This window comes from Ruegeria sp. AL3 (assembly GCF_056536065.1).
In genome coordinates this window covers 448,750-561,299 of the sequence record NZ_JBQFJG010000001.1, presented here as the reverse complement: position 1 = coordinate 561,299, position 112,550 = coordinate 448,750, and the positions used below count along the sequence as shown (strand labels likewise).

General features: G+C 57.3%; 108 protein-coding genes, 2 tRNA genes and 2 pseudogenes (2 of these 112 only partly in view). 67 read left to right on the top strand and 45 right to left on the bottom strand.

Annotated elements, in window-relative coordinates; translation table 11 throughout:
• Positions 1–177, bottom strand: the beginning of a protein-coding gene (locus tag ACR3E6_RS02810; RefSeq protein ID WP_039523195.1) for a rod shape-determining protein. 870 nt of this gene lie to the left of the window's left edge; 177 of the gene's 1,047 nt are visible here — the first part of the coding sequence; its start codon is at positions 175–177; its stop codon lies off the left edge, out of view.
• Between the two features lie 155 nt (positions 178–332).
• On the opposite strand from ACR3E6_RS02810, the gene ACR3E6_RS02805 reads away from it, so the two are divergent.
• On the top strand, positions 333–1,118 hold the full coding sequence (locus tag ACR3E6_RS02805; RefSeq protein ID WP_209834617.1) for a 23S rRNA (adenine(2030)-N(6))-methyltransferase RlmJ: 786 nt from the start codon (positions 333–335) through the stop codon (positions 1,116–1,118).
• A 168-nt stretch (positions 1,119–1,286) separates the two neighbouring features.
• On the opposite strand, the gene ACR3E6_RS02800 is transcribed toward ACR3E6_RS02805, so the two are convergent.
• A complete protein-coding gene (locus ACR3E6_RS02800; protein ID WP_480485720.1) occupies positions 1,287–2,855 on the bottom strand; it encodes a 2-isopropylmalate synthase in 1,569 nt (522 codons plus the stop codon).
• 288 nt (positions 2,856–3,143) lie between these two features.
• On the opposite strand from ACR3E6_RS02800, the gene ACR3E6_RS02795 reads away from it, so the two are divergent.
• Positions 3,144–3,809, top strand: a complete 666-nt coding sequence (locus tag ACR3E6_RS02795; RefSeq protein WP_171634821.1) for an SDR family NAD(P)-dependent oxidoreductase — start codon at positions 3,144–3,146, stop codon at positions 3,807–3,809.
• A gap of 4 nt (positions 3,810–3,813) precedes the next feature.
• Here ACR3E6_RS02795 and ACR3E6_RS02790 read toward each other — a convergent pair whose 3' ends face one another.
• Positions 3,814–5,295 (bottom strand): MORN repeat-containing protein, encoded by a 1,482-nt coding sequence (locus ACR3E6_RS02790; protein ID WP_480485718.1) that lies wholly within the window; start codon positions 5,293–5,295, stop codon positions 3,814–3,816.
• A 153-nt stretch (positions 5,296–5,448) separates the two neighbouring features.
• On the opposite strand from ACR3E6_RS02790, the gene ACR3E6_RS02785 reads away from it, so the two are divergent.
• The 3 genes from ACR3E6_RS02785 (at position 5,449) to ACR3E6_RS02775 (ending at position 9,112) form a co-directional block, all read left to right on the top strand.
• A complete protein-coding gene (locus tag ACR3E6_RS02785; RefSeq protein ID WP_480485717.1) occupies positions 5,449–7,107 on the top strand; it encodes an NAD+ synthase in 1,659 nt (552 codons plus the stop codon).
• A gap of 311 nt (positions 7,108–7,418) precedes the next feature.
• Complete coding sequence (locus ACR3E6_RS02780) at positions 7,419–7,643, top strand: hypothetical protein (protein WP_480485715.1); 225 nt, start codon at positions 7,419–7,421, stop codon at positions 7,641–7,643.
• 137 nt (positions 7,644–7,780) lie between these two features.
• The gene (locus ACR3E6_RS02775; protein WP_480485713.1) at positions 7,781–9,112 is read left to right on the top strand and encodes an NAD(P)/FAD-dependent oxidoreductase; all 1,332 of its coding nucleotides are present in this window, start codon (positions 7,781–7,783) and stop codon (positions 9,110–9,112) included.
• A gap of 4 nt (positions 9,113–9,116) precedes the next feature.
• On the opposite strand, the gene ACR3E6_RS02770 is transcribed toward ACR3E6_RS02775, so the two are convergent.
• Positions 9,117–10,049, bottom strand: a complete 933-nt coding sequence (locus ACR3E6_RS02770; RefSeq protein ID WP_171724236.1) for an MBL fold metallo-hydrolase — start codon at positions 10,047–10,049, stop codon at positions 9,117–9,119.
• A 116-nt stretch (positions 10,050–10,165) separates the two neighbouring features.
• Here ACR3E6_RS02770 and ACR3E6_RS02765 point away from each other — a divergent pair, with 116 nt between their 5' ends.
• Together ACR3E6_RS02765 and gltX are read left to right on the top strand one after the other, a co-directional pair.
• On the top strand, positions 10,166–10,600 hold the full coding sequence (locus tag ACR3E6_RS02765; RefSeq protein WP_210093303.1) for a DUF1801 domain-containing protein: 435 nt from the start codon (positions 10,166–10,168) through the stop codon (positions 10,598–10,600).
• Between the two features lie 75 nt (positions 10,601–10,675).
• Positions 10,676–12,001: a glutamate--tRNA ligase gene (gene gltX / locus ACR3E6_RS02760; protein ID WP_480485711.1), complete on the top strand. Its 1,326-nt coding sequence runs from the start codon at positions 10,676–10,678 to the stop codon at positions 11,999–12,001.
• A gap of 51 nt (positions 12,002–12,052) precedes the next feature.
• On the opposite strand, the gene ACR3E6_RS02755 is transcribed toward gltX, so the two are convergent.
• Positions 12,053–12,622 (bottom strand): gamma-glutamylcyclotransferase family protein, encoded by a 570-nt coding sequence (locus tag ACR3E6_RS02755; RefSeq protein ID WP_480485709.1) that lies wholly within the window; start codon positions 12,620–12,622, stop codon positions 12,053–12,055.
• Between the two features lie 93 nt (positions 12,623–12,715).
• Here ACR3E6_RS02755 and ACR3E6_RS02750 point away from each other — a divergent pair, with 93 nt between their 5' ends.
• Positions 12,716–13,162: an RrF2 family transcriptional regulator gene (locus ACR3E6_RS02750; protein ID WP_170346430.1), complete on the top strand. Its 447-nt coding sequence runs from the start codon at positions 12,716–12,718 to the stop codon at positions 13,160–13,162.
• 2 nt (positions 13,163–13,164) lie between these two features.
• On the opposite strand, the gene ACR3E6_RS02745 is transcribed toward ACR3E6_RS02750, so the two are convergent.
• On the bottom strand, positions 13,165–15,693 hold the full coding sequence (locus tag ACR3E6_RS02745) for an ABC transporter permease (protein ID WP_480485706.1): 2,529 nt from the start codon (positions 15,691–15,693) through the stop codon (positions 13,165–13,167).
• Complete coding sequence (locus tag ACR3E6_RS02740; protein WP_170346432.1) at positions 15,690–16,385, bottom strand: ABC transporter ATP-binding protein; 696 nt, start codon at positions 16,383–16,385, stop codon at positions 15,690–15,692. The genes ACR3E6_RS02745 and ACR3E6_RS02740 overlap by 4 nt, the downstream gene beginning before the upstream one ends.
• 66 nt (positions 16,386–16,451) lie before the next feature.
• On the opposite strand from ACR3E6_RS02740, the gene ACR3E6_RS02735 reads away from it, so the two are divergent.
• Positions 16,452–17,078, top strand: a complete 627-nt coding sequence (locus tag ACR3E6_RS02735) for an arylesterase (protein WP_480488078.1) — start codon at positions 16,452–16,454, stop codon at positions 17,076–17,078.
• Between the two features lie 18 nt (positions 17,079–17,096).
• Here ACR3E6_RS02735 and ACR3E6_RS02730 read toward each other — a convergent pair whose 3' ends face one another.
• The 3 genes from ACR3E6_RS02730 to ACR3E6_RS02720 all read right to left on the bottom strand — a co-directional run bounded on the left by ACR3E6_RS02730 (position 17,097) and on the right by ACR3E6_RS02720 (position 19,671).
• Complete coding sequence (locus tag ACR3E6_RS02730) at positions 17,097–17,651, bottom strand: L,D-transpeptidase (RefSeq protein WP_480485704.1); 555 nt, start codon at positions 17,649–17,651, stop codon at positions 17,097–17,099.
• A 163-nt stretch (positions 17,652–17,814) separates the two neighbouring features.
• Complete coding sequence (locus tag ACR3E6_RS02725; protein ID WP_152456904.1) at positions 17,815–18,021, bottom strand: cold-shock protein; 207 nt, start codon at positions 18,019–18,021, stop codon at positions 17,815–17,817.
• Between the two features lie 615 nt (positions 18,022–18,636).
• The gene (locus tag ACR3E6_RS02720) at positions 18,637–19,671 is read right to left on the bottom strand and encodes a fatty acid desaturase (protein ID WP_171634793.1); all 1,035 of its coding nucleotides are present in this window, start codon (positions 19,669–19,671) and stop codon (positions 18,637–18,639) included.
• A gap of 309 nt (positions 19,672–19,980) precedes the next feature.
• Here ACR3E6_RS02720 and rplO point away from each other — a divergent pair, with 309 nt between their 5' ends.
• The 17 genes from rplO to ACR3E6_RS02635 all read left to right on the top strand — a co-directional run bounded on the left by rplO (position 19,981) and on the right by ACR3E6_RS02635 (position 35,571).
• On the top strand, positions 19,981–20,454 hold the full coding sequence (gene rplO, locus ACR3E6_RS02715) for a 50S ribosomal protein L15 (protein ID WP_171634791.1): 474 nt from the start codon (positions 19,981–19,983) through the stop codon (positions 20,452–20,454).
• A gap of 109 nt (positions 20,455–20,563) precedes the next feature.
• The gene (gene secY / locus ACR3E6_RS02710) at positions 20,564–21,928 is read left to right on the top strand and encodes a preprotein translocase subunit SecY (RefSeq protein ID WP_171634788.1); all 1,365 of its coding nucleotides are present in this window, start codon (positions 20,564–20,566) and stop codon (positions 21,926–21,928) included.
• Positions 21,925–22,569 carry an adenylate kinase gene (locus ACR3E6_RS02705; RefSeq protein WP_152456908.1) on the top strand — a complete coding sequence of 215 codons (645 nt, stop codon included), beginning with the start codon at positions 21,925–21,927 and terminating at the stop codon, positions 22,567–22,569. The genes secY and ACR3E6_RS02705 overlap by 4 nt, the downstream gene beginning before the upstream one ends.
• Positions 22,570–22,769: 200 nt before the next feature.
• Positions 22,770–23,138, top strand: coding sequence for a 30S ribosomal protein S13 (rpsM, locus tag ACR3E6_RS02700; protein WP_008757392.1), 369 nt, complete (start codon positions 22,770–22,772; stop codon positions 23,136–23,138).
• Between the two features lie 15 nt (positions 23,139–23,153).
• Positions 23,154–23,543, top strand: a complete 390-nt coding sequence (gene rpsK, locus ACR3E6_RS02695) for a 30S ribosomal protein S11 (RefSeq protein ID WP_008757289.1) — start codon at positions 23,154–23,156, stop codon at positions 23,541–23,543.
• 114 nt (positions 23,544–23,657) lie between these two features.
• On the top strand, positions 23,658–24,674 hold the full coding sequence (locus ACR3E6_RS02690; RefSeq protein WP_117870179.1) for a DNA-directed RNA polymerase subunit alpha: 1,017 nt from the start codon (positions 23,658–23,660) through the stop codon (positions 24,672–24,674).
• A gap of 130 nt (positions 24,675–24,804) precedes the next feature.
• The gene (rplQ, locus tag ACR3E6_RS02685) at positions 24,805–25,227 is read left to right on the top strand and encodes a 50S ribosomal protein L17 (RefSeq protein WP_170687292.1); all 423 of its coding nucleotides are present in this window, start codon (positions 24,805–24,807) and stop codon (positions 25,225–25,227) included.
• Positions 25,228–25,386: 159 nt separating this feature from the next.
• Positions 25,387–26,772 (top strand): trypsin-like peptidase domain-containing protein, encoded by a 1,386-nt coding sequence (locus ACR3E6_RS02680; protein WP_171634785.1) that lies wholly within the window; start codon positions 25,387–25,389, stop codon positions 26,770–26,772.
• A gap of 3 nt (positions 26,773–26,775) precedes the next feature.
• A complete protein-coding gene (locus tag ACR3E6_RS02675) occupies positions 26,776–28,086 on the top strand; it encodes a replication-associated recombination protein A (protein WP_171724229.1) in 1,311 nt (436 codons plus the stop codon).
• Positions 28,087–28,140: 54 nt separating this feature from the next.
• Entirely contained in the window at positions 28,141–28,341 is a 201-nt protein-coding gene (locus ACR3E6_RS02670) for a hypothetical protein (protein ID WP_480485700.1), read from the top strand.
• A gap of 120 nt (positions 28,342–28,461) precedes the next feature.
• Positions 28,462–29,505, top strand: a complete 1,044-nt coding sequence (locus ACR3E6_RS02665) for an RluA family pseudouridine synthase (protein WP_171634779.1) — start codon at positions 28,462–28,464, stop codon at positions 29,503–29,505.
• Positions 29,502–30,173, top strand: a complete 672-nt coding sequence (locus ACR3E6_RS02660) for an HAD-IA family hydrolase (RefSeq protein WP_480485698.1) — start codon at positions 29,502–29,504, stop codon at positions 30,171–30,173. Before ACR3E6_RS02665 ends, ACR3E6_RS02660 begins: the two co-directional genes overlap by 4 nt.
• 3 nt (positions 30,174–30,176) lie before the next feature.
• Positions 30,177–30,884 carry an ATP12 family chaperone protein gene (locus ACR3E6_RS02655; protein ID WP_480485696.1) on the top strand — a complete coding sequence of 236 codons (708 nt, stop codon included), beginning with the start codon at positions 30,177–30,179 and terminating at the stop codon, positions 30,882–30,884.
• 205 nt (positions 30,885–31,089) lie between these two features.
• Entirely contained in the window at positions 31,090–32,106 is a 1,017-nt protein-coding gene (locus tag ACR3E6_RS02650; RefSeq protein WP_171724225.1) for an amino acid ABC transporter substrate-binding protein, read from the top strand.
• Positions 32,107–32,232: 126 nt separating this feature from the next.
• Positions 32,233–33,465: an amino acid ABC transporter permease gene (locus ACR3E6_RS02645; protein ID WP_171205994.1), complete on the top strand. Its 1,233-nt coding sequence runs from the start codon at positions 32,233–32,235 to the stop codon at positions 33,463–33,465.
• Positions 33,466–33,468: 3 nt separating this feature from the next.
• Complete coding sequence (locus tag ACR3E6_RS02640) at positions 33,469–34,767, top strand: amino acid ABC transporter permease (protein ID WP_171119635.1); 1,299 nt, start codon at positions 33,469–33,471, stop codon at positions 34,765–34,767.
• Between the two features lie 12 nt (positions 34,768–34,779).
• On the top strand, positions 34,780–35,571 hold the full coding sequence (locus ACR3E6_RS02635; protein ID WP_171724223.1) for an amino acid ABC transporter ATP-binding protein: 792 nt from the start codon (positions 34,780–34,782) through the stop codon (positions 35,569–35,571).
• Between the two features lie 49 nt (positions 35,572–35,620).
• Here the strand turns inward: ACR3E6_RS02635 and ACR3E6_RS02630 are convergent, their stop codons facing one another.
• The 12 genes from ACR3E6_RS02630 to rpmH all read right to left on the bottom strand — a co-directional run bounded on the left by ACR3E6_RS02630 (position 35,621) and on the right by rpmH (position 46,138).
• A complete protein-coding gene (locus ACR3E6_RS02630; RefSeq protein ID WP_480485694.1) occupies positions 35,621–36,118 on the bottom strand; it encodes a SixA phosphatase family protein in 498 nt (165 codons plus the stop codon).
• On the bottom strand, positions 36,115–36,801 hold the full coding sequence (locus ACR3E6_RS02625; RefSeq protein ID WP_480485692.1) for a ferredoxin: 687 nt from the start codon (positions 36,799–36,801) through the stop codon (positions 36,115–36,117). The genes ACR3E6_RS02630 and ACR3E6_RS02625 overlap by 4 nt, the downstream gene beginning before the upstream one ends.
• A 24-nt stretch (positions 36,802–36,825) precedes the next feature.
• Positions 36,826–37,689, bottom strand: coding sequence for an acetylglutamate kinase (argB, locus tag ACR3E6_RS02620; protein ID WP_171119631.1), 864 nt, complete (start codon positions 37,687–37,689; stop codon positions 36,826–36,828).
• Between the two features lie 60 nt (positions 37,690–37,749).
• Entirely contained in the window at positions 37,750–38,403 is a 654-nt protein-coding gene (gene yihA / locus ACR3E6_RS02615; protein WP_480485690.1) for a ribosome biogenesis GTP-binding protein YihA/YsxC, read from the bottom strand.
• Positions 38,400–39,137, bottom strand: coding sequence for an MOSC domain-containing protein (locus ACR3E6_RS02610; RefSeq protein ID WP_480485688.1), 738 nt, complete (start codon positions 39,135–39,137; stop codon positions 38,400–38,402). The genes yihA and ACR3E6_RS02610 overlap by 4 nt, the downstream gene beginning before the upstream one ends.
• A complete protein-coding gene (yidC, locus tag ACR3E6_RS02605) occupies positions 39,134–40,969 on the bottom strand; it encodes a membrane protein insertase YidC (RefSeq protein ID WP_480485686.1) in 1,836 nt (611 codons plus the stop codon). The genes ACR3E6_RS02610 and yidC overlap by 4 nt, the downstream gene beginning before the upstream one ends.
• A 126-nt stretch (positions 40,970–41,095) precedes the next feature.
• Positions 41,096–42,628 (bottom strand): putative bifunctional diguanylate cyclase/phosphodiesterase, encoded by a 1,533-nt coding sequence (locus ACR3E6_RS02600; RefSeq protein ID WP_480485684.1) that lies wholly within the window; start codon positions 42,626–42,628, stop codon positions 41,096–41,098.
• Positions 42,629–42,689: 61 nt separating this feature from the next.
• Positions 42,690–43,583, bottom strand: coding sequence for a tRNA 2-thiocytidine(32) synthetase TtcA (gene ttcA / locus ACR3E6_RS02595; protein ID WP_480485682.1), 894 nt, complete (start codon positions 43,581–43,583; stop codon positions 42,690–42,692).
• Between the two features lie 43 nt (positions 43,584–43,626).
• Complete coding sequence (locus ACR3E6_RS02590) at positions 43,627–45,243, bottom strand: acyl-CoA dehydrogenase family protein (protein WP_480485680.1); 1,617 nt, start codon at positions 45,241–45,243, stop codon at positions 43,627–43,629.
• 67 nt (positions 45,244–45,310) lie between these two features.
• A complete protein-coding gene (gene yidD / locus ACR3E6_RS02585; RefSeq protein WP_171724214.1) occupies positions 45,311–45,556 on the bottom strand; it encodes a membrane protein insertion efficiency factor YidD in 246 nt (81 codons plus the stop codon).
• On the bottom strand, positions 45,553–45,978 hold the full coding sequence (rnpA, locus tag ACR3E6_RS02580; RefSeq protein WP_480485677.1) for a ribonuclease P protein component: 426 nt from the start codon (positions 45,976–45,978) through the stop codon (positions 45,553–45,555). Before rnpA ends, yidD begins: the two co-directional genes overlap by 4 nt.
• A 25-nt stretch (positions 45,979–46,003) precedes the next feature.
• Entirely contained in the window at positions 46,004–46,138 is a 135-nt protein-coding gene (gene rpmH / locus ACR3E6_RS02575; RefSeq protein ID WP_005980833.1) for a 50S ribosomal protein L34, read from the bottom strand.
• A 295-nt stretch (positions 46,139–46,433) separates the two neighbouring features.
• Between rpmH and ACR3E6_RS02570 the strand changes: the two genes are divergently transcribed.
• The 5 genes from ACR3E6_RS02570 (at position 46,434) to ACR3E6_RS02550 (ending at position 51,307) form a co-directional block, all read left to right on the top strand.
• Positions 46,434–47,165 carry a TVP38/TMEM64 family protein gene (locus ACR3E6_RS02570; RefSeq protein ID WP_152456930.1) on the top strand — a complete coding sequence of 244 codons (732 nt, stop codon included), beginning with the start codon at positions 46,434–46,436 and terminating at the stop codon, positions 47,163–47,165.
• A gap of 3 nt (positions 47,166–47,168) precedes the next feature.
• Positions 47,169–48,587 carry a dihydrolipoyl dehydrogenase family protein gene (locus tag ACR3E6_RS02565; RefSeq protein ID WP_480485675.1) on the top strand — a complete coding sequence of 473 codons (1,419 nt, stop codon included), beginning with the start codon at positions 47,169–47,171 and terminating at the stop codon, positions 48,585–48,587.
• Between the two features lie 18 nt (positions 48,588–48,605).
• The gene (locus ACR3E6_RS02560; protein WP_245223563.1) at positions 48,606–49,988 is read left to right on the top strand and encodes a sensor histidine kinase; all 1,383 of its coding nucleotides are present in this window, start codon (positions 48,606–48,608) and stop codon (positions 49,986–49,988) included.
• Between the two features lie 64 nt (positions 49,989–50,052).
• Positions 50,053–50,129: transfer RNA gene (locus ACR3E6_RS02555), tRNA-Arg, on the top strand.
• 179 nt (positions 50,130–50,308) lie between these two features.
• On the top strand, positions 50,309–51,307 hold the full coding sequence (locus ACR3E6_RS02550) for a Shedu immune nuclease family protein (protein ID WP_480485673.1): 999 nt from the start codon (positions 50,309–50,311) through the stop codon (positions 51,305–51,307).
• A 536-nt stretch (positions 51,308–51,843) separates the two neighbouring features.
• Here ACR3E6_RS02550 and ACR3E6_RS02545 read toward each other — a convergent pair.
• Entirely contained in the window at positions 51,844–52,566 is a 723-nt protein-coding gene (locus tag ACR3E6_RS02545; RefSeq protein WP_480485671.1) for a hypothetical protein, read from the bottom strand.
• A gap of 315 nt (positions 52,567–52,881) precedes the next feature.
• A complete protein-coding gene (locus tag ACR3E6_RS02540) occupies positions 52,882–53,535 on the bottom strand; it encodes a GntR family transcriptional regulator (RefSeq protein WP_170417164.1) in 654 nt (217 codons plus the stop codon).
• A 213-nt stretch (positions 53,536–53,748) separates the two neighbouring features.
• Between ACR3E6_RS02540 and ACR3E6_RS02535 the strand changes: the two genes are divergently transcribed.
• From ACR3E6_RS02535 to ACR3E6_RS02475, 13 genes and pseudogenes are all read left to right on the top strand, one after another.
• Complete coding sequence (locus ACR3E6_RS02535) at positions 53,749–54,834, top strand: Gfo/Idh/MocA family protein (RefSeq protein ID WP_480485669.1); 1,086 nt, start codon at positions 53,749–53,751, stop codon at positions 54,832–54,834.
• A gap of 88 nt (positions 54,835–54,922) precedes the next feature.
• The gene (gene dctP / locus ACR3E6_RS02530) at positions 54,923–55,933 is read left to right on the top strand and encodes a TRAP transporter substrate-binding protein DctP (RefSeq protein ID WP_171634656.1); all 1,011 of its coding nucleotides are present in this window, start codon (positions 54,923–54,925) and stop codon (positions 55,931–55,933) included.
• A gap of 30 nt (positions 55,934–55,963) precedes the next feature.
• Entirely contained in the window at positions 55,964–56,539 is a 576-nt protein-coding gene (locus ACR3E6_RS02525; RefSeq protein ID WP_480485667.1) for a TRAP transporter small permease, read from the top strand.
• A complete protein-coding gene (locus ACR3E6_RS02520; protein ID WP_480485665.1) occupies positions 56,536–57,831 on the top strand; it encodes a TRAP transporter large permease in 1,296 nt (431 codons plus the stop codon). The genes ACR3E6_RS02525 and ACR3E6_RS02520 overlap by 4 nt, the downstream gene beginning before the upstream one ends.
• Complete coding sequence (locus ACR3E6_RS02515; protein ID WP_480485663.1) at positions 57,831–59,723, top strand: bifunctional sugar phosphate isomerase/epimerase/4-hydroxyphenylpyruvate dioxygenase family protein; 1,893 nt, start codon at positions 57,831–57,833, stop codon at positions 59,721–59,723. Before ACR3E6_RS02520 ends, ACR3E6_RS02515 begins: the two co-directional genes overlap by 1 nt.
• Before the next feature lie 8 nt (positions 59,724–59,731).
• Positions 59,732–60,547 (top strand): citryl-CoA lyase, encoded by an 816-nt coding sequence (locus ACR3E6_RS02510; RefSeq protein ID WP_480488077.1) that lies wholly within the window; start codon positions 59,732–59,734, stop codon positions 60,545–60,547.
• Positions 60,537–61,724 carry a Gfo/Idh/MocA family protein gene (locus ACR3E6_RS02505; RefSeq protein WP_480485661.1) on the top strand — a complete coding sequence of 396 codons (1,188 nt, stop codon included), beginning with the start codon at positions 60,537–60,539 and terminating at the stop codon, positions 61,722–61,724. The genes ACR3E6_RS02510 and ACR3E6_RS02505 overlap by 11 nt, the downstream gene beginning before the upstream one ends.
• On the top strand, positions 61,714–62,388 hold the full coding sequence (locus ACR3E6_RS02500) for a hypothetical protein (RefSeq protein WP_209834499.1): 675 nt from the start codon (positions 61,714–61,716) through the stop codon (positions 62,386–62,388). Before ACR3E6_RS02505 ends, ACR3E6_RS02500 begins: the two co-directional genes overlap by 11 nt.
• Entirely contained in the window at positions 62,381–63,571 is a 1,191-nt protein-coding gene (locus tag ACR3E6_RS02495; RefSeq protein WP_480485659.1) for a Gfo/Idh/MocA family protein, read from the top strand. Before ACR3E6_RS02500 ends, ACR3E6_RS02495 begins: the two co-directional genes overlap by 8 nt.
• A gap of 154 nt (positions 63,572–63,725) precedes the next feature.
• On the top strand, positions 63,726–64,640 hold the full coding sequence (locus tag ACR3E6_RS02490; protein WP_480485657.1) for a sugar phosphate isomerase/epimerase family protein: 915 nt from the start codon (positions 63,726–63,728) through the stop codon (positions 64,638–64,640).
• Entirely contained in the window at positions 64,621–66,030 is a 1,410-nt protein-coding gene (locus tag ACR3E6_RS02485; RefSeq protein WP_480485655.1) for an aldehyde dehydrogenase family protein, read from the top strand. Before ACR3E6_RS02490 ends, ACR3E6_RS02485 begins: the two co-directional genes overlap by 20 nt.
• A complete protein-coding gene (locus ACR3E6_RS02480; protein WP_480485653.1) occupies positions 66,030–67,811 on the top strand; it encodes a thiamine pyrophosphate-binding protein in 1,782 nt (593 codons plus the stop codon). The genes ACR3E6_RS02485 and ACR3E6_RS02480 overlap by 1 nt, the downstream gene beginning before the upstream one ends.
• A gap of 576 nt (positions 67,812–68,387) precedes the next feature.
• Positions 68,388–69,528: pseudogene (locus ACR3E6_RS02475) on the top strand (IS3 family transposase).
• Between the two features lie 355 nt (positions 69,529–69,883).
• On the opposite strand, the gene ACR3E6_RS02470 reads toward ACR3E6_RS02475, so the two are convergent.
• The 4 genes from ACR3E6_RS02470 to ACR3E6_RS02455 all read right to left on the bottom strand — a co-directional run bounded on the left by ACR3E6_RS02470 (position 69,884) and on the right by ACR3E6_RS02455 (position 73,472).
• Positions 69,884–70,894 carry a DUF2955 domain-containing protein gene (locus ACR3E6_RS02470; RefSeq protein WP_480485651.1) on the bottom strand — a complete coding sequence of 337 codons (1,011 nt, stop codon included), beginning with the start codon at positions 70,892–70,894 and terminating at the stop codon, positions 69,884–69,886.
• A complete protein-coding gene (locus tag ACR3E6_RS02465) occupies positions 70,884–71,825 on the bottom strand; it encodes an HlyD family secretion protein (protein WP_480485649.1) in 942 nt (313 codons plus the stop codon). Before ACR3E6_RS02465 ends, ACR3E6_RS02470 begins: the two co-directional genes overlap by 11 nt.
• A 119-nt stretch (positions 71,826–71,944) precedes the next feature.
• Entirely contained in the window at positions 71,945–73,024 is a 1,080-nt protein-coding gene (locus ACR3E6_RS02460; RefSeq protein WP_480485647.1) for an AI-2E family transporter, read from the bottom strand.
• Positions 73,025–73,202: 178 nt separating this feature from the next.
• Positions 73,203–73,472: a potassium channel family protein gene (locus ACR3E6_RS02455; RefSeq protein ID WP_348539562.1), complete on the bottom strand. Its 270-nt coding sequence runs from the start codon at positions 73,470–73,472 to the stop codon at positions 73,203–73,205.
• A gap of 421 nt (positions 73,473–73,893) precedes the next feature.
• Between ACR3E6_RS02455 and ACR3E6_RS02450 the strand changes: the two genes are divergently transcribed.
• Positions 73,894–76,545: an AsmA family protein gene (locus tag ACR3E6_RS02450; protein ID WP_480485644.1), complete on the top strand. Its 2,652-nt coding sequence runs from the start codon at positions 73,894–73,896 to the stop codon at positions 76,543–76,545.
• Between the two features lie 474 nt (positions 76,546–77,019).
• Here the strand turns inward: ACR3E6_RS02450 and ACR3E6_RS02445 are convergent.
• The 4 genes and pseudogenes from ACR3E6_RS02445 to ACR3E6_RS02430 form a co-directional block, all read right to left on the bottom strand.
• Positions 77,020–77,921, bottom strand: a pseudogene (locus ACR3E6_RS02445) (IS5 family transposase).
• Between the two features lie 63 nt (positions 77,922–77,984).
• A complete protein-coding gene (locus tag ACR3E6_RS02440; protein ID WP_480485642.1) occupies positions 77,985–79,313 on the bottom strand; it encodes a sensor histidine kinase in 1,329 nt (442 codons plus the stop codon).
• The gene (locus ACR3E6_RS02435) at positions 79,313–79,972 is read right to left on the bottom strand and encodes a response regulator transcription factor (RefSeq protein ID WP_171634612.1); all 660 of its coding nucleotides are present in this window, start codon (positions 79,970–79,972) and stop codon (positions 79,313–79,315) included. The genes ACR3E6_RS02440 and ACR3E6_RS02435 overlap by 1 nt, the downstream gene beginning before the upstream one ends.
• Before the next feature lie 38 nt (positions 79,973–80,010).
• On the bottom strand, positions 80,011–80,670 hold the full coding sequence (locus ACR3E6_RS02430; protein ID WP_209832230.1) for a hypothetical protein: 660 nt from the start codon (positions 80,668–80,670) through the stop codon (positions 80,011–80,013).
• A gap of 210 nt (positions 80,671–80,880) precedes the next feature.
• Here ACR3E6_RS02430 and ACR3E6_RS02425 point away from each other — a divergent pair, with 210 nt between their 5' ends.
• The gene (locus ACR3E6_RS02425; protein WP_171634068.1) at positions 80,881–82,002 is read left to right on the top strand and encodes a hypothetical protein; all 1,122 of its coding nucleotides are present in this window, start codon (positions 80,881–80,883) and stop codon (positions 82,000–82,002) included.
• Between the two features lie 239 nt (positions 82,003–82,241).
• Here the strand turns inward: ACR3E6_RS02425 and ACR3E6_RS02420 are convergent, their stop codons facing one another.
• Positions 82,242–82,427, bottom strand: coding sequence for a hypothetical protein (locus tag ACR3E6_RS02420; protein ID WP_171634610.1), 186 nt, complete (start codon positions 82,425–82,427; stop codon positions 82,242–82,244).
• 597 nt (positions 82,428–83,024) lie between these two features.
• Here ACR3E6_RS02420 and ACR3E6_RS02415 point away from each other — a divergent pair.
• From ACR3E6_RS02415 to ACR3E6_RS02375, 9 genes are all read left to right on the top strand, one after another.
• Complete coding sequence (locus ACR3E6_RS02415) at positions 83,025–83,402, top strand: nuclear transport factor 2 family protein (protein WP_171638876.1); 378 nt, start codon at positions 83,025–83,027, stop codon at positions 83,400–83,402.
• Positions 83,403–83,588: 186 nt separating this feature from the next.
• On the top strand, positions 83,589–85,382 hold the full coding sequence (locus ACR3E6_RS02410) for a PHA/PHB synthase family protein (protein WP_480485640.1): 1,794 nt from the start codon (positions 83,589–83,591) through the stop codon (positions 85,380–85,382).
• 273 nt (positions 85,383–85,655) lie between these two features.
• A complete protein-coding gene (locus ACR3E6_RS02405) occupies positions 85,656–86,642 on the top strand; it encodes a zinc-dependent alcohol dehydrogenase family protein (protein WP_480485638.1) in 987 nt (328 codons plus the stop codon).
• Between the two features lie 144 nt (positions 86,643–86,786).
• Positions 86,787–87,026 carry a hypothetical protein gene (locus ACR3E6_RS02400; RefSeq protein WP_480485636.1) on the top strand — a complete coding sequence of 80 codons (240 nt, stop codon included), beginning with the start codon at positions 86,787–86,789 and terminating at the stop codon, positions 87,024–87,026.
• A 185-nt stretch (positions 87,027–87,211) separates the two neighbouring features.
• Entirely contained in the window at positions 87,212–88,558 is a 1,347-nt protein-coding gene (locus tag ACR3E6_RS02395; RefSeq protein ID WP_171634601.1) for a substrate-binding protein, read from the top strand.
• A 105-nt stretch (positions 88,559–88,663) separates the two neighbouring features.
• Positions 88,664–89,695 (top strand): branched-chain amino acid ABC transporter permease, encoded by a 1,032-nt coding sequence (locus ACR3E6_RS02390; RefSeq protein ID WP_171118891.1) that lies wholly within the window; start codon positions 88,664–88,666, stop codon positions 89,693–89,695.
• 3 nt (positions 89,696–89,698) lie between these two features.
• Positions 89,699–90,904 carry a branched-chain amino acid ABC transporter permease gene (locus ACR3E6_RS02385; protein WP_171118889.1) on the top strand — a complete coding sequence of 402 codons (1,206 nt, stop codon included), beginning with the start codon at positions 89,699–89,701 and terminating at the stop codon, positions 90,902–90,904.
• Between the two features lie 10 nt (positions 90,905–90,914).
• Positions 90,915–91,670 carry an ABC transporter ATP-binding protein gene (locus ACR3E6_RS02380; RefSeq protein WP_152459074.1) on the top strand — a complete coding sequence of 252 codons (756 nt, stop codon included), beginning with the start codon at positions 90,915–90,917 and terminating at the stop codon, positions 91,668–91,670.
• A gap of 9 nt (positions 91,671–91,679) precedes the next feature.
• Positions 91,680–92,435: an ABC transporter ATP-binding protein gene (locus ACR3E6_RS02375; RefSeq protein WP_480485634.1), complete on the top strand. Its 756-nt coding sequence runs from the start codon at positions 91,680–91,682 to the stop codon at positions 92,433–92,435.
• Positions 92,436–92,925: 490 nt separating this feature from the next.
• Here ACR3E6_RS02375 and ACR3E6_RS02370 read toward each other — a convergent pair whose 3' ends face one another.
• The 4 genes from ACR3E6_RS02370 to ACR3E6_RS02355 are packed head-to-tail and all read right to left on the bottom strand — an operon-like array spanning position 92,926 to position 96,081.
• Positions 92,926–93,723 (bottom strand): ABC transporter permease, encoded by a 798-nt coding sequence (locus ACR3E6_RS02370; RefSeq protein ID WP_480485632.1) that lies wholly within the window; start codon positions 93,721–93,723, stop codon positions 92,926–92,928.
• On the bottom strand, positions 93,720–94,472 hold the full coding sequence (locus tag ACR3E6_RS02365; RefSeq protein ID WP_152459071.1) for an ABC transporter permease: 753 nt from the start codon (positions 94,470–94,472) through the stop codon (positions 93,720–93,722). Before ACR3E6_RS02365 ends, ACR3E6_RS02370 begins: the two co-directional genes overlap by 4 nt.
• Positions 94,473–94,481: 9 nt before the next feature.
• Positions 94,482–95,246, bottom strand: a complete 765-nt coding sequence (locus ACR3E6_RS02360) for a transporter substrate-binding domain-containing protein (RefSeq protein WP_171634594.1) — start codon at positions 95,244–95,246, stop codon at positions 94,482–94,484.
• 37 nt (positions 95,247–95,283) lie between these two features.
• On the bottom strand, positions 95,284–96,081 hold the full coding sequence (locus tag ACR3E6_RS02355; protein WP_171634592.1) for an ABC transporter ATP-binding protein: 798 nt from the start codon (positions 96,079–96,081) through the stop codon (positions 95,284–95,286).
• Between the two features lie 77 nt (positions 96,082–96,158).
• On the opposite strand from ACR3E6_RS02355, the gene ACR3E6_RS02350 reads away from it, so the two are divergent.
• The 4 genes from ACR3E6_RS02350 to ACR3E6_RS02335 are packed head-to-tail and all read left to right on the top strand — an operon-like array spanning position 96,159 to position 100,383.
• The gene (locus tag ACR3E6_RS02350) at positions 96,159–96,815 is read left to right on the top strand and encodes a TetR/AcrR family transcriptional regulator (RefSeq protein WP_216598219.1); all 657 of its coding nucleotides are present in this window, start codon (positions 96,159–96,161) and stop codon (positions 96,813–96,815) included.
• Positions 96,812–97,996, top strand: coding sequence for a pyridoxal phosphate-dependent aminotransferase (locus ACR3E6_RS02345; protein ID WP_480485629.1), 1,185 nt, complete (start codon positions 96,812–96,814; stop codon positions 97,994–97,996). Before ACR3E6_RS02350 ends, ACR3E6_RS02345 begins: the two co-directional genes overlap by 4 nt.
• Positions 97,993–99,597 (top strand): 5-guanidino-2-oxopentanoate decarboxylase, encoded by a 1,605-nt coding sequence (locus ACR3E6_RS02340; protein WP_480485627.1) that lies wholly within the window; start codon positions 97,993–97,995, stop codon positions 99,595–99,597. The genes ACR3E6_RS02345 and ACR3E6_RS02340 overlap by 4 nt, the downstream gene beginning before the upstream one ends.
• A gap of 3 nt (positions 99,598–99,600) precedes the next feature.
• On the top strand, positions 99,601–100,383 hold the full coding sequence (locus ACR3E6_RS02335; RefSeq protein ID WP_480485625.1) for a dimethylarginine dimethylaminohydrolase family protein: 783 nt from the start codon (positions 99,601–99,603) through the stop codon (positions 100,381–100,383).
• A gap of 265 nt (positions 100,384–100,648) precedes the next feature.
• Here the strand turns inward: ACR3E6_RS02335 and ACR3E6_RS02330 are convergent, their stop codons facing one another.
• The 5 genes from ACR3E6_RS02330 to ACR3E6_RS02310 form a co-directional block, all read right to left on the bottom strand.
• Entirely contained in the window at positions 100,649–101,524 is an 876-nt protein-coding gene (locus ACR3E6_RS02330) for a copper resistance D family protein (RefSeq protein WP_171722714.1), read from the bottom strand.
• Positions 101,525–101,526: 2 nt separating this feature from the next.
• Positions 101,527–101,868, bottom strand: coding sequence for a copper resistance CopC family protein (locus tag ACR3E6_RS02325; protein ID WP_171634580.1), 342 nt, complete (start codon positions 101,866–101,868; stop codon positions 101,527–101,529).
• Positions 101,869–101,878: 10 nt separating this feature from the next.
• A complete protein-coding gene (locus tag ACR3E6_RS02320; RefSeq protein ID WP_171634577.1) occupies positions 101,879–102,310 on the bottom strand; it encodes a c-type cytochrome in 432 nt (143 codons plus the stop codon).
• A gap of 1,030 nt (positions 102,311–103,340) precedes the next feature.
• Positions 103,341–103,416, bottom strand: a tRNA-Ala gene (locus ACR3E6_RS02315).
• 143 nt (positions 103,417–103,559) lie between these two features.
• The gene (locus ACR3E6_RS02310; RefSeq protein ID WP_171634574.1) at positions 103,560–103,886 is read right to left on the bottom strand and encodes a TIGR02300 family protein; all 327 of its coding nucleotides are present in this window, start codon (positions 103,884–103,886) and stop codon (positions 103,560–103,562) included.
• A gap of 100 nt (positions 103,887–103,986) precedes the next feature.
• On the opposite strand from ACR3E6_RS02310, the gene ACR3E6_RS02305 reads away from it, so the two are divergent.
• The 3 genes from ACR3E6_RS02305 to ACR3E6_RS02295 all read left to right on the top strand — a co-directional run bounded on the left by ACR3E6_RS02305 (position 103,987) and on the right by ACR3E6_RS02295 (position 106,604).
• Positions 103,987–104,682, top strand: coding sequence for a M48 family metallopeptidase (locus ACR3E6_RS02305; protein WP_245217951.1), 696 nt, complete (start codon positions 103,987–103,989; stop codon positions 104,680–104,682).
• 30 nt (positions 104,683–104,712) lie between these two features.
• Positions 104,713–105,360 (top strand): GntR family transcriptional regulator, encoded by a 648-nt coding sequence (locus tag ACR3E6_RS02300; protein WP_170346010.1) that lies wholly within the window; start codon positions 104,713–104,715, stop codon positions 105,358–105,360.
• Positions 105,361–105,473: 113 nt separating this feature from the next.
• Positions 105,474–106,604 (top strand): lytic murein transglycosylase, encoded by a 1,131-nt coding sequence (locus ACR3E6_RS02295; RefSeq protein WP_171634569.1) that lies wholly within the window; start codon positions 105,474–105,476, stop codon positions 106,602–106,604.
• 3 nt (positions 106,605–106,607) lie between these two features.
• Here ACR3E6_RS02295 and ACR3E6_RS02290 read toward each other — a convergent pair whose 3' ends face one another.
• Positions 106,608–107,570 (bottom strand): acetyl-CoA carboxylase carboxyltransferase subunit alpha, encoded by a 963-nt coding sequence (locus tag ACR3E6_RS02290; RefSeq protein ID WP_171634566.1) that lies wholly within the window; start codon positions 107,568–107,570, stop codon positions 106,608–106,610.
• Between the two features lie 110 nt (positions 107,571–107,680).
• On the opposite strand from ACR3E6_RS02290, the gene ACR3E6_RS02285 reads away from it, so the two are divergent.
• Entirely contained in the window at positions 107,681–107,833 is a 153-nt protein-coding gene (locus ACR3E6_RS02285; RefSeq protein ID WP_171722719.1) for a hypothetical protein, read from the top strand.
• On the opposite strand, the gene ACR3E6_RS02280 is transcribed toward ACR3E6_RS02285, so the two are convergent.
• On the bottom strand, positions 107,809–108,405 hold the full coding sequence (locus ACR3E6_RS02280) for a LysE family translocator (protein WP_171118858.1): 597 nt from the start codon (positions 108,403–108,405) through the stop codon (positions 107,809–107,811). The genes ACR3E6_RS02285 and ACR3E6_RS02280 overlap by 25 nt on opposite strands.
• Positions 108,406–108,478: 73 nt before the next feature.
• On the opposite strand from ACR3E6_RS02280, the gene ACR3E6_RS02275 reads away from it, so the two are divergent.
• The gene (locus ACR3E6_RS02275) at positions 108,479–108,931 is read left to right on the top strand and encodes an Lrp/AsnC family transcriptional regulator (RefSeq protein WP_171634561.1); all 453 of its coding nucleotides are present in this window, start codon (positions 108,479–108,481) and stop codon (positions 108,929–108,931) included.
• 119 nt (positions 108,932–109,050) lie between these two features.
• Complete coding sequence (locus ACR3E6_RS02270; protein ID WP_480485620.1) at positions 109,051–109,629, top strand: PA14 domain-containing protein; 579 nt, start codon at positions 109,051–109,053, stop codon at positions 109,627–109,629.
• Positions 109,630–109,671: 42 nt separating this feature from the next.
• Here the strand turns inward: ACR3E6_RS02270 and ACR3E6_RS02265 are convergent, their stop codons facing one another.
• Positions 109,672–110,634 carry an L-malyl-CoA/beta-methylmalyl-CoA lyase gene (locus ACR3E6_RS02265; protein WP_171634556.1) on the bottom strand — a complete coding sequence of 321 codons (963 nt, stop codon included), beginning with the start codon at positions 110,632–110,634 and terminating at the stop codon, positions 109,672–109,674.
• A gap of 295 nt (positions 110,635–110,929) precedes the next feature.
• Between ACR3E6_RS02265 and dgcN the strand changes: the two genes are divergently transcribed.
• Together dgcN and dgcA are read left to right on the top strand one after the other, a co-directional pair.
• Complete coding sequence (gene dgcN / locus ACR3E6_RS02260) at positions 110,930–111,931, top strand: N-acetyltransferase DgcN (protein ID WP_210092758.1); 1,002 nt, start codon at positions 110,930–110,932, stop codon at positions 111,929–111,931.
• Between the two features lie 75 nt (positions 111,932–112,006).
• A protein-coding gene (gene dgcA, locus ACR3E6_RS02255) for an N-acetyl-D-Glu racemase DgcA (RefSeq protein WP_480485618.1) crosses the window boundary here: on the top strand, positions 112,007–112,550 show its 5' portion. It continues 422 nt past the right edge of the window; only the first 544 of its 966 coding nucleotides appear in the window; its start codon is at positions 112,007–112,009; its stop codon lies beyond the right edge, outside the window.

Below are 112,550 nucleotides of genomic sequence, written 5' to 3'. Positions count from 1 at the left end.
GGCATCTTCGCCGACGGCCAGAACTTTCTTAACGCCGTCCTTGACGTGATAGGCTACGACCGAAGGCTCAGACAGGATGACACCGCGCCCCTTGACGTAAACCAGCGTGTTCGCCGTTCCAAGGTCGATGGCCATGTCCGCTGTGAACAGGCCGCCCAGATTGCCAAAGATCCCCATGTTTCCCCTGATCCTGTATGTCGGTTTTTCTACTGCCCGCGACTCGACGGTTCCGGGACGGATGACTTATAGGGTGCCATCACGCCCGGTAAAAGGGCTGATTCCGCGACAATCAGCACCTTTCCGCCTTATTGAATGGGACTTTAGAAGGCAAAATGCTCTCTTATCAACATATTTACCACGCCGGGAATCTGGCTGATGTCCAAAAGCACGCATTGCTGGCCTGGGTGCTGAATTATTTGACGCAGAAGGACAAGCCGCTCAGCTATGTCGAAACGCATTCCGGGCGGGGGCTGTACCAGTTGGACGCGGACGAATCCATGAGGACGGGCGAGGCGGCGGCGGGAATCGAGCGCGCGAAACGAGAAGGGTGGTTCGGCCCCGGACATCCGATGGCGCGGGTTCTGGAAAACATACGGGCCCGGCACGGCGACGCGGCCTATCCGGGGTCGCCGATGATTGCAGCACATCTGTTGAGGGATCAGGACAGTCTGCATTTTGCCGAGCTGCACCCCCAGGAACATGCCGCGCTGTCTTTGGCTATGTCGCCGTTCGGGGCGAAGGTGTATCGGCAGGACGGGTTTGAACTGGTGCAATCCCTGCTGCCTCCGACGCCGCGTCGGGGGCTATTGCTGATTGACCCAAGCTATGAGGTGAAGACCGACTACGATCGACTGCCCGCAGCGATTGCCAAACTGCACCGGAAATGGAATGTCGGGGTGATCGCGCTGTGGTACCCGGTTCTGAAGGACAAACGCCACGCCCGGATGATCGCGACGCTAAAAGCGCAAAACTTCCCCAAGGCCATTTGCCATGAGGTGACGTTCCCACCGGTGCGCGAGGGGCATCGGATGGTGGGGTCAGGGATGTTCATTCTGAACGCACCATTCGGCATCGAGGAAGAGACGACACGCCTGTCGCAGCTATTTGCAGGCCTCTGAGGCCAGCCAAAGAAATGCAACCGATACTCCCGCCCTGTTTGCCTGCATCAGAGATGCCGTCAAACATGTTGGGCAGCGCCGCGCGCGCTGCCGGGCCCAAAGCTGCAAGGGTGCTCGGCGCAGCCGGGCACCCGCAGGTGCGGGAGCCCCTCACCGCGCCAATTTTGATCAGGTCAGGTCTTTGTAGCTGATTTCGCGGGCATCCGCGCCCGGGCCGGTCTTTTCCCGGCGCACGATCAGGCGGTTCAGCGCATGGATATAGGCTTTGGCCGAAGCCACGACAGTATCCGTGTTCGCCGACTGACCCGTGGCGATCATGCCATCTTCTTCCAGCCTGACCGAAACCGTGGCCTGCGCATCGGTGCCTTCGGTCACCGCATGAACCTGATACAGCTGCAAACGGGCCGTGTTGGGGTAAATCGCACGGATCGCCTTGAAGGTTGCGTCTACCGGCCCGTCACCGTGTTCAGTTGCGATGACGTCCTTGCCGTCGACTTCCAGCTCGACCGTCGATTCCGCCTGGCCGCCGGTGCCGCAGGTGACTTTCATCGACACCAATTGCAGATAGTCGTCCGCCTCGTCCAACGTCATCAGCGCAATGAGATCGTCGTCGAACACTTCTTTCTTGCGATCCGCCAGATCCTTGAACCGCACGAAGATGTCTTTGAGTTGATTGTCGCCAACTTCAAAACCCAGCGTTTCCAGTTTGTCGCGCAGAGCCGCGCGGCCCGAGTGCTTGCCCAGAGGCAGGGACGTGCCCGACAGGCCGATATCCTCGGGGCGCATGATCTCGAAATTGTCGCGGTTCTTGAGCATGCCGTCCTGATGGATGCCGCTTTCGTGGGCAAACGCGTTCTTGCCGACGATGGCCTTGTTGAACTGCACGTTGAAGCCCGACACCGTGGCGACCCGGCGAGAGATATGCATGATCTTGGTCGTGTCGATCCCGGTGTGGAAGGGTATGATGTCATTGCGCGTGCGCATTGCCATCACGACCTCTTCCAGGGCGGTGTTGCCGGCGCGTTCGCCCAGGCCGTTGATGGTGCATTCGATCTGGCGTGCGCCACCGATGACCGCCGCCAGCGAGTTCGCTGTCGCCATGCCGAGGTCGTTGTGACAATGGGTGGCAAAGATCACCTCATCTGCGCCCGGAACCGTTTCGATCAGGCGTTTGATCAGGTCAGCGGATTCCAGAGGCGCAGTATATCCCACGGTGTCGGGGATATTGATGGTGGTTGCCCCGGCCTTGATCGCGATTTCGATGACGCGGCACAGGTAATCCCATTCGGTCCGGGTTGCATCCATCGGCGACCACTGCACGTTTTCGCACAGGTTGCGCGCGTGGCTGACCGTTTCGTGGATTTTGTCAGCCATCTCGTCCTGTGTCAGGTTCGGAATGGCGCGGTGCAGTGGAGAGGTGCCGATGAAGGTGTGAATGCGGTTCTGTTCCGCGTGTTTGACCGCCTCCCAGCAGCGATCGATATCGGCGAAATTGGCGCGGGCCAGACCGCAGATGCGGCTGTTTTTGGATCGTTGCGCGATCTCGGTTACCGCTTTGAAGTCACCTTCGGATGCGATCGGAAAACCGGCTTCGATGATGTCGACGCCCATGTCATCCAACAGTTCGGCAATCTCGAGCTTTTCGTCATGGGTCATGGTCGCGCCGGGGCTCTGCTCGCCGTCGCGCAAAGTGGTATCGAAGATCAAGACGCGGTCTTGGTCGGTCACGTTGGTCATGGGAATCTCTTTCTTGTCTGTCCTAAAGCCTGTTGGCGCGCTGGCGTCCTCCTCTGAGCGGGCGCGCCGGATGGCACGCTCAGAGGCGGATTAGGATCAGTAGGCCACGCAGAACCGCGCCGCGAGGGGCGGCTTTGGCAAAAGGGATATCTGCGCAGTTGATCATGGGTCTGAGGTTATACAGACGCCGCCGGGAATGAAAAGAACCAATTTTCGACAAGTTGCGGTGCAGGGGGTTGGAAATTCCCGTCCCTTGATTGATCCGTCCATGCCGCTAGCTGGTCACAGATGGATACTGCTTTGATCATTGGTGCGTCCGGCGGGATTGGTGCGGCCGTACGCGAGCAATTGGAGGCACAGGGCGTTGCGGTGACGTGCCTCTCGCGCTCTGTCGAGGGGTTCGATCTGATGGAGCCAGATCAAGCGAGCCGGATGCTTGATCGCTTATCGGGCCCGTTCGATCTTGTTCTTGTCGCTTCCGGGGCGCTGGAAATTTCAGGCAATGCGCCCGAAAAGACCATTCGATCTGTTTCGGCAAGGGCAATGATGGACCAGTTTGCTCTGAATGCCGTAGGTCCGGCGTTGGTGCTAAGCCGGGCCCATCAGTTGTTGCCGCGACAGCGGCGTTCGGTATTTGCTGTATTGTCCGCGCGGGTCGGGTCCATTGGCGACAATCGGATGGGCGGCTGGATCAGCTACCGCGCGGCCAAGGCCGCGGTCAATCAAATCGTCCATACTTCGGCAATTGAATTGGCCCGGACCCATAAACAGGCGATATGTGTTGCGCTGCATCCCGGCACGGTCAAGACAGAGTTTACTCGGAAATATCTGGGACGGCACCCTGCCGTTGAACCCGGTGAAGCCGCGCGCAACCTGATGTCCGTGATCGGCGGGTTGCGCCCGGCGGATACCGGTGGGTTCTTTGACTGGGCCGGAAAACCTGTTCCCTGGTGAGCGATCATTCGCCAGACGGATCTGGTTGTGCCACCTCTGAATCCGGGTCTGTCTGCTGTGCCGGAGCGTCTGCGCCGCCCTGCTGGTCCGGGGTTTGATTTGGCAAAACACCGTTTTCCCAGATACCAGTTTCTTCTTGCCCGTTGGCATAGCGCATGGTTCCGCTGCCCTGCCTCTTGTTGTCGACAAAGTTGCCCTCATAGACGTCGCCGTTCGAATAGGTCGCTATGCCTTCACCGTTGATTTTGCCTTCGGACCAGTCGCCGACATACTTGAACCCGGCAGGGGTCACGATTTCTCCTTTGCCGTGACGCTTTCCGTTCACGAAGTCCCCGGTGTAGACCGTGCCGTCAGAGTAGGTCGCCTTGCCTTTTCCCTGACGGACCCCGTTGACCCAGTCTCCGTCATAGATCGAACCGTCCGCGCGGGTCATCACACCCTTGCCGTGGCTTTGCGCGTTTTTGAACTGGCCCCTGTAGATCATGCCGGTGGCATAGGTCGCCGTACCCTGACCTTCGATAACGCCAGCGATCCACTCACCCTCGTAAGTGGAGCCGTCGGGATAGGTGATGCGGCCGTTTCCTTCCGCCAGATCGGCCACGAAATCGCCCACGTAAACCGAACCGTCGGGATAGGTCAGCTCACCCAGGCCTTCTATCTGACCCTGGTTCCAGTCGCCGGTGTACACAAATCCATCGGTTCCGGTGAACGTGCCCTTGCCATGGCGGCGATCATCGACAAAGTCGCCCTCATAGACGTCCCCTGACGCGTGAGTTACTTTGCCTTTGCCCTGACGGCGCCCCTGCACAAGCTCGCCTTCATACACATCACCATTGGCATAGGTCAGGCGACCAGTTCCGGTGATCTGGTCCTGCGTCCATTCGCCTTCGTACACCATTCCGTCAGGCATCGTCTGGGTGCCTGTGCCATCGCGCAAGCCGGCGTTGACATCGCCTTCGTAAACGCTGCCATCGGCATAGGTGATCGTGGCCTTACCTTGCCGCTGACCGTCCACCCAGTCGCCATCGTAGACATATCCGTCGGGAAAGGTCAGTTTGCCCTTGCCGTGCCGTTGCGCGTTCCTGAACTCACCCTCATAGCGCGAGCCATTGGCAAATTCAGCGATGCCCGTGCCGTTAATGGATCCGTTGGACCATTCACCGTCATAGCTGCTGCCATTGGCGTAAACGATCTTGCCGCGCCCGTACGGCTGACCTTTGACGAACGCGCCTTCATAAACCGATCCATCCGGGTACTTGGTGATGCCCTGGCCCTGAATTTCGCCTTCCACCCACTGGCCGGTGTATTCGAACCCGTTGGGCAGCCGATACGTACCCGTCCCGTGGCGCAGGCCATTCTCATAAGTGCCCTCGTAGACGCCGCCCACTTCGTCATCCTTGACGATAATCGTGCCGTCCTGCGCAACAGCGGTCGCAGCTGCCAGGCTCATGGCCACAGCCCCAATTGAGTTTCGGATCACGTTCATTTTGGTCCTGCCTGCCGGATCATCGTTGGTTGCATCCCTGGGCGCAAAACTAGGACACCGTCGAGGGCAGGGCAACGGGTTTTGCCGCATTGGCCTTTTACTCGCGCGGTGATCTGCTAAATGGCAGTAGGACTGACGAGGCAAGAGGGCAGCATGGCCGACCGTTTCCGCATCACTCTGGCGCAACTGAACCCGACCGTAGGGGATATCGACGGCAATGCGGCCAAGGTCGTTGCCGCGTGGGAACAGGGCAAAGCGGCGGGCGCCGATCTGGTGGCGTTCCCCGAGATGTTCATCACCGGATACAACACGCAGGATCTGGTGCTGAAGCCGGTGTTTCATCGCGCGGCCATGGATGCGGTCGAGACTCTGGCCGGAAAATGCGCCGATGGACCCGCGATTGCCCTGGGTGGTCCGTGGGTCGATGATGGCAAGTTGTACAATGCCTATCTGATCCTGAAGGGGGGGCGGATCACCAGCAAGGTTCTGAAGCACCACTTGCCGAATGAGACTGTTTTCGACGAAGTGCGCCTGTATGATGCGGGTCCTCTGGGTGGTCCTTATTCGGTTGGCAACTTCCGGATCGGCAGCCCCATCTGCGAGGATGGCTGGCACCCGGATGTGGCGGAAACCCTTGAGGAAACCGGGGCCGAGTTTCTGCTGATCCCCAATGGGTCGCCCTATTTCCGGAACAAATACGATGTACGTCTGAACCATATGGTCGCGCGCGTGGTCGAAACGGGCCTGCCGCTGATCTACCTGAACATGGTCGGCGGGCAGGACGATCAGGTCTTTGACGGTGCCAGCTTCGGTCTCAACCCGGGCGGGGAGCTGGCCTTCCGGATGCAGGTATTCGACGAAGTGGTTGCGCAGGTGGATCTTGAGCGTGGCGACGATGGCTGGCGCATTGTGCCGACAGAAATCGTGCCCCAGCCGGATGTGTGGGAGCAGGATTATCGCGCGATGGTGCAGTCCCTGCGGGACTATATGTGCAAGACCGGTTTCAAAAAAGCAGTTCTGGGACTGTCCGGAGGGATCGATTCCGCGTTGGTGGCGACCATCGCGGTGGATGCCATCGGGGCCGACAATGTTCGCTGCGTGATGTTGCCGTCGGAATATACCAGCCAAGCGTCATTGGACGATGCCGAGGCCGTCGCCAAGGCGCTGGGTGTGCACTATGACCATGTGCCGATTTCGGAAAGCCGGGCTGCCGTCACCAACACGCTCGCTCCGCTATTTGCGGGGTTGGACGAAGGCTTGACCGAGGAGAACATTCAGTCGCGCCTGCGCGGGCTTTTGCTGATGGCAATCTCGAACAAATTCGGCGAAATGCTGTTGACCACCGGCAACAAGTCCGAGGTCGCGGTGGGCTATGCCACGATCTATGGTGATATGAATGGCGGCTACAACCCGATCAAGGATCTGTACAAGACCCGCGTGTTCGAAACCTGCCGCTGGCGCAACGCCAACCATCGAGACTGGATGATGGGGCCTGACGGAGAGGTCATTCGCCCGTCCGTCATCGACAAACCCCCCAGCGCCGAGCTGCGCGAAGATCAGAAGGACAGTGACAGTCTGCCGGACTATCCCATACTGGACGCGATACTTGACATTCTGGTCGATCAGGATGGCTCCATCGCGGATTGCGTCGCCGCCGGATTAGACGAGGCGGACGCGCGAAAGGTCGAGCACCTGATCTATATCAGCGAGTACAAACGGTTCCAGTCCGCTCCGGGCACACGCTTGAGCAAGCGGGCATTCTGGCTGGACCGGCGGTACCCGATCGTAAATCGCTGGCGTGATCGTCACTGAAATCGAAGCCAAACCCATCAGATCGGAAACAGTGGAGTTTTCGCGCTGCGCATTGTCCCCTGATCGAGGAGCAAAGCCCGTGCGCCGGGGCGAAAAAGGCCATCCCTGGCTTGCTTGGGTGACATTTTTCTGACACATTTTTGCTTGGAAGTTGCCCAATGTGGGGCGGATGCGACGCATTGTTGTTGATGGCGAGGGCCAGCCGTGGTGATCGCGGCGTATCCGGGGTTGGATGTCTGAGTGAATGGTTTGGTGTTGAAATGTACGAGAATGTTGAAAGATCGCTTCATGCGCCTTTGAAATGGCGCACAATGGAATCTTTGCCGCAAGTTTTCGATGAAGAAAAGCTGGATGCGGCAATTGCCGATCTGTTGAATGAGCAGCGGCAGTCGGAAGATCAGAAAGCGGCCATGTTGCGGCCAGAGTTTCCGCAATTGCTTCCACAGGAAGACGTATCCGCGCAAGCGGCGCTGAAGGAAAACCGGTTGTCCGCGATCTTGCGTCAGAAATGGGCGGAACTGTCCGGCGCAGCGTAACCTTTGGCCCCGCGCTATTAACCTCAGGCGTCTGGGTCACAGAAGCCGAAAATCGTATGTTGCGGTGGCAGTTTGTATTGCCCATGCTTTGTCTTTTGGTCTCCATAGCGGTCCAAGTGACAGAGTAAGGCTTATTGATGACCGCGCCCAAACCGACTCCTGTAGAACCTGATCTTGCCCTGCCCAAAACCGTGGATGTCGTGGTCATCGGCGGCGGAATCATCGGCGTTTCAACCGCATTGGAACTGGCAGAGCGGGGCGCTTCGGTTCTTTTGTGCGAAAAAGGGCAGATTGCAGCCGAACAAAGTTCTCGCAATTGGGGTTGGGTCCGTCTTGGGATGCGGGACCCAAGAGAGATACCCCTGATGCAGGAATCGTCGCGCATCTGGCAGACGCTCGATGACCGGCTGGACCGCAAGACAGGTTACACCCGATCCGGTATCCTTTTTGGCGCATCCGGCAAGCGGGATGCCGGCAACATGGAACGTTGGCTGCACCATGTCGAAGGATTGCAGACCGGCGCGCGGATGGTTTCGGGCGGTGAGTTGGCAGACCTTTTGCACGGCAACCAATCGGGCTTTGAATCCGCTTTGTACATGCCGCAGGACGGTCGTGCCGAACCTCAATGGACAGCCCCCGCCATTGCCGAAGCTGCGCGGGCTCGGGGCGCGGTGATCATGACGAATTGCGCCGTGCGCAGTTTGGACATTCAGGCTGGACGTATCGCCGGTGTTTTCACCGAGCGCGGCAAAGTTGCCAGCGGCCGCGTCGTTCTGGCCGGGGGTGCGTGGTCGCGCCTGTTTGCAGGAAATGCTGGGATCGAGCTGCCGCAGTTGAAGGTTCTGAATACGGTCCTGCGCACATCCCCTATCGCAGAGGGGCCCGAGGCGGCGTTGTGGTCGGATGACTTTGCGATCCGAAAACGGGCAGATGGCGGGTACACTATTGCGTCCGGTCATGAGAATACCGTGGACATCGTGCCGGACAGTTTTCGATTGGCGATTCAGTTCCTGCCGGCTTTTGTGCAGGAGTGGAAATCTCTGCGCTTTCGCCTGTCCAAACGCTGGACGATCGAAGCACAACAGAACCGAAGATGGCTGCCAACCGATGTGACACCATTCGAACAGTGCCGGATCCTGGACCCTGAGCCGTCTCAAAAAACGTTGCGACGCGCCTGGGCCAGTGCATGCAAGGGATACCCCGCTGTGCAAACAGGCGAGATCGTACAAAGCTGGGCAGGTATGATCGATGTGACGCCGGATGCCATTCCCGTCATCTCGGGCGTGGATGATCTGCCGGGAATGTACATTGCCACGGGGTTTTCGGGCCATGGTTTCGGAAACGGGCCCGGGGCGGGGCGGCTGATGGCCGATCTGGTTGCCGAAACAACGCCTTGCGTGGACCCGGCCGCCTTTCGCTTGTCGCGGTTCAGTGACGGTTCAAAAGTGCGGCCGGATCCGGGGTACTGAACGCTCAGCCCATCATCTGGTAGCTGACCGGGACAAAGCGAAAGCCTTCTCCACGGGTCTCAACATACCCGGCGCCGGGGAATGGCATGTGATAGCCGACCATAGGTACCTTGTCGGCAGCCAGCATGCCAAGAACATCGCGGCGTGCGGCAGTGGCTGCGGCCTTGTCCATGTCAAACCGGACTTCCCATTCGGGATGGGCGAAAGACCAGACATAGTGGTTGGCCAAATCCGCCGTCAGCACCAGACGTTGCCCGTTACTTTCCAGATGGTAGACCGTGTGGCCCGGTGTGTGGCCATAAGCGGCCACTGCGGTAATGCCCGAGGCAACCTCGCCCCCGTCTTCGACAAAGGTCATTTTCTCGGCCAGCGGTGTGACTTTTTCAGCGACCAGATCGCCCACGCGATTGCCTGCGTCCTGCGCAGCCCAGAAATCATACTCCGGAGACGCCGTCACGTAGCGCGCATTGGCGAAGGTGGGCGCGCCTTCGGTCGTCATGCCGCCGATATGGTCAGGGTGCATATGCGTTATCACGACCACATCGATCTGATCCGGGGTCACACCCGCATCTGCCAGCGCGGCCTGTATGCCACCTTGCCCCAGACCGGTATCAAACAGAACCAGCTCTGATCCTGTGTTGACCAGTGAGGGGGTAAAGAAAAACTGTGCGACGTCTGCCGGAATGAAGTTTTCAGCCGAAACCTTGGCAAATTCATCGTCCGTCGCTCCGCCCCCAAAAATCTCTTTGGCTCCGTCGCGTGGAAAGCTGCCATCCAGCAGGGTCGTGACCGTGAAGTCGCCAATATGAAATGACCTTGCGATGGTCGAGTTTGCTTTGGTTTCCGGGCTGGCGGCCAGAACCGGTGCGGCCGCAGCAGCAAACGGCAAGGCAGCGGCACTTCCCAAAGCGGCGCGGCGTGTAAGTTTTATTGTCATCTTCGTTCTCCCTGTCAGGACATCAATGTTGCAGTTAGGGCGTCGAGAGTTTCTTGCCAGTTTATACGCCATTCAGATGGGGTGCATGGATGAATAATACGTGTTAATTTTTGTTCATGGCGCGATCAGACAATAAGACAGTTCCGACAGATCAAAGCGTCGAGAATTTCCTGAAAACGGTTCAACCGGCGCGCCGTGCTGAAGACGCGCACCAGCTTGACAAGTTGTTTCGCGCCACCACCGGGTTTAAACCGGTCATGTGGGGCCCGTCGATCGTCGGGTATGGCCGCTACCATTATCGCTACAAAACGGGTCGTGAAGGGGACTTTCTGGCAACCGGTTTTTCGCCGCGCAAATCAGCTTTGGTGATTTACACCATGCCGGGTTACGCAGATTTTGCGGATCTCATGGCCAGATTGGGAAAGCACAAGCTGGGCAAGTCCTGTCTTTACGTCAACAAACTGGCGGATATCGACACGGGTGTTTTGCGCGAACTCATTCGCGCCGGACTGGACGACCTCGACAGGGTGTGGCCGGTGAAACCTTTCTGAATCACCTGATGGATCAAGCGGCGGCTGGACAAAATCGCGCCTTTGTGACAAGAGCCGCGCCAACAGGAGACACCCATGACAACCACCCGTTTCGCCCCGTCGCCCACCGGTTACATCCATGTGGGCAACCTGCGCACCGCCCTGATGAACTATCTGATCGCCCGCAAGGCAGGCGGCACTTTCATCTTGCGTATCGACGACACTGATCCTGAGCGGTCGAAAGAAGAATATGTCGACGCCATCAAGCAGGATATGGAGTGGCTGGGCCTGCATTGGGACCGGATTGAACGTCAGTCCGAGCGTCTGGACCGCTATGCCGAGGCCGCCGACAAGCTGCGCGAGATGGGCCGGTTTTATGAAGCTTTCGAGACGCCCACCGAGCTGGACCTGAAGCGCAAGAAGCAACTGAACATGGGCAAGCCTCCGGTCTATGATCGCGCCGCGCTGAACCTGTCGGATGCCGAGAAAGAGGCCCTGCGCACTGAGCGCGGCAACGGCGTCTGGCGCTTCAAGCTGGATCATGAACGGATCGAATGGACCGATGGCATCTTGGGTGACATCTCGATCGATGCGGCGTCCGTTTCGGACCCGGTGCTGATCCGTGGCGATGGTCAGGTTCTTTATACGATCGCGTCGGTGGTGGATGACACCGAGATGGGCGTCACGGATGTAGTGCGCGGCTCGGACCATGTGACCAACACGGCGACGCAAATACAGATCATCAAGGCGCTGGGGGGCACCTGCCCGCGCTTTGCCCACCATTCGCTGCTGACCGGCCCGCAGGGTGAGGCGCTGTCGAAACGTCTGGGCACGCTGGCGTTGCGCGATCTGCGCGAGCAGGGTGTGCAGCCTATGGCGCTGCTGAGCCTGATGGCACGTCTGGGCTCGTCTGACCCGGTTGAGCTGCGCTCGGAAATGGCCGAACTGATCGAAGGGTTCGATGTGAACCGGTTTGGCGCCGCGCCGACCAAGTTCGATGTGCAGGACCTGTTCCCGCTGACTGCCAGGTATTTGCAATCGCTGTCGCTGTCCGATGTGGCCAGTGCCGTTGCGGATGCCGGTGTTCCCGATGAATTGGCAGAACCTTTCTGGGCAATGGCCCGAGAAAACATCACCACCCTGGCCGATCTCAAGGGCTGGTGGGAGCTGTGTCGTGACGGGGCCGATCCCCTGATCGCCGATGAAGATCGGGAATTCATTACCCAGGCGGTGGCTTTGCTGCCCGAAGGCCCGTTCGATGGTGACACGTGGGGCACCTGGACCAAAGCCGTGAAAGAGGCAACCGGTCGCAAGGGCAAAGGCCTGTTCATGCCACTGCGCAAAGCGTTGACCGGCATGGAGCGCGGCCCGGAAATGGCTGCGCTGATGCCGTTGCTACAGGTGATCCGCGCGCGCGGCTAACGTGGTGGCACACCAATTTTCTGGGCCACGTCATCGGCGTGGCCCTTTTTGTTACGCCGGCTGTACGAACCGAACCGACAAACTTGTCAGGCGGTCATCGACAAAATCACGTTCGACAGGTTTGAGTTGCTGGTGGCGTGGGTAACGCGGTTCGGCGCGATCATTCAGGATCGGGGCGTCCCAGCCTGTTGTCGTCTCAAAGAATCGATCCGCGCCGTCCTCGCCGAATGCCCGCAAGTAACCCTGCACGACAACATCGATATAGCTGAGCAGCAACGGGTGGTGAGTGCTGGGCTGGCTGTGCCGATCCTGCGGGACGGCGTAGACAGCTATTTCGACGTCTTGCGTCAGGGGATGTGAAACCGACTGCGTTGCAGGAATCCGGTCATACGCCCATTCCCGTTCATCCAGCGCGGCCCAGTCATTATTGGGAACATGCGCAATCATGCCTTCGATCTCTGACTTCGGGTCGGGCACGGCAGTCAGAAACGCCACGGGTCGCAGATCGGTGTGCCGCCAGGCCCGCCGCCAACCCTTCAGTCGCGCGGGGCGCGGATCGGGGAAATCATGCGTCGCGAGGTTCACGAGGCTGCCATAGCCAAAGAAATAGGGGTCGGCCATCCAAGAAGTGTCCTTTGGGTCGATTGATGTATGTCAAACCGCTTTTTTCCCGGACATGCAATAAGGTTGCATCTTGAATTTAGGGAGGCCCTCATGCGGATTACCAAAAGGACGAATATCGCTGTGCGCCTGTTGATGTATTGCGCAGCTCACCCGGACAGGCTGGTCACGAAATCCGAAATCGCCGAAGTGTGCAACATTTCGGAAAACCATCTGGCGCAGGTGATCAATCAGCTGAGCCAGCTGAACTATCTGAGCACACAGCGCGGTCGTAACGGTGGCATGTCACTGGCGCGCCCCGCGGATCAGATACGCATCGGTGCGGTGTTCCGGCATGTTGAAGGGGCTTTGCCCATTGCCGAGTGTTTCGCCGACGCGGACAACACGTGCCCGCTCACGGATGCCTGCCGGCTGAGGCTTGCGCTTCAGGACGCGGCAGAGGTGTTCTATGCGTCCCTCGACGATGTTACCCTGGATGCGCTGGTATGTGACAATGATCCGCTGCTGAGGCTCTTGCAGCCCGTGGCCTGCGTGCGCTGATTTCAATCGCTCGCGCGCAATATGCGCGCCGGACGCACCGAAAGTGGACGCAGGGCAAATGCCAGCCCAGCACATAACGTGACGCCTATCCCGGCCAGAACGATGCCGAAGGCCGATGACCAGATGACCGTGAACTCTGTGTCGAAGATGTAGGTGGCAACGGCCCAGCCGCCCAGGATACCAACGAACAGCGCGACGCAACCCGCGGCGGCCCCAAGCAGAACAGATCGCAGGCCAAAGCTGCGCAGGATATGGCCGCGGTCTGCACCCAGTGTCCTGAGGATTGCTGCTTCGTACCTGCGGGCAGGTTCGCCCGCCGCCGCTGCGCCGATCAGAACCAGAAATCCGGTCAGCAGCGATACTCCTGCACCGTACGAGGTCGCTGCGGCGATGCCTGCCAGCAGGCCCGAGACGCGATCAATGGCGTCGCGCACCCGGATGGCCGTGATATTGGGGAACTGGCCTGCAAGATCCCGCAGGATGGCTGCCTCGGCCTGTTCGTCGGCATAGACCGTCGCGATAAAGCTGTGCGGCGCACCCGCCAGCGCAGAGGGGTTCATCGACATGACAAAGCCCATTCCCGCGGTAGAGAAATCCACCTCGCGCAGGGACGTCAGCTCTGCCGTGATGTCACGCCCCAGGATATTGACGGTCAGTTGGTCGCCCAGGTTCAGGCTCATCTCTTCGGCTTCTTCTGCGGCAAAGCTGACCTGCGGTGCACCTGCGTAATCTTCGGCCCACCACTCCCCTGCGGTCAGGCGTGCGTTCGGCGGCGGTTGAACCGAATAGGTCACGCCGCGATCCCCTTCCAGAACCCAGTGATCTCCGGCCACGTCCCGAGCGGGCCGGCCATTGATCTGCGTGATGATCCCGCGCAACATCGGCGCGCTTTCAATGCGGCTGACCGCGGGGTCGCTTTGCAGGCGCTCGGTGAAGCCGGGCATTTGATCTTTCTGGATGTCTACAAAGAAGTACGACGGCGCCACATCCGGCAGGTTGCCCGAAATGGCGTTGCGCAGGGTGCCGTCGATCTGCCCGACCGCTGCCAGCACCGACAGGCCCAGCCCCAGTGACAGAACCACAGACCCTGCGCCCTCGCGTGGGTCCGAGATGGCCGACAACGCCCATCTGACGGTGGGCCGCCCGCGGGCCAACGAAGCCCCAGCCCGGGCCAGTTTGCGAATGGCATAAGCGGCGAGGGCCAACAGCGCCAGTGCACCGACAAGCCCGCCACCGGTCCAGACAGTAAGCCGCGTCGAGCCGCTGAACCATGACGCCAGGGCGATCAGCAACAACAGCCCGACACCCGTTGCCACGACGTAAATCAGACGCGGAAAGGGGCGGGCCGAGCTCAACGCGTCGCGAAACAACGTCGCGGCGCGCACATCCTCGGTGCGGGCCAGAGGCCAGAGGGTGAACAGGAACGCTGTGAGCAGACCGTATATTGCTGCCTCGATCAGCGGCTGTGGATACAGGGAAAACACTGCGGGAACCGGCAATTGGCTTTCTAGCAGCGGGGCCAGAACAAGCGGCGCCAACCCACCCAGCGTCAGGCCAATCACAATCCCGAAGACGGACAGAACGCCAATTTGAATCATGTAGGTTTGAAAAATGGTGGCGCGATCGGCCCCCAAGGTGCGCAGCGTCGCAACGGTTTCCGTCTTCTGCGTCAGATAAGCACGCACGGCGGCAGACACGCCGATGCCGCCGACGGCAAGCCCCGACAGCCCGACAAGGACAAGAAAGGCACTCAGGCGATTGACAAACTCGGATATCCCGGGGGCACCGTTGCGCGCGTCCGTCCAACGCATCCCGGTGCCTTCGAATGCCGCATCAGCCTTTGCGGATACATCCGAAAGATCTGCGTTCCGGGGCAGGATCATCCTGTACTTGGTCGAAAACAGTGTTCCGGGTTCCAGCAGACCGGACGCCTGCAACGCCTCGGTTCGTACCAGAGTACGCGGCCCAAGACCAAACCCATCCGCCGCACTGTCGGGCTCGTCCAGCAAGGCAGCCGTCAGGATGAACTCTTGCGTCCCAAGTGAAAACCGATCACCGACGGACACCCCAAGCCGGTCCATCAGCACAGGTTCCATCACCGCCCCGGGCAAGCCGGAACTGCCGTTCAGGGCGTCTTCCAGCGGGATCTCGGGTTCCAGCCGTACCGAGCCGACAAGTGGGTACGCGGCGTCGACCGACTTGACCTGAGTCAGCGCTCGTTCCGGACCTGTCGCGCCGGGCACGACGGCCATCGAGCGGAAATCGACAATCTCGGAAACGCCCGCGGACGTCTGTTGCATCCACGCGCGTTCGGCCGGGTCGGCAAATCGATAGGTGAACTCAAGCTCGGCATCGCCCCCCAGCAGCGAGGCTCCTTCCTGAGCCAGTCCCGTCTGGATGGCTGTACGGACCGAACCGACGGCCGCGATGGCCGCGACCCCCAACGCCAAACAGGCCAGAAAGATCCGAAAACCACTCAGGCCTCCGCGTAGCTCGCGGCGGGCGAGCCGCCCGGCCATCCGCAGGCTCATTCAGCGGCCTCCTGCCGGGTCTCTTCGGCGATCCTGCCGTCACGCAACCGAACGACCCGATCACATCTTTCGGCCAATGAATGGCTGTGTGTCACCAAAACCAGGGTTGCGTCGTATTTCCGACGCAGACCAAACAGCAGATCAACAATTGCGGCCCCGTTGGTTTCGTCCAGGTTCCCGGTCGGTTCATCAGCCAACAGGATTTTGGGGCGCGGCGCAGATGCTCGTGCCAGGGCAACACGCTGTTGTTCTCCGCCCGACAGTTGCGCCGGGTAGTGGTCGCGACGGTGCGACAGGCCCACGGCGTCCAGCTCTTGCTCGGCCCGGTCGAACGCATCCTTGTGCCCCGCCAGTTCCAGTGGGGTTGCTACGTTTTCAAGCGCCGTCATTGTCGGGATCAGGTGAAAGTTCTGAAACACCACCCCCATACTGTCGCGCCGAAACCGGGCCAGTGCGTCCTCATCCATGTCGGTCAGGTCCTGACCCAGCGCCACGATTTGACCACGCGTGGCCTGTTCCAACCCGCCCATCAACATCAGCAGCGAAGACTTGCCCGAGCCCGAAGGCCCGATAAGCCCCAGCGTCTCGCCCTTGTTCACGGTCAACGTAATGTCATGCAGAATATCGACCCGCCCGGCATTGCCATCCAGTGACAAAGCGGCATTTTGGAGGGCGAGAACAGCAGTCGTCATGGGTCTACCCGAAAAAGGAGCGGTCTTTTGGGATATGGAGCGATCACCACGTTGCGCAAGGCTTTGATGGCAGGCCTTTTCACGTGGTGCGGTTTTGCGGCCACAGCCGAACAAGTGGTGATTGCGGCTTTGGGAGACTCGCTGACTCAGGGCTATGGGCTGGTGGAGGAGAACGGGTTTGTTCCGCAGCTTGACCGTTGGCTGCACGCGCAGGGGGCGGATGTCAGGGTAATCAACGCCGGGGTTTCGGGCGATACCACGGCGGGCGGGGCCGCGCGCGTGGATTGGACCCTGACCCCGGATGTGGACGGGATGATCGTGGCCTTGGGTGGGAACGATCTGTTGCGGGGGATCGATCCGGCCGTCTCAAAGGCCAATCTGCGCAAGATCCTGGACGTGGCGCGGGGCGCGAATGTACCGGTTCTGCTGATCGGCATGCAGGCGCCGGGCAACTACGGGGCCGATTACAAGCAAGCTTTCGACGGGATGTACCCAGACCTGGCGAAAGAGTTCGACGTCCTCTTCACCGCCAGTTTCTTTGAAGGTCTTGCGGCAGAGGGCGACCCCGGTGCGGTATCGCAGTTCATGCAGTCGGACGGAATACATCCAAACGCGGATGGGGTGGCAAAGATCGTTGAATCACTGGGGCCGTCCGTTCTGAAGCTTGTTGATCAGGCGGGTCAAGCGGAATAGGCGCCCATCCATGGGCACCTAGACGACCGTGACAACTGTTCCGATCGGGACCCGGTTGTACAAATCGATCACATGCTCGTTCAGCATCCGTATGCAACCGTTGGACACTGCCCGGCCAATGGTCTGCGGCTGCGTCGTGCCGTGGATGCGGAAATAGGTATCGACACCGTTCTGGAACAGGTACAGCGCGCGCGCGCCTAGCGGGTTATCTCCGCCGCCGGGTTGGACATAGTCATTGTCCTTGAATTTGGCGTAAGCGACGGGATCACGTTCGATCATCTCATCCGTCGGGCGCCAGGTCGGCCATTCCTTTTTCACATCGATGGTGGCCGTGCCGGTAAACTCCAACCCCGCTTTGCCGACGCCGCATCCATAGCGGATCGCCTTGCGAGGTTCCGTGACGAAGTAAAGGTAGAACGACCGGGGCGCGACCAGCAGCTGTCCTGGTACGAACTGTTTCTTGATGCGCACGAATTGCGGCGTCGGATCATACTCGTCTGCCTTTTTGGCGCGGGCGATGCCCGGCAACATGCTTGCTGCTGTTCCGGCCAGAAAAATACGGCGTGTAAACATCGAAACCCTCGTCGAATGACCAATGAAACTGAAACCAATTTCATCATCATATGATATTTGGTCAATTCTAGGGCAGTCATCACGTGGACGTGATGTGTCCTGTCTGCCACCCGAGGTTGTGGCGGGAAAGGGGCGAGGGGGATCCCCTCACCCGATATCAAGCTCAGGCCAGCTGGATGCTGTCGGCGCTTTCGCGGCCGTCACGACCGGCGCGCAGCTCGTACGTGACTTTCTGGTTGTCGGCCAGACCGGTCAGGCCCGAACGTTCGACAGCCGAGATGTGTACGAATACATCTTTGCCGCCCTCTTCCGGTGCGATGAAGCCGAAGCCTTTGGTGGTGTTGAACCATTTTACGGTGCCTGCTGGCATATCCGTGTCTCCTGTTTGAGTGCTGCCCACGGAGTTGCGGCAGCCTGGCGTCGTCGGTCTGTATCGATAGACTGACTGCCGATGAAGGAGACAGTAGGTCGAATAGAAAAACGTAAGCTCTTTGCATATGGCATCGGGGCGGGGGTGTGACAAGGGATTTCGTTCGATTTGTGCAAGGGCATGACCGATTTCTGCCGTGCCCACATGCGCGGGGGGGCGAGTATTCTTTTACGGTGCCCACGCCTTGCCCAGTGTCGACGAACGGGTTGAACGGCCGCATTTGGTCATCACAAATGCCGTGCAGAGTGGTGTTCATGTCACCAGATGGTCACGCGACCTTTTCGCAGCAATGCAGGGCGCGATGCGGTTTGCGTCAATCGTGATCGATGTCCCGTCCAGGCGTCGGCGACCAAACCAGCCGCGATCCGGATGAAGATGTCCTTATCTCGCCTGCGTTTGCTTCGGCTGAATACTGGTTTGTGACGCGCGCATTCTCTGTCAACATAACGCCCAACAAAGTCGTCGCGATGGATGGAGATTGTCCCGCGCCACACGCCTGCCGTTGACGCAAGGCATGCGCTTTGATTTCAGAAATGAAAGCGCCGGGCATGCCTGTTACCCATAAAGTGCGCGGGCCTCGGCGAAGGACAAAAGACGACGGTTCTTCTCGTCCCACAGGTGAAGCCGCGCATTGGCGAGGCTTTCCCGGATGGTCATTCGGTTGCTGTTTGCCAGTTCTTCATGATCGCGCAGCACTTCGGTCAGACGGTAGAACGGAATGCGGCTGTAGAGGTGGTGTACATGGTGGATGCCGATATTGGCACTGAACCACTGCAACACCGAGGGCAGGATATAGTGCGAACTTCCGTGCAGCGCCGCTTCATGCAGTTGCCAGTCTGCATCGGCGTCCCAATGCGTGTTCTCGAACTGGTGTTGTACATAAAACAGCCAAACGCCGGCCGTTGCGGCAATCAGAGTCGACGGCAGAAAGATCAGCAACATCGGCATCAGCCCGCCAAAATAGTAGATGGCCACAAGGGCAACCAGAATCGCAAGATTCGTCGCCATCGCGCTGACCCAGAACCTGACGCTGTCTGTCAGGCCCAGCGGAAGGCGGTTTTGAAACAGGAACAGATAGCCAGGGCCAAGCACGAACAAGGTGATCGGGTTTCGGTACACGCGGTACCAGAACCTGTTCAGTGGTGTTTTGGCCCGATATTCCGCCACGGTCAGGGTGTGGATATCGCCCATCCCGCGCTTGTCCAGGTTGCCGGAACTGTTGTGATGCGTGGAATGCGTGCGGCGCCAGACATCATATGGTGTCAGTGTCAGAACCCCGATGCCGCGCCCGATCCAGTCGCTGACGGCGCGGTTTTTGAAGAACGCGCCGTGCCCGCAATCATGCTGGATGGCAAACAAGCGCAACAGAAAGGCAGCATTGAGGACGGAAATCACAAAGGCCAGCCAATAGCTGACTGACAGTGACATCCAGGACAAAGCCCACAGCCCGAAAAAGGGGACAATGCTCACGCCCAGCTCAAAAGAGCTGCGCATTTGGTCCGGTTCGCGATATTTGGCAAGCGTTGTTACCCAGTCACGTGCGGCGGTGGTCTCCGGCTTGTCGCGGAGGGAGAGAGAGGGTTCAGTCATATGCCTGCCAGTCAAGTGTTTGCAGGCCACCGGATAGACGACCCCCCCGACATAGCAAGCGGTTTTTGTAAAGGTCGCCGCATTTCACGGTCACTTTTCGGTCAAAGGCCGGCAGAGGTGCCCTTTGCGTAACACTGGGCTCAAGACCTCATGCCGGCATCCCGCGGCGCAGGACAATCTACAGGCTTGTCAAGTGCGGTCATCGGGCCTATACGCCTGCGGTGGCTTTCCGCCACGAGAATCAAAACCAAGAAATGCCGTGTTTGGCCCATCACGCTTCGGGGTCACATCCGGCTTAGGAGAAGCGATATGAAACTGAACGAACTGCGCGACAATCCTGGCGCCGCACCGAAACGCACCCGCGTTGGCCGTGGTCCCGGTTCCGGCAAAGGTAAAATGGGTGGCCGTGGTATCAAAGGCCAGAAATCCCGTTCGGGTGTGGCCATCAATGGCTACGAAGGCGGCCAGATGCCGCTGTACCAGCGACTGCCCAAGCGCGGCTTCAACAAGCCGAACCGCAAGGAATTCGCCGTTATCAATCTGGGCCTGATCCAGAAATTCGTCGACGCCGGCAAGCTGGACGCTTCGGCTGCGATCACCGAAGACGCTTTGGTTGCGTCCGGTCTGGTGCGCCGCAAGCTGGACGGTATCCGCGTTCTGGCCAAAGGCGAAATCAGCGCCAAGGTGAACCTTGAAGTAACCGGTGCTTCGAAATCTGCCGTCGAGGCAGTTGAGAAAGCGGGCGGTTCACTGAAGGTCACAAAAGCTGCTGCGGCAGAGTAATCGCTTGTGAGCGGGCAAAGACCCGCTTACATAGACCTCAGAGTTTTCCAAGACGCCGTCCGAGCCGGAAAACGGTTCCGGGCGGCGTTTGCATAAGAGAGACCGATTTATGGTATCAGCAGCAGAACAAATGGCAGCCAACACAAGCTGGGCTGCTTTGGGCAAGGCCACCGATCTGCGCAACCGCATCCTGTTCACGCTGGGTTTGCTGATCGTCTATCGTCTGGGCACCTTTATTCCGGTGCCGGGGATTGACGGAGCAGCTTTGCGCGAATTCATGGAGCAGGCGGGGCAGGGCATCGGCGGCATGATTTCGATGTTCACCGGCGGGGCGCTGGGGCGGATGGGTATCTTTGCCCTCGGCATCATGCCTTACATCTCGGCCTCGATCATCGTTCAACTGCTGACATCCATGGTTCCCGCGCTCGAACAGCTCAAGAAAGAGGGCGAGCAGGGGCGCAAGAAGATCAACCAGTACACCCGGTTCGGCACCGTGGCTCTGGCCACCGTTCAGGCCTACGGTCTGGCCGTTTCGCTGGAATCGGGCGATCTGGCGACTGATCCGGGGCTCTATTTCCGCATGTCGACCATGATAACGCTGGTTGGCGGCACCATGTTCCTGATGTGGCTGGGTGAACAGATCACCGCGCGCGGGATCGGCAATGGTATCTCTTTGATCATCTTCGTCGGCATCATCGCCGAGGTTCCGGCTGCTCTGGCGCAGTTCTTTGCAAGCGGCCGCAGCGGAGCGATCAGCCCTGCCGTGATCGTTGGCGTGATCGTCATGGTAATCGCGGTCATCACCTTTGTGGTGTTCATGGAGCGCGCCCTGCGCAAGATCCACATTCAGTATCCGCGTCGTCAGGCCGGTATGAAAATCTACGAAGGCGGCTCAAGCCACCTGCCGGTCAAGGTCAACCCTGCGGGTGTCATTCCGGCGATCTTCGCCAGCTCGCTGCTGCTGCTGCCGGTCACGATCTCGACCTTCTCGTCCGGTGCTGCCAACGGGCCGGTCATGTCGTGGCTGCTGGCCAATTTCGGCCCCGGACAGCCGCTGTATCTGCTGTTCTTCGCGTCGATGATCGTGTTCTTCGCCTATTTCTACACGTTCAACGTGTCGTTCAAGCCGGACGATGTGGCGGACAACCTGAAAAAGCAGAACGGGTTCGTGCCCGGTATCCGCCCCGGCAAGAAAACCGCCGAGTATCTGGAATACGTGGTCAATCGCGTGCTGGTTCTGGGTTCGGCCTATCTGGCCGCCGTGTGTCTGCTGCCTGAAATCCTGCGGGGCCAATTTGCCATCCCGTTCTATTTCGGTGGCACCTCGGTTCTGATTATCGTCTCTGTGACCATGGACACGATCCAGCAGGTTCAGAGCCATCTTCTGGCGCATCAATACGAAGGGCTTATCGAAAAGTCCCAGCTGCGCGGCAAAGGCAAGAAACGCGGCAGGAAGGGACCCTCTCGTCGATGAATATCATTCTGTTGGGCCCCCCGGGGGCCGGGAAAGGAACGCAGGCGCGTCATCTGGTGGAAACACGCGGGATGGTGCAGCTCAGCACCGGAGATATGCTGCGCGAGGCCAAGACCAGCGGAACCGAAATGGGCCAGAAGGTTGCTGCGATCATGGACGCGGGCAAGCTGGTCACCGATGAGATCGTGATCGGCCTGATTGAAGAGAAACTGACCACCGAAAAAGGCGCCGGTTTCATCTTTGACGGTTTCCCTCGCACTTTGGCACAGGCCGACGCGCTGTCGGCTCTGCTGACCAAGCTGGGCCAGTCCCTGCATACCGTGATCGAGATGCGCGTGGATGACGATGCTCTGGTGGAACGGATTACCGCACGGTCAACCTGTGGCGGATGCGGTGAGGTCTATAACGACAAGACCAAGCCGATCCCGGCTGACGGCAAGTGCACCAACTGCGGCAAGGAAAATGACTTCGTTCGTCGCGCCGACGATAACGAAGACAGTCTGCGCACGCGGTTGATGGAGTACTACAAGAAGACCTCTCCGCTGATCGGCTATTACTACGCCAAGGGCGATCTGCGCCCCGTGAACGGGCTGGCGGACATCAAGGAAGTCACGGCGTCGATCGAGGCCATTCTCGGCTGATTTCAATATGGGCTTGACGGCACCGCCAAAAGCCAATATCGACCCCCATCCCTAAAGGGAATCAAGACCGCGTGCGGGATTCGTCCCAACCGCCCCGACCACCTCGAATAATGCTGAACCCTCTGGCCACACTGCCACGGTAAAGCGTTGTGAAAAAAGGTTCTGGAGTTACGGAACCGCAACGAAAAGGAAAGTGACACGTGGCACGTATTGCCGGCGTAAACATCCCGACTGCAAAGCGGGTACCTATCGCCCTCACATATATCACCGGTATCGGAAACACTTCGGCCAAAGCGATCTGCGAAGCCGTGGGCATTGAAGCGCACCGTCGCGTCAACGAACTGTCCGACGCCGAAGTTCTGGCCATCCGCGAGCACATCGATGCAAATTTCACCGTTGAAGGTGACCTGCGTCGCGAAGTTCAGATGAACGTCAAACGTCTGATGGACCTGGGCTGCTATCGCGGTCTGCGTCACCGCCGCAACCTGCCGGTTCGCGGTCAGCGTACCCACACCAACGCTCGTACCCGCAAAGGCCCCGCAAAGGCCATCGCTGGTAAGAAGAAATAAGGGAGGGTCTGACCGATGGCACGTGACAAGACTCGCGTTAAGCGCAAAGAGCGCAAGAACATCGCATCGGGCGTTGCCCATGTGAATTCGACCTTCAACAACACCAAGATCCTGATCTCGGACGTACAGGGCAACGCCATCTCGTGGTCGTCTGCCGGTACCATGGGCTTCAAGGGATCGCGGAAATCGACCCCCTACGCCGCTCAGATGGCTGCCGAAGACGCAGGCAAGAAGGCGCAGGAACATGGCGTTAAGACGCTGGAAGTCGAAGTTCAGGGCCCCGGTTCGGGCCGTGAATCGGCACTGCGCGCGCTGGCTGCAGTGGGCTTCAACATCACGTCGATCCGCGACGTGACACCGATTGCTCACAACGGCTGCCGTCCGCCGAAGCGTCGTCGCGTCTAAGCGATTTTGAATTGAGCTGGGGCTGTGTTTCTGCACGGCCCCAGCACGTCATTTTGAACCTCGGGCGTCTGCACCTTGTTGGTCATGGGGCGCGGACAGGAATGGAGGGATTACATGATCCACAAGAATTGGGCAGAATTGATCAAGCCGACCCAGCTGGAAGCCAAGCCGGGCAATGATCCTGCACGTCAGGCCACCCTGGTTGCCGAACCGCTGGAGCGTGGCTTTGGTCTGACCCTGGGCAACGCTCTGCGCCGCGTCCTGATGAGCTCGCTGCAAGGCGCGGCCATCACTAGCGTCCAGATCGACAACGTTTTGCACGAGTTCTCGAGCGTCGCAGGCGTTCGCGAAGACGTCACCGACATCATCCTGAACCTCAAGCAGGTTGCCCTGCGCATGGAAGTCGAAGGCCCCAAGCGCCTGTCGATCAATGCCAAAGGCCCCGCAGTCGTCACCGCGGGTGACATCAGCGAAAGCGCCGGTATCGAGGTTCTGAACCGCGACCACGTCATCTGCCACCTCGACGATGGCGCTGACCTGTTCATGGAACTGACCGTCAACACCGGCAAGGGCTATGTCTCGGCCGAGAAGAACAAGCCCGAAGACGCGCCTATCGGCCTGATCCCGATCGATGCGATCTATTCGCCGGTCAAAAAGGTCGCTTATGACGTTCAGCCGACCCGTGAAGGTCAGGTTCTGGACTATGACAAACTGACCCTGAAGATCGAAACCGATGGTTCGATCACGCCGGAAGACGCACTGGCCTTTGCCGCTCGTATCCTTCAGGATCAGCTGTCGATCTTCGTCAACTTCGACGAGCCGGAATCGGCAAGCCGTCAGGACGAGGACGATGGTCTGGAGTTCAACCCGCTGCTGCTGAAGAAGGTGGACGAGCTGGAACTGTCGGTCCGTTCGGCAAACTGCCTGAAGAACGACAACATCGTCTATATCGGCGATCTGATCCAGAAGACCGAAGCCGAGATGCTGCGCACTCCGAACTTCGGTCGCAAGTCGCTGAACGAGATCAAGGAAGTTCTTTCCGGCATGGGCCTGCACCTGGGCATGGATGTCGAGGACTGGCCGCCCGACAACATCGAAGATCTGGCGAAGAAATTCGAAGACGCGTTCTAAGCGCGTCTTCCCCAATGCCCGGCCCGAAGTGGGAATATCCGGGGACAATATGGGCATTTCCGCCCCAAGGAGAGCCGGTGACACGCATCGCCGGCCAGACAAAGCAAAACGCGAAAGAAGGAACTAGAAAATGCGTCACGCACGTGGTTACCGCCGCCTGAACCGTACTCATGAGCACCGCAAGGCGCTGTTTGCGAACATGGCTGGCTCGCTCATCGAGCATGAGCAAATCAAAACGACTCTGCCCAAGGCAAAAGAACTGCGCCCGATCGTTGAAAAACTGATCACTCTGGGCAAGCGCGGCGACCTGCACGCCCGCCGTCAGGCCGCAGCACAGCTGAAGGAAGACAAAGACGTCGCCAAGCTGTTCGAAGTTCTGGGGCCCCGCTACGCCGAGCGTCAGGGCGGTTATGTCCGCATCCTGAAGGCTGGCTTCCGCTATGGCGACATGGCCCCGATGGCGATCATCGAATTCGTTGATCGTGACGTCGATGCTAAGGGCGCGGCCGACAAAGCCCGCGTTGCCGCCGAAGAGGCAGCAGACGAAGAATAAGATCTGATCCAGGGTCACGGTCGAACCTCCGTTCGGGAAACCGGACGGAGGTTCTTTCGTTATGGCATGCCGGCATGTTGCGGGGCATACCCGACCGCCGACTTGCAATTCGGATTTTGTGTCAGCATATCTGGGCCAATCGCAAAAAACGGAGCCACCATGATCCGCGTAATGCTGACCCTTGTTGCCTTGACCTGCGCGACGCAAGGAATGGCCGAAACGAAAGTTCCGCAGTCACAGGCCGAGATTTCGTTGGGATTTGCCCCGGTCGTGAAACAGGCATCACCGGCGGTTGTGAACATCTATGCCAAGATCGTCCGGCAGGGCCGGGCAAGCCCGTTTTTCTCGGACCCGTTCTTTCAGGATTTCTTTGGCCGGGGATTTGGCGAACCACGTCAGCGGGTTCAAAACTCGTTGGGTTCCGGGGTTATCCTGTCGGACGATGGGTATGTTGTTTCCAACTATCATGTGGTTGGCTCTGCGACCGAGATCCGGGTTGTCACCACGGATCGGCGCGAGTTTTCGGCCGAGGTTGTGCTGGGCCATGAGGAAAGCGATATTGCGATCCTGCGCTTGAAGGAGGCCGAAGATCTGCCCTACCTGACCCTTCGAGATTCCGACCAGGTCGAAGTCGGAGAGCTGGCGCTGGCCATCGGAAACCCGTTCGGGGTGGGGCAGACGGTATCTTCCGGCATCATCTCGGGGCTGGCGCGCACGGGCACGGCAACCGGGAATGGCCGCGGATATTTCATCCAGACGGATGCGGCAATCAACCCGGGCAACTCCGGTGGGGCGCTGATCGATGTGAATGGCCAGCTTATCGGGATCAATACCTCGATTCTGACCCGATCGGGTGGGTCAAACGGAATAGGCTTTGCCATCCCCGCCAATCTGGTGGCGCAATTCCTCAAGCAGGCGCAGCAGGGAAACGAAACCTTCGTCAGCCCGTGGGCAGGAATGTCGGGTCAACATATGAGTGCGGATATCGCGGAATCCCTTGGTCTGGCCATCCCGTTGGGCGTTGTGGTCTCTGATCTGCATGAGCTCAGCCCTTTGCGCGACGCAGGGTTCAGAGTTGGAGACGTGGTAACCCATGTGGACGGGGATGAGGTCAATTCACCCGCCGAGATGAAGTTTCGGATGTCGGTCGCCGGAGTGGGCGGAACCTCGGTTCTGACCCGTCTGCGCGGCGACCAAAGTGACCAGGTTGAGGTGGCGCTTATCAAAGCCCCCGATGTTCCGGCCGCCGAAGAAACGACGTTGAACGACAGAACCGTTCTTCCGGGGTTGGTGGTGTCCCGGGTCAATCCCGCGGTGATCACTAGGATGGGATTGCCGCTGTCGCTGACCGGTGTCGTCGTGGTGGATCCCGGCCCGTATGGCGGAAGGGCGGGATTGCGAACCGGTGATATTCTTGAAAGCATCAATGCCGATGAGATCCAGCGCCCTCGGGACGTTGAGACTGCGCTGACCGATCCGGGCCGTTACGTGCAGATAGGTCTGGTGCGCGGGGGGCGGTCCGTCTCTTTGCGGTTCCGGCTGTGACCTGTGAGTGATCTGTTCGATACCGGGGCGGCAGAACCCGCCGCTTCTCCTCACCGGCCACTGGCTGACCGGTTGCGGCCTCGATCCCTGGCCGAGGTGATCGGGCAGGAGCAGGTGCTGGGCCCCGAGGCCCCTCTGGGTGTCATGCTGGCGGCAGGCAGTTTGTCCAGCCTGATCTTCTGGGGCCCACCCGGAGTTGGAAAGACCACGATTGCACGGCTGTTGGCACAGGAAACCGATCTGCATTTCGTTCAGATCAGTGCGATCTTTACCGGTGTGCCGGATCTGAAGAAAGTCTTCGAGGCCGCGAAAATACGCCGCCAGAACGGGCAGGGCACCTTGTTGTTCGTGGACGAGATTCACCGCTTCAACAAGGCTCAGCAAGATGGGTTTCTGCCCCATATGGAAGACGGGACAATCCTGTTGGTCGGCGCAACCACCGAGAACCCGTCATTCGAACTGAATGCCGCTGTGCTCAGCCGGTCGCAGGTGCTGGTGCTGGAACGGCTGAGCCTTGCCGATCTGGAGCGTCTGACCCAGCGGGCCGAGAAAGAGCTGGGCCACGCGTTGCCATTGACGCCTGCCGCCCGCGATGCGTTGCAAGAGATGGCCGATGGCGACGGTCGGGCTTTGCTGAACCTGATCGAACAGGTTTCGGCGTGGAAGGTGGATGCGCCGTTGGGCCCCGATGCGCTGTCTACGCGTTTGATGCGGCGGGCTGCAAAATACGACAAGTCTGGTGATGAGCATTACAACCTGATCTCGGCCCTGCACAAATCGGTGCGCGGATCTGATCCCGATGCGGCCTTGTATTGGTTCGCGCGCATGCTGACCGGGGGCGAAGACCCGCGGTATCTTGCGCGCAGGATCACACGCATGGCGGTCGAGGACATAGGCCTGGCCGATCCGCAGGCGCAGGCCATTTGTTTGCAATCGTGGGAAACCTACGAACGTCTGGGTTCACCCGAGGGCGAGTTGGCGCTTGCTCAGGCGCTGGTCTATCTTGCCCTGGCGCCAAAATCCAACGGCGCCTATGTCGGCTACAAGGCGGCAATGCGGCTGGCCAAGCAATCCGGCAGCGAGCCACCGCCCAAGCATATCCTGAACGCGCCGACCTCTTTGATGAAGGAACAGGGTTACGGCGCGGGCTATGCCTATGACCACGATGCCGAGGACGGGTTTTCCGGTCAGAACTACTTCCCCGAGACGATGAAACGCCCGGTTTTGTATCAGCCGGTCGAGCGCGGTTTCGAGCGTGAGCTAAAGAAACGCCTCGATTATTTTGCCAAGCTGCGGACACAGCGGAACAGCTAGTTACGCGGGGTCAATCGTAAAGGTTCCGCGGCGCCACAGGCAACTGGATTGAAATTGGGCGCTTCCCCTGGGTCAACGCTTGCAGCGGAGGACTTGATATGCCGGTCGATCATCGAAACGCGTGGAATGCCGGTTTGTGACGCGCTTAAGGTTGAATGGGCCAACGGGTTGGATGCCATTCGCCGCGCAGGAACCGCTGGTGCGACCCGTTTCCGGGACGGAGCAGGGCGGCACGGCGACTTCTCGAACATCTGAGATCCAGAGCCAGATACCTTGACTCTTGCCGCGTTGCGCGCGACAGACGCCCATGATTTCTGGGACACGGATAAACACGCAATCCGGGCGGATCACCCGCGCGGAACAAGGGGTAATGGCATGAGTGGCGTGCAGATGATTACAGTCGCTGAAGGGGATGGGGACCAACGCGTGGATCGCTGGCTGCGCCGCCTGTTTCCGCATGTCAGCCAGGGGCGCATTGAAAAGATGTGCCGCAAGGGAGAATTGCGTGTTGACGGTAGCCGCGCCAAGGCCTCGACCCGGCTGGAGGCCGGGCAGGTTGTTCGCGTGCCGCCTTTGCCGGACGCTGATCACAAGCCGGCTGAGGCCAAGCATCACATCTCGGATGCGGATGCCAAGATGATCCAATCCTGCGTGATCTACCGTGACGATCACGTTCTGGCGCTGAACAAGCCGCATGGTCTACCGGTGCAGGGCGGCAGCGGGCAGACAAGGCATGTTGACAGCCTGTCCGAAGCGCTGCGGTTCGACTATGACGAGAACCCTCGGCTGGTCCATCGGTTGGACAAGGACACGTCAGGTGTTCTGCTGCTGGCCCGCACCCGCGAAGCCGCCAAGGGTTTGACGGCCGCTTTCCGCCACCGCGATACGCGCAAGATCTACTGGGCGCTGGTTGCCGGGGTGCCGACACCGTATCTGGGTGAGATCAAGACCGGCCTTGTCAAGGCGCCCGGTCATGGCAAGCACGGTGAGGGTGAAAAGATGATCCCCGTGCATATGAACGAAATTGACAGCACTCCGGGCGCGAAACGCGCGCATACGCATTACGCAACCCTTTATCGAGTTGCCGGCCGCGCTGCTTGGGTCGCGATGGAGCCGATCACCGGACGTACGCACCAGTTGCGGGCGCATATGGCCGCAATCGGACATCCGATTATCGGCGACGGAAAATACGGCGGTTCGGGTCAGGAAAACCTTGGCGACGGATGGGGTGCGCAACTGGGTGGGATCATCAGCAAAAAGCTGCATCTGCACGCACGGCGGCTGTCCTTCCTGCATCCGGTGACGCGGAAACCAGTGACCGTGACGGCGCCCTTGCCGGAGCATATGAAGCACAGCTGGGACACGTTCGGATGGAGCGAGGATCTGGCGGCTGATGACCCGTTTGAGGCGCTGCAATGAGCGCACCCTTGCGGCTGGTCCTGTTCGACGTCGACGGTACTCTGGTCGACAGTCAGGGCAGTATCGTTCATTCCATGACCGCCAGCTTTCAGGCCGCCTCCGTGCCGGTTCCGACGCGAAAGGCGATCCTGTCCATTGTTGGCTTGTCGCTGCCGCACGCCATCGCACGGTTGGCGCCGGAACAGCCCCTCTCGGTCCAGAACGATCTGGTCGACGGGTATAAAGAGGCCTATCACGCCCATCGTCTTGAATTGGGCGCGGCAAGTTCGCCGCTGTACCCCGGTGCGTGCGAGGCGATTGAAGCGTTGCATGCCGTGCCCGAAGTGCTTATTGGCGTGGCAACCGGCAAGTCGCAGCGCGGGTTGGACGCATTGATCGAAGCCCATGGGCTGGAACCGTATTTCGTGACCCGGCAGGTCGCGGATCACCACCCGTCAAAGCCGCATCCGTCCATGGTGCAGACCGCATTGGCGGAAACCGGGGTCGATCCGGGTTGTGCAGTGATGATCGGCGACACTAGCTTTGACATGGATATGGCCGCGGCTGCCGGTGTTCGCGGCATCGGCGTCACTTGGGGCTATCATGACCGATCGGCTTTGACCGCAGCTTCTTGCATTGTCGAAACCTTTGACCAGTTGCCCAATGCTCTGGCTGAGATGTGGGATTGAAAGATGAGTGACTGGAAACCGAAACGCTTCTGGAAGGACAGCACCGTTGTCGCGGTTGATGGCGGGTTCACCGTCGAACTGGATGGCCGCAGGGTCAAAACACCCGCCAAGGCAGACCTGATCCTGCCAACCCGCCCCATGGCCGAAGCGGTGGCAGGGGAATGGGATGCGCAGGAAAAAGAGGTTGATCCTGCCGTGATGCCGTTCACCCGTTCTGCCAATGCAGCGATTGACAAAGTCCGCATCCAGCACGGGGAAGTGGCCGACATGCTGGCCGATTACGGCGATTCCGATTTATTGTGTTATCGCGCAACCCACCCGCAGGAGTTGCAGGATCGTCAGAGCGCCGAATGGGACCCCGCCCTGGATTGGGCCGAGACCGCGCTGTCTGCCCGTCTGGTTCCGGTTGCGGGCGTCCTGCATCAACCGCAGTCAGAATCCGCCCTGGCGACATTGCGTTCTCGGGTGCTCGGGCTGGATGCGTTCCAACTGGCCGCTTTTCACGATCTTGTCAGCTTGTCGGGGTCATTGATTCTTGGCTTTGCGGCCGCCATGAATTGGCGCAAACCGGACGAGATATGGCGCATTTCAAGATTGGATGAAACCTGGCAGATCGAACAATGGGGCCATGACGAAGAAGCCCATCAGGTTGCCGAGGCCAAGAAAGCGGCCTTTATGCATGCCAAACGCTTCTTTGACATATCGGTTTGATCCTAAATTCCGGTTTTTTGAGCAAATCTGTAAACAGCTTGGGGCCTGATCCATCGTTTTCGATGATCCGGCCCTTGACGTTTGTTTATGAATACGCCCAAACTCAGTGCCACTAAAGGGGAGACACCTTTGGGGTAACCTATCCGGCATCCACTTGCCGGGCAGAGCCGTCTCGGACGGGGCGGAAAATCAGGAAGAGGTAAAAATGAAAAAATCCGTAATCTTGGGCGCGGCAACGATTGCCGGTCTTGCTGCTGGCGCAGCCATGGCAGGGACCGTTGACGACGTTAAAGCACGCGGCAAGCTGAATTGTGGTGTGACCACCGGTCTGGTTGGTTTTGCTGCGCCCGACGCCAATGGCGAATGGCAGGGCTTTGACGTATCGCTGTGCCGCGCCGTTGCTGCTGCTGTTCTGGGCGACGCCAACGCCGTTGAATTCGTTCCGACCACTGGTAAGACACGTTTTACCGCTCTGGCCTCGGGCGAGATCGACATGCTGGCAAGAAACACCACCTGGACCTTCAGCCGCGACGTCGACCTGAAGTTCGAATTCACCGGTGTGAACTACTATGACGGTCAGGGCTTCATGGTTCCCAAGGCGCTGGGCGTCAGCTCGGCCAAGGAACTGGACGGCGCCCGTGTCTGCATCCAGACCGGTACCACCACCGAGCTGAACCTGGCCGATTTCTTCCGTGCCAACAACATCAGCTACGAGCCGGTTCCGATCGAAACCAACGCCGAAGCGCAGCAGCAGTACCTGGCCGGTGCATGTGACGTTTACACCACTGATGCTTCGGGCCTGGCCGCAACCCGCGCCACCTTCGAAGCGCCGGACGAGCACATCCTGCTGCCCGAGATCATCTCGAAAGAGCCGCTGGGCCCGCTGGTCCGTCATGGCGATCACGAGTGGGGCGACGTTGTCCGCTGGACGCTGAACGCACTGATTTCGGCTGAAGAGCTGGGCGTGACCTCGGCAAATATCGACGAACTGAGCGCCGGCACCGACAACCCGGAAATCAACCGCCTGCTGGGTACAGAAGGCACTCTGGGTGAAATGCTGGGTCTGGACGCTGACTGGGCGGCCAAAGCGATCAAAGCTGGCGGCAACTATGGTGAAGTGTTTGCCAAGAACATCGGTGAGGAAACTCCGATCGGTCTGGCGCGGGGCCTGAACGCACAGTGGACCGAAGGCGGCCTGCTGTACTCGCCGCCGTTCCGTTAAGGCATCAATGGAAGAGGGCGCGGGGCAACCTGCGCCCTTTTCTACAATAAATTGCTGCGGGCAGATGCAGAGCGGGGAAAACCTCGCCGAAATGAAACAGCTCGCAAGCCACGGGGATCCCAAGATATGTCGACTATGACTGACCCACCGAAAGCTGATTTTCGGTTGTCTATGCTCATAAACGATACCCGCTATCGCTCTCTTACATTTCAGGTGATTGCGGCCATCGTCATTGCGCTTTCCATCTGGTATCTGGGCAACAACCTGATCCAGAACCTCAGGGCCGCAGGGCTCAATATTTCCTATGCTTTCCTCGGCGATTCAGCCGGGTACGACATCAACCAGCGTCTTGTTGAATATGACAGTCAGTCATCGCATGCACGCGCGGCACTAGTCGGTTTGCTGAACACACTGCTTGTGGCCTTTCTGGCCTGTATCACCGCAACTGTTTTCGGTGTGATCGCGGGTGTTCTGAGACTGTCGAACAACTGGCTCGTGTCGAAGCTGATGGCCGTGTATGTCGAGATCTTCCGGAACATCCCGGTTCTGATCTGGATCATCATCATCTTCACGATCATGACGGCCGTGCTGCCGGCGCCAAGCGCGTTCCGGGGGGAAAACCCGACGTCTTCAATGCTGTTTGGGTCCTTTGCCTTTACCAATCGGGGCATCTATTTTCCGCGTCCCGAATTCGCCAATGGCCTGTTTGCATCGACAGCCCTGAACTGGTTGCTGGTCATCGCCGTCCTGATCGGATCGTGGTTCGTCAGTGGCGAAGTTGAAAAACGCGCAACCAAGAAGCAGGAAGAAACCGGCGAGCGCCCCGCAACACTGTTGCCGAAACTGGCAATCTGGCTGGTGCCTTTTGTGCTGTTGATGATCATCATGGGCCTGACCTGGGATGTCCCCGAACTGAAGCGCTTTAACTTCAGCGGTGGAATGAATGCCGGCGGCCCCCTGATTGCGCTGTGGTTTGCCCTGTCGATCTATACCGGTGCCTTTATCGCGGAAAACGTGCGTGCGGGTATTCAGGCGATCAGCAAAGGTCAGACCGAGGCTGCCGCCGCGCTGGGCCTGCGTCAGGGACGGATCATGAAACTGGTCATCCTGCCCCAGGCATTGCGGGTCATCATCCCGCCGCTGATCTCGCAGTATCTGAATATCACCAAGAACTCGTCTCTCGCGATTGCCGTTGGCTATGCGGATATCACCGCAACACTGGGTGGTATTACTCTGAACCAGACCGGCCGGGCGATTGAATGCGTTCTTCTGCTGATGTTGTTCTACCTCACGGCCTCGCTGCTGATTTCGACGGGGATGAACATCTACAACGCTTCCGTCAAGCTGAAGGAGCGCTGAGCCATGAGTGATCAAGCAACAAACCCGATCGCCTTCGTGGCCGAAGGCACCATCCCGCCCTCACCGCCGCCGGCAAATGAGACCGGCGTCATCAAATGGCTGCGCGAGAATCTGTTTTCAGGGGTCGTCAACTCGATCCTGACAGTTCTGTCGCTGATCCTGATCTACATTCTTCTCAAGAATACCTTGCCATGGATTCTGAACGGAGTGTGGAATGCCAACTCGCTCGCGGAATGCCGCGAGATTCTGGGGGACAAGACCGGAGCCTGTTTCGCGGTTCTGACGGAACGCTGGCCGCAGCTGATCTATGGGTTCAAGTACCCCGTCGATGCCTATTGGCGGCCGAACCTGGCCTTTGTGCTGATGCTGGTGGCGATTGCGCCGGTGCTGTTCTTTGACTTGCCTCGCAAGATGCTGTTGTTCACTGCGGTCTATCCCTTCCTGGCTTTCTGGCTGATCTGGGGTGGCACGATCCTCGTGCCTCTGGTTGCGCTTGTTGGCTGCATAGCCGCCGGTGGTGTCTTCCAGAAGCTGGGCAACAACAACTTTGCCGCCGGGTTCTTCGGAGCGATTGTGACGGCACTGGTCATCTGGAACGTCGGAGGGGCCCTGATCCCGGAAGGCGCATCAGAAAACGCGTGGCTGACGGCCGTTCCCAGCCGTGATTTGGGCGGTTTCATGCTGAACATGATGCTGGGCGTGACCTGTGTGTCGCTGTCGGTACCACTTGGGATCGCACTGGCCTTGGGGCGACAGTCGAACATGCCGCTGATCAAGTGGGTCTGCGTCATCTTCATCGAGTTCATCCGCGGCGTGCCTCTGATCACGCTGCTGTTCGTGGCTTCGGTGATGCTGGCCTATTTCTTCCCGCCTGACAGCACGGTCGACCTGTTCCTGCGCGTTGTGATCATGATCACCATGTTCTCGTCCGCCTATATCGCCGAGGTGATCCGCGGCGGTCTGGCAGCGCTTCCGCGCGGGCAGTACGAGGCCGCAGACAGTCTTGGGTTGGATTATCCGCAGGCGATGCGGCTTATCATCCTGCCGCAGGCGCTGAAGATCTCGATCCCCGGGATCGTGAACGTGGCCGTTGGCCTGTTCAAGGATACGACACTGGTCTCGGTAATTTCGATGTTCGATCTGGTGGGCATGATCCGGGGACCCATCCTGGCGTCGACCGAATGGAACGGCGTCTACTGGGAGCTTCTGGGCTTTGCCGCGCTTCTGTTCTTCGTCGTCTGTTACGGCATCTCTCAATATTCTCAGTGGCTCGAGCGTCGCCTTGCCACAGATCATCGTTAAGGAGTTCAACACATGTCTGAACTTGCAATCGACCGCGAAATCGACCGCTCCAAGATGCAGGTGAGCGACGAGGTCGCCATCGAAATCAACAACATGAACAAGTGGTACGGGTCCTTCCACGTGCTGCGCGACATCAATCTGACCGTCAATCAGGGCGAGCGGATCGTGATCGCGGGCCCGTCAGGGTCGGGCAAATCCACCCTGATCCGCTGCCTGAACGCACTGGAAGAACACCAGCAAGGCAAGATCGTGGTGGACGGGATCGAGCTGTCGAATGACCTGAAGAACATCGACAAGATCCGGTCCGAGGTTGGAATGGTGTTCCAGCACTTCAACCTGTTCCCGCATCTGACCATTCTGGAAAACTGTACGCTGGCCCCGATCTGGGTGCGCAAGACGCCCAAGAAAGAGGCTGAAGAGAGGGCGATGCATTTCCTGGAAAAGGTCAAAATCCCTGAACAGGCCGACAAGTATCCCGGTCAGCTTTCAGGTGGTCAGCAGCAGCGTGTCGCGATTGCCCGCTCACTGTGCATGATGCCACGGATCATGTTGTTCGATGAACCGACATCGGCGCTGGACCCCGAGATGATCAAAGAGGTGCTCGACACCATGATCGAACTGGCCGAAGAAGGTATGACCATGCTGTGCGTGACGCACGAGATGGGCTTTGCCCGTCAGGTCGCCAACCGCGTGATCTTCATGGATGCCGGTCAGATCGTGGAACAGAACGAACCCGAAGAGTTTTTCAACAACCCGCAAAGCGAGCGGACCAAACTGTTCCTGAGCCAGATTCTGGGTCACTGACCTGCACAAAGGCTGAATGAATGAAGGCGGGGTATTGCCCCGCCTTTTTCTATTCGATCAACTCACGCGGGATGGTGAACCCCAGCACTGTCCCGGTTTGCCATCGGACCTCGGCCCAGCTGTTTATTTCGAACGACATGACGGTTGTTGCACAGGTTGGATAGTCGAAAAAGCGTGTATGATTTGGCGGTTGCCGCACCAGACGGTTGGCAAAATCGGCGATCCCGGGATTGTGGCCCATCATCAAAACAGCCGGTTCCGTAGCACCTGAAAGTTCCCGCAGCATGACCTTTGAATCAGCGTGGTAGAGCGCGCTGTGAAAGCTGACTTTATCGGCCTGCAAACCCATGCGATCCCATGTCTCGCGGGTGCGGGTTGATGTAGAGCTTAGGATTTCATCCGGCAACCAGCCGTGGTGACGCAACCAAGCAGCGATGGCCGGGGCTGACTTTCGTCCACGTTTGTTCAGCGGGCGGTCATGATCGCCAAGACCCGGGCTATCCCAGCTGGATTTCGCATGACGTGTCAGGATCAGAATTCGGGTCATGACGGATGAAAGGCTTTCATGTGATGGGCCGATTGTTCCGGGTCGCGTCCTGCGCCCGCGCTCAGAGGGCAGGCAAGGCGGGCCAGACACCCGCCCGCCATACAGGTCTGACCTTCAGCAGTGCCCAGATGGTCGTGGCATGCAGCGACGTCATAGAACTCCTGCGCGTTCAGCGCACTGACCGGACAGGTCGTCGTGCAAGGCGCGGCGCAGGTTTCGCAAGGCGACACGCCGGAAGGTGTTGGGATGGCGAACTCTTTGGCAAAATGCAGTGCGCCCCGATAGGAAATCATCATCCCAACGGTATCATGCACCAATGCCCCGACCGGGCTGCTGAACGTTCGCCCAGACTTGAGTGCCCAGTCAATGAATGGCGTGTACGGAGGGCCGCCGAACGGGAAATACGCCTGTGCGCCGAGCCTTTCGGCCATCTGACCGACGACCCTTTTCGACCATCGGTCAACGGGGTCGGCCTGGTGCCATTCCGGTGAGGCTTTCAGTACGGGCCAGAATCCCGGCCCGGCCCCCAACAGGATCAGCGTGCCGGTTTCGAGGTCTTTGGCTGCAACGTGGCGAGGATGCAGTGCGCCCATGACCAACAAACCAGTATCAAGGGCGGCGTTTTCAACCTGTTCATAGGGCGTCGCGTCAGGATTAGAGGAAGCCTGTGCAAGATGTGTCATGTCTCCTCCTCCTCTCTTGCGGGGTCAGTCCGGGCGTATCAGCGACCCGGCCCCATGTTCGGTGAACAGCTCCAGCAGCACGGCATTGGGTGCGCGCCCATCAAGTATGACGACAGCCCGAACGCCGCTGTGCAGGGCGTCCAGTGCGGTTTCCGTCTTGGGTATCATACCGCCTGCAATGGTGCCTTCGCGGGTCATTTCCCTTATCTGACCGGCCTTGAGTTCGGTCACGACATCGCCCGCCGCGTTCTTGACACCGGAAACATCCGTCAGCAGCAACAGACGGTCTGCCTTGAGCGAAGAAGCGATTGCTCCGGCTGCCGTGTCGCCATTGACGTTGAATGTTTCACCGTCGCGGCCTGCACCAAGCGGGGCGATGACCGGGATTACGTCATGTGAAAACAGATCATGCAGGATCTTCGGATTCATCTCGGCAGGAGTGCCGACAAAGCCCAGCGACGCATCCGTCTGATCGCAGACCATCAGGCCTGCGTCCTTGCCAGACAGGCCCACGGCCGACCCGCCCTGATCATTGATCGCCTGTACGATGCGCTTGTTCACGAGCCCGGACAGAACCATTTCGACCACTTCAACCGTGGCCTTGTCGGTCACTCGCTTGCCGTTCACGAATTCGGATTGAATGTCCAACTTGCCCAGCATTGCATTGATCATCGGACCACCGCCGTGGACGACCACCGGGTTCACACCCACCTGGCGCATCAGAACCACGTCCCGGGCAAAGCTCTCCATCGCCTCATCGCTGCCCATGGCGTGTCCGCCAAGTTTGATGACGACGATGGCTCCGTCATAGCGCTGCAGATAGGGCAGGGCGCTGTTGAGTGTGGCTGCGGTGGCGATCCAGTCCCGGTTCATATCTCGTGTCTTCATTGCTAAAGTCCTTCTGGAAAACCGTGTTAGGACCTTTGCCCCACGCTGCCAAGGGCGAAGCTATTCCAGATGCGCAATGATGGACCGCAGGGTCGCGATGCCATCACCCTTTTCGGAAGACGTAAGCACAATCCCCGGAAAAGCTGCGGGATGTTTGGACAACGCAGCCCGGGTTTGTTCCAACACCTTCTCGCGTTCGTTGGCTTTGACCTTGTCTGCCTTGGTCAGTACGCATTGAAACGTCACGGCGCTGGTGTCCAGCAACTTCATGATTTCGTCATCGACCGGTTTTACCCCGTGGCGCGAGTCTATCAGGACAAAGGCACGGCGCAACGTCTGGCGCCCGCTGAGATATTGTTTCAGCAGCTTCTGCCACTTCTCGACCACTTTCACCGGGGCGTTTGCATAGCCATAGCCCGGCAGGTCCACGAGATAGAGTTCCGGGCCTTGGGTGAAAAAGTTGATCTCTTGCGTGCGGCCGGGTGTGTTGGATGCGCGGGCCAGACCCTTCGTGCCGGTCAAGGCATTGATCAGGCTGGACTTGCCCACGTTCGAACGCCCCGCAAAACAGACTTCCAACCGGTCCGGGGCAGGCAGACCGTTCATGGCGACAACGCCTTTGACGAACTCGGACGGGCCTGCAAATAGTTTGCGGCCTCGTTCCAGGGCGAATTCATCCGGGTCTTCGGCCAGGGGGAAGGGAAGCGTGGTCATAGCACCTGCACCTCATCGTTGACGCGGATTTCGCCGCCCTGAAGGACCTCGGCGTAAACGCCGAAATCCTGATGATCCCAGCTGTTCAGGGCGCGCAGCGTGTCTGCGTCCCTCTCACCGGTTTCGGGATTGGCAGTGGTGGCCATACACCGCGTGATCCGTTCGCGTACCCGAAGCACGGCCTCGCCTATGCGCACGTCACGGCCCAGCCAGTCAAACTCATCCCACAACGGCAGACCTTCGAACCAGATATTGCCGCGCCACCGAACAATGGACAGAGTCTGGCCCAGCTTCTGTTCGACTGCGCGATGCGATGCCATGTTGCACAGGCTGATCGACGGAAAGTCGCTGTCCGTCATACCGCGCCCGGGAACCCGAACGATCCGGGCTGATGCAGCGCGATCCGCAGGCATAAGCGGCTTTACCCAGTCCAGAAAGACTTCCTGTTCCGTATCAGGTTCAAAAGTCAATTCCGGTCGCTGCGGGTGGCGCAGTGTAACCCTTTCGCCCTGCAATTCGGCCGAAATGGCCATCAACTGAGGCGCTTTTGAACCGCGGCTGAAATTGAAACAGGGGGCCCATTCAGAACCATCGGTTTTGGCGGCCTCATGAGCGACCGCCCAAACGCGATCCCCGGGCATGGTCTGCCCGGGGATGAGTGTGACTTGGCTCAGGGCTTCACGCCCGTGGCTTTTGATCGGGTGGCGCCAAAGGCCTGAAACCGTTCCGCTCATTTGTTGTCCGTATTTGGCGTCCGCTTGAAACCGGACTTGATGTTTCCGAACACGTCCGGCTTGTAGCCCTGGCTGCGCATGATCAGATATTGCTGTGTGAACGTGATCGTGTTGTTCGCGATCCAGTATACGACCAGGCCACTGGCGAAACCACCCAGCATGAACATGAAGACCCAAGGCATCCAGGCAAAGATCATTGCCTGCGTCGGATCGGTTGGTGCCGGGTTCAGTTTCTGCTGCAACCACATCGAAATACCCAGCAGCAGCGGCAGAATGCCGATGAAGATCAACGCCATCAGGCTGTCAGGCTGCGGGCCGGCCCAAGGCAGCAAGCCAAAGAGATTCATGATCGAAGTCGGATCCGGCGCGCTCAGGTCCTGGAACGGGCCGAACCAAGGGGCCTGACGCAGTTCGATCGTCACGAAAATAACCTTGTACAGCGAGAAGAAGATTGGAATCTGCAACAGAATTGGCAAGCAGCCTGCGGCAGGGTTCACCTTTTCCTTTTTGTACAGCTCCATCATGCCCTGCTGCATCTTCTGACGGTCGTCGCCGGCGGCTTCTTTCAGGGCTTCCATCTGCGGCTGCAATTCCTTCATCTTCGCCATCGAGACGTAGGATTTGAAGGCCAGCGGGAACAGGATGGCCTTGATGATCAGCGTCAGTCCGATGATCGACCAGCCCATGTTTCCGATCAGGGCATTGATGTTGTGCAGCAGCCAGAAGATCGGCTTGGTCAGGAAGTAGAACCACCCCCAGTCGATGCTGTCGATGAACTTCTGAACACCTTCCGCCTGATACTCTCGGATGGTTTCCCATTCCTTGGCGCCGGCGAAAAGCCTGGTTGTGACCTCTTCCGTGGCGCCGGGCGCGACTGTAAGGGTCGGCAGAACCGTTTCCGTCTGGTAAATCTTGCGACGTGAATCGTATTTGGCAGCGGCCTTGAACGCTGAACCCTCGGCCGGGATCAGGGTGGTCATCCAGTAGTGATCCGTGAACCCGACCCAGCCGCCTTCTTTGACCTGATAGACCTCGGCCTGCGCGCGTTCATTGGGGTCGATATCGAAATCGCGCACATCGCCATAGTCGATCTCATCCAGAACGCCGTCAGCCATGACCATGACGCCTTCGTGCAGAATGAAGAAGTTCTTCAGGCCGGGCAGGTCACCGTCTTCGCCCATGCCGTGGCGTGCCAGAATGCCGTAGGGGGCCATGCCGACCTCGGCGTCCGTGGTGTTCTCGACCGACTGGGTGACCGAGAACATGTAGTTTTCATCCACGGCAATGGTGCGGCGGAAGGTGAGGCCGTTTCCATTGTCCCAGGCCAGCGTGATCGGAGTGTCAACACCCAGAGTTTCGCCCTGCTCAAGCGTCCAAAGAGTGTTCGGGCCGGGGACGTCCGTGACCGACAGGCCCGCGCCGGGGGCCCAGCCGTAAAGGGCATAATAGGCCGAGTCACTTCCAACCGGGGACAGAAGTTCGACGATCGGAGAATCCTCGTCCAGTGAAACCTTGTAATCCTTCAGCGACAGCTCATCAATTCGGCCACCGGCAAGCGACAGGCTACCCGTCAGGCGGGGCGTGTCGATGCTGACGCGGGGCGCCTCGGTTTCGGCTTCGGCTTCGGCTTCGGTGGCGGTTGCAGTTGCTTCGCCGACCGTACCGGTGTCGGCGGCGCTGGGCGTCTGAACCTCATTCCCTTCGATGCTGGCGATTTCAGCCTGTTCCGTGGTTGGTGTGGGTTCCGGAGGAGGGAACAGCACGAACCAGACCAGGATCACGAGAAAGCTGAGCGCGGTTGCGAGGATGAGATTCTTGTTCTGATCGTCCATCTGGGACAGCCACCTTGAGCAGTGAAAGACACCCGCAGGGTTCAACAGAGTGCAGGCCCAAAGGTCAAGCGGAATCGCTCGTCATTTCGTCATGGATTGGTCTTCTGTGGTGCAGTTTCCGGTTCTTCAGCCCGTTTGCCGCCCGATTTTGGGCATTCCGTCGATCTTGTTGCGATGAGACGTGATCCAGCCCTCGGTTTTTTCGAAAGGCATGGGCTTGCCGATGCCAAACCCCTGAACATGGTCACATCCCAATTGCGCCATCAAGGCGTGTTCCCCGGGCGTCTCGACCCCTTCAGCAAGCGTTTCCAGATTCAGCCGTTCTGCCATGGTCAGAATTGCGCTGGCCAACTGCTGCTGGCTTGGGTCCTGGTCCGCCTTTGTCACGAAAGAGCGGTCGATTTTGATCCGGGACACGTTGAACCGCTTGATTGACGCGATCGAGGCATGCCCGGTGCCGAAATCGTCCAGATCGATACAGCACCCCATTGCGGCCAAGCCCGTGACATTGCGGGTGATTACGTCATCCGGCCCTCTGGAAAACACGGTCTCCAATACTTCGACCGCCAATCTGTCCGGCGTCAGGTCGAATTGATCCAATTCCCATTTCAGGCGGTCGATCAGTCCCGGGTCGCGCAATTCGTCCGACGAGAAGTTGATGCCGATGCGTGGTACGGTCAGACCGGCGCGATCCCATTCGCGCATTGCGCAAAAGGCGTGATGCCGCATCGCCTGTCCCAGTTTGCCCATCAACTCTGCCTGTTCGGCAAAGGGCAGAAAGATATTGGGGCCCAGCACTCCCTTTGCCGGGTGTTCCCAGCGGGCCAGAGCCTCGAACCCGGACACACGCCCGGTATCCGTCGAGATCTGCGGTTGAAACCATGGTCTAATTTCACCGCTTTCCAGCGCCGCATCAAATTCCTTGCGCAGATTGGTTCTGACCTGAGCTCGGCGACGTGTTTCGGACGAAAAGGCACGAATCGTTGACGGCCCGTTTTGCTGTGCTTCTTGCAGCGCGTTGTTAGCAGCGTTGCACCAGTCTTTCGCGGTGCCGTCGGGGACATTGCTGCTGAGGCAGAAACCGATGGAGCAGGACATGTAAACTCCGGTTCCGTTCAGCATGATGGGGTCTTCGACCGCGGATTGTATTCGTCCCGACATCTGAATGCAGGTTTCCAGATCAAGCTGTTGCGTCGGGTGCAGAACAACCATCATCTTGTTTCCATCGATCCGGGTTGCGGTGTCACTGGAGCGGATCATGGACATGATGCGCAAACAGAATTGCTGCGCCACATGGTTCGCTGCTGCTTGGCCATGCAGATCGAGCATTTGCATATAGTCGTCCAGGATCACAGCGAAACAGGCCGACGTTTCACCTTTGCGGCGACTATCCCAGAGCACCTCAGCCAGAACGGTTTCGAACTGGTCATTCGGCAGCAGGCCACCCTGTTGCCGTTTCCTGTCTGCCGGGTTGGGGGCCATTGCCCCTATGCCGGCAATCATCAGGGGCAAGCCCAGGGCCACCGCGACCAAAGCGCGTTCACCGCCAAGCCAGAACGCCCCCAGGCTTGTTGCCGGAACAAAGGCCAGAAAGGCTGGGCCGTATGCCACGTTTCCAAAAGCTTCAATAATACGGTCGACGAAAGGATGATTCCGCATCGGGTCCTGACCTTGGGCATGAATGGTATGCCGAGCCTAGGAAACCAGTCTGAGTCAGTCGTTAACGCAGAAGCGGTATTTCTTCCAAATTTTCCGATTTTTCGTCAGAGTTTATGGAAAGATTAACAAAATCAAAGAGTTTCGCATCCAACAGGTGCGACGGGCGCGCGTTTGTTAACGCGCGGAACATAACCTGACGCCGACCTGGACTGTTCTTTTCCCACTGGTCGAGAATCTGTTTGACCTGCTGCCGTTGCAACCCGTCCTGACTGCCGCACAAATCGCAGGGGATGATCGGATACTGCATGGCCTTGGCAAATTTCTCGCAGTCGGCTTCGGCGACGTGGGCAAGCGGGCGAAAGACAAAAAGATCTCCCTCTTCGTTCACCAGTTTCGGTGGCATGGTGGCCAGACGGCCTCCGTGGAAGAGGTTCATGAAAAACGTTTCGAGAATATCGTCGCGGTGGTGTCCCAGCACGACGGCGGAACAGCCTTCTTCCCGGGCAATGCGATACAGGTTGCCGCGGCGCAGTCGCGAGCACAGGGCGCAATATGTTCGGCCCTGCGGGACCTTGTCCATCACAACAGAGTATGTGTCCTGATACTCGATCCTGTGTGGCACGCCCATGCGGTCCAGAAACTCTGGCAGGACCGTTGCCGGAAATCCGGGTTGTCCCTGATCCAGATTGCAAGCCAGAAGATCGACAGGCAGCAATCCGCGCCATTTGAGTTCGTAGAGGACGGCCAGCAGCGTATAACTGTCCTTGCCGCCCGACAGGCAGACAAGCCAACGCGGCGGTGTGCCGTCCTTGTCATGGGCGGACGGGTCAACCATCCCGTATCGTTCGATCGCTTCGCGGGTCTGGCGCACGATGCGTTTGCGCAGTTTCTTGAACTCGGTGGTCGAGGGCGCGCCGGCAAAGAGCGGGTGGATATCGTCTGCATCATCAAACATGCGCAGCCCCTACAGCAGATGGCGCAACCGGGCAAGTGGCGGGTCAGCCAAGCCGCGCCAGCAGGGCGCCGGTATCCAACCCGGCTACTGCTCCGGGAATGCGGCCGCTGTCATCGGAAAGACGTGTGGCAACAAAGCCGTCAGCCACAGCGCTGGGCGCATGGCGCAGCAATTGCGAGGCCGTCAGCAGCAGTGCCGTACGTTCAGCGTACCAGCGCGCTTCGGCCTCGGGCGGAAGACCGGGCCAGCGGTTGCGATGCGCGGTCAAAGCTGCGTCATACCTTCTGTCCGTGCCTCGTACCGCATCCAACTCGGCCCCCAGAACCTCGGCGGCCAGCGGCTCACGCGTCAGGGTGCGCAGGATATCGAGGCAGATCACATTGCCTGACCCCTCCCAGATGCTGTTCAGGGGCGCTTCACGATAGATCAGGGGCAAGGGCGTGTCTTCGACGTACCCCATGCCGCCCAGCACTTCCATCGCTTCGACGACGACGACCGGGCAACGCTTGTTGTTCAGGAACTTGGCCAATGCGACGCCGATCCGGGCAAAGGCCTTGTCTTCGGGTGTCTGACCGTCAAATGCTTGTGCCACACGCATTCCCAGGGTCACTGCGCCTTCCCAGTCCAGAACAAGGTCGGACAGGACCGCTCGCATCAGCGGTTGATCAATCAATCGGCGCTGAAACGCGCTGCGGTGTTCCACCCAATGATGCGCTGCGCTGAGCGCGGCACGCATCAGCCCGGCCGGTGCCATGGCTGTATCAAGCCGCGTGTGGTGCACCATTTCCAGTATGGTGCGCACGCCCGCGCCTTCTTCGCCCAACTGATAGGCCAGCGCGTCATGATACTCGATTTCCGAGGATGCGTTGGATTTGTTGCCCAGCTTGTCTTTCAGGCGCATCAGGTGGATCGCATTGCGTTCGCCTTCGAGCCAGCGGGGCACCAGAAAACAGGTCAACCCGCCGGGCGCCTGCGCCAGTGTCAGGAACCCATCCGACATTGGCGCGGAACAGAACCACTTGTGCCCTCGCAAGCGCCAATGATCCCCGTCGCGTGCCGCAATGGTCGTATTGGCGCGTATGTCCGAACCGCCCTGTTTTTCGGTCATCGCCATCCCCAGCGTCGCGCTGGTCTTTTGACCGATCGGTTCCTTCGAAGGATCATAGTGGCGGGCCATGAGTTTTGGCTGCCAGAGCGAGGTAATGTGTTCATTGGCGGCCAGTGCAGGGATTGCTGCATAGGTCATGGTCATCGGGCAGCAATGCCCGGGTTCGACCTGTCCGGCCAAATAGACCATCGCCGCATGGGTCGCATGCCCTCCGGGTTGTCCATCCCAGGCCAGTGCGGCATAGCCCGCCGATTGGCTGATCTGCATCATCTGATGATAGGCCGGGTGAAACCGCACCTCGTCCAGGCGCCTGCCGCCGGGATCGAACAGCCGCAGCTCTGGCGGATGCCGGTTGGCTTCCCGACCCAGTTCCCGCGTTTCTTCGGTTCCGAGTGTTTTGCCATATGCCGCCAGCTCCAAAGCGCGCGCGCCCGCTGTCTTTGCTGCGTCTTGCAGGACCGGATCGGACAGCCAAAGATCGGTGCCGCCGCGCGTGGGCGGTTGGTTCAGGACATCGTGGGTTGGCAGGGTGTCGCGCGCTGGGGATTTCATCGGGACCTCGGGTTGTGCAGGTCCAACTGTTCAGGCGCGGCACTTGCCGGTCAAGTCTGACGAGGGGTCAGGACGAAGGGTCGTTATGCTTGTCGTCAGGTACCGGATCATATCCGTCGCCGCCCCAAGGGTGGCAACGGCAGATCCGGTGAGCGGCCAGGTAGGATCCTTTGACCGCCCCGTGTTTCTCCAGCGACTCAAGCGCATAGGCGGAACAGGTGGGTTGGTAGCGACAGTTGAAACCGACCCATGGGCTGAAGATCAGCCGATACGCCCGAACAGGCAGGGCGACGATATGGGACAGGAAGGTCATTTTTCAGCCGCATGCACCTTGCGGAGCGCATAGCGCAGGTCGTCCAACAATGCGTCATAGGGGCGGTTGGCGGTAACTTCGGCACGGCCGATCAGAACGTAATCCCACCCGTCGCGGCCGGCTTCGGGCAACACGGCCCGCGCGGCTTCGCGCAGACGGCGCTTGGCGCGGTTGCGGGCCACGGCATTGCCCACTTTTTTCGAGCAGGTGAACCCCACGCGAATCCCGATGCCCTCGCCGAGGCCACGCTTGCGGGCCTGCACCATCATCGAAGACGTGCCTTGTCGGCGGGCACGCGCCGCTTTCAGAAAGTCGGACCGTTTCTTGAGAACGGTCAGGGGTTCAGATGCACAAACGGACGCCGCCGGGGGCTTGTTCCCGGGGTGGTTCCTACCAACCTCAGGGGCCTCCGGCGGCGTCATGTTCATAACCTGATCGGTGAGCGGTTTACGCGCTCAGCGATTTGCGGCCGCGTGCGCGGCGTGCATTCAGGATCTTGCGGCCGGCCTTAGTGGCCATGCGCGCGCGGAAACCGTGGCGGCGTTTGCGAACCAGGTTCGAAGGCTGATAGGTGCGTTTCATCGCTCCGTCTCCAATCTATGCGGTCGGGTGCGGCGCGGATTCGCCTGCCCGTGGTGTTCGAAGCCCGTCCTCTACTGCCAAGCGGGGGGTAAGTCAAACCCCAACGGCCAGGTTTTCGCAGCTTTTGCAACAATTCTGTAACCGGCAACGGCAAAAGGTTTCAAAATACCCGTTTATCGCCGAAATTCCTCACATTCGGTGCCACAAAGATCAAGGCCCCGTGATCCCCCTATTGCTGGCCCGTCAGTCAGCGCATCTTGGGCACAAGATGAAGCACAAAGAACCGGAAAATCTGATGTCCGACACAAGCCAGGCGCCGCGCAACGGTTTCGCACGCCACATTCCGCTGCTTGTAATCCTGAGCGTAGCCGTTGTCGGCTTTTTCACGCTTGGGGATTACCTGACTTTCGAGACCTTGCGGGACAATCGCGAGGCGCTTCTGGCGTGGCGGGACGGTCACTATTGGATCATGGCAGCCGCTTTTGTCGCCATATACATCGTCATAGTGGCCTTTTCACTGCCCGGTGCCGCGGTGGCTTCGATGACGGGCGGTTTTCTTTTCGGTCTTTTTGCGGGAACTGTTTTCAATGTCGTGTCCGCCACCATCGGTGCGTCGGCGATCTTTCTGGCGGCACGCTGGGGCTTGGGCGAAGCCCTGACGTCGCGACTGGAATCATCAGAAGGCACGGTCAGAAAACTGAAGGACGGTCTGCGGGAAAACGAAATCTCGGTGTTGTTTCTGCTGCGTCTGGTGCCGGTGGTGCCGTTCTTTGTTGCCAATCTCGTGCCGGCTTTGGTCGGTGTGAAGTTCCGCAATTTTCTTTTGACGACCGCGCTGGGCATCATTCCCGGAGGTATCGTGTACACTTGGATCGGGGTCGGTTTGGGCGGTGTATTCGACCGTGGGGAAACGCCTGATGTTTCGTTGCTGTGGGAACCGTTCGTGATCGGGCCGATTATCGGGTTGTGTATATTGGCCGCCTTGCCCATCGTTTTCAAAGCACTGCGCGCGAAAAGAGGCACCTGAACCATGAAAGAGTTGAAAACCGACCTCCTGGTCATTGGCGCCGGGTCCGGAGGATTGTCCGTCGCCGCGGGTGCCAGCCAGATGGGCGCGGATGTTGTCCTGCTGGAAGGGCACAAGATGGGTGGGGATTGCCTGAATTTCGGCTGTGTCCCGTCGAAGGCGCTGATCGCAAGCGGCAAAGCGGCCCATGCTCAGGCGCATTCCGTTCGTTTTGGCATCGCTGATACAATCCCTCAGGTCGACTACGCCGCAGTAAAGGATCATGTTCATGATGTGATCGCGCAGATCGAACCGATGGACAGCCAGCAGCGGTTCGAAGGCTTCGGCGTGACGGTCATTCGCGAATATGGCACGTTCATATCCCCTGAAAAGGTGCAGGCCGGGGATCATGTCATCTGTGCACGTCGCATCGTCATTGCGACCGGTTCATCACCGCTGGTGCCGCCGATTCCGGGGTTGGACACGGTGCCCTATTATACGAACGAAACCATCTTTGACTTGAGAGAGCGGCCAGATCACCTGCTGATCATCGGGGGCGGCCCGATCGGGATGGAGATGGCGCAGGCCCATATACGCCTCGGCAGCAAGGTGACGGTCGTCGAAGGGTTCAAAGCCTTGGGCAAAGACGATCCCGAGGCTGCCTCCGTGGTGCTGGATACCCTGCGCAGTGAAGGCGTGGACATCCGGGAAAACGCCATGATCGCTCAGGTGCGCGGAACAGAGGGCGCTGTGGAGGTCGTTGCCGAAAACGGTGAAATTCACCGGGGCTCTCATCTTTTGATCGCTGCCGGTCGCAAAGCCAATATCGAGCGTCTGAACCTGGAAGCAGCCGGAATTGAACGCACAAAAACCGGCATCAGAACGGATGACGCGTTGCGCACGGCCAATCGCCGCGTCTATTCGATCGGAGATGTAACGGGTGGCCTGCAATTCACCCATGTTGCAGGGTATCATGCAGGTGTCATCATTCGTTCGGCCCTGTTCGGTCTGCCGTCCAGGGCGAAAACGGCACATATCCCTTGGGCCACCTATACGGATCCAGAGCTGGCCCAGGTCGGACTGACCGAAGCTCAGGCCCGCGAGGCGCATGGAGAAAAGCTCGAAATCGCCCGCTTTGACTATATCCACAATGACCGGGCGACTGCCGAGCGCAAAACCAAAGGCTTCGTCAAGGTCATGGTCGTGAAAGGCCGACCCGTCGGCGCCACAATCGTCGGGCATCAGGCGGGTGAGTTGATCAACTTGTGGTCGTTGGCTTTGGTCAATAACCTGAAGATGGGGCAGATCGCCGCCATGGTTTCACCCTATCCGACGATCGGAGAGCTTAACAAACGTGTGGCGGGTGCTTATTTCTCGCCAAGGCTGTTTGAGAATCAGACAGTTAAACGAGTGGTCCGGTTCGTCCAGCGCTGGATTCCCTGACCTGAGGAGGGGCGCAAATTGAACTCGCTTTCGGGCCGATTTCTGATCCTGACGACGGTCTTCGTCATGTTGGCCGAGGTTCTGATCTTTGTCCCGTCGATCGCCCGGTTCCGCGAGGACTTTCTGCTGAACAGGCTCGAACGCGCGCAGATCGCCTCGCTGGCTTTGCTGGCGGACGACATGCTGGCCGAAGATCTTGAGGCAGAACTGCTGGAAAACGCAGGCGTCTACAATGTCGTGTTGCGACGGGATGAGGTTCGGCAACTGATGCTGTCGTCGCCGATTCCCGATCCAATCGCCGACACGTTCGATTTGCGGGATGCAAGCCCTTGGATTCTGATCCGGGATGCGATTAGCCGCTTTCTCAAACCCGAAAACGAAGTCATCCGGGTCATCGGAGAACCGGTCAAGGGGGCGGGCCTTCTGATCGAAGTCACCATGGATAGCATGCCGTTGCGAACGGCGATGATTGACTACGGGTTGCGTATTCTCGGTCTGTCCTTTGTGATCTCCATCATCACAGCGTTTTTTCTGTTTCTCGCCGTGCGCGTCGTACTTGTGCGGCCCATCAAAAGCGTCGTCGGCTACATGCAACGCTATGCCAGTGCGCCAGAGGACGCGCGTGGCATAATCTCGCCGAACTCGAAGGTGACGGAGTTGCGAGAGGCCGAGGAGGCACTGAAGATGCTGCAAACGGACCTGACCCAGGCGCTCAAACAGCGGGAAAGGCTGGCGCAGCTTGGGGGGGCCGTCGCCAAAGTCAGCCATGACTTGCGCAATATCCTGACGTCGGCGCAGCTGTTTACCGACCGGATCGAGGCCAGCGATGATCCGCTGGTGCGGCGGATGGCGCCGAAACTGGTGAATTCCATCACCCGGGCCGTGTCCCTTTGTGAAAGCACATTGGCCTTTGGCCGCGCGGAAGAACCCGCGCCCACTCTGACTATGGTTCCGATCCGCGCAATCGCGGCGGATGTCGCGGCCAGCGAACAACTCGCCGTCGCCGATGCCTGCGTCGAAATCGTGAACGAAGTGCCGGACGCGCTTGTGGCCCGCGCCGACCCCGAACAATTGTACCGCGTCATCATGAACCTCGTGCGCAACGCAAGACAGGCTCTGGTTACCTCGGGAAAACCTGGCCGGATTACGATTGCGGGGTGTGAATACGACGATGCTTGGTGCATTGAAATCCGCGACACGGGGCCGGGTCTTCCCCCCAAGGCGCGCGAAAACCTGTTTACACCTTTTCAGGGTGGGGTCCGAAAGGGTGGCTCGGGTCTGGGGCTGGCAATCTCGCAGGAGCTGGTGCGCGGCCATGGCGGGGACCTGGTTTTGAAAGAGACCGGACCCGAGGGAACAGTCTTTGAAATCAGCCTTCCGCGCGGGGATATGACTTTTTGATTTTTTTTTGAAGAATCGGCTTGCACGTCTCGGGCAGCAGGTCTAAACACCGCCTCACCAACGCGGACCGATAGCTCAGCTGGATAGAGTACTTGACTACGAATCAAGGGGTCGGGGGTTCGAATCCTCCTCGGTCCGCCACTGGTTTCCCCTAAATCATTGAAAATAAACAACTTTTTCGCGCGCGGACTCGAAAAATTTAGGGAGGATTCAAACCATCCCGCAACAAATCCCGCAACATTTATTATTGAATGCACTTTGTTTGCATCGGCGCAGGATAGAATCTTGTGCCGTGGTGGTTACCAACGCAAACTCCCGGCATGAGTGATGATGAACAAAAATTTTTCGAACTAAGAAAAGAATCGAAGACATACATTTCAAAGGTCTTCTCTTACAGCGACCGCTCACCTGAAAAACTACGACAGGTGCGAATGGTGATGGAGGGTTCTGATAGGTTACAACTTGGTGAAGTTGAGGGGGCGGCATGTTTACGTCTATCCGGCGAGAAGCGAAAAACGCAGGTAACGGCCCTAGTAACCCAAGACGAAAAGCAAGTGCGTCGTATCACATTGCGGAGCTTTCAAACGCGCGCGGGTGATTGGATCCAAGCTTCCGAGAAGAACGAGTTTACTTTCCGACAAGATGAATTCAACCGCCTGCTGTCGTTCTTGAGGCAAATTGAGTTCATTGATCTTTCCAACGAAGACAACTTCCAAATTGAGGACATTTCCACCCAATCAGGTCCGAAAGCGATAATTGACGCTTCTGATCGTGGGTTAGTCGAACGCATCAAGTTATTAAGTAATGACCAGAGAAAATCAGTTGTTCGCGCTTTGCAGGCCGACCTCACAAGTGAGGAGATCAATATCCTATTTGGAAGACGTCAGGGTGTTGAAGAATTTGAAGCACAGATCGCTTCCGGGAATTGGTCCGAAGCCCACTGGCAAGACTTTTTCGATAAGCATCAATGGGTATTTGGCTACGGCCTTGATTATCGGATCATGCGTCAATTTGATCGTGAAATGACAGTTGGAGGAGGTGGAACAGATAACCAGAACAAACCCGTTGTCGATTTTCTGCTCAACTTCACTGACTATACCGTTTTGGTAGAAATCAAACGGCCAAACACGGGAATTTTCAAATCAGGCAAAGGCGGCAGGGCTGGAACGTGGGAGTTTAGTTCTGAGTTTACCAGTGCCGTTTCTCAAGTCCTTGAGCAAAAAGCCGAGTGGTTGGCCTCAGCTCAAAGTGGCGATCATTACAATAGGACCGGAACGGAAAAACTTGAAGCGCGAACGCGCAACGCAAAAACAATCTAAGTCATCGGATCGCGAGGTGAATTTGATGAAGCGGAAAACGTGAGAACAGCGCAAATAAAACGCGACACATTTGAACTGTTTCGCCAAGAAAACCGGACGGTGGATATTTTGACTTTCGATGAATTGCTCGAACGCGCCCAGTTCATCACCAAGAGTGTCTAAGGGGTTCATCTGATCCCGCAACAAATCCCGCAACATTTGATGCTGAAAATTCATGTAATTTATTGATTAAAACGATAATTCATAGATTACCGAATCCTCCTCGGTCCGCCACTGGTTTCCTTGTCAGGCGACACATAGTTCTGCCACCAGCGACAGAACCTTGCCATTTTCGCCTCACGTCCTTCATCAAGCACCTAGACCGATTTCAATGATCCCGACTTCCCTTTTGGGAAAATCAGGTCTGATTTGCGGATCAGACGCCGAAGGCACCTGTTCCTGCTGATCTGCCACGTGGCGAACGCGGATGGGGGCGAGGCAATGCTATTCGACAGTAGTGGTGCGGCCCGCAGGCTCAGGCGAGGACACGGTGTTGTCTAATAGGGTTGCGGTTCTTCAACCAGCACCAGATGTAGTGGTTCGTATTGAACGTCATCGTTAGCATTGGCAGCCTTGCCGACGCGCATCCAAGAGTCGCGAAAGCTCATCAACCTGAAAATAATCGAAATTAGGTTTTGGTATCCGAGCCCATTGTTGTTTTCTGGAAGCCGCAGCAGCGGCACCATATCTTCGCTTTCCGTAGGGGCCACATCAACGACAAATGTTACAGCCGAAGAGTGATTTAACCCGTCGATTGCCTTTAATCTCGTAGAAACCTTTGGTTTCGGGTCTGTTACGCTTGGGTACCTCATTTCTTCAACTTCACTAAATGCAGCTGCGAAGCTTTCGGTTAGCTTTTGATCAAACGCGTCTTGCGCCGCTTCAATGGCTTGAAGCGCGCCTAAATCATTTGCATCAGGTCCTTTCGCCGGATCGAGGTGTTTTGAATAGTAGCTGCGGAGTTGATCCGAAAGCTTGCTACCAGGAGATCCTGCGGGAGCGTCGTCGTCTTCCTCGCCTTCCGCTTCTTCACCGAATCCACGCTGCGCAGGGATATCGTGAATTCGTACTAGCCCTTTCAATGGCTCACCTTCGTAAGGAAGACAGTTTGACGGCAATTCCTGCAAGGCCGCTTGTCCACGTACAGGGTCGGCAGCTTTTGCAGGGTCAAGCGGATAGAGCTGTCGGCTATGAAATACGCGAACCAGCCATTCATACAATCACTTTCAAAGCCTTCTTTGTCCCGCGAGGCTGCCTTATGCACTCGTTCCACTGAAGGGCCACTACTCAACCAGAGATCGCTTCACATAAAACCGTTTCAAGGATGTTCGCGGTTTGTTGTGGTGGTGCAAAGCAGCCCTTGGTTGCGGAAGCTTAGCGTTCTCATCCCTGTTTAAACGGCTGCCTGATGTAGCGGGTTCGGATGTCGAATCATAAACTTACGGAATTCGTCTGGTAAGCACAGTAATTAAACTTGCCTTTCAGGTCCCGTGCCGTTGATTCAGGTGATGGAGATAGGCGGCAACAACAGCGAGCTACATAGCCTCCAGCGTATGTGAAAGACCGTTTCGGATGTGATCTTCTAACAGCTTCTTAGCGGTGCCCGCGTCTCTGGCCAATGCGGCATCGAACATGCCCTTATGCTCCTTGACTGCCTCTTCGCCGCGATAGGTCAGCACGAGCATCTGATACCGCAAATACTTGTCGTAGATGATCGAGTGCAGAGACAGAAGGTTCTTGGAGTTGCAGGCCGCGATCATCGCTTGGTGAAACTCCCAATCATATCGTTTCCAGGTTTCTTTCTCGGACTCGTCGCCCTTGAGAAGCTGCTGTTCCATCAGGTGCAGTTTGTGGTGCGCGGCAACGAGGTTGCCTTCCCAGTCCGTGTCGCCATTCGCAATGGACAACTCCAACGCGTGGCATTCCAGCAGGACACGCAACTCTGATATCTCGGTCAGGTCTTCGCGAGAGACCGGCGTAACCAGGAAGCCTCTTTGTTCGGGAGCTTCGACAAAACCGTCGCTGGCAAGCCTGTTCAGGGTTTCACGAAGTGTTGAAAGGCTTGCTGAGTAGCGCTCTTTCAATGCGTCCAGCTTCAGTTTGGAGCCGGGTTGCAACTCTCCGAAGATGATATCCCGCTTGATGCGCTGATAGGTGCTTGCACCTATCGTAGACGGCTGTTTCGCCATGCGTTTCACCCGATATTTTTAGATTCCTCCTTCAAATACCACTTTATAGAGTTATCAGCAATCCAATCTGATGTATGGTAGAAATAAAAATATCATACATTATTGTGGAATCGCAAAAACCCCAATACGGTCGAGTTCAAGTTGGGCAAAGCAGCTCAGTCATAAACATTGGTTTCGGAGTTTCCGAACCCTCTGGAAGGAAGCAAAGTGTCAATGAACTTTCGCATTGCCATTGTCGGCATTGGCCTTGTTGGACGCCGCCACGCAGACGCGATCCGCGCGTTGCGTCATGTCGATCTTGTTGCGGTTGTTGATCCCAGTGACGAAGGGCGCACCTACGCTGCGGAGCATGGCGTTGCGTGTTACGAGACCCTCGAGAATATGTTTGCAAATCAGACGCCGGACGGAGCTGTGCTCGCGACGCCCACGACGCTTCATGTCGAACAAGGGCTCACATGTGTTCGGCATGGTTGTCCCGTACTCGTCGAAAAACCGATCGCCGTGGAAGCCTCCGCTGCACTGGAGCTTGTCCAAGAAGCGGAAAAGGCCAATGTGCCACTGATGGTCGGACATCATCGTCGGCACAATCCTCTGATCAAGTCAGCGAAGGAAGCCATTGTCGACGGGAAGATTGGAGATGTGCGCGCTGTCCATGCGAATTGCTGGTTTTACAAGCCCGATGAGTATTTTGATGCTGCGCCTTGGAGAAAGAAACCCGGTGCAGGGCCCATCTCAGTCAATCTGGTCCACGACGTCGATCTTCTGCGGTATTTGGCCGGAGAAGTCGTGACCGTACAGGCTCAGTCGGCTGCATCGCAGCGGGGCTACGACAACGAAGATGTTGCCGGTGCTCTGTTGACGTTCGAAAGCGGGGCGATAGGGACCATAAGTGTGTCCGACAGCATCGTTGCTCCATGGAGCTGGGAGATGACGTCTCAGGAATATCCAATCTATCCGTCGACCGCTGAGAGTAGCTACATGATAGGTGGCTCTCATGGTTCGTTGTCCGTTCCTGATCTTCGATTGTGGAGTTACCAGGGTGAGCAAAGGGACTGGTGGACGCCAATCTCATCAACCGCGCTGAAGAAGGGTGCGTCTGACCCCCTGGTCAATCAGCTTAGGCACTTTGTTGAAGTAGCTCGGCACGAAGCAGAACCGATTGTGTCTGGATGGGAAGGTTTCAGAACACTTCAAGTTATTGAAGCTATTCAGAATTCCTGCAGAACAGGTGAAACAGTCAGGATAAGCAACCTTCAGGAAACGCAGCAACAGAGAATACAGGTAATGAATAATATCTGATATTTTGCAAAAAATCTTGCAAAAAGTCCAAAATAGGTCAAAACTCAGAATCGGAAAAATGCATCATGATGTCTCAGGGAGGAGCAAAGTGATTACCAAACTTACCCGCCGGGCTGCTGTGTCAGCCCTGGTCGCAACCGGTGTTCTGTTTAGCGCAACAAGTGGTGTGCTGGCGGAAGACAAAGTGCAACTTCGCCTCGCAACATCAGGATCGGAGACCGATCAGCGCTCGGTCGCTATGGCCGAGGTTTTCGCGCCCATGGTCGCTGATTTCGCAAGCTACGAGCCCAGCTATAATGGAACCATCTTCGCCCAAGGCACCGAGTTGGACGCCATCAGCCGGGGTAACCTGGAAATGTCGATCACCTCGGCGCAGGAACTGGCCCAGTTCTTCCCCGAGTTTTCGATCTTTACCGCAGGCTATGTCCACCAGGACGCTGCGCATCAGGTGGCTGTCTTCAACGATCCCTTGATGGATGCCTTTAAGCAGAAGGCTGAAGAAGAGCTGGGCGTCAAACTGCTGTCGGTCATGTATCTGGGCCGTCGTCAGGTTAACCTGCGCCAACCCAAGGATGAGCTGACAGTCACGACGCCAGCAGACTTGGAAGGCGTGAATCTGCGGATGCCGGGCACCGACGCATGGCAGTTCCTTGGCAAAGCGCTGGGTGCCGCGCCGACACCGATGGCCTTCTCCGAAGTCTATACCGCGCTGTCGACCGGTGCCGTTGACGGGCAGGATAATCCGTTGCCGACCGTCGTCGACGCCAAGTTCTATGAAGTGACCAATCAGATCGTCCTGACATCGCATCTGGTCGACTTGAACTATATCGCCATCGGCAAAGAGGTTTGGGACGGGCTAACACCGGAACAGCAAGCCAAGGTTCAGGAAGCTGCGGACGCAGCAGCTGAATCAGGCCGCCAGAAACAGCTTCAGAAAGAAGAGGATCTGGTCAGCTTCCTGAAAGAGCAGGGCATGGAGATTTACGAACCCGATCTCGCTGCGTTCCGCGATCAGGTACAGTCTATGTACCTGGAAAGTGAATTCGCCGGATCATGGCCGGACGGTGTGCTTGAGCAGATCAACGCTCTGGGCAACTAAAGTCGTCTGAAGAAGGGAGGGAGAACCATAATGAAAGCCTTTATGAAGGGGTTCTCCCGACTGACCGAAGCGATTGCCGGCGGGATGCTGGCGGCAATCTTCCTGATCTTCCTATTGCAAATACTCTTGCGCTACTTCTTTACCCCCGCCGGATGGACGCTTGAACTCATCGGCATTCTGTGGGTCTGGGTGATCTTCTTCAGTTGCGCTTTCATAGTGCGAGAACGGGATCACGTGAAGTTCGACATTATCTACCTTTCCGTACCGATGCGCGTGCGGCAGGTCTTTGCGATGCTGGCGGCCGCAGCGATCGTGGTCGGTATGCTCTACAGCTTCCTTCCGACGTGGGACTACATCGACTGGATGAAAATCCGCAAGACATCGACTGTCCGCAATCCGTTCTCCGGCGAGAAGATACCGCTGCGCACAGTGTTCTCGATTTACGCGGTATTCATGCTGGTCGTCGCAGCGCGGTACGCGTGGATATTCTTCGACGTCATACGCAATGGCCCACCAAAGACAGAGTTGGAACTGGTCGTTGGGTACAACGTCGTTGACGACCATCCGCGTGTCGACGTCGAAGAGGGCGAGGAAGTTAAGAAATGAGTTTTGAACTTCTTTCCTGCCTGCTCGCTCTCTTTCTTCTGGCAGGCATCGGGACACCTATCGGCTATTCCATCCTTTTGGCCTCATTGGTGTATCTGGGCACGGCCGGATTGGACGTCGCCCTCGCGGGCGAGAAAATCCTGCAAGGCTTCTACAAAAGCACGATCCTGCTTGCCGTGCCTTTGTTCATCGTCGCCGCGAATATCATGAATGCTGGGTCGATCACGGACCGTCTTTTGAACTTCTGCGTCGCTGCTGTCGGTCGTTTCAAGGGCGGCCTCGGGCACGTAAACGTGGTAGCGTCACTGATCTTTTCGGGTATGTCCGGCTCGGCCGTCGCGGATGCCGCGGGGATCGGGAAGATCATCATTGAAATGATGACCAAAGATGGCCGCTACAGCCGAGGTTACGCAGCTGCAATCACGGCGGCGTCGGCAACGATCGGCCCTATTATTCCACCCTCGATCCCGATGGTTTTGTACGCGCTCGTTTCCAAGGTCTCTATTGGGTCGCTGTTCCTGGCCGGTATTCTGCCGGGTCTGATCATGGGCGTCGTTCTGATGGCGATGAACTACTATCTGGCCGGAAAGCGGAACTTTGCTTTGGAAGAACCTGTTCCGCTGCGCGAGTTGCCCGCAAAAACCGCCAACGCGTTTCCGGCGCTGCTGATGCCTGCAATCCTGCTGTACGGAATCTACGGCGGCGTCACCACTCCGACCGAGGCTGCAGCAGTGGCTGCTTTCTATGCGCTGCTTCTCGCCGCCCTGTTCTATCGTGCCTTGACTTTCCGTGGCCTGTATCAAGTGTTCGTCGACAGCGCGCGCTCTTCCGCCGCTGTCGGGGTGGTCATTGGCGGCGCGTTCATTCTGAACTTCATCGTCATTCAGGAACAGATTCCACAGTCGATCTCGGTACTGCTGGAGGGTTCAGATGTTAGTCCGATTGTTTTCCTGATCCTGGTTAACCTGCTGATCCTCGCGCTGGGTTGCGTGTTGGACGCGACAACGATCATTCTTGTGATCGTGCCCCTGTTCATTCCAACCTGCGAAGCGCTTGGAATTGATCTGGTGCATTTCGGAGTGCTGGTCGTCGTGAACTCGATGATCGGCCTGATCACGCCTCCCTATGGCATTCTACTCTTTGTAATCAACGCCGTGACGGACATTCCGCTGCGTGAAATCATCTCGGAAATCTGGGCCTTCCTGGCGGTTCTCATCTTCGCATTGGTGATCATGATGCTGATGCCGGATCTGGTCCTGTGGTTGCCGCGTATGTTTGGATATCAGGGATAATGTGCCTCTCGGTTTCGACAACGTCGATCCCCGGTGATCTGGCTGAAAAGCTGAGTACTATCGCTGACGCGGGATTCGGGGGTGTCGAATTACACGAGCCGGATTTGACTGCTTTTGACGGGTCGCCATCTCAGATCCGGAACATTGCGTCAGATCTCGGCCTGAAGGTTTGCCTGCTGCAACCCTTCCATAACCTTGAAGGCCAGTCCGGCGGTGGACGGGAGCGCGCCTTTGATCGGCTGAAACGCAAACTCGACCTGATGACCGAGTTGGGAACGGAATTACTGCTAATCGGGTCTGCCTTCGACGTCGATGCCGCTGCAACCGAAGAACAGGTAATCGCAGATCTTGGCGAGGCGGCCCAAATCGCTAAAGAAATAGGGATGCGTCTGGCCTATATGGGCTTGCCATGGTCGGATCTTATTCGCTCGGATGAGCAGGCGTTACGCGTCGTTGAAGCCATCGACAGCCCCCATTTCGGGCTGGCCCTGAATTCCTTCTTCTCGCTTGCCGATGGGTCCAAACCAGCCCGCCTTCGGGACATTCCCGGAGAGCGGCTGTTCCATGTGCAACTGTCCGATGCACCGCGACTTGAGATGGATATTCGCAGGCTCAAACGGCATTTTGGGCTTCTGCCGGGGCTTGGGTCGCTGAACCTTGCGGGTTTCGTACGGGTTTTGTCCCGCGCCGGTTACAAGGGACCTTGGTCCATTGCGCGTGTCAACGAAGCGGCGCCGCAACCCGGAGGCAGGACGCTGGCCCGAGACAGCTACAGGTCGCTGGTGAACCTCCTAGATGAGGTATCTCGGACCGAACCGGGAACCGATTTCGGTATCCCGGACCTGCCGGAACGCGTCTATGTATCAGGCTTTGAGTTCGTCGAATTTACAGCTGATGAATTAAGCGGCGCGCAGCTTGCAGAGATGCTGTCAGCAATGTGCTTTCGAATGGAGCGAAAACACGTCACCAAGTCCGTCGAGCTGTGGCGGCAGGGTGCCATAAACATCGTTGTGAATACCGAAAAGGAAGGTTTTGCCCATTCGGCGTTCCTGGGTCACGGCCCCTCCGTTTGTGACATGGGGTTGCGTGTCAAAGATGCGGATCAGACGGTTCAGCGGGCGACCGCGTTGGGCGCGCCGAATTTCTCACAGCCGGTGGGAACAGGGGAACTGGATATCCCGGCCATTCGGGGTGTTGGTGGCAACGTCGTTCATTTCATCGATGAGAAATCCGATCTGCATCGGGTTTGGGACATCGAGTTTGAGCCAGTCGCCAAGACCAAAGCGACCCAGCCCGCCGGTCTGCGCCGCATCGACCATCTGGCACAGACGATGCGTCACGATGAGATGCAGAGCTGGCTGCTCTACTACATTTCGACTTTTGAGATGGCAAAGTCTCCTATTGTGAACGTCGCCGATCCGTCCGGCGTCGTGCAAAGCCAGGCTATCGAAAGTCCAGAAGGCGAAGTGCGCCTGAACCTGAACGGGGCCGTTGGGCGCCGAACTCTGGCGGCGTCATTCCTTGAAGATGGCTTTGGCGCCGGTGTTCAGCACATTGCCTTCCAATCGGACGATATTTTTGAAACTTCAGCCCAGTTGCTCAAGTCCGGCTTTCCCAGCCTGTCCATCCCGGAGAACTACTACGCTGATCTGCAAGCGACATTCGGATTGGATGACGATTTGGTCGCCCAATTGCGCAGGGGGAACATTCTCTACGATCGGGCGGCGGGTGCTGAGTATTTTCAGATTTACAGCCGCCCCATCTTTAACGGCTTCTTCTTCGAAATTGTTGAACGCCGTATGGGCTATGCCGGTTATGGCGCGCGCAATGCACCCATTCGCCTTGCTGCGCAAAGCAAAACCCAGCCGGTGAAAGAGGTGCAGACGCAATGACCGCGCAGATGAAAGACGATGAGCGCGCCGTTCGCCAATGGTGGCGTACCTCCATAATCGACATGAAACCCGGACAGATCTCTTTTCGTGGAAACGCCATAGAGGACCTGATCGGAAACGTATCTTTCCCGCAGATGATCTGGCTTATGGTGCGGGGCGATCTACCCAGCGACGCGCAAGCGCGCCTGTTCGAAGCCGCTTTGGTCGCAGGCGTGGATCACGGCCCACAGGCTCCCTCAATCGCGGCTGCGCGTATGGCCGCTACCTGCGGGGTAGGTCTCAATAATGCGATGGCGACTGCGGTGAACATGCTGGGCGACGTGCACGGCGGGGCAGGAGAGCAGTGTGCAGAGCTGTACTATGACATCGCAGCTCGCATGGATTGCGGAGCATCGTTGAATGACGCAGTGAAGGACGGTCTGGACAGCTGGCGCGAGACCTACGGCAAGATCGTATCGGGCTTTGGTCACAGGTTTCACAAGCCTGTCGACCCACGCGCACCACGATTGATGCAACTTGTTCGTGATGCGGCGGCAGTAGGCACAGTATCTGGCCGGTTTGCCGATATCGGAGAAGAGGTTCGCGCCGAACTCGGTCGTCAACGCGGCGGTCGGCCAATTGCCATGAATATCGACGGCGCGACAGCTGTGATCTTCTGCGAACTTGGCTTTCCTGCGCCCTTGTCGCGGGGGCTGTTCTGCCTGTCCCGCTCGGTCGGAATACTTGCCCACGCCTGGGAGCAGACGAGCCAGGGCGGTCGGAACAAAGGGCCTATGCCCCCAAATTACTTACCCCTCTACGAAGACAGGAATGATGACAGGTGAGACATCGAAATCCTTCCGGGTCGGCCTTATCGGCTGTGGTCGTATCAGCGATATCTATCTAAAAACACTATCCAAATTTTCCAGCGTCGAGGTCGTGGCTTGCGCAAGCCTTGACCCTTCTGAAAGCCGCGCCAAAGCGGATCAATACGGTGTCGCCAAGGCCTGTGCGCCAGATGAGGTGTTTGACGATCCGACAATTGACTGTGTTCTGAATCTGACAATTCCGGCGGCGCATGCGGAAATCAGTTTGCGCGCGTTGGAGGCGGGGAAACACGTCTATTCCGAAAAGCCACTGGTCATGAACCGCACGGATGGTAAGGCGATCCTGCACATGGCCTCTGAAAAGGGGTTACTGGTCGGTTGCGCACCCGACACATTTCTGGGCGGTCGCTGGCAGACCGTTCAGCGCTTGATCGACGAGGGTGCCATTGGCAAACCGACAGGGGCTTTTGCCCATGTCGGGACCCACGGGACGGAGCGCCACCATCCCAACCCGGATTTCTACTATAAGGCGGGTGGTGGGCCATTGCTGGACCTTGGGCCGTACTACCTGACCGCCATGATCTGCTGCCTTGGTCCCGTTGACCGGGTTGCCGGAATGGCTCGGCGCACGTTCGACAATAGGATGATCGAAAACGGCCCTCGCAACGGCGAATGGATAGATGTCGAGGTCGACACGCACTCCCTAAGCCTGCTGCAGTTCTCTTCCGGAGCTATAGGGTCGATGACCATGAGCTTCGACGTCTGGGACAGCGAAACTCCACGGTTCGAGATCTACGGTGAAAACGGCACCATCAGCATCCCAGACCCAGACCCGGTTCATGGTGCCAATATCTTTCAAGGGGATGTCTGGCTGAAAACGCGGGAGACCTCGCGCTGGTCTCATCAGCCTCGTCCAACCGGTCGCGAAGACTGGCAGGTGGTCGAAAACAAACACGGGTTCAATGAAGACAGCCGCGGGCTCGGCCTTTTGGATCTGGCCCTGGCGGCGCAAGAAGGACGCCAACCCCGTGCAAGTGGAGCGCTTGCCTACCATGTATTCGAGGTCATGGACGCGATTGAACGGGCGCCGAAATTAGGTGCCTATCAGACGATAGAAAGCCGTTGCGCGGTTCCGGAACCTTTGCCGGTCGATTTCCTGAACGATGAGAGGAAGGAGTTGGTCCATGCCGATTGAGACACTCGACTTTGCTCAGCCATTCTTTCGCGTCCAGCACATAACTGACGAGCGCAGAATTTCTATAGAGGGTCGCGCCATCGTCCTTAACCTTGGGGGGCGAAATCTCTCTGTCGAGGATCAGACCATTGCACCGCTTTCGTCTGTGATCGTGCAAGACAGCACGCTTAGCGGCGTGGAACGTGCAGTCATTGTCCACGATTTCGACGCCCATGCGGATGACAACGAGTTGTTCGCATGGGTGAAAGATACATGGCCATCTGCTTTTGATGTTCGCCAAGAGGAGCGTTTGCGCGGTGTCAGCCACTACATGTCGCCAAAGGTCTTTGTAGGTAACGTTGGGCTGACCATGTACCATTCCGGCTCGGTGCCGCTGAATGTCGGATTGCACAAGGATCATCCGTTCTGCCCGGTACCGGGGTTTCGCGAAGTGCATACACAAATCGTAGGCTTTGGCAAAATGCAGCAATGCCGTGAGCGGGATGTTGAAACCCTTTACCTCGAAGAATTCATGGCCCCCGGCACGACGCACAAACCGATGTATGACGCTGAAGGCAACTATCCCTGGCATCAATACGAGACGATTACCCCCAGCATCTTCATGGCGGTGGAAATACTGCCAGAAGGCGTACGGGCCCCGGAAATAGAGGTTCAGAATGGCTGAGAGACTTTTACCCAAAGACCTGAACTTTGACGGACCTTTCCCCCGGTTGTCTCGCCGTTTGCGGTTGGGCGTTGTTGGCGGCGGACGGATCTCTGTCACGCAGGCAACGGCCGCGCGGATGACCGACCGGTGGGAGGTCACCGCAGGCGCGCTCAGTTCTGACGCCGCGCGAAGCAAGGCGCGCGGGGCCGAGTGGTTCCTGCCGGCAGACAGGTGCTATGCGTCGTTCGACGAGATGGCGCAGGCCGAGGCGGCGCGCCCGGATGGCGTAGATGCCGTCATGATCACGACCCCGAACCACGTTCATTTCGAAGCTGCCAAAGCGTTTCTTGAGGCGGGCATTGACGTGCTGTGCGACAAGCCCCTGACCAACGAAGTTGCCGAGGCCGAGGGGCTTGAGGAGATCGCCGCGCGCACGGGAAACATCTTTGCTGTCGGATATACGATGTCATGTTTTCCAGTAATCCGTCAGGCCAAACAAATCGTGGCGGAAGGCGGCATCGGTAAAATCAACCAAATCCACGTCGAGTTCATGCAAGACTGGATGACGCCCGATGATGTGGCTGATGCGCCCCACGTCAAATGGCGGCTGGACCCAATGATTTCTGGTCCGACCAGCTGTGTCGGCGATATCGGTACCCATGCAGCTCATCTCGCCAGTTTTGTCTCGGGCCTGCCCTTGACCGACCTACGGGCCGAGTTTCATGTCTGCGGTGCGCCAAAGCATTTGGAAGACACGGTTTTCATGTTCACCCGCTATCAAAACGAGGTTCCAGGAACCCTGATGGCGACACGCCTTGCCCCCGGAAATCGGGGTGGGTTGCGGTTGCGGATATTCGGGAGCGAAGGCGGTCTTGAGTGGGACTTGGAGAATTCGGAACAGCTGAAGTTCAATCGGTTCGGTGAGCCGGATCGTATCATCAGCCGAGGTCACGGGCACGGCATTGGCCCCGGCGCGGAACGTCTGGTCCGTACCGCGCGCGGCTTTCCCGAAGGGATTATCGAAGCCTGGGCCAACCTCTATACTGAATTTGCCATGGCAGTGGCCGCGCGCCGGGATGGTGTCACAGTTCCGGATGATTGGCTTACTTATCCCAGTGTCGAACAAGGTGCAGATGGCGTCCGGTTTATTGAAGCCTCCGTGCGCTCTCACCAGTCCGGAGGTGACTGGGTCACTCTCTAAGGCTCTGCCAACAAGATTGTAAAACACGCCCGGGCAGTTGCCCGGGCGCTTTCATTTCCTGCTCAGTATTAGAAGTTGATATTTTAAAAAATATCAGATATTTTTTACTACGTGTGATGAATTTAAGATTCGCAGACACGTGGAGCTGTCGTTCATGGTGAAACCCGAAGAGGCTGGCGCAAGCCCCACTCTCTATTCCTTGGCGCATCTGACGCTGATTGGCTGTACGCCGCCCGAGTTGGTCTATATCGCCGCGCGGGCCGGTTACGATGCCGTCAGCCCCCGCTTCATTCCGATGCATGTGCCCGGTGAATTCACTCAATCCCCGATCGACAAGGCGCAGGTGCAGGCCACCAAGACGGCTCTTTCGACAACCGGCCTAAAAGTCCTTGATGTTGAGATTGCGCGCATCACCGAAGACGTGGACCCGCGCGGCTTTGAGCGCTCGTTGGAAATCGGCGGGGAACTCGGCGCCAAACGCATGATCATGAGCGCGTGGACCAACACCCGCGATGATCGTGACTTTCTGATCGACGTCTACTCTGAAACCTGCGAACTGGCCGCGCCCTACGGGTTAACGGTGGACCTGGAGTTCCCAAGTTTTTCCCGCCTGCGCACTCTGGATGAGGCCCTGGATATTGTCCGCGCTTCCGATCAGCCCAACGGCGGTATCCTGGTCGACACGCTCTATCTGCACCTCAGCCGAGTGGATCTTGGAGAGCTGTTGCACGTCCCCTCGGAGTTGTTTCACTTCCTGCATATCTCAGATTGCCTGCCCGGAATCGCTGATACGCGCGAAGGCATGATCCAGCTGGCCCGTGATGCAAGGCTGTACCCCGGCGAAGGCTGGATCGATTTCACCGGTATCATCGAACGGATGCCACCCGTCGACTATTCCATCGAACTGCCCAACCAAAGCCGCGTTGCCGAGTTGGGATATGAAGAACACGCGCGTCGCTGTCTCAGCCACGCCAAGCGGACATTCGGCGCGGCGCGATCTCAGCGTCGTATGACCGATGCAGCAATTCCAAAACACCAAGAGGATTATCATGGGCAAAGAGCTCACTGAGAACGACCGCAACATGGCGGCCGATATGCTGGCGCGCGCCCGCGCTGCCATGGCCGAGATCGAGGATTGGGGTCAGGACAGGCTGGACCGCCTGTCTCAGGCCATTGCGTGGTATGCGGGGAACGAGAAGACCTTCACGCGTTTGGCCCAGCAGGGCGTGGACGAAAGCGGTATCGGAGATCGCGCAGGGCGTCCTGCGAAGCGCTTCAAGATTCACATGGTGCTGCGAGATGTCTTGCGCACACCCTCGACGGGTATCGTCGAGGTGGATGAGGAAAAAGGTCTGGTGAAATATGCCAAACCTGCCGGTGTGATCGCCTCCCTGATCCCGATGACCAACCCGGCAATGACTCCACCAGTGACCGGCGTGTCCGCCGCGAACGCCCGGAATGCGGTCGTCTTCAGCCCGCATCCGCGAACCGCCCATACCACCTTTGAAATGGTCGAGGTCATGCGTGCAGCTTGTCGTGCTGCCGGTGCCCCCGAGGACTTGTTCCAATCCATTCGCAAACCGTCGATCCCATTGACGCAACATCTGATGGAGATCTGCGACCTGACGTTGGCGACGGGTGGCAAGCCCATGGTCAAAGCAGCCTACAGCTCGGGACGTCCGGCCTATGGCGTGGGCGCGGGCAATTCGTCCATCGTCATCGATGAGACCGCAGATCTGGACATTGCCGCTCAGAACACTCGTATTTCTAAGACCTCTGACTTTGGGTCTGGCTGCTCGGCAGATGGCAACATCATCATCCAGCGCTCGGTCTACGACGATATGATCAAGGCACTTGAGGCCGAAGGTGGATATCTCTGTTCGGATGAAGAGAAGGCCATGCTCGAAGCGGCTATGTGGGATGATAGGGGCAACCGCACGTTCCCGACCATAGCTTGTCCGCCTCAGCAAACGGCCAAGGTCGCCGGGTTCTCGATCCCCGAAGATCGCAAATTCCTGATGGTTGAAAATCAGGGGCAAATCGGCCCGCAGCATAAGTTCTCCAAGGAAAAACTGACCACGTTAATGGCGCTATATCACTTCGAAACTTTCGATGATGCGCTGGAAACGGTCAGCCAGATCTACAACACCGGGGGCAAGGGCCATTCCTGCGGCATCTACAGCCACAATGACGATCACATCGACCGGTTGGCGCGTCTGGCTCCGGTCAGTCGCATGATGGTTCGACAGCCTCAGTCCAAGGCCAACGCGGGTGCGTGGACCAATGGCATGCCTATGACCAGCAGCCTTGGTTGCGGCATCTGGGGCGGCAACATCACAAATGAAAACGTCACCATGAAACACATGATGAACTACACCTGGGTCAGCCGTCCGATCCCTGAGGATCGCCCCTCGGAGCCGGACCTGTTCGGTGAATTCTACGGACAGGAGGTCGCGTGATGGACGCAAGCAAACTCGACGGTAAAACCGTCGCCGAACACATCGTTGATTTCCTCGAACGCCGTGATGTCAAGCATGTGTTCGGGCTTTGTGGCCATACAAACATCGCAGTTCTGGCTGCACTGGCCGAAAGTCCGATTGATTTTGTCACGGTGCGGCACGAACAAATCGCCAGCCACGCGGCGGACGCATATGCCCGCGTGACGGGCAAGGCCTCGGTGGTGTTGTCACACCTCTCCCCAGGTTTGACAAACTGTGCCACCGGGGTCGCCAACGCGGCGCTGGACTGTATCCCCATGGTCGTGATCGCGGGCGATATTCCCACGCATTACTATGGCAAGCATCCGCATCAGGAAGTGAACCTGCACGCAGACGCGGCCCAATGGGAGATTTATCGCCCCTTCGTCAAACGTGCTTGGCGGGTGGATCGCGCCGACCTGATGGCCGAAATCTTGGAAAAGGCGTTCCATCTGGCTGAAAGCGGTCAGCCCGGGCCGGTGCTGGTCAATGTGCCGATGGACATCTTCTCCGAGGTGATCCCCTCGGACAGCTTCGACCGTATCCGCGATAACACGCGCGCGCTCAAGAAGCCGTCGATTGACGATGAAACCGCACGTGAAATCATTGAGGCTCTGGCACAGGCCGAAAACCCGGTTGCCTATGTCGGCGGCGGTATCCTGTTGGCGCAGGCCAGTGAGGAGTTGCGAGAATTTGTTGAACATATGGGCCTTCCAGTCGCGCATTCCCTGATGGGTAAAGGCGCGTTGCGAGACGACCATCCGCTTGTGCTGGGAATGACCGGGTTTTGGGGCACCGAATTGGTCAACCAGTCCTGCTTGAATGCGGACTACATCTTTGCGGTGGGAACCCGGTTCAAAGAGGCCGATTGCTCCAGCTGGTACCCCGGCTATACGTTCAACATCCCCGGTTCCAAGGTCATTCATATCGACATTGAACCGCAGGAGATCGGCCGGAACTACCCCACCGAGATCGGAGTCGTTGCTGACGCCAAGGCCGCTTTACTAGTCCTCAACCGGGTCGCCCGCGAGATGTATCCGGAGGGCCTCCAACGCCCCGTGCTGGAGCAGAAGATCGCTGACTTTCGGACGGACTTCAAAGCGCGCAATGTGGAAATGGCGACCTCATCGGCCTTTCCAATGATGCCCGAGCGTATTCTGGCAGATGCCCGCAAGGCACTGCCTGAGGATGCCATCATCACCACGGACGTTGGGTGGAACAAGAACGGTGTCGGACAGCAATTCGATATCCTGACCCCTGGCTCAATACTGACCCCGGGCGGGTTCGCGACGATGGGTTTTGGCCCTCCGGGCGCGATCGGCGCGAAATTGGCAGCACCTGATCGAGTCGTACTAAGTTTAGTTGGCGATGGTGGCTTCGGTCAAAACCCGTCGATGCTCGCAACGGCCGTCGAACTCAATCTGGGCATCATCTGGCTGGTCATGAACAACAACGCCTTCGGAACGATCGCAGGTCTTCAAAAAGCTCATTACGGTTTGACCTATGGAACCACGTTCCCCGGATCAGCCGCCGCACCCGCAAACGGACCGGGTTATGCAGATATTGCAAAAGCTTATGGTGCAAAAGGGCACAGGCTCAGTGCTGCTGATGAATTGTTGCCCGCATTGGAAGCGGCAATCGCCAGCGGCAAACCAACCGTTCTTGATGTCCCAATGATCAACAACCCAACACCAACCACCGGACATTGGAACATCTTGGACATATACTCGCCGGACAGGGATGTTTCGCACGTTGCCACCTAGATCAATTTGGAGTGTGCGATCCGCCTGTGCATACGGCTTTTGCCTGTAACTGTTTAACAGAAGGGCAATTGCCGCTATGCGATGGCTTAAGCTTGATGGAAAACCTTTGAGTCGCAAATGGCAAGACTCGTGCCTCGTGCTATTCTAGGGAAATTAAAAATCAAAGGCTTAGATGTCGATGAATGGCAAAACTATGTGTCGCCCGACATTCCTTGTGGGACGACACATAGTTTTGCCATTTGGCAGCCATAGTCGTTCCATTGGTGATAGACGCTTCGTTTTTTGTTGGTTCGCTATGTGCCAGTCGGTGATGGCTGATGCCGGAATCGGATTGGGCAGAGGTGGTTGGACCTGGTCGCATTTTTCATGACCTTGGGTATGCTCACTTGAGGTGCGTGCGCGTAACGACGATTTGCCGAGTTTTCTTTGGCTGAACTGGTTAGTTTGAATTTTGCCAAAACTAACGAATATCCTCGGTCACTGCTGGACAGCTGTTCACCACACTTGCCTCATGACCCAGCCCCCTGAAATCAGGCCACTGAGGTGTTAGTAATCCGTCCAAGCAAAGGATGGACTATGAAACGCAGATTTTCGGACGAACAGATCATTGGAATGATCAAGGAATACGAGGCTGGAGTTAAAGCACAGGAGTTGTGCCGCAAGTACGGGATCAGCGATGCAACGTTCTACAAATACAAGGCCAAGTTCGGCGGGATGAACGTGTCGGATGCCAAGAAGCTGCGTGCACTTGAGGATGAGAACAACCGCCTGAAGCGCATGCTGGCAGATGCGATGCTCGACAATGCGGCATTGAAGGATCTCGCGACAAAAAACTACTGACGCCCGATGTCAAAAGACGGGCCGTGTCAGACGTGATGGATCGACACGATTTGTCTGAGCGTCGGGCGTGTGAACTGGCCGACCTGCACAGGTCTGTTTTCCAGTATCAGAAACAGGACGAGGATGACGCGGCCTTGCGCAAGCGCTTGCGCGAACTGGCGAACGAACGTCGTCGGTTCGGCTACCGGCGTTTGGGCATCCTATTGGCCAGAGAGGGCTTTGAAGTGAACCACAAGGAGCTGTTCGTCTCTACCGTGAGGAAGGATTGGCTGTGCGCCGTCGTCGGTCGCGCAAACGAGCTTTGGGCACGCGAAGGCCTATTCTTGTGCCGGATCGGGCCAATCAGCGGTGGTCGTTTGACTTTGTGTCCGACGCCTTTGAGGATGGTCGGCGGTTCCGTGTGTTGTGCATCATTGATGACTGCGCCCGAGAGGCACTGGCAACTGTCGTGGATCGTTCGTTGTCAGGCGCGCGGATGACCCGTGAACTGGATGATCTGATCCGCAGGCGTGGCCAGCCGGACATGATTGTCAGCGATAATGGAACGGAAATGACATCTCATGCCGTTCTTCGATGGTGCCAAGACACTGGCGTTGGCTGGCACTACATCGCACCAGGCAAGCCCATGCAGAACGCATTCGTGGAGAGCTTCAATGGTCGACTGCGTGACGAATGCCTGAACGAACATATCTTCGGCAATCTCGCAGAAGCCCGAAAGATCATTGAAACCTGGAGGATCGACTACAACACTCAGAGACCACACACATCGCTTGGCGGACTGGCACCGGCCGTTTACGCCAATCTCAACCGTGCCGCCCGGCCTGCTTCGCTTGAGCTACGCAAAGGCTCCGCTCAGCAGGCTTTGACCGCAACCTAATCACGAGAAAAAAACAGGAACGGATTCTACATCCAAACGGCCCGGATCAAGGGGCTGGGTCAAAGATCAAATGGCATGGGCAGCTGTGGTGACAAAGAAAGAAGATCGCCACGATCTCATTGACGAGGGTAATTACTTGCTGCGGTACATCGTTAAGGAATTTGCCAAGGCTTGAAATGCCATTGTCGAAGGTACGTGAGAACAGGTCGGGCACTCAACCAGAGATCGCTTCACAATAAACCACTACTGCGATGTTTGCGGTTTGTTATGGCGCTGCAACTCGTGCGGTGGTTGCGAAAATTGGTCAAACTGGGAACTCTGCTGGTTTCAGCGCCAAGTTTTGTCGCAACTAACTTCATTGAGTCGCCTGGCGCTCTTTCTCCGGCCAAAACTCATCTACCACAACATATGCGATGATTACAAAAAAAGCGGCGCTGGCAACTTGCAATACGCGAGTGATGCTCTTGACGTCAGCCTCGTCTGAAAATGGTGCAACCGAACCGCCATATACTATCAGAGCTGTCGTAATAGCGGAACCGGCGGCGGCGGCGAGCGGGACTTTTGACTTTCCAAGTGCTCCGAGTGTTAGGCAAAAGAAAAAACACAGCAAAACGGGGGTGAGAATAACCGGAGCTATTACGTTTATTTCATAACAAATGATGGATACTGCGGCCCCAAGTAGATTTGCCGTCAGCATAGCTTTTGCAACTGTTTTGCCTGCAGCAGGCATTGCCGCAAGTTGCTGGCTCAGCAGGGCGACAAAAAACAGGACCAACAAAGCAGAAGCGCCGGAAATAAAGAACGCCATAGCAAAGGGCACTGTGACCAGAGACATCCTGACTATTCGGCGATGTGAGTCGAAGTCCGGCGATGTTGCAGCTTTATTTTGAGGTGCCGTTTGAGGTGCAGCGGGTATCAACACGAACATCAGCGTCGATACAAAGCCTGCAAACAGCAGATTCAGTGGTATCCAATACACGAGCACCAAGGCCAGATCCTGTGATTGCAAAACCAAGTTCGGGATCATCAACGCTCCCATGAGGGCGATGACACCGGGCAATACTCCGGCACCGGAAACGGACCATATGAAAGACAGGATTATTCCAATCGCCACTAGGATCAGGAACACAACAGGATATGGTGAGAAGATTGAGGAAAGCAGGAATGAAGTGAACATCAATCCAATCGAGAAGACAAACAGCTTGCCAAACGCCGCCAAAGGCAATGCGGCAGGCGCTTGAAGAAAAAGGGCAGTGAAAACCGCTCCAATGATGGCGAGTGGCCACCCGAGAAACAGGCCCAATGCAAATACACCGGTAACACCCAGCGCAAGCCGGGTGACAGAGCGTTGGTTCTCAGTATGCATAGGAGAAGATTGAAACCACGCGGATGTAGGCGCGGCCTACGAGGTTCAGCAACGAGTTGTCGCTTAGATACATGATTACATCGGCCTGCCCGTTCAGTTGAAAGCGAAGATCGTCTTCGGCACTTCCAGCTTCATAGCCGGGTAAAACAATCCTGACCGGAAACCTCTCGGGCTCCCGCAAAAATCCCTTGGTGCTTGGCGGGCTCGCCAATTGCCCTGGCTCATCACTGCCACTCAAAGAAACAGCAGCACTAAAGCTCTCAATGACGCCCGGAACAATCTTACCTGGATGCATATCCAACACCACATCAACCGGAGACCCTATTGAAGCTCTTCCCAGATTGTTCTCGGTAAAATACGCCTCGATCCAGACGTCGGTTGCATCCAGAAACGTCAAAAGATCCTGGCCGGATCGCGCATACGTTCCGGGGGCAATCAGCAGATTAGAAATGACACCTGTCGCAGGAGCACGCAGTTCGGTCCATTCAAGGTTCAGTTCCGCATCCGCCAATGCCGCCAGTGCGCGCTGGATTTTCGGGTTTTCAATCCCATCGTCACCAAGCCTTTGCTTTGCTTTTTCCAGATCAGCTTTTGCGTTCTCAAAGTTTGCCTCGGATTCTGCCAGTTGTCCCCGTGCATCATCGGCTTTTGAGACGGCAATCAACCCTTTCTTTTCGAGCGCAAATACACGTTCCGTCTGAATGCGCATCGTATCCAGATCGCTCTGCGCCCTTGCGAGTTTGGCTTGTGCCGCACTTACCTCTGCCGAAGACGCACCCACCTCTTGGGTTGCCGCTTCAAGATCAGCTTCCGCCTTTGAACGCTCGATTTCGTAGGGTCTGGAATCTATTCGAACCAGAACATCACCTGCCGAAACGATTTGGCCGTTTTCTACCAAGACTTCCGTTACCGTTCCGGTCACCTGAGGCACGATTTGGGTGGCTACAGCTTTTACTCTGGCGTTCCCGGTAAAAGGTGTTTTTCGATCAGCGACCAGGTACCAGACAAGGAAAATCAGAATGACAGCCAGGGTTGTCCATATCGTTTTCCTCATTTCGTCGCACCTTCGACAGCGCCCTCGGCTTCAGGTGAGGTATCAATCCAAACCTTGAACAGCTCATAGAAGACAGCAAAGAGTACCGGCCCCATAAAAACGCCGATCAACCCGTACGCCATCATACCTCCGAGAACACCGATGAGGATGACCAGCATGGGAGTCTCAAGGCCTTTTGAGATGAACACGGGTCTTAGGAAACTGTCCATTATCATGACGGGAACGGCCAATATGGTGAAGATCAAAGCAGTTCCACCGGACATAGAACTCCACGCGTAGATAATAACTGGTATCAGAACCAGTCCGGGCCCGATTTGGATAATTGAGAGTATGAGGCAGATAAATGCCAGCGTGGCGGCCGAAGAAATCCCAAACAATGCCAACAGTATCCAAACGAAAACTGCCTGAATGGCTGCTACGCCAATCACGCCTTTTGTAACGTTTCGGATCGTTGCGCCTGCCAGTGTCACGAATTCACCGCCGCGCGGCGCAAAGACACGGTTGGCAAAGCGCTGAAGACCCTGGACCAAATTTGGCCCGGGGCTGAACAATGCCCCCATAATCAACACGGACAGAGCTAAGCCAAGAAGCCCGATACCAATGCCCAACACCTTTCCGAAGAGCGATTTGGTGATTTCAAGGATTTGCGCGCCGTATTTTGCAAGCGCACCGTCCAGATTCCGTTCAAACATACTCCAGACATCGGCAATCTTGCTTCCGATCAGTGGTAGTTCCTTGATCCCCTCAGGGGCAGGGGGGATTTTCAATTCACCCTTGTCTGCTTGTTCCGCAAACTCGGACCCTAGTTCAGCAGCCCCGGACACCGCAGTTGCGACTGGCCCGAGGGTCAGAACAAGGCCCAACAAAACCAAGATCGTCGTGGCAAGTTTTTTCCGCCCTCCCAGCTTGGACTGGAGCCAATCAAATGCCGGGTAAAGCGCCACACAGAGGATCGTTGCCCAGATAACCACGCTCGCAAGCGGGGCCACCATAACCAGGGCGCTGTAGAGGAATAGTCCAAGAAATAGCAATCGTATCGCTAGATCGACAATCTTCGCATCCTGAGTCTTTTCCATTCCATCCCTCCGTGAACTTTTTTTGAATGTTACACTCAAAAAACCTAATATGTATATTTTTTTAGAATTTAGTGGTCATCTATCAGCTTGAAGACACAAATTAATCCGGGCCACGGCTTGAGATGCCCAGTCAAATCAATGCCTGGGCATGAGTTCGGGTTGGCCAAATTGGGATAATCTACTTGTCCGCTTTTTTGTCGTCTTGGGACAAGATTGTATCCGCCACTGTGGTTGCTGCAGTCACGAAGACACCGAGACCTACAATGATGTATACCATCGTAAAGATCTTCCCTGCCGCGGTTTCGGGTGAGAAGTCACCAAACCCTACGGTCGAAATGGTCACGACAGAAAAGTAGATTGAGTCGAGCCAACTCCAACCTTCGACAAAGTGGTAGAAGGCCGAGGCCCATAAAATCATTCCGACTGTAAAGGCAAGAAGGCCTTTCACTCTACCATCCTTGAAAGCAACGCCAATCCCACGTGTGATTCTAGTTAGCGAATTCATTGTGTCCCCATCGTTTGAATAATTCACATATAACAGTAATTAGATGGATGAGGGAATTGAAGTATTTTAGCCGCCACTAGTTTGGTTGGGCGTCGGGTCGCAGTAATCAAAGCTAATGCAATGTGCCCGTTTACGAATCGTTAAACGCGTTTCAAGCCAGCTATTTTGAAACTGGGTCAGCAGCACATCCTAAATTTAGTCCTTTAACCGTTTCTTAGCCGCCCGACCAATTCCGCAAGAGCAGTCGGCTAAATGGTCAAGGTCATTTAGGGTTCAGCAAAATGAGAAGCCACATATTCCATTAACATGATGCTTTAATGGTCTAGTCTGCCCAAAAAAGGAATCAGAACCTTAGGAGAAAAGCGTGCGGTTCATCACAAAAGGTGTCATGGTTTGTTGCGCTGTCGCGTTCGTCGCGGTTGTTGTGGCATGGCTTTTCCTGTCCTCTGCGTTGTTTTCTTCTGTCAGAGCCACTTTTGTTGAAAACCTGATCTCGAAGAAACTTGGTCAGGACGTGTTAATCGATGATGAAGTGCGTCTAGGCCTTGGTCGGCAACTACATGTATCAGCAGCGGGATTGGTACTACCCGGCGCGATCAGAGCCGAAGCGAATCTGGCAGCAATCGACAAACTTGAGTTCAAAATTTCTGCCCGCGACCTTTGGAACAGAAAATTGTCGCTGAGTGAGCTTTCTCTCTCGGGTGTTCACCTCAACTTGATCACGGACAAAGACGGTGTCGGAAACTGGCAGTCCGCTTCCCAAACGGGCGCTAGAGCCGGGGATCCGGCCAAACCTGCAAACCTGTCTGCGGCTGGAATTCTAACGGACCACAAAATTGACCTGACCGATGTCACCGTTCTTTACCAGAACGATCTAAACGGGCTTGATCTGGATCTGCAGCTTCCTGAACTGAATTTAAAGCGTGATACGGAAACCGACGTTGTGACTGCGGTTGGGGCTGGTGCACTAAACGGAGAGAAGTTCAATCTGAACGCGAGCATTCCTGCGGATGACTCGTTTCAGGTCGCGGTGAACTTCGATCAGATTGCGATTGCCGCCGAGGAAGTCCCTCAAGAGAACGGGCTACAAGTGAATACGACCATAGAGGTTGCCGAACTTGGTCAGCTTCTTGATATCCTGAAACTCAATCGCGTTCTGGAGGGTTCAGGGAGTATTGGTGCAGCTTTCAAATCAGTCGACGGCGTAGCCCGGATTGATAACCTGGCTGTATTGACTGAATTGGATGGTGGGCAAAGCCTTTCGCTGACGGGACAAATCGGAGAGTTGGGAAACCCAGAAGACGTATCCCTGACAACCCGAATTAGGTTGTACCCAGAAGATGCGGAACCAGCCCCAGCCGCCTCGCGGTATGATCTTAAACTTATCGCAGTCGACATGGTTATCGACAGCGTGCCTGGGCAGGTGCCGCAGCGACAAATGGTCATTAAGACCAACGGTTTCACGTTGGACACGTCCGGCGAAGGCCCGCCCCCGATTAAGTTCTCCGAGCTTTCCAGAACACCAGAAGGCGCTTTAAAAGTCGGAAACATCAACCTTAGAATTGGCAACCCAGCCGATCCGTTTATCATTTTGAACGGTTCGGTCGATGACGCGCTTCAGTTGCAAGGCATTTCAGCAGAAGGCCTAGTGGATATACCGGCAAGCAGTTTGATCTCGCCAGAATTGTTGGGACCAGACGACCAGCTTGGCAGGTTTTCCGGTGACTTCCATTTGAACGGCGACATCAATCAGCTTTCGTTGACGAATTTGGATGGAAAGACACGCGATACAGACGTCTGGAACCTTGAGGTGCATGGCACTGTCGAGAATGTACTCAAATTCGAGGACCTGGATTTGGCAATTGATGTCGCAGTTCCATCCGGAGCGGATCTTTTGCAGGCACTATCGCTTGAACGTGTGGAAACCGGGCAGGCTCGCCTTGAAATCAATCTTGTTAGCGAAGGCACTGATTGGAACGCGAGTGCCAATGTTGAGGTCGCCGACTCTATCTTGCAGATTATGGCCGATCTTGATGATGCAACAAGCGACCCGGTGCTGCAGGGTTCCATTGAGAGTGACCTGATAATGATAGATCAGATCCGAACTATCATTCAGGCTGCCGCACAGTTGCGGAAATTAGGCGGCCCAAATCCGGAAGAGAAAGAACCTAAGAAAGAAGACGAGGGCAACCAAGGCGCGTTAAGAGATGTAACGCTTAAACCTATCGGGCGCTCAATTCTCTTGTCCGGCATGGATATGGATGTCGACGTTGACCTTCGGCACATCGAAGGTGCCAAGGGCATCAGCAGTCTGCAGAGCGAAGTGACGCTCAACAAAAACGCGCTTAAGGCAGGACCACTGAAGTTTGAATACGGAGGCGCTCATTTCGACGTCAGTGGGCAAATAGATCTATCGAACGACACACATCTGCTCACGTTGACCGGCAAGGCAGGTGGCTGGCAACTGGATGAAATTCTTCACAGCCTGAACTTCAAAAAGGGCGCAAGCGGTACAATCTATGCAGATTTTTCGGTGACCGGCGGAACCGATTCAGTCAAGCATTTTGCCAATAGCATGAGCGGCAATGCCACAGTTTCTATGCGTGACGGCTCGATCGAGACCCAGCTTTTAGATCTGGCAGGATTGGGGGTGCTACCTTGGGTGTTTACCAAAGAGAAACAGAAGGTTGCTCCAATTGTATGTTTGCGCGCGCCGATTAGTATTTCAAATGGAAGTATTTCGACGAAACAAACCACATTGGAGACAGATCATGTCCAAGTCGTCGTCTTTGGCGGTGTTAATGTGGCGGGCAAGGTTTTGGACCTAAATCTGCAGCCCCGCAAGATTGGCGAACCTCTTTCGAAGAGCCCTTGGCCCGTGACCTTGAAGGGTCCACTAGCAAAGCCGAAGATCAAGGTCAAAGACGGTCCGAAGCGGCTGAAACGATCGGATGGTGCGGACAAAATGCCGGCAAGAAGACAGCTTTGCGTTCCGGACATTTTACAACTGCAGTAGTGGCGGAGGCAGTCGATAAAAGACCATTCTTAAAGTTCAAAAAGAATGGCATCGCTTTCTGAAAGCGATTTTTGCTTTGGGTTTTCTCTCGATATATTCCGCACGTTAGGCGAATAGAGACTCTCGTGGAGTTCAGCGGACATGATGGAAGACCTTTGAGACGCAAATGGAAAAACGTGTGCTCTGTTGAAATGGTAGCTAAAGCGAAATCAATAGCTTAGTGAAGCGTGAGTGGCAAAACTATGTGTCGCCCGACACTTTGAATCCATTGGAAAAATTGGCGGTTTTTACCAGCTACCCGCCAACATACCCACCTACCGATTTGAATGGCTGCACGAAGATTGTGTTTCCAACCATCGCGATTTCTCTCCGCAGCCTTCGATGAATCCGATCAAATAGCGCCCGTGATATGCCCTTGAGTTTCCACGCGATCTTATGGACACAAATCAAGGTTTGGATAAGTACCTGGGTTGATTAAGACTGGCCATTAGGCTCAGAATTCATAGCCAAAAAGATGACGGTAGCCGCCTGTGCGATGGCTGAGAGGAAGACCTTTGGGCACCTGTCGTATCGGGTTGCCACACGTCGCCAATCTTTCAACCTTCCGAACATGATCTCGTATCACTGTCCGACAGTGCATTGCACAGCAATGTCACGAGAGGGGGGTTGCGACTATGTAGCGACGCTTGTCGTACTTCACCGCTTTTTTTGGCTGCTTCCGGCTTGGGATGCACATGCGTATCCCTTTGTCTTTCAACGTTTCCCGGAACCAATCAGCGTCATATCCGCGATCTCCGAGCAGCCATTCGACATCTGGCAGGCTGCTCAACAATGCTCGTGCGCCGATGTAATCACTCATCTGCCCAGGCGTCACAAACATGTTGAGTGGGCGCCCCTCGCTGTCGCGGATGACACGCCGTTTGGTGTTCATGCCGCCCTTGGTTCGGCCCCTCTCGGCAGCATCCTTCGGATGCGCCTGCCAGGCAGTGAATCAGGTGTCCACGCCCCCTTTTTGACGCTCATGCTGGTCGCTGTGCGGTGCGCCTTCAGGTAGGTCGCGTCCACTGCCCGGCAGTCGAAACGCAGTTTCGATGAGAGGGGATCATCACGGTCTTATCTTCTCCGTGCTCAGCGGCCAATCCGGCCATCATCCGCGCAAAGATGCCCTTGTGGCTCCAACGTTTCCAGCGGTTGTAGAGCGTCTTATGCGGGCCGTATTCCTTCGGCGCATCGCGCCAGCGCAAACCATTGCGATTAATGAAGACTATCCCGCTCAACACCCGCCGGTCATCGACGCGGAGTTTACCATGAGACTTTGGCAAGAAGGGCTCAAGACGCGCCATCTGGGCGTCGGTCAGCCAAAACAGATCAGACATGTTCACCGCCCGTTTTTCGAACCGTGAGTCACGCAACCCCGCTGAAATCAATGGGTCCTGACCCTAGCTCGAGATCTCGACCCGACATTCGAGACCACCGAGGGTACTGGAAGCGCCCAAAATCAGATGGGTGTCATAAGCTTTCAGCAAATCGACTGCTATTGTCAGTCCTAGCCCGCTGCCGGTGACCGATGTGTCCAAACGACCGCCGGACCGAAGTGCATCGCGGCGGGCGTCTTCCGGAATCCCGGGGCCGTCGTCTTCGATGCTGATTTCGATGCAACCGGGGTTGCGCTTGGCCGTCAAGCGTACACTTTTCCGGCACCACTTGACTGCGTTGTCCAGCAAGTTGCCCAACACCTCTTCAATATCTTGTGCATCCATGCGTACCCAGAGACCGGGGTCACGCACGATCTGCAGAGATTTGCCTTCGCGATCCGCTATTGTTGCAAACAGCCGTTCCAGCCTGTCGATAGCGTTTGTCAAATCCGTTCTCGAATGGGTTAAGTCCGCGGTATGCAAGGCTCTCAATCTGGCGAGAGATCGGCTCAATTGAGCATCGATCCGGTCCAACGCCTCCCGCGCGGTGCCCGTTGCAACTCCTGCACCGGAAAGCGTTTCCAGTTCGTTCCGCAAAATTGTGGCAGGAGTTTTCAAAGCGTGGGCCAAGTCGGCTGCCTGACGGCGAGATCCTGACACGACCTCACGATTCCGACGCAGAAGTTTGTTCAGGTCTTCAACCAGTGGAGCGACCTCTTCCGGATAATCAGCTGGTCTGAGATCTTCATCCTGATCCCAGCGATGCGCGACATCGGAACGCAATCTTCTTAAAGGCCCAAGTATGATAGTCATCAATAGAAGAGATCCGGCCACCCCTATCAGACCGACAAGGGCAAATACGGGCAATAGGCTTTCTTGTGCGACACGGCGTTCGGCGTCAAGTTGAACCCGACTTTCGGCGACACTTACGCCCCAGACAGAGCCGTCTTCGTACGTGATTTTTTGAAAGGCACTGCGCAGGACCTCACCTTCGGGGCCATTCGTAGTCCACAGCGTTGGCGTATCTGGGTTGCCGGAAGGCTCGGCGATAACTTCGTCAAACAGTGACGCAGACGTAAAGATTTCTCCTTCGTCGTTGCTAACTTGCCAGTATCTACCAGAGTATGGAGAACTGTAAGCCGGATCGAACATCAGATCCCGGAGTGAATCGGGGCTTTGGGTGGTGACGCTCAATCCCACTACAAGCTGTGTGTGGCGGTCCAACAAAGCAGTGTCGAAGCGATCTGATACGCGGTTGTTGATGTAAGAAAAGACGGCAAGTGTACCTAATCCAACAGACACGGCTCCGGATGCAAAGCCTCCTAACAATGCCCGTTGACGCAGTGACAACATCAGGCAGAGTCAATCATATATCCGCGGCCCCGTACCGTTGTGATCAAGTCGGAGCCAAGTTTTTTGCGCAGACGGGTTATGAAGACTGCAATGGTATTGGAATCCCGGTCGCCGTCGTATTCATAGATATGTTCAGAAAGCTCGGTTCTTGAAATCATGCGCCCGGCATTGAGGGCCAGATAGGTAAACACAGCGATTTCCTGAGCCGTTAGATCGATCGGAACGCCATCAACCGTCACTCGCCCGTTGCGCGTATCCAGAACGACGTTACCCATCTCGATCACCGGGTTCAACTGGCCACTTTGCCGCCGCAAAATGGCGCGGACCCGGGCCGCCAGTTCTGGCATGTGGAACGGTTTGGTCATGTAGTCGTCCGCACCGGCATCAAGCCCGTCGACACGCTCACTCCAGCCATCGCGGGCGGTAAGTATCAGAACCGGGGTTTGCACGCCCGAACCACGCCACTCGCGCAGCACCGAGATACCGTCCCGTTCCGGCAGGCCGATATCCAGAATGATAACGTCGTACGGTTCGGTCGCGCCCAGATGTAACGCGTCGAGACCGTTGTTTACCACATCCACTACGCGACCTTCGGCATTCAACAGCTTTTTGATCTGATCGCAAAGGTGCGGTTCATCTTCTGCAAGCAAAACTCTCATGCACCAGCACTATATGCGCGTGTCTCGAAGTTTAAACATCATCTTTTTCCGCCGCTGTTTCCCCCGCCATTACCGCCGGAGTTTCCACCACCGTTGCCGCCGCTGTTTCCCCCGCCATTGCCGCCGGAGTTTCCACCACCGTTGCCGCCGCTGTTTCCCCCGCCATTGCCGCCGGAGTTTCCACCACCGTTGCCACCGCCATTACCGCCGGAGTTTCCGCCACCGTTGCCGCCGCTGTTTCCCCCGCCGTTACCGCCGGAGTTTCCGCCACCGTTACCACCGCTGTTACCGTTGCCGCCACGGTTTCCATTGATGCCATTGTTCGCCGACTTCCCTTGCGATGCAGCAGCAGGATTGCCTGGCGCTGTCTTGGCAGCTTCAGTTACCTGCCGCCCAACACTTGACCGATTGGGTACAACAACACCAGTTTTTGCATTGACGATAACGCTGATTATCTTTCCATTCGGCTTTTTGACCAGAATTCGATAATAGACTTCATCTGTCTGAAAGGCACGCGCATTAACTGGGGTGCCGCCAAAAACTCGCTCTACACCCTTGATAACCTTTTTAAGCCGAATGGCTTGTCCCGAACTTGTCGCCTTGCGTAACTCCGCCTGCTTCAGTTCGCGGGCAGCCGCATCGCTTTCTCCGGGCTGGAGAACCGCGAAAAGGCAGGCAAGGATCAAAAGCTTTTTCATCTTCGGTACTTTTTACGGCGCTGACGCCCGATCAACCTAACGAAGGTTACATGAACCGTTGATGAACGACCAGTTTCCCGTGGGTTCAACATCAATGGGGTTAGATGACAAAAACTAGGACAAGAACCCGGCAAGGACATACGGCCTGTCGGAATCAAGTTTGTAATAGCGCTGACGACAGAAACTCAAAATTGAACAACGAGAAACGCCATGAAAAACACAATGACCGGATTGTTGAAAACCTCAGCTGTTGCCATCGCCCTGATGAGTTCCGCCGCGCTCGTTGGGGCGGTCGCCTTTCCTGATTCTGCCTACGCGAAAGGCGGCAACGGAAAAGGCGGCGGCAACGGCGGAGGAAACAGCGGCGGCAACGGTGGCGGCAACGGAGGTGGTAACGGAGGCGGTAACGGTGGCGGTCACGGCGGAGGGAACTCTGGCGGCAATGGCGGTGGGAACGGAAATGGCCATGGTAGCGGAAATGACGGAGCCGGAAACAGTAGTGGCAAAGGTTTAGGAAAGGGCGCATCCAAAAATGCAGGAAAGTCTGCAACTGGCAAGACAAGTAACAAAGCAACTGGAATCTCAGGATCGCGATCCCAATCTTCAAAAGGGAAAAAATTCTCTTTGAAAGAGATATTTGGTGGCAGGAAGTCCAAGGCCAATAAACCCAAATCCAAAGCAACGAAAACCGCGCGAACAATCACGTCATCGCCTACGGTCACCAGTTCAGTGCGCCCGGAAAAGCGTCCGACAGGACACAAAATGGCTTCGTTACTTGGGGCTCATCCGTCAGAGTTGGGCGCGTTGAACGCAGCAAATGCGAGTGAGACGGCCCTACTGAACGCCGCACCCAACTCACGAGTCGGCCGAATTGCTACTTATCGTGAAACGGTATTGGCTGGCGATGATCTGCGGGCGGCGCTGGAGGAGCAGCAGGATCTTCTGGACGGGATGACGCCGCCAGATCGTTCTGTTTCTGAAATCGAACAGGATCTTGAAGCGGCACAAACTGATGTTCAGGAAAAGCAGGATCGTGTGACCGAACTTGAAGAGGCGCTGGAAGACGCTGGTGGCACCGACCCAGACATCGAGGCAGCGCTTGAGGAAGCAAACAACGATCTACAGGACGCCATCGACACGGCTGAAAGTTTGGAAACCGAGAAACAGGATGCTGTCGAATATGAAGAAGCGGTTGCTGAGGTCGAGGACTTGACTGAGGCTGTTGAAGATCAAGGGCTGACTGAACGCGAAGCACTGGAAAACGCGGCAAACAAGCCCGTTACAGACGAGGTTGAGGCGGCAGTAAAATCACTGCTTGGGTTAGATGGCTAACAGTATTGGCTTGTTATTCTGCAAGCCGATGGTGGCCGGGTCGACCATGTCTTTACCACGAGCATGGCCGGCCCGGCGTCGTGTCGACACCACCTGACTAGATGGATGGAGATACGCTTTTAGCGTCGTGAACGCATTGAGGTTTCTCAAAAATAGACCCGCTCCGATACGGAGCGGGCTTTGCAGTATCCTGATTTGGTCGCCGTAACCTGGAAGCGTGATGGCTTGTAATCGTCGTTTCAGGCGTCCTTGTTTGTCTCATCCAGTCGCTTGTTGTTAATGATGTCAGTTAGTGCATTCTCGATAGGAGGGAAGCGATTGGTGCTCGAATTTTCGGCGTTGGAACGCGCGCCGTGAACGGCGACATTTGAGGACTGCATAGTTGCAGGAACACAAGGCTCAACCCCAATGGCAGACTTGATCATTCTTTTCCCCTTCGACAAAGACGGGCTTTTTAAGATAGCCCTGCGGGGAGTAGTATGAGCTAAACACTTTGAACACTCAGAGAATACATTGTTCACGTTCGGTTAATGTTGTCGCCCCGGTGTGAACAAAAGGTTGGGGGTAATCTTGCTGCTTGGAATAACCCGCCAATCAGGCGAACCCATCCAGCAGTGGCATTATTTGAGCAGGACGGTTCAAATAATGCTGTTGTTTTTAATCGGTATTGCGCTTCTTAGCTGGTACCGTTGTTCTGGATTCATGGAAACCGCCTTGCCAGCGGTGACATGTTTATTCGAGATGCTGCGGTATTTTATGTGGTACTCTTAGATTCAGATTATTAAAAATCTAATAAAAACATAAAATTATGATATAAATTCGAAGACTCCTCGGTCCGCCACTGGTTTCCTCTCGCCCAACGACTGGCGGCGACTTGCTGCGCCCAAATTCGCAAGGCGCTGTTCTGCCTGTTCCTAAGCAAGTCCGGTGGCCAATCTTTGCAGGGCCGTCTCATTTTGATCTTTGTCAAGGTTGAACGCGGGCCGCCGAGATACAGTCACCAATGTATCAGGAGGTCTTGCATGGAAAGACTGGTCGAAATTGGGCGGACATTTGTTCAGGCGATGCATGATCGCAATGGCTTGGCAAGTGTTGACGAGATGTACGCGGAAAACGCTCAGTCCATAGAGGCGGTTGTGCCTCCGGTGCGGCAATTTCGGATTACAAAGGGTCGCGACGCCATCAAGGCAAAGCGGGAAGATTGGCTGAAAACGCATGAAATCCAAACGCTTACGGCAGATGGCCCTTTTGTTCATCCGCCCAATCGCTTTGGGGTGCGTTTCAATGCCGAGGTCGTGCAGAAAGACACCGGACAACGAATGAACCTTAGCGAAATTGCCATTTATTCAGTTGAGGATGGCAAGATTGTATTGGAAGAGTTCTTTATGTTGCCAAAATAGCGAACGGTACCTGGCAACACGGCTTCCCAAGCGCTCGCTGCCATTTCAGGAAGCCTCGCCAGGTCCGGCGCTGCAATCAAGTACGTCCAATCAAAATGGGCGGTTGACTGGTCGGTCCGGGGCCTGGTGGGCAGATGGAATTAGGTTTGCAGCATTTTAGCACTCTGCCCGGATCGGAGAACCTAGATGACCGAACTCTCACTTGACAAGCTGTCTGCCGAGGTCGGGGTTTGTGCGGCAGATACCGACGAGAATGCCCCGCCACACCCCTATGAGAAACTTGACCGCGCAACGCGCGCGGCCCTTGCCCGTGCCACCGCCGGTGTTTCCCCGCATTCGATAATGGCCACCTGGATCGATTGGGCCCTGCACCTGGGTCGTTCCCCCGGACGCCAGCTTGAACTGACAGAACGCGCGGCACGTGATGCGGCCAAACTCTGGGTCTATGCCAGCGAGATGGCGACCGGCGCGAAGGCCACTCCGCCTTTTCAGCCATGTAAGCAGGATCACCGTTTCAATGCGCCCGGCTGGCAGCAGGTGCCATTTTCCCTATGGCAGCAGGCTTTTCTGAGCGCGCAGGATTGGTGGCAGGCCGCAACGGACGAAATGCCCGGCATCGCCCCCCGCGACGCCGAACGCGGGCAATTTCAGGTTCGTCAGGCGCTTGATCTTGTCTCTCCTTCGAACTTCCCGTGGTCAAACCCGGAAATCATCAATCGCACCTTTCAGACCGGCGGTCGCAATTTGATAGAGGGCGCCGCTCACTTTCTTGAGGATGTTGCCCATACCATAACGCAACAGCACGAACCTGCCCCTGAGGGTTATGAAATCGGTAAAGACATTGCCGCGACCCCCGGCAGGGTTGTTTATCGCAACGCGCTGTTCGAGCTGATTCAATACACACCAAGCACCAAGCGCGTGCAGGCGGAACCGATCCTTTTCGTGCCTGCATGGATCATGAAATATTATGTGCTCGATCTGTCCCCGGAAAACTCCATGGTGCGGCATCTGGTCGAGCAGGGCTTTACCGTGTTCATGATTTCCTGGGTCAACCCCACCGCTGATCAGGCTGATCTCAGCCTCGAGGATTATCGCCTGAACGGTGTCATGGCCGCGATCGAGGCCATCGAGAAAATCGTTCCGGGCCAAAAGATCCACGCCAATGGGTATTGCCTTGGCGGCACACTTCTGGCGGTTGCTGCCGCGGTGATGCAACGCGATGGCGATGACAGGCTTGCAAGCGTTACGCTGATGGCGGCGCAGGTTGATTTTGCCGAAGCCGGTGAGCTTTTGCTGTTTATCGATGACAGCCAGGTCGCTTTTGTAGAAGACCTGATGTGGTTGCAGGGCTATCTTGACCGCCCTCAGATGACGCGAACTTTTACGACAATCCGCGCCGAGGATCTGATCTATGCCCGGGCTGTCCGTCGCTATTTTCTGGGTGAAGACGACCTGCCTACGGAGCTGACCGTCTGGAACAATGACACGACCCGGATGCCGGCGCGAATGCATTCCGAATATTTGCGCGGTCTGTTCCTGGAAAACCGGCTGAGCGCTGGGCGCTTTTCTGTCGAAGGTCGGGTCGTTGCGCTCAAGGATATACGCGTACCCATGTTTGTGGTCGGAACGGAATCCGACCATATTGCCCCGTGGCGATCAGTGTACAAAATTCGGCTGTTTACCGACGGAGACCTCACCTTCGTGCTGACCAACGGTGGTCACAATGGCGGCATCCTGAGCGAGCCGGGGCACAAGCACCGCCACTATCGGTTGGGCCACAGGCCGGCGGACGCGCTGTATACCTCGCCGGATGATTGGTTCGAGTCGGCCGAAGTAAAGCAAGGTTCCTGGTGGCCTGCGATGGTGGATTGGATCAAAGACCGTTCATCGGGCGAAACCGCGCCGCCGCCGATGGGCGGAAAGCGAAGGGGGGCTGAAAACCTGCCCAAAGCGCCGGGCAGCTACATTCTTCAGGCCTGAAACCGGCGGCGAAGGTCAGACCCGTCAGTGCCCGGTCGATCTCCTTTGGACATCCTGCGCAAGCCCTTCAGGTGAAGTTGAGATTTTGGTCGCTCGGTTGGATCTGGGACTTTGCGATGGATCAAGCCTTGCTGCGGCGCAGGTGTGTTATCGTGCAGGTCGTCGAAACCCTGTGCCACATTTGCGGGTTAGTCGAACGCCAAGCCCGCAATATGCAACGAAAAGAGGCAATACACAGATGATTTCGGGCGGATGTATCTGGAGAGTTGGACCATGACACGCGCAATGGTTTTGAACGAGCCCGGCCGCGCGCTGAGACTGGAAGACATCGAACTTCCGACGCCGGGCCCTCATGACATCGAAATCCAGATCGAGGCTTGTGGTGTTTGCCGAACGGATCTTCACATCGTCGATGGTGACCTCGAACATCCTGAACTTCCACTGGTTCCGGGCCACGAAATCGTTGGGCGGATCATGCGAAAGGGGGATGCCGTTACAGGGCTGGATGCCGGTCAGCGCGTGGGTGTGCCATGGCTTGGATCCACATGTGGGAAATGTCCGTATTGCCATCGCGCACAGGAAAACCTGTGTGACGCGCCGGTGTTCACGGGATACACGCGAAACGGAGGATTTGCCGAAGCCTGCCTTGCGGATGCACGGTATGTTTTTGCCCTGCCAGAGATTGCCGATCCGGTTGCACTGGCGCCGTTGTTATGTGCCGGGCTTATCGGGTTTCGCTGTCTGCGAATGGCCCAGGATGCCAAGGAAATCGGCTTTTATGGCTTCGGAGCTGCCGCGCATATCCTTGCACAACTGGCCGTCTGGCAGGGCCGGAATGTATATGCGCTGTCCCGGCCCGGCGATATCGAGGCACAGGAGTTTGCGCGTGATCTTGGTGCGGTTTGGTCTGGTGGGTCTGACGAGCGACCACCGGTGGAACTGGATGCTGCAATCATATTCGCACCTGTCGGGGCCCTTGTGCCCAAAGCGCTGCAAGCTGTCCGCAAGGGCGGCCGCGTGGTTTGCGGCGGAATTCACATGAGCGACATTCCGTCCTTTCCCTACAGCGATCTTTGGGGGGAACGCCAAATCCTGTCTGTCGCAAACCTGACGCGCCAGGATGGTGAGGCGTTTTTTGCAATGGCCCAAGCCGCTGGCATCCGGACACGGACCCAAAGATATTCACTGAAGGACGCCAACACAGCCCTCGCGGATCTGAGCGCCGGACGATTGCAAGGGGCAGCGGTATTGGTTCCCTGACCAATGGTCTGTCGCGCTCTGCACCGGCTTGACAAGTCACAGCGGACGTCAGCATCCGAAATTAGGGTGGTGGCTTAGGCAAACGGATCCTGATCGTGGAATGGACGAAACACCGGAACACGAAAGACCGCTCAGCGTACTGGGATGTCGCCCACGCGTGCAGGATATGATCATACCGGCGGACTCGTGGACGATCATGCGCCAACAATCAAACTGGACCGTCAGATGAGCGAAGAGCTTGTTTCCATTCAGTGTGTTGAAAATGCTGGTTTTGTATTGCAAATCGGCTTTTGGTGCCGCAGAGAACGAATATTGGTGTCATGCCTGACAACCGTGTCATTGATATTTACATTTAAATATATGAAAAATATGTTTTTAAATTAAATCAAACAAAAAAGTTTTTCAAACGATCTTGGTTTTCGTCAAGACGTTTACAAAATTTTGTTTCAAATCCAGTAATTTGTTGTGAAATTTTCCACCGCCTTTCCATTATTGAAATGCACATAAGTGCGCTTTCGTCTGCTGGAAGAGGAGCCAGACGACGAGAGAAAGGGAAATGGGAGGAATTAATGACCAATAAATCTGTCACACGCCGCGGCGTGTTGAAGTCTGGTGCCGTTGCAGGCACCGGTCTGGCCCTGCCTACGATCTTCACGGCTTCGTCGGCGGCCGCTTACACCAACGAACCAACCGGAGGGTCCGTGACCCTGGGCTTCAATGTTCCCCAGACCGGGCCGTATGCGGAAGAGGGCAATGACGAGCTGCTGGCGCAACAGCTGGCGGTGGAACACCTGAACGGAGAGGGTGACGGCGGTTGCCTGAACACCTTCACGTCGAAGGCGCTGAAGGGTAATGGCATCCTCGGCAAGAAGGTCGAGTTCGTCACAGGTGACACCCAGACCAAGTCGGACGCCGCGCGTGCATCAGCAAAGTCGATGATCGAAAAAGACGGTGCGATCATGATCAACGGCGGGTCGTCCTCGGGCGTGGCCGTTGCGGTTCAGGGCCTGTGTCAAGAAGCAGGTGTGATCTTTATGGCAGGTCTGACCCATGCCAACGACACCACCGGCAAGGACAAGAAGGCCAATGGTTTCCGCCATTTCTTCAACGCCTACATGTCGGGCGCTGCGCTTGCGCCGGTGCTGGCTGCCGAGATGGGCAACGACCGCCGCGCCTATCACCTGACGGCGGACTACAACTGGGGCTGGACCCAGGAAGAGTCGATCGTCGCCTCAACCGAAGCCCTGGGATGGGAAACGGTCAACACCGTCAAAACGCCGCTCGCGTCAACAGACTTCTCGTCCTACATCACTCCGGTTCTGAACTCGGGCGCGGATGTTCTGGTTCTGAACCACTATGGCGGCAATATGGTGAATTCGCTGACCAACGCGATTCAGTTCGGCCTGCTCGACAAAGTTGCCAACGGCAAGGACTTCAAGATCGTCGTGCCGCTGTATTCGGAGCTGATGGCCGCCGGTGCGGGCGAGAACATCAAGGGCGTGCTGGGTTCAATGAACTGGAACTGGCAGTTGCAGGATGAAGGCACAAAAGCCTTCGTGAAATCCTTCGGCGAGAAATACGGCAAGCCGCCGTCCAACTCGGCCCAGACCTGCTATGCTCAGGTTCTGCTGTACGCGGATGCGTGCGAGCGCGCCGGCACCTTCAACCCATGCGGCGTCGTCGAGGCCCTGGAAGGCTTCGAGTTCGACGGGCTGGGTAACGGTCCGACCCTGTACCGCGCCGATGACCACCAGTGCTTCAAAGACGTGCTGGTCGTGCGTGGCAACATGAACCCGACCAACGCCTATGACACGCTGGAGATCGTCGAGATCACCCCACGCGCGCAGGTCGAATACGATCCGGAGCATCCGATGTTTGCCGGTGGCGCACTGGGTGAGTGTAACCCGGGCGCATAAGACCGCGTATCAAAGTCTGGCTGCCAAAATGGTGGCCAGACATCTACAGCAGGGTTGATCCTGTTGTGCCACTCAATTCACACTGACCAACCCTGAGGTGGGCCAATGGACGCCATCCTATTGCAAATTCTGAACGGTCTGGACAAAGGGTCGGCTTATGCGCTGATTGCGCTGGGGCTGACGCTTATTTTTGGGACGCTCGGCGTTGTGAACTTTGCCCATGGGGCCCTGTTCATGATCGGTGCGTTCTGTGCCGTCACTTTGCAAAAGCTCATGAACCTGAGCTTTGTAACCATCGACGAGAGCCAAACCGACTTTCTTGGCAACCCGCTGAAAGTGGAAACACCTTATGTCGAGGCGTGGTTCGGCCCGGAGTTTGGGGCGACGATTATCGACTGGTCCGTTCCATTGGCCATCCTGTTTGCGATCCCGATCATGCTGGCGGTTGGCTATGTGATGGAACGCGGGCTTATCAAGCATTTCTACAAGCGCCCCCACGCGGACCAGATCCTTGTCACGTTCGGCCTGGCGATCGTGTTGCAGGAAATCGTAAAGTATTTCTTTGGTGCCAACCCCATCCAGACCCCGCCGCCCGACGCGCTGAGTGGCTCTATCGACCTTGGCACAATGATCGGGTTTGATCCCAACGCGATCATCTACCCGATCTGGCGCCTCGTCTATTTTGGCTTTGCAGTTGCCATAATCGGTGCCGTCTTCTCATTCCTGCAATTCACCACCTTCGGCATGGTTGTGCGCGCCGGCATGGCGGATCGCGAAACTGTTGGCCTGCTGGGGATCAACATCGACCGGCGTTTTACGATCATGTTCGGTATTGCTGCCGCGGTGGCCGGTTTGGCGGGCGTCATGTACGGGCCGCTCAACCCACCAAACTATCACATGGGGATGGATTTTCTGGTCCTCAGTTTCGTTGTGGTTGTCGTTGGCGGCATGGGGTCTCTTCCCGGCGCCGTGCTGGCTGGCTTTCTGCTGGGCATTCTCGAAAGCTTCGCCTCTACGACCTGGGCCACGACGACGATCCCGGGCATCAACCAAATCATCATCTACCTTGTTGCCATTATTGTGCTGCTCACACGCCCGCGCGGTTTGATGGGACGCAAAGGCGTGATGGAGGAATAATCGATGTTGGGACTGAACAAAAAAGACACCAGCCTGCTGATCATCGTCGGCATCCTTACGATGCTGGCGCCCTTCATCCTGAATCCGTTCCCCGAAGGCAGCGCCATGGCGCAGTTCAACGCGGGCTATCCGGATCTGATGCAGCGCTTTGTCATCTTTGGCATCTTTGCCATCGGCTTCAACATCCTGTTCGGCCTTACCGGATACCTGTCATTCGGACATGCGGCCTTTCTGGGCGTTGGATCCTATTCCGCCGTATGGATGTTCAAGCTGCTGAGTTACAACATCATCCCGGCCATCGCACTCAGCGTTGTGGTCGCCGGGGTATTCTCATTGCTGATCGGATTTGTCAGCCTGCGCCGGTCGGGCATCTATTTTTCGATCCTCACGCTGGCCTTCGCCCAGATGAGCTTTGCGTTGGCTTATTCGGTGTTGTCCAACCCCAAGTTCAACCTGACGAACGGGGAAACGGGATTGCAGGTTTACGCGGATGATCCACAGATTCTGCAAGGGGCGAACTCGCCGGACCTGCCGCATCTGTTCGGGTTGCCGATGCGCGCAACCTACACGCTGGACGTGGGCGCATGGAGTTTTGATTTCAACGCGGGATACTATCTGTGTGCGGTGATCATGATGGTGGTATTCTATCTGTCCATCCGAATTTTTCGTTCACCTTTCGGGATGATGCTGCGGGCCGTCAAATCAAACCAGCAGCGGATGAACTACACTGGCCTGAACTCGAAACCGTACACGCTGGCAGCTTTTGTCATCTCGGGCATGTATGCCGGCCTGGCTGGTGGGCTGATGGCCGCAATGGACCCGCTGGCAGGTGCCGAACGCATGCAGTGGACCGCATCGGGCGAGGTCGTTCTGATGACGATCCTGGGCGGCACCGGCACACTGATCGGGCCGGTGCTGGGTGCAGGCTTCATCAAGTACTTCGAAAATATTTTCTCGAAGATCAACGACAACGTGTTGCACAGCTGGTTTGCATTCCTGCCTGACGGGCTGGAGGACGCTGTGGTTTTCTTGATCCATCCGTTCATCGGCAAGGGATGGCATCTGACGCTGGGCATTCTTTTCATGCTTGTCGTTATCTACTTGCCGGGTGGTCTTGTCGAAGGTGGTCAGCGTTTGCTGAACCGGCTCAAGCGCAAGAAATCAAAATCCGACGACGCGACGTCGGGCAAAACGGAACCGGCGGAATAAGGGGCGAGCCATGGCAATTCTAAGAGTCAAAGACGTCAGCAAGCGCTTCGGCGGCCTCAAGGCGCTCACGGATGTGAATCTCAGCGTCGAGGAGAATTCGGTTCACGCAATCATCGGGCCCAATGGTGCGGGCAAGTCGACCTTGCTGAATTGTCTGGTTGGCAAGCTCATGCCAGATACCGGGTCCGTATTGTTCGACAACGCATCGGTCTTGGGGCTTGAACCCTTCCAGATCAACCAGATGGGCATAAGCCGCGTGTTTCAAACACCAGAGATTTTTGGTGAATTGACGGTGATGGAGAACATGTTGATTCCGATCTTCGCCATGCGGGATGGCGCGTTCCGGATGCATGCATACGAGACCATCGCCAACGAAAAAGCTGTTGTTGAACAAGCCGAAGCCATGCTGGAAGAGATGAACATGGCCGACAAGCGTGAGATGCATGCGGCCTCGCTGTCGCGCGGCGACAAGCGCCGGCTCGAGATTGGCATGTGCCTCAGCCAGAATCCGAGGCTGTTGCTGCTGGACGAACCGACGGCGGGGATGGCGAGGGCGGATACCAACAACACGATCGACCTGCTGAAACAGATCAAGGAAGAACGCGACATCACCATCGCGATCATCGAGCATGACATGCATGTTGTCTTCAGCCTTGCCGAACGCATCACTGTTCTGGCCCAGGGGACACCCCTGGTTGAAGATACTCCTGAAAACATCCGCGGAAACCCAAAGGTTCGCGAAGCCTATCTGGGCGAGGCTGCGTAAGGAAACGCTATGAACGAGAAACCTGACTTTTCGAAAAACGCCAATCTGGCCAGCACCGCCCCTGCGTTTCTTTCCGTTTGGGATATGCACTCCTATTACGGAGAAAGCTATATCGTGCAGGGTGTCAGCTTCAATGTGCATGAAGGCGAGATTCTTGCTCTTCTTGGGCGAAACGGTGCGGGCAAAACCTCGACACTGCGCTCGATTGCAAGGGTCGCAGAACCCGAAGTAAGACATGGCGAAATCTGGTTGGACCACAAACCGCTGCACAACATGACAAGCTATGAAGCAGCAGCGGCTGGCCTTGGTCTTGTACCGGAAGACAGGCGCATTATTCCCGGCCTGACAGTCGAAGAAAATCTGCAACTTGCACAGATTGCTCCTCCGATCGGATGGTCCCTTGAACGGCTTTACGAGCTGTTTCCGCGTCTCGGTGAGCGCAGGAAGCAGGAAGGGATTACATTGTCGGGTGGCGAACAGCAGATGCTGTCAATCGCCAGAGCGCTTGCCAGGGACATCAAGGTACTGCTTTTGGATGAGCCGTATGAAGGTTTGGCGCCTGTTATCGTCGACGAAATCGAAAAAACCCTCATACATGTCAAGCAGCAGGGTATGACCACGATCATCGTTGAACAGAACGCCGTGCGCGCTTTGGAGTTGGCGGACCGCGCGATCATTCTTGACACCGGTACCATCGTGTTCGACGGAACGGCAAAAGAAGTGCTTGAGGACACCAATCTTCGTGAGGAGTATCTGGCGATCTGAGCGTTGTTCTGATTGGCAAACAGACCCGATGGGTATCACCAGTTCGTGGCTCACCATGACCCGCGTTCAGGGCAGATACTGCCCATTCGCGATCAAGGGTGTTTCACCCCGAAAAATGATGGTCGTCGGCTCAAATCCGAATGCGGGTTTGCGGCATTAGGTTCTGTCGGGCCTGCGCTGAATGCGCGCCTCGTGCAACGCGCCCCAAAGGACGAGGGGGCAAGTTTGCAATGCTTCGCGACATCCGCCACTGCGCCGACCAGAAGATTGCGCCGCGGTGTTCCAGGTCGTTGTGCAATGGATAAGAAAGTCAGGCTCTGCCCCTGGGCTGCCAGTGCCTTCGCCGCAGAGGCTGCAAGGTAAACATTCCCCTAGCCATTCCGGGCAACCGTCGTGATCGTGTGCCCATGGTTTCAATCGGCCTGAAAACGCGCCGACGAAACCTGTGCCCGGAATAGGCCAGTGTGTCTCGCTTTACTTCCGGCTTGTACTATCCGGCTGGCCCATTTCGGTGTCCGGTTCCCAGCACCTTCACTTCCAGCCAGTGGAACATCAGGGCAATAATACCGGCAACGAGAATGTAGAATACGGCCAGCAGGATGAGCGGCTCGTAGATGATGAACGTGTCGGACCGCACCCGCGATGACACGGCATAGATATCAACCACCGTAATCGTGGCGACCAAAGGCGTCGCCTTTAACTGGAGGATGGTTTCACCGCCCAGGGTTGGCAGAACGTTGCGGATTGCCTGCGGTAGCCAGATGCGGCGGAACATTGTCAGCCTGGGCATGCCAAACGCCTTTGCCGCCTCCAGCTGACCTTTGGCGACGCCTTTGAAGGCTCCGCGCATTACCTCACCTTCGTAGCCGGCATAGGAAAGCGTTAGTGCCAGCACCGCATAAGGCCAGGCCTGACGCAGATACGGCCAAAGCTCGGACGATCGTATCCAGGGGAATTGAGGGAACAATGAGCCGAGGCCATAATACAGCAACCAAAGCTGCAAAAGCAGGGGTGTGCCCCGAATGATGGTGCAAAACGCCTTGGCGGGGGCCGCAAGGTACCAGGGTCCAACGGCTTGGGCCAACCCGAGTGGTACGGCCAGCAGAAATCCGAGAACGACGGTGACAACAAGCAGCCAGAGCGTGGTCCAGATTCCCTGCAAGGCAAGCGGGGCGTATTTTGGCAACCAGTCCCATCGCAAAGACATGGCACACCAGATCACGATCCCGGCAAAGATCAGCATCATCACGATGCGATGGGGTTGCATCAAAGACCTGAGATCGATCATCTGCCACCTCCTTTCAGAGAAGGTTGACCGCGACGCGCCCATTTTTCGATCCGCGCGAAGATGGCGCCCGAAAACAGGGTGACCATGAGATAGAGAAAACCCGCCGCCAGAAAGAAGGTGAAATAGGCGCGTGTGCTGCTGGCGGCCTGCCGGGTTTCCAGTGTCAGTTCGTTGAATCCCACGACCGCGAGCAGGGCGGTGTCCTTGGTGGCGATCAGCCACAAGTTGGCCAGGCCGGGTACGGCAAAGCTCATCATGGCGGGGATCGTCACGCGGCGCATGGTCATGAAGGCGGGCATCCCGTAGGATTTGGCGGCCTCGATCTGTCCGGGTGGAACCGCCTGTATGGCTCCGCGCAGGATCTCGGTTGCATATGCGCCCTGTACAACGCCCAGAACCCAAATGCCCGCAGCGACGCCATTGACCTCGACCCGACCTCCACCCATTGCAGCGGAGATTTTGTTGATGATGTCAGATCCCACGTAATACAGGATCAGGATCAGGACCAGTTCCGGCACGGCCCGGATCACGGTCGTGTAGATGGCAAGAAGATCGCGCGTGACCTTCCCGCCATAAAGCTTGCCATAGGCTCCGAACAATCCGATCACGAGGCCGAGCGCATATGCACCAAAAGCGATCTGCAATGAGTGGGACAATCCGCGCAGCAGATTGCCCCCCCAACCCGGTGGCGACAGCGACAGAAGCTCTGCGCTCTGCGCCAATCCAAGCGATTCCAACAGTCCGGTCACGGCAGCCGCTTAGTAGATGCTGGCCGAGAAATAGTTCGAAGTGATCTTCTCGTGCGTTCCATCGGCAAGAATTGCCGCGATGCCCTTGTTCAGCGCTGCAAGCAGGTCATCGTCGCCCTTGCGAACACCCGCACCAACACCCCGGCCCAGGATGGCCGGATCATCTGCGACGGCGCCTTTGATTTCACAGCATGCCCCGGCATCCGAGTTCACGAAGTCCGCCATGGCAATACTGTCGGCCTGAGTGGCGTCAATACGACCTGCGAACAGGTCCTGGTTGGCCTCATCCTGAGTTTGATAAACCTTCAGTTCGGAATCCTTGAAATATTCCTGCGCATAAGCCTGGTGGATGGTCGACGCCTGAACGCCGACAACCTTACCGGCCAGCGACTCGGGGGTCGCTTCGATATCCATCGATTTGTCCGCGACGATGACGGCAGGTGTGTTGTAGTAAGGATCGCTGAAATCAATGGTTTTCAGCCGCTCTTCGGTGATCGACATAGATGCCATGATGGCGTCGATCTGCTGTCCGGTCAGCGACGGGATGATACCATCCCAGGCGACCGGCGTGATGACACAGTCAAGTTCCGCAGCGGCGCAGACCGCATTGATGACATCGATTTCCCAGCCGACCCAATTGCCTGAACTGTCCAGCGACGCGAATGGCGGGTAAGGTTCGGCTGCGATGCCGATCTTGACCTCTTCTGCACTGGCGATACCAGCCGAAAGGACAGCGGCGGCAAGGCCGGACGCGAGCAGTTTCTTGACGTTCATTTTGATACTCCCTTTTGGTTCATTTTGTTTTTTAGGTTCAGGCGACCGAGCTGAGGAACTGCTTAAGGCGCTCTGATTTTGGGTTTCCGAAGACCTCGGCAGGTGGGCCCTGCTCTTCGATGCGGCCCTCGAAGAGATAGACAACGTGGTCTGCGACTTCGCGTGCGAATTTCATTTCATGGGTGACAAGCAGCATTGTGCGCCCTTCGGCGGCAAGATCGCGGATCACGGTCAGAACTTCGCCAACAAGCTCGGGATCAAGCGCCGACGTCGGTTCATCGAAAAGCATCACCGAAGGATCGACCGCAAGCGCCCGGGCAATGGCGGCGCGCTGTTGCTGACCACCCGAAAGATAGGCCGGATAGGTGTCAGCCTTGTCGCCAAGGCCCACCCGCGTCAGCAATTCATGCGCCCGTGCGATCGCCTGGGCCTTTGGCACCCTGAGCACATGCACTGGCACTTCGATCACGTTTTCCAGAAGCGTGCGGTGTGTCCACAGATTGAACTGCTGGAAAACCATGGCCAGACGCGTGCGGATACGTTCGATCTGGCGGCGGTTGGAGGGGCTGCCATCGGTGTGCATTTCAACGGGTTCCCCGCCGATGGTTATCTTTCCGGAACTCGGCGTTTCCAAAAAGTTGATGCAGCGCAGCATGGTGGATTTTCCAGAGCCTGACCCCCCGATAATGGCAACAACATCCCCCTTGTTTGCGGTCAGGGATACGCCTTTCAAAACCTCCAGCGTGCCAAAGGACTTGTGCAGATCCTCAACCTTGATCGCTTCGTCGGGCGTGGTTGTTTCGGGTGCGGGTGAAACTGCTTTGGCTGTGTCCATATCCAAGAATCTTCTGATTTCAGCTTGCAGTAAGCCCCGAATCTCGCAATTATGCAAGTGTATAATAACTCCGTGCCATGGATGACACTGACGTGCAGGACGAAAGCCGCAAATTCAAACGTGAGTCTGCCGAGGTTCGCCGCGAGGCGCTGATTCTGGCGACTTTGGACCTGATCGCCGAGATGGGCGTTCGGGGTGCCACGGTGCGCGAGATCGCAGCCCGTGCGAATGTGACCCAAGGTTTGATCCGGCACTATTTCTCATCCAAGGACGAACTGGTTCAGGCGGCGTATGAGCACCACATGAATACGCTGACGGACCAGACAGCGGCGTCATCAGGAACCGGAAGCGCGGTTTCTCAGTTGACCAACTTCGTCGACGCGTCACTGCGACAGCCGATCGTCGATCCAAGCGCCGTGGCGTTGTGGGCGGGTTTCCTGAACAAGGTGCAGCATGACCCGAAAATGCAGCGCATTCACCAGCGAACCTATGACTATTTCCGGGATCACCTCGAGAAGCTGATCGTCGCGGCATTGCAGGAAGCCGGGCGTTCGGTTGACGCGTCAGAGGCAATGCAACTGGCCATCGCCTGCAACGCGGTGATCGACGGCCTGTGGCTGGAAGGGGGCGCGCTTCCGGATGCGTTTTCCGAAGGCCAGCTGGCGCGGATCGGTTTGGATTCCGTCAGCGCCATCGTCGGGATTCCATTGACCAAAGGGGTGGAGCAGTCATGAAGACCACATCGGTGACAGAACGGTTGGCGGGCTTGGGTGGCGCCAAATGGGGCGTACATCTGAAAGCCCGCGACCTTATCAAGGCCGGAGCGGACATCGTCGAAATGACGATAGGAGAACCGGACGTTCCGGTGCCGGACGTGCTGGTCGAAGCCACCGTTGCATCATTGCGGGCGCAGCGGACAGGGTACTCCAACGGGCGCGGTGAAGCAGGGCTGCTTGACGCTCTGGCTGCGCGCTATTCTGCCTCTCGCGGGCGGGCTTTCGAGCCCGGGAATTTTCTGTGCTTTCCCGGCACGCAAACCGCCCTTTTCGCAGCCATGGCCGGGGTCGCCGAGGCGGGCGACGTAGTTCTGGTCGGCGATCCGATGTACGCGACCTATGAAGGTGTCATTCGTGCATCCGGGGCCGAGATGGTACCCGTACCGCTGCGGCCCGAGAAAGGGTTTCGCATGCAGGCCGCAGATATCGCGGCCCGCATCACTCCGCGCAGCCGCGCCATTCTTCTGACAACACCGCATAACCCGACGGGCGCGATCCTGACCGCCGCGGACATTGCCGAGATCGGGCAGCTGGCGATTGCGCGTGATTTGTGGATCATCTCGGACGAGGTCTATGAAGAACTGATCTTTGACAGTGCACGATTTGTTTCACCATTGGCAGATCCGGAACTGGCGGATCGTGTCATTGGCGTATCATCCATCTCGAAGTCTCATGCCGCTCCGGGGTTCCGCAGTGGCTGGTGTGTCGGGCCCGCCGCGTTCTGCGAAGCGCTGCTGCCCTATTCCGAGACCATGCTTTTTGGCAATCAGCCGTTCATCGCGGACATGACCGAAAAAGCGATCCGTGACGGGTCCGAGGTTGCCCCCGGGATGGCCGCCCGCTTTTCTGGCCGCGCCACCCTGTTGGCCGATCGTCTTGAAGCTGAAACGGATCTGATTGTTCACCGGCCCGAAGCGGGAATGTTCGCACTCATCAATGTCTCTGCCACCGGGCTGGATGGCGAAGCCTATGCCTGGGATCTGCTACAGGCCGGGGTGGCCGTCATGCCGGGATCCGCCTTTGGTGACAGCCTGAAGGACTGGGTGCGGGTCGCTTTGACTATCAATGACACGGATTTTGGTACTGCGGTTTCCCGTATCATCGATCACGCCAACAGCAAATCACGCGAGGTCGCATGAGCAGTATGACAGTTGGCGAAGCTCTGGTTGCCGGGCTGCGCCAGCGGGATGTGACCTGCGTCTTCGGAATTCCGGGCGTTCACACGGTGGAACTGTACCGAGGGCTTGCGGCTTCGGGCATACGACATGTGACGCCCAGACACGAACAGGGGGCGGGTTTCATGGCCGATGGCTATGCCCGTGTGTCGGGCAAACCGGGTGTTGCCTTTGTGATCACCGGCCCCGGATTGACCAATACGCTGACGCCGATGGCGCAGGCGCGGGCCGATTCAATACCGATGCTGGTGGTGTCCGGCGTCAACAAAACCGGATCGCTTGGCAAGGGCTTGGGGCATCTGCACGAATTGCCGGACCAAATCGGGCTGGCGAAAACGGTTGCGTTGGTGTCCGAACAGGTCACCGGCCCCAGCGCTCTGGCCCCGGTTTTGGACCGCGTTTTTCACGGCCTCAGCAATGGTCGCCGCGGGCCGACGCATATCGAGGTTCCGTTGGATGTCGCAGCGGCGGACTATCAGGAAACAGCAGTCGAGACGCCTGACCCTGATCCTCCGGTCAGCCCGGAATTGATCAGACAGGCTGCAGGGCAATTGGCTGAGGCAAAGAAAGTCGTCATTCTGGCGGGCGGCGGCGCGAAACGTGCCGAGGCGGGATTGCAAGCACTGGCCGAAGCTCTGGGTGCCCCTGTTGTGCAAACCGTCAACGCGCGCGGCCTGATGCACGGACATGCCCTGACCGTTCCGGCCAGCCCCAGCCTGAACGCGGTGCGCGCATTGTTGGAAAGCGCCGATTGCGTTCTGGCCTTGGGAACCGAGCTGGGGCCGACCGATTATGACATGTATGCCACCGGCCAGTTTGCGAAACTGCCAAACCTGATACGGGTTGATCGGTGCAGCGATCAGCTTTCGCGGCACGAGGCAGCGATTGCCATTCAAGGTGACGTAGGCTTGGTTGTGCCAGCGCTGTGTAAGGCCTTGCCGCAGAGGGCACGGCAAAGCGACGGTGCGGACCGTGCCAGAAAAACGCGCGATGCGGCCTGGCAGGAGATTGGTCCGGATTATCGCCAACAGGTGGAGATACTGAATGCGATGCGCTCGGCGTCTCCGGATGCTCTGATGGTCGGGGATTCCACCCAGCCAATTTATGCCGGCAATCTTTACTATGACCACGACCGGGCTGGCGGCTGGTTCAATGCGGTAACGGGCTATGGTGCGCTTGGTTATGGCATACCAGCAGCCATCGGTGCGTCGATTGCCGATCCAACGGCGCGGGTAATATGCATCGTCGGCGATGGCGGGGCGCAGTTTTCTATGCCGGAAGCAATGGCCGCAGTAGACGAAAACCTGCCGGTCACGTTCGTGATCTGGAACAATCGCGGGTACCGGGAAATCGCCACATCGATGCAGGATGCAGGCGTGACGGTCATAGGATGTGACCCCACACCCCCCGATTTTGCAGCAACGGCCAGATCCTTTGGCATTCCACACACCAGGGTTCCCGATAAGCCGCAGTCCATCGCGCAAGCGTTACGCGAAACGGCGTCCATGGGCGGGCCCGCGATGATCGAAGTCACCGCCCGAAAATTCGAACCTCAGAGAGATTAAAGCATGTCAGACCCAACTTTTGAGTTTTCCCGCGCCATCACCCGCCGCCCGGCCCCGACCATCGCTGACGGATTGCGCGCAGAAGATATCGGAAACCCGGATTTCGATGGGATGACGGCCGCGCATGGGGCATACGTGGCAGCACTGAAAAGCACCGGGGCCGAGGTGATCGAGCTTGATCCCCTGGATGCGTTCCCTGACGCGCAGTTTGTGGAAGATACGGCCCTGTGCCTGCCGCAGGGTGCTGTGCTGATGCGGCCGGGCGCGCCTTCGCGAATGGGGGAAGTGGCCGAGATCGCCCCGGCACTGCTGACCTGCTATGAAACGGTCACACAGATCAATGGTCCCGGCCATATCGAGGGTGGAGACATCCTTGTAACCGGCCGCGAAATTCTTGTGGGCCGGTCAGACCGCACTGACGCGGAAGGTGTTCAGGAACTGGCGAAAATCACCTCGGAATGGGGTCACAAACTGCGGGAAGTGTTCACACCCGAGGGCGTTTTGCACTTCAAAACGGATTGTTCGCTGATGGATGCCGAGACGATCCTTGCGACCCGGCGATTGGACGCTTCGGGCTGTTTTGAAGGCTACCGGGTGCTGCATGTAGCTGACGGCGAGGAGGCGGCGGCAAACGCGATTAGGTTCAACAATCTGGTGCTGATGGCCGCTGGGTTTCCGCGCACCGCAGAGATGCTGGACCGCGAAGGCTATGAGGTCGTTGAAATTGACAATACCGATTGTGCAAAGCTTGATGGTGGCATGTCCTGTCTTTCATTAAGGTTCTGAGGGGCAGCTGCAGGGTTCAGACCCCAGTGAATTCGGCAGGTCGCGTGTTGATGGTTCGAAAGACAGGCGGTGAGCAAGCTTGATTTCTTACGGTTGACAGGCGGGCAGGTGGCACTGTTTGAACCCTGTTTGCCAAAGCCCAATGACTAAGCACCGCGGCAAGGGTCGGCGGGCCCTGAGTGGGATTGTCTTCCTTGTTCGCATCGGATCGTGCACCGCCGCTGCCGTTGCTGCACACTGCGCGCCCACCGGTGTCTGGCCCGCTCTAATGGCCCGAATTCGGAAGCGCCAGAACACTCGTGAGTGTTGCCGTTGTTGCCAGCACCACCAACACCATCAATGCCTCAACCTGGATGGAGCGGGCGAGGCGTTGCGCTGCCTTGACCTCTCCACCTTGCATGGCCGGAACAAATCGGAGCTTGTTTGCGGCGGCAAGAAACAACAGCAGCGCCACAAAAAACACTTTGAGCAACAACGCCTGCCCGTAGCCAGTGAACAGCAGCTCTTGGAGATTGCCGACAAGCAACCAGGCCATCCAAAGGCCCGCCACGATCAACGCCGGCACAAGCCAAGTGGCAGCTTGCCCAAAGACATGACCGAGTTCAGCAGCATCCTTCAGGTGTTCAGGAGCAAGGGCCAGATTCCGCAGCGGGCTGAAGATGCCCACCCAGAAAGCTACACACAACAGGTGCAGCAGGAGCAGGAGCTGGATACCAAAGCTCTCCAGTTCCGGCACGTGCCCGATCTGCGCAAACGACCACAGAGCGATCGTGCCACCCAACAGCGCGATCCACTGACCAAAGCGAGGAACGGACAGCCCCACAAGGATCAACGATGCGCCAGAAAGGCGATAAACAAGTGCGTCGCCCACGGATGTCTGCCACAGCAGGCCAAGCATCTTCGGATCGACCATGCCGTCAACCCCGCCTGTCAAGGCGGCCCCACGAAGCAAGAAGCCAACTGCTGTCGCGACAAGAGCAAGCCATGCCAAGGCCCTGGCATGGCGCGTCATCGCAAGGTTCACCGGCGCGACAAGGCCGGAATAGAGGCATCCAACAATCACAAGCCCGGCGGAGCCCGCAAAGCCGATGTAGAGCACCAGCTTTGCGAGGATCGCGCCAATCGCCCAGATGTCTGGCATGCTCAATCCACGGTAAAGGAAAACGCGCCCTGCATCGCATGGCCGTCTTCACCCAAACCGCGCCATTCGATGACATAGGTGCCCGTTCCATTGCTCGGCAGTGGGATCGTGAACGCCTGACCAAAATTTGTCTGGTCACCCAAATCCAAGCTTACTGCCGAGTGTTCTTCATGGGCCATCTCTATCCGTGTCAGCCGGATGTTTTTTGAGAAGTTGAGGCCAATTTCAGCAGGCACATCCGTTATTCTGGAGCCGTTGGCAGGGGTTGTTTCTTCGACCTTGGAATGCGCCAGTGCGCCGTTGGCAAGCGCAACCATAAGCGCAAATGTCATGATCTTCTTCATTGGGTTACCCTCAGTTTATTCCGTTGGCACGCTGGATTTCGCGAATGTAGGCGATCACCATGGCAACGTCACCTCGTGTCAGCCCCTCCACGGGCGGCATGTCGCCAAATTGCCAATGGTGGCTTCTTACACCTTGTGAAACCGCCCTCTGAAAGGCTTCATCCGCATGGTGACTGGGTTCGTATATTTTGTGGATCAGGGGCGGCCCCGCACCCTCTACACCGACCGCGTTGGCGCCGTGGCATGACGCGCAGGAGACCTCAAAAACACGCTGGCCGATTGCGGCATTGCCTTCGATGGTCGGCATCCGAATTGCGACCATGGCGTCGCCTATGCGTGTTTCATGCGGTGTGGCTTCTTCGATTCCACCAGGGCGAAGAGTTATGAAAGCGGCGACCGCAGCGACAGTGCATGCGCCGATTAGAAAGTGACTTTTATTCATGGATTGGTCCTGACATTTTGGAAGCTAGTAACGCTGCGGCACATCGCGAACAGCCGCACGTGCTGGTCGCGTACATCCGCAGGGAATTGCGCTGCTTCAAAGGTCAGGGGGCCTGTAGATTGCGCCCGGTTCACTCAGCTTGACTTGGGTTCCAGCATGGAGCTCCGGGTCAGTATCACGCCGACCCTTGGCATCTTCACTGACTTGGAACGGCAATGCAACGGCTTGGCAGATAAAGGGATTGCACTCTCCGGTTTCGGAACTCTCCGGATCATGATGATGACCTGAAGCCGAGACGTCTTCGCTCGTTGCCAATGCAGAGTGTTCGGAAGGTTGCGTATGGTGCTCACAGTGAAGGCCCACGCAGCCCTTCGACAGCGCGTGCGCAACACCGCCAATGCCGGTCAGGATGACCAGAACGCCAACCAATAGAACAAGTGAATATCGCCGGATGACCATGGTGCAGGACGCTAATGCACGGGAGCGCCCGTGACAACGCCATACAGTTCATCCCCCCGGAACAAGATCGCTTACTGGTGGTCTGAGATGCAAAAAAGCAAACCGTGTCTGCGATGCGGTTTTGTGCGCTGCATTCTCACCTTAGTCTTCATGGCTCAATTCGCAGTATCGAATGGTATCAATCATGCGCTCCCTCTGAGACTCATTGAAAAGGCTGAATTTATCCCACGCGCCTTTGTCCTTGCCAAAGCACTCTTGAGACCCCGGGCATCATTGTGCGTAGTTCATGCCCGACTGTTATTTGTGCTTTTTTATTGCGTCGCCGCACGCTGCAAGACGCCGTGCCAGAGTACCAGCCTCTTTAGGGCATCTTGTACGCAAAGACATACGAAGGGTCCTACGTGTGATGTTTGGTCTAGTGTGGGGTTTTGGTTTTGTGTCGGGCAGGGGGCTAACGGAAGTAATAGATCCCATGTCTGGACAGTGAGAGATACGCACGCAGCTTCATTTTGTGTCACACCTGTGTGTCACACCGCCCTAATGCTTGCTATCTAGTTGTATTGTTAGGTTTTGGTGGAGCCTAGGGGAGTCGAACCCCTGACCTCTTGCATGCCATGCAAGCGCTCTCCCAACTGAGCTAAGGCCCCATCTAGGTACCGCTGATGCGGTGGACGGACGTTTAGGAGACAGTGACGACGAGTGCAAGTCCAAAAATGGAATCGAACGCGAATTTCCGCACTAAGCTGTCCGTGGAACGAAAAAGGCGACCCTGTGGTCGCCTTTGACTTGATCAGTTTTCGTCTTCCGAAGACATGTCGGTGATATCATCCAGCGACACGTCATCACTGGTGTCATCATCGTCATCCAGCAGATCGTCATCCAGTTCGACGTCGACAGAGTCGTCGTCATCCAGAACCAGATCCTCTTCCGACGCGTTTTCACGCGCTTTGACCGAGGCGGCATCTTCTGCATCCGCCGCGATCATGCGGCTTTTGGATGTTTCAAGCTCCACGATCTCGCCAGTGTAGGGGCTGATGATCGGGTCCTTGTTCAGGTCGTAGAATCGCTTACCGGTGGTCGGGCAAACGCGCTTTACGCCCCATTCTTCCTTGGGCATGTCAAATCCCCTTGATATCAGGTGAGTCGTCTAAATGATTCAGCTCACCTGCCACAGGCAGAGAGCACTGTCAAAGTCTTTGCGCAAGAGAGGTCGCGATATGGGAGAGCATGCACTGCCAGGGACACCACCGGTGCCGCTGAGGCTGCGCAAATCCGCCCGGGCGCGGCGCATCAGTTTGCGAATTTCTCAGCTGGACGGCCGGGTTACGCTGACCTATCCGGTCGGTGTGCCTGAGTCCGAGGCGCTGAGTTTCGCACGTACCAAGGAAGAGTGGATTCGCCAGCATTTGCAGGACAGGCCGGAAACGGCCGTGGTGCAGTTCGGACAGAAGATACCGATTGAAGGCGTTGTCCGGCGAATCGTGCCCGCCAAGGGTCGGCGTGTTCAGTTGATGGCGGATGAGGTCGCAGTGCCCGAAGGGGCCGAGGCGCGCAGATTGGCCCGGTTTCTGAAGGAATTGGCGCGGGACCGATTGATTGGCGCGTGTGATGATTATGCGGCAATGCTGGGGCGGTCGTACAGCACGCTCGGCCTGCGCGACACGCGGTCACGTTGGGGATCATGCAGTTCACAGGGTGGATTGATGTTCTCGTGGCGGCTCATTCTCGCGCCGTCCGAGGTGCTGCACTATGTGGCCGCGCATGAAGTGGCGCATCTTGTCGAGATGAACCACTCGCCCGCGTTCTGGGAACAGGTGGAAAGCATTTTCGGCCCCTGCCAGCAACCCCGCCGCTGGTTGCGTGACAATGGGGCAGAGCTGCATCGTTACAGGTTTGACGCAAAGCCGAGTTGACCTTGCACTGTTTTGTGATCACATAAGCGGATGTTGAGCACACGCCCGTCTGACACCCAAACTGCCACTCATGACCGGGTGTACCGAGCCCTGAGGTCTCGAATCATGCATGGTGAGATGGCGCCGGGACAGGCGCTGACCTTGCGTGGCATCGGCAAGGAATTCGGCGTCTCGATGACCCCGGCGCGTGAGGCCGTGCGCCGTCTGGCCGCCGAGGGGGCTTTGTTCCTGTCCAATTCCGGCCGGGTCTCGACACCTGAGTTGACCAACGACCGGATAGAAGAATTGGCGGCGTTGCGCGCGTTGCTGGAAGTCGAGCTGGCCAGCCGGGCTTTGCCCCGGGCGCATATTGCGCTGATCGACCGCTTGCAGACCATCAACATGACCGTTGCCGAGATGGTGACCAAGCGGGACGCGGTTGGGTACATCCGTTCAAATCTGGAATTTCACCGCACCCTTTACCTGCGCGCTCAGGCGCCTGCGATGTTGGCCATTGCCGAAACGGTCTGGCTGCAACTCGGGCCGACGATGAGGGCGCTTTACGGGCGTCTCAGGCGCACTGAGCCACCGCATTATCACAAGCTGATCATTGCGGCCCTCAAGGCCGGGGACGAACCGGGCTTGCGCCTGGCGGTCCGTTCGGACGTGACGCAGGGATTGCGCTTGCTGGTGAGCTGAGCGGCATCCCGCCGACATTCCCGCGCCTACTGCTCAAGGTTTCACCGTTCTGGCCTGTTCAGTCCGACTGGGTTACTCTTGAGGCAAATCACAAACAAGAGCAGACCACAGCCATGATCACTCGACGGACTTTTTCCATTTGCCTTGGATCAACATTGTTGGCCGCCTGCACGGGTGGCGGTGCGCCATCCAGCGCGCCTGCATCGCGTATGCGGGCTGTTCCCAATGCGGGTTGGGATGCCTGGGTTGCCGGGTTCAAGGGCAGGGCGGCATCGCAAGGTATTTCACAATCCACGATTGACCGCGCCTTTCAGGGGGCAGGGTATCTGCCCGATGTGATCGAGCGCGACCGCAATCAGGTAGAGTTCAAACGCTCGCTCGAAGACTACCTGGCCATTGCCGCTTCGGACGAGCGGATCAGCACCGGCCAGAAGATGCTGCGGCAATACAACGGGACGCTGTCGCAGATCGAGGCGCAGTACGGGGTGGACAAGGAAATCGTCGTTGCAGTGTGGGGGCTGGAAAGCCGCTATGGCGCGCGTCGCGGCGATGTGCCCGTTGTGTCAGCCCTGTCGACGCTGGCCTATGACGGGCGGCGTGGTCAGTTCTTTGAAAGCCAGTTGATCGCGGCGCTCAAGATCCTTCAGAATGGTGACACCACGCCAGACAGGATGACCGGCAGCTGGGCCGGTGCGATGGGGCACACGCAGTTCATTCCAACCTCTTACCTGGCCTATGCCGTGGATTTCACCGGCGACGGGCGGCGCGATATCTGGTCGGACGATCCGACGGATTCGCTGGCTTCGACCGCTGCTTACCTGTCGCGCGCAGGCTGGGTGCGGGGGCAGCCTTGGGGGGGCGAGGTCGGAACCGTTTCCGGCACGCCGGTCGCCGTGCTGCAACCGCAGAAACCCGGGCCGCGCATTGCCGTCTTCCGCAATTTTCAGGTCATCAAGCGCTATAACAATTCGGACAGTTACGCGATCGGGGTCGGTCATCTGGCGGACAGAATCGCCGGTGGCGCGCCGTTTCAGGCCTCGTTCGGGCCAGATGCAAACGGTCTGACATTGGACGACCGCAAGGAATTGCAACGGCGGCTGACATCCCAAGGGTATGATACGAAAGGCGCGGATGGGGTGATCGGCAAAAACACGACGTCTGCCATCAGCGCGTATCAAAGCGCCAATGGCCTGGCGGTCACCGGAGAACCCTCGGTTGCGTTGTTGCGCAGGTTGGGCGGCTGACGGTTACGCCGCCAACCCTTTCGAGCCGATATCGAGGAATTTTTGACGGCGGTCCTGTATCAGGGTCGCCGCGTCTTTGCCGTCCAGTTCCGCCAGCATATCGGTGAGAGCCGTGCGTACAGCCTCGACAGCGGCCGGACGATCGCGATGCGCGCCGCCCTTGGGTTCAGGGATGATCCGGTCGCAAACGCCAAGCTTGTGAAGATCCTGAGCGGTCAGACGCAGCGCCTCGGCCGCTTCACGCATCTTTTCTGCATCTTTCCAAAGAATCGATGCGCAACCTTCCGGCGAGATCACCGAATAGACCGAGTGTTCCAGCATTGCCACGCGGTTGGCGGAGGCAAAGGCCACGGCCCCGCCCGAGCCGCCTTCGCCGATGATGACCGACACCAGGGGCACGCCGATCTTCAGACACATCTGGGTCGAGCGGGCAATCGCTTCGGACTGACCGCGTTCCTCGGCGCCTTTGCCGGGATAGGCGCCCGCGGTGTCGATCAGGGTGATCACTGGCAGGCCGAACCGCCCGGCCATCTCCATCAGCCGGACCGCCTTGCGATAGCCTTCGGGACGGGCCATGCCGAAATTTCGTTCGATCCGCGATTTGGTGTCGCTGCCTTTTTCATGGCCGATCACCATGACGGGTTGATCGTTGAAACGTGCAAGCCCGCCGATCACGGCCAGATCATCGGCAAAATTGCGATCTCCGGCCAGAGGGGTGAATTCGGTGAACAGGGCATTGACGTAATCGTTGCAATGCGGGCGTTCCGGGTGTCGGGCGACCTGGCATTTCCGCCATGGGGTCAGGTCGGCATAAAGCTCATCCAGAAGCTTGGCGGCTTTGGCGTCCAACGCGGCGGCTTCTTCGGTTACGTCCATCTCTTCGTTGGTGCGGGCCAACGCACGCAGTTCTTCAGCCTTGCCTTCAATTTCAGCCAGCGGTTTTTCGAAATCCAGATACTGGGTCATGACGCCTCTCAACGCGAAAGTTCCCTGCTATATGGCCTGACGGTGCTCCGGATGCAACTCGGCAAGGAAGATGTTCGATTTCAGATGGGCGACTGGAAAAACGGATACTGATGGCCACCGCCAAGAAAGACCCCGCGCTGCGCGCTCTGGCCTGCACCCACGACAAACTAACGCGGCGTCTGACCCTGTACCCACCCGACACCGCGCCCGAGGATGTGCTGGCCGAAACCTGTCTGGGTCAACTGGGCCAGAGAACGGGATAGAGCGAGGCCACAAGCAGCACCGCCATTGTCCAGTTGAACGCAACCAGCCTGCGCGGGTTCGTCAGCACCCGCGACATCTGCTGCCCGAGAAAGGTCCATGTGCTCACCGATGGCAGGTTGACCGCCCCGAAAACCAACGCCACAAGCGCAATCGCATGCAGGGTCTGACTGGGCGTGTAAGCGGTTGTGGCGGTCAGGGCCATGGCCCAGGCTTTGGGGTTCACCCACTGAAAGGCGGCGGCTTGCAAAAACGTCATGGGTGTCCCCGCTGCCAAATCGCCTGCGGCTGGCGCGGCATGCGCGATCTTCCATGCCAGATAAAGCAGATAGATCACCGATACGACCTTCAGCACTGAATAGCTGACCGGGTACCGGTCAAAGACCTGAACCAGCCCTGCACCGACCAGCAGCACCATGAGCGTGAAGCCAAGGCCAATGCCCAGCATATGCGGGATCGAACGCCGAAAGCCGAAATTCGCACCCGATGCCATCAGCATCAGATTGTTCGGCCCGGGCGTAATGGATGTCACGAAGGCAAAAGCGATGAGCGCCAGAAGGATGTCGTAAGTCATGCTGCGAAGTATCGTCTGACCGGCAGCAAATGAAATTGCTTTTTCGTGCGCATTTCCGCTATTTCTGCAACTTATGATGAAGAATGATCGGATAAATCGCCAGATATTGCACGAACTGACCCGTGATGGGCGCATCAGCAATCTGGAGTTGGCCGAACGGGTCGGGCTGTCTCCGTCCGCCTGCCTGCGTCGCGTTCAAGAGCTCGAGAAGGCCGGCGTAATCACAGGCTATCGTGCGGTTCTGAAACCGGCCGCGATGGGTGTCGGCTTTGTCGCCTATATCGGGGTCGGTCTTGGTGAACACACGAAAGCGGCGCAAGAGGGGTTCGAGCGGGCCCTGCAACAAGCCCCCGAAGTGGTCGAATGCCACAACATAACCGGTACAATCGAATACCTGCTGCGTGTCGAATGCGCCGATCTGCCGTCCTACAAGACCTTCCATACCGAGGTGCTGGGAACGCTGCCTCATGTCACGTCGATCACATCCTATGTGGTCATGGGGTCACCCAAGGATCTGCGTGCTTAACCACTGGAAATGTGAAGCCACACTCTCTTGCAGCGCAAATTTTCAGGGCCTAGTGTCATTGTAATGACGTTGCCAGGGGAAACGCCCAGCCAAAACGGCACGCAAACAGGGAGATTACGATGAAACTCGTTCGAACAGTGGCGACCGCAGTTGCCATCTCGGTCATTGCCGGGGCTGCTTTGTCTGCCCCGTTGAAACTGCAACCTGCCAATCCACAGCCATCTCCGAAGGCGGGGTTGAATGTCAAATACTCTGGTACAGGCAATCAACACAAGAAGATCCGGGATCTGAGTCAGGCAAAAAGCATGCTGTCTCAGGCCAAGCCCGGAAAGCCGTTGCGCGGGTTGGACTACAGGGACACCAGTAAGGGTGACGATGTCTTGACCTTCGACGAGGCCTACAACGTTGCCGCTGAGGTCACAGGCTATATGCGGTTTGACTCACCGGGCGTTTACGAGCTGGAAACCTGGTCGAATGACGGGATAGAGGCTTGGGTTGGCGGTCAGCAGATTGGCCGGGTAAATGGCATTCAGGGCTGTGAAGCCAATCAACGCACCGAAGTGGAAGTGCCCAAGGCGGGCTGGTATCCATTGAAGATCGTCTATTTCCAGAAACTGGGAACCTCTTGCCTGATGATGAAGTCAGGAAAGAAGGGGGAACGCTTCACATGGACGCCCAATGACGTTTTTGGCCGTTGAAGAATTTGAAAGGGGCGCTCGATGGAGCGCCCTTTTTTTGGCTTAGCTGCCCGCCGCAATCAGTTCGGCCTGCGCCACGATGACTTCGGCCTGCTTGATTGAGGCGATGTCGACAAGGCGGCCTTTATAGACGGTTGCACCCTCACCGTTGGCTTTGGCCTGTTCCATTGCGGCCAGGATTTCGCGCGCCTCGGAAACGGCCTCATCCGACGGGGTAAAGACCTGATTGGCCAGTGCAATCTGCTTGGGGTGGATCGCCCATTTGCCGACCATGCCCAGCGTGGCCGAGCGTTTCGCCTGAGCGATGTATCCCTCATCATCGCTGAAATCCCCGAATGGCCCATCCACTGGCAGCACCCCATGGGTGCGGCAGGCGGCAACGATGGCGGCTTGGGCCCAGTGCCACGGATCGGACCAGTGTTTTTCACCCTCGCGCAGCATGTAATAGTTTTCCTGTGTGCCGCCGATGCCCGTGGTCTGCATTCCCATCGAGGCCGCAAAATCTGCGGCTCCAAGGCTCATGGCCTGCAAACGGGGAGAGGAGGCTGCGATCTCTTCCACATGCGCGATACCGGCTGCGGATTCGATAATGACCTCGAAGCTGATCGGTTTGGTCCGGCCCTTGGCGCGTTCAATGGCGGTGGCAAGGGCATCCACGGCATAGACATCCGATGCGCAGCCGACTTTGGGAATCATGATCTGGTCCAGACGGTCGCCTGCCTGCTCCAACACGTCGACAACGTCACGATACCAATAGGGGGTATCCAATCCGTTGATGCGAACGGACATGTATTTGTTGCCCCAATCAACAGTGTTCAGGGCTTCGATGACATTGGCGCGGGCTATGTCCTTGTCCGAAGGCGCAACCGAATCCTCAAGGTCAAGGTTGATCACATCCGCAGCAGAAGCTGCCATTTTCGGGAACAGTTTGGTATTCGATCCCGGACCAAACAGTTGGCAGCGATTGGGTCGTGCAGGCGCGGCGGGTTGGATGCGAAAGCTCATCTGGACCTCGTGTGGGTAATGAAATTGCGATTTTCTCGCCCAAAGAGGTATTAAATTGCGCAACCTGGCGCAAGGGAGATTGTGCATCTGCGGCAATGCGGGTGCAGAATGCTGCGTGTCAGCAGCTGGGAAGTGGTGATTAAAGTTTAATCATTTTAAAAACTTCGAAGAATTTTGCGTCTTTTGTGTCCGTGGCGCAAGAATGTCGCGTACCTGCCGTGTTTGGCGGACCAAAACGCGAAACGCTCGTTTAAACGCTTCTCTAGCTTAGGCCGGAATCAAAGGAGTGACCGCAATGATCGAGACACCGTACCTGCTGTTTTTGGGCGATGCGCCCGACCAATTGGCGGCCAAAGTGGCTGTGGGCATCAAGGATTGGCGCCCGGAAAACGCCGTCGGCCAATATCGTATGGACGGCTGCAAGGCTGATCTGGGTCTGAAGGATATGACCCTGACCGAGGCCAAAGCGGCCGGCGCTAAAACGCTGGTTATCGGTGTCGCCAACCGTGGCGGTGTGATCAGCAACGCCTGGAAAGAAGTTTTGATTGAAGCGCTGGAAATGGGCTTTGATCTGGCTTCGGGCTTGCACAACCTGCTGCGCGATGAAGGTGATCTTGTTGCCGCAGCACAAACGCATGGTTGCACCTTGCATGACGTGCGTGTGCCGACTGTCGGATACCCGATCGCAAATGGCCGCAAGCGCACTGGCAAGCGTTGCCTCGCAGTCGGAACCGATTGCTCGGCCGGCAAGATGTACACGGCGATGTCGATGGATGCCGAGATGCGCAAGCGCGGCATGAAATCCACATTCCGTGCCACGGGCCAGACAGGCATCCTGATCACCGGGCAGGGTGTTCCGCTGGACGCGGTCATTGCAGACTTCATGGCTGGCTCGGTCGAATATCTGACACCGGACAATGACGAGGATCACTGGGACCACATTGAAGGGCAGGGGTCGCTGTTCCATGTCTCTTATTCGGGTGTGACCATGGCGCTGATCCATGGCGGGCAGCCCGACGCACTGATCCTGTGCCACGAACCGACCCGGACCCATATGCGTGGTCTGCCCGAGTATTCCCTGCCGACACTGGCGCAATTGCGTGACACGGCCCTGCCGCTGGCGCGGATTGCAAATCCGGCCTGTCAGGTTGCGGGTGTGTCGGTCAACACGCAGAACCTGAGCGAAGACGACGCCAAGGCTTATCTAGCCAAGGTCGAGGAAGAGCTGGGTCTGCCCGCAACCGACCCGTTCCGCTTCGGTGCCGGTAAGCTGGTGGACGCGCTGGCCGCAATGTGATCTGAACAATGCGCCGGTGGCGGGGGTGTTTCGCCTCCGGCGTGAGTATTCCGGAAAAGAAGAAGGAGCGGGTGCGTGCAGATAGAGGTCTCTCGCGATGTGTTTCAGTTGGCGCAGGTGTTTACCATCTCGCGCGGGTCACGGACCGAAGCAAAGGTGCTGACGGTGCAGGTGTCGGACGGAACGCATCAGGGCTGGGGCGAATGCGTCCCTTATGCGCGTTATGACGAAACGCTCGAGTCGGTCGAGGCCGAGATCGCCGGTCTGCCTGCTGAGTTTAGCCGTCGGTCGCTGATGGACCTGCTGCCTGCCGGTGCCGCCCGGAACGCCGTGGATTGTGCTTTGTGGGATCTGGAAAGCAAGCGCGCAGGAAAACGCGCCTGGGATTTGGCGGGCCTGCCGGTGCCCGGACCCGAGATCACGGCCTATACTCTGTCGTTGGATACTCCGGAGGCAATGCAGTCTCAGGCGGCCGAGAACGCGCACCGCCCGCTTCTGAAGATCAAGCTGGGCACGCCAGATGACATGCCCCGGCTCGAGGCCGTGCGCGCAGGTGCTCCGAACGCCAGGATCATCGTGGATGCGAACGAAGGCTGGTCGGCCGAGGTTTACGCCGACC

Excerpts from the sequence above, each read along its gene's own strand:
- dgcN (WP_210092758.1), top strand. The coding sequence starts at position 110,930 with ATGATCGAGACACCGTACCTGCTGTTTTTGGGCGATGCGCCCGACCAA.
- ACR3E6_RS02505 (WP_480485661.1), top strand. The coding sequence starts at position 60,537 with ATGACAGGTGAGACATCGAAATCCTTCCGGGTCGGCCTTATCGGCTGT.
- ACR3E6_RS02630 (WP_480485694.1), bottom strand. The coding sequence starts at position 36,118 with ATGACCCGAATTCTGATCCTGACACGTCATGCGAAATCCAGCTGGGAT.
- ACR3E6_RS02375 (WP_480485634.1), top strand. The coding sequence starts at position 91,680 with ATGAACGAGAAACCTGACTTTTCGAAAAACGCCAATCTGGCCAGCACC.
- ACR3E6_RS02440 (WP_480485642.1), bottom strand. The coding sequence starts at position 79,313 with ATGTTGTCACTGCGTCAACGGGCATTGTTAGGAGGCTTTGCATCCGGA.
- ACR3E6_RS02290 (WP_171634566.1), bottom strand. The coding sequence starts at position 107,570 with ATGACCCAGTATCTGGATTTCGAAAAACCGCTGGCTGAAATTGAAGGC.
- ACR3E6_RS02270 (WP_480485620.1), top strand. The coding sequence starts at position 109,051 with ATGAAACTCGTTCGAACAGTGGCGACCGCAGTTGCCATCTCGGTCATT.
- ACR3E6_RS02490 (WP_480485657.1), top strand. The coding sequence starts at position 63,726 with ATGGTGAAACCCGAAGAGGCTGGCGCAAGCCCCACTCTCTATTCCTTG.
- ACR3E6_RS02765 (WP_210093303.1), top strand. The coding sequence starts at position 10,166 with ATGGCGCGATCAGACAATAAGACAGTTCCGACAGATCAAAGCGTCGAG.
- ACR3E6_RS02600 (WP_480485684.1), bottom strand. The coding sequence starts at position 42,628 with ATGCGGAATCATCCTTTCGTCGACCGTATTATTGAAGCTTTTGGAAAC.
- yihA (WP_480485690.1), bottom strand. The coding sequence starts at position 38,403 with ATGACCACGCTTCCCTTCCCCCTGGCCGAAGACCCGGATGAATTCGCC.
- secY (WP_171634788.1), top strand. The coding sequence starts at position 20,564 with ATGGTATCAGCAGCAGAACAAATGGCAGCCAACACAAGCTGGGCTGCT.
- ACR3E6_RS02590 (WP_480485680.1), bottom strand. The coding sequence starts at position 45,243 with ATGAAATCCCCAGCGCGCGACACCCTGCCAACCCACGATGTCCTGAAC.
- ACR3E6_RS02640 (WP_171119635.1), top strand. The coding sequence starts at position 33,469 with ATGAGTGATCAAGCAACAAACCCGATCGCCTTCGTGGCCGAAGGCACC.
- gltX (WP_480485711.1), top strand. The coding sequence starts at position 10,676 with ATGACAACCACCCGTTTCGCCCCGTCGCCCACCGGTTACATCCATGTG.
- ACR3E6_RS02300 (WP_170346010.1), top strand. The coding sequence starts at position 104,713 with ATGTTGAGCACACGCCCGTCTGACACCCAAACTGCCACTCATGACCGG.
- ACR3E6_RS02485 (WP_480485655.1), top strand. The coding sequence starts at position 64,621 with ATGGGCAAAGAGCTCACTGAGAACGACCGCAACATGGCGGCCGATATG.
- ACR3E6_RS02430 (WP_209832230.1), bottom strand. The coding sequence starts at position 80,670 with ATGAAAAAGCTTTTGATCCTTGCCTGCCTTTTCGCGGTTCTCCAGCCC.
- ACR3E6_RS02745 (WP_480485706.1), bottom strand. The coding sequence starts at position 15,693 with ATGAGCCTGCGGATGGCCGGGCGGCTCGCCCGCCGCGAGCTACGCGGA.
- ACR3E6_RS02570 (WP_152456930.1), top strand. The coding sequence starts at position 46,434 with ATGTCCGACACAAGCCAGGCGCCGCGCAACGGTTTCGCACGCCACATT.
- ACR3E6_RS02795 (WP_171634821.1), top strand. The coding sequence starts at position 3,144 with ATGGATACTGCTTTGATCATTGGTGCGTCCGGCGGGATTGGTGCGGCC.
- ACR3E6_RS02415 (WP_171638876.1), top strand. The coding sequence starts at position 83,025 with ATGGAAAGACTGGTCGAAATTGGGCGGACATTTGTTCAGGCGATGCAT.
- ACR3E6_RS02790 (WP_480485718.1), bottom strand. The coding sequence starts at position 5,295 with ATGAACGTGATCCGAAACTCAATTGGGGCTGTGGCCATGAGCCTGGCA.
- ACR3E6_RS02800 (WP_480485720.1), bottom strand. The coding sequence starts at position 2,855 with ATGACCAACGTGACCGACCAAGACCGCGTCTTGATCTTCGATACCACT.
- ACR3E6_RS02635 (WP_171724223.1), top strand. The coding sequence starts at position 34,780 with ATGTCTGAACTTGCAATCGACCGCGAAATCGACCGCTCCAAGATGCAG.
- ACR3E6_RS02400 (WP_480485636.1), top strand. The coding sequence starts at position 86,787 with ATGTCGCCCACGCGTGCAGGATATGATCATACCGGCGGACTCGTGGAC.
- ACR3E6_RS02370 (WP_480485632.1), bottom strand. The coding sequence starts at position 93,723 with ATGATCGATCTCAGGTCTTTGATGCAACCCCATCGCATCGTGATGATG.
- rplQ (WP_170687292.1), top strand. The coding sequence starts at position 24,805 with ATGCGTCACGCACGTGGTTACCGCCGCCTGAACCGTACTCATGAGCAC.
- ACR3E6_RS02500 (WP_209834499.1), top strand. The coding sequence starts at position 61,714 with ATGCCGATTGAGACACTCGACTTTGCTCAGCCATTCTTTCGCGTCCAG.
- ACR3E6_RS02510 (WP_480488077.1), top strand. The coding sequence starts at position 59,732 with ATGAAAGACGATGAGCGCGCCGTTCGCCAATGGTGGCGTACCTCCATA.
- ACR3E6_RS02785 (WP_480485717.1), top strand. The coding sequence starts at position 5,449 with ATGGCCGACCGTTTCCGCATCACTCTGGCGCAACTGAACCCGACCGTA.
- ACR3E6_RS02340 (WP_480485627.1), top strand. The coding sequence starts at position 97,993 with ATGAGCAGTATGACAGTTGGCGAAGCTCTGGTTGCCGGGCTGCGCCAG.
- ACR3E6_RS02725 (WP_152456904.1), bottom strand. The coding sequence starts at position 18,021 with ATGCCAGCAGGCACCGTAAAATGGTTCAACACCACCAAAGGCTTCGGC.
- rpsK (WP_008757289.1), top strand. The coding sequence starts at position 23,154 with ATGGCACGTGACAAGACTCGCGTTAAGCGCAAAGAGCGCAAGAACATC.
- ACR3E6_RS02295 (WP_171634569.1), top strand. The coding sequence starts at position 105,474 with ATGATCACTCGACGGACTTTTTCCATTTGCCTTGGATCAACATTGTTG.
- ACR3E6_RS02690 (WP_117870179.1), top strand. The coding sequence starts at position 23,658 with ATGATCCACAAGAATTGGGCAGAATTGATCAAGCCGACCCAGCTGGAA.
- rnpA (WP_480485677.1), bottom strand. The coding sequence starts at position 45,978 with ATGACGCCGCCGGAGGCCCCTGAGGTTGGTAGGAACCACCCCGGGAAC.
- rplO (WP_171634791.1), top strand. The coding sequence starts at position 19,981 with ATGAAACTGAACGAACTGCGCGACAATCCTGGCGCCGCACCGAAACGC.
- ACR3E6_RS02395 (WP_171634601.1), top strand. The coding sequence starts at position 87,212 with ATGACCAATAAATCTGTCACACGCCGCGGCGTGTTGAAGTCTGGTGCC.
- ACR3E6_RS02525 (WP_480485667.1), top strand. The coding sequence starts at position 55,964 with ATGAAAGCCTTTATGAAGGGGTTCTCCCGACTGACCGAAGCGATTGCC.
- rpmH (WP_005980833.1), bottom strand. The coding sequence starts at position 46,138 with ATGAAACGCACCTATCAGCCTTCGAACCTGGTTCGCAAACGCCGCCAC.
- ACR3E6_RS02410 (WP_480485640.1), top strand. The coding sequence starts at position 83,589 with ATGACCGAACTCTCACTTGACAAGCTGTCTGCCGAGGTCGGGGTTTGT.
- ACR3E6_RS02775 (WP_480485713.1), top strand. The coding sequence starts at position 7,781 with ATGACCGCGCCCAAACCGACTCCTGTAGAACCTGATCTTGCCCTGCCC.
- ACR3E6_RS02705 (WP_152456908.1), top strand. The coding sequence starts at position 21,925 with ATGAATATCATTCTGTTGGGCCCCCCGGGGGCCGGGAAAGGAACGCAG.
- ACR3E6_RS02520 (WP_480485665.1), top strand. The coding sequence starts at position 56,536 with ATGAGTTTTGAACTTCTTTCCTGCCTGCTCGCTCTCTTTCTTCTGGCA.
- ACR3E6_RS02665 (WP_171634779.1), top strand. The coding sequence starts at position 28,462 with ATGAGTGGCGTGCAGATGATTACAGTCGCTGAAGGGGATGGGGACCAA.
- ACR3E6_RS02750 (WP_170346430.1), top strand. The coding sequence starts at position 12,716 with ATGCGGATTACCAAAAGGACGAATATCGCTGTGCGCCTGTTGATGTAT.
- ACR3E6_RS02470 (WP_480485651.1), bottom strand. The coding sequence starts at position 70,894 with ATGCATACTGAGAACCAACGCTCTGTCACCCGGCTTGCGCTGGGTGTT.
- ACR3E6_RS02770 (WP_171724236.1), bottom strand. The coding sequence starts at position 10,049 with ATGACAATAAAACTTACACGCCGCGCCGCTTTGGGAAGTGCCGCTGCC.
- ACR3E6_RS02655 (WP_480485696.1), top strand. The coding sequence starts at position 30,177 with ATGAGTGACTGGAAACCGAAACGCTTCTGGAAGGACAGCACCGTTGTC.
- ACR3E6_RS02265 (WP_171634556.1), bottom strand. The coding sequence starts at position 110,634 with ATGAGCTTTCGCATCCAACCCGCCGCGCCTGCACGACCCAATCGCTGC.
- ACR3E6_RS02740 (WP_170346432.1), bottom strand. The coding sequence starts at position 16,385 with ATGACGACTGCTGTTCTCGCCCTCCAAAATGCCGCTTTGTCACTGGAT.
- ACR3E6_RS02425 (WP_171634068.1), top strand. The coding sequence starts at position 80,881 with ATGAAAAACACAATGACCGGATTGTTGAAAACCTCAGCTGTTGCCATC.
- ACR3E6_RS02310 (WP_171634574.1), bottom strand. The coding sequence starts at position 103,886 with ATGCCCAAGGAAGAATGGGGCGTAAAGCGCGTTTGCCCGACCACCGGT.
- ACR3E6_RS02385 (WP_171118889.1), top strand. The coding sequence starts at position 89,699 with ATGTTGGGACTGAACAAAAAAGACACCAGCCTGCTGATCATCGTCGGC.
- ACR3E6_RS02550 (WP_480485673.1), top strand. The coding sequence starts at position 50,309 with ATGAGTGATGATGAACAAAAATTTTTCGAACTAAGAAAAGAATCGAAG.
- ACR3E6_RS02390 (WP_171118891.1), top strand. The coding sequence starts at position 88,664 with ATGGACGCCATCCTATTGCAAATTCTGAACGGTCTGGACAAAGGGTCG.
- ACR3E6_RS02330 (WP_171722714.1), bottom strand. The coding sequence starts at position 101,524 with ATGCCAGACATCTGGGCGATTGGCGCGATCCTCGCAAAGCTGGTGCTC.
- ACR3E6_RS02680 (WP_171634785.1), top strand. The coding sequence starts at position 25,387 with ATGATCCGCGTAATGCTGACCCTTGTTGCCTTGACCTGCGCGACGCAA.
- ACR3E6_RS02435 (WP_171634612.1), bottom strand. The coding sequence starts at position 79,972 with ATGAGAGTTTTGCTTGCAGAAGATGAACCGCACCTTTGCGATCAGATC.
- ACR3E6_RS02420 (WP_171634610.1), bottom strand. The coding sequence starts at position 82,427 with ATGATCAAGTCTGCCATTGGGGTTGAGCCTTGTGTTCCTGCAACTATG.
- ACR3E6_RS02345 (WP_480485629.1), top strand. The coding sequence starts at position 96,812 with ATGAAGACCACATCGGTGACAGAACGGTTGGCGGGCTTGGGTGGCGCC.
- argB (WP_171119631.1), bottom strand. The coding sequence starts at position 37,689 with ATGAAGACACGAGATATGAACCGGGACTGGATCGCCACCGCAGCCACA.
- ACR3E6_RS02660 (WP_480485698.1), top strand. The coding sequence starts at position 29,502 with ATGAGCGCACCCTTGCGGCTGGTCCTGTTCGACGTCGACGGTACTCTG.
- ACR3E6_RS02535 (WP_480485669.1), top strand. The coding sequence starts at position 53,749 with ATGAACTTTCGCATTGCCATTGTCGGCATTGGCCTTGTTGGACGCCGC.
- yidC (WP_480485686.1), bottom strand. The coding sequence starts at position 40,969 with ATGGACGATCAGAACAAGAATCTCATCCTCGCAACCGCGCTCAGCTTT.
- ACR3E6_RS02460 (WP_480485647.1), bottom strand. The coding sequence starts at position 73,024 with ATGGAAAAGACTCAGGATGCGAAGATTGTCGATCTAGCGATACGATTG.
- ACR3E6_RS02405 (WP_480485638.1), top strand. The coding sequence starts at position 85,656 with ATGACACGCGCAATGGTTTTGAACGAGCCCGGCCGCGCGCTGAGACTG.
- ACR3E6_RS02320 (WP_171634577.1), bottom strand. The coding sequence starts at position 102,310 with ATGAATAAAAGTCACTTTCTAATCGGCGCATGCACTGTCGCTGCGGTC.
- ACR3E6_RS02645 (WP_171205994.1), top strand. The coding sequence starts at position 32,233 with ATGTCGACTATGACTGACCCACCGAAAGCTGATTTTCGGTTGTCTATG.
- yidD (WP_171724214.1), bottom strand. The coding sequence starts at position 45,556 with ATGACCTTCCTGTCCCATATCGTCGCCCTGCCTGTTCGGGCGTATCGG.
- ACR3E6_RS02515 (WP_480485663.1), top strand. The coding sequence starts at position 57,831 with ATGTGCCTCTCGGTTTCGACAACGTCGATCCCCGGTGATCTGGCTGAA.
- ACR3E6_RS02610 (WP_480485688.1), bottom strand. The coding sequence starts at position 39,137 with ATGAGCGGAACGGTTTCAGGCCTTTGGCGCCACCCGATCAAAAGCCAC.
- ACR3E6_RS02305 (WP_245217951.1), top strand. The coding sequence starts at position 103,987 with ATGGGAGAGCATGCACTGCCAGGGACACCACCGGTGCCGCTGAGGCTG.
- ACR3E6_RS02480 (WP_480485653.1), top strand. The coding sequence starts at position 66,030 with ATGGACGCAAGCAAACTCGACGGTAAAACCGTCGCCGAACACATCGTT.
- ACR3E6_RS02720 (WP_171634793.1), bottom strand. The coding sequence starts at position 19,671 with ATGACTGAACCCTCTCTCTCCCTCCGCGACAAGCCGGAGACCACCGCC.
- ACR3E6_RS02360 (WP_171634594.1), bottom strand. The coding sequence starts at position 95,246 with ATGAACGTCAAGAAACTGCTCGCGTCCGGCCTTGCCGCCGCTGTCCTT.
- ACR3E6_RS02650 (WP_171724225.1), top strand. The coding sequence starts at position 31,090 with ATGAAAAAATCCGTAATCTTGGGCGCGGCAACGATTGCCGGTCTTGCT.
- ACR3E6_RS02350 (WP_216598219.1), top strand. The coding sequence starts at position 96,159 with ATGGATGACACTGACGTGCAGGACGAAAGCCGCAAATTCAAACGTGAG.
- ACR3E6_RS02285 (WP_171722719.1), top strand. The coding sequence starts at position 107,681 with ATGGCCACCGCCAAGAAAGACCCCGCGCTGCGCGCTCTGGCCTGCACC.
- ACR3E6_RS02335 (WP_480485625.1), top strand. The coding sequence starts at position 99,601 with ATGTCAGACCCAACTTTTGAGTTTTCCCGCGCCATCACCCGCCGCCCG.
- ACR3E6_RS02495 (WP_480485659.1), top strand. The coding sequence starts at position 62,381 with ATGGCTGAGAGACTTTTACCCAAAGACCTGAACTTTGACGGACCTTTC.
- ACR3E6_RS02325 (WP_171634580.1), bottom strand. The coding sequence starts at position 101,868 with ATGAAGAAGATCATGACATTTGCGCTTATGGTTGCGCTTGCCAACGGC.
- ACR3E6_RS02565 (WP_480485675.1), top strand. The coding sequence starts at position 47,169 with ATGAAAGAGTTGAAAACCGACCTCCTGGTCATTGGCGCCGGGTCCGGA.
- ACR3E6_RS02755 (WP_480485709.1), bottom strand. The coding sequence starts at position 12,622 with ATGGCCGACCCCTATTTCTTTGGCTATGGCAGCCTCGTGAACCTCGCG.
- ACR3E6_RS02275 (WP_171634561.1), top strand. The coding sequence starts at position 108,479 with ATGATGAAGAATGATCGGATAAATCGCCAGATATTGCACGAACTGACC.
- ACR3E6_RS02625 (WP_480485692.1), bottom strand. The coding sequence starts at position 36,801 with ATGACACATCTTGCACAGGCTTCCTCTAATCCTGACGCGACGCCCTAT.
- ttcA (WP_480485682.1), bottom strand. The coding sequence starts at position 43,583 with ATGTTTGATGATGCAGACGATATCCACCCGCTCTTTGCCGGCGCGCCC.
- ACR3E6_RS02380 (WP_152459074.1), top strand. The coding sequence starts at position 90,915 with ATGGCAATTCTAAGAGTCAAAGACGTCAGCAAGCGCTTCGGCGGCCTC.
- ACR3E6_RS02355 (WP_171634592.1), bottom strand. The coding sequence starts at position 96,081 with ATGGACACAGCCAAAGCAGTTTCACCCGCACCCGAAACAACCACGCCC.
- ACR3E6_RS02735 (WP_480488078.1), top strand. The coding sequence starts at position 16,452 with ATGGCAGGCCTTTTCACGTGGTGCGGTTTTGCGGCCACAGCCGAACAA.
- ACR3E6_RS02780 (WP_480485715.1), top strand. The coding sequence starts at position 7,419 with ATGGAATCTTTGCCGCAAGTTTTCGATGAAGAAAAGCTGGATGCGGCA.
- ACR3E6_RS02805 (WP_209834617.1), top strand. The coding sequence starts at position 333 with ATGCTCTCTTATCAACATATTTACCACGCCGGGAATCTGGCTGATGTC.
- ACR3E6_RS02280 (WP_171118858.1), bottom strand. The coding sequence starts at position 108,405 with ATGACTTACGACATCCTTCTGGCGCTCATCGCTTTTGCCTTCGTGACA.
- ACR3E6_RS02540 (WP_170417164.1), bottom strand. The coding sequence starts at position 53,535 with ATGGCGAAACAGCCGTCTACGATAGGTGCAAGCACCTATCAGCGCATC.
- ACR3E6_RS02730 (WP_480485704.1), bottom strand. The coding sequence starts at position 17,651 with ATGTTTACACGCCGTATTTTTCTGGCCGGAACAGCAGCAAGCATGTTG.